General features: G+C 46.1%; 96 protein-coding genes. 48 read left to right on the top strand and 48 right to left on the bottom strand.

Annotation, left to right across the window (positions count from 1 at the left end; genetic code table 11):
- Positions 1 to 288 precede the first annotated feature (288 nt).
- Genes hemG through BCT11_RS22775 form a run of 3 tightly spaced genes read right to left on the bottom strand, consistent with a single transcriptional unit; the run spans position 289 to position 2959 of the window.
- A complete protein-coding gene (hemG, locus tag BCT11_RS22785; RefSeq protein WP_038870256.1) occupies positions 289 to 822 on the bottom strand; it encodes a menaquinone-dependent protoporphyrinogen IX dehydrogenase in 534 nt (177 codons plus the stop codon).
- Between the two features lie 9 nt (positions 823 to 831).
- Positions 832 to 2289: a TrkH family potassium uptake protein gene (locus tag BCT11_RS22780; RefSeq protein ID WP_102389344.1), complete on the bottom strand. Its 1458-nt coding sequence runs from the start codon at positions 2287 to 2289 to the stop codon at positions 832 to 834.
- Positions 2290 to 2335: 46 nt separating this feature from the next.
- The gene (locus BCT11_RS22775; RefSeq protein WP_102389343.1) at positions 2336 to 2959 is read right to left on the bottom strand and encodes a YigZ family protein; all 624 of its coding nucleotides are present in this window, start codon (positions 2957 to 2959) and stop codon (positions 2336 to 2338) included.
- A gap of 268 nt (positions 2960 to 3227) precedes the next feature.
- On the opposite strand from BCT11_RS22775, the gene fadB reads away from it, so the two are divergent.
- The 3 genes from fadB (at position 3228) to BCT11_RS22760 (ending at position 7836) form a co-directional block, all read left to right on the top strand.
- Entirely contained in the window at positions 3228 to 5399 is a 2172-nt protein-coding gene (fadB, locus tag BCT11_RS22770) for a fatty acid oxidation complex subunit alpha FadB (protein ID WP_102389342.1), read from the top strand.
- Positions 5400 to 5413: 14 nt separating this feature from the next.
- A complete protein-coding gene (gene fadA / locus BCT11_RS22765) occupies positions 5414 to 6589 on the top strand; it encodes an acetyl-CoA C-acyltransferase FadA (RefSeq protein WP_102389341.1) in 1176 nt (391 codons plus the stop codon).
- Positions 6590 to 6855: 266 nt separating this feature from the next.
- Positions 6856 to 7836, top strand: a complete 981-nt coding sequence (locus BCT11_RS22760; protein WP_005426044.1) for an MDR family oxidoreductase — start codon at positions 6856 to 6858, stop codon at positions 7834 to 7836.
- 72 nt (positions 7837 to 7908) lie between these two features.
- Here BCT11_RS22760 and BCT11_RS22755 read toward each other — a convergent pair whose 3' ends face one another.
- A complete protein-coding gene (locus BCT11_RS22755; protein WP_038870249.1) occupies positions 7909 to 8850 on the bottom strand; it encodes a LysR family transcriptional regulator in 942 nt (313 codons plus the stop codon).
- 168 nt (positions 8851 to 9018) lie between these two features.
- Entirely contained in the window at positions 9019 to 9201 is a 183-nt protein-coding gene (locus BCT11_RS22750; protein WP_005458692.1) for a hypothetical protein, read from the bottom strand.
- 132 nt (positions 9202 to 9333) lie between these two features.
- Between BCT11_RS22750 and tusA the strand changes: the two genes are divergently transcribed.
- The gene (tusA, locus tag BCT11_RS22745; protein ID WP_005426051.1) at positions 9334 to 9582 is read left to right on the top strand and encodes a sulfurtransferase TusA; all 249 of its coding nucleotides are present in this window, start codon (positions 9334 to 9336) and stop codon (positions 9580 to 9582) included.
- A 44-nt stretch (positions 9583 to 9626) separates the two neighbouring features.
- Here the strand turns inward: tusA and BCT11_RS22740 are convergent, their stop codons facing one another.
- Positions 9627 to 9887 (bottom strand): hypothetical protein, encoded by a 261-nt coding sequence (locus BCT11_RS22740; protein WP_038870244.1) that lies wholly within the window; start codon positions 9885 to 9887, stop codon positions 9627 to 9629.
- A 159-nt stretch (positions 9888 to 10046) separates the two neighbouring features.
- Positions 10047 to 10601 (bottom strand): TMEM165/GDT1 family protein, encoded by a 555-nt coding sequence (locus BCT11_RS22735; RefSeq protein ID WP_039977908.1) that lies wholly within the window; start codon positions 10599 to 10601, stop codon positions 10047 to 10049.
- Between the two features lie 483 nt (positions 10602 to 11084).
- On the opposite strand from BCT11_RS22735, the gene glyQ reads away from it, so the two are divergent.
- From glyQ to BCT11_RS22710, 5 genes are all read left to right on the top strand, one after another.
- Positions 11085 to 12002, top strand: coding sequence for a glycine--tRNA ligase subunit alpha (gene glyQ, locus BCT11_RS22730; protein ID WP_039977909.1), 918 nt, complete (start codon positions 11085 to 11087; stop codon positions 12000 to 12002).
- Between the two features lie 13 nt (positions 12003 to 12015).
- Complete coding sequence (gene glyS / locus BCT11_RS22725) at positions 12016 to 14082, top strand: glycine--tRNA ligase subunit beta (RefSeq protein WP_102389340.1); 2067 nt, start codon at positions 12016 to 12018, stop codon at positions 14080 to 14082.
- Positions 14083 to 14299: 217 nt separating this feature from the next.
- Positions 14300 to 16384, top strand: a complete 2085-nt coding sequence (locus BCT11_RS22720) for an alpha-amylase (protein ID WP_102389339.1) — start codon at positions 14300 to 14302, stop codon at positions 16382 to 16384.
- A 117-nt stretch (positions 16385 to 16501) separates the two neighbouring features.
- Positions 16502 to 17182, top strand: a complete 681-nt coding sequence (locus BCT11_RS22715) for a response regulator transcription factor (protein WP_042605528.1) — start codon at positions 16502 to 16504, stop codon at positions 17180 to 17182.
- Between the two features lie 9 nt (positions 17183 to 17191).
- On the top strand, positions 17192 to 18559 hold the full coding sequence (locus BCT11_RS22710; RefSeq protein ID WP_102389338.1) for an ATP-binding protein: 1368 nt from the start codon (positions 17192 to 17194) through the stop codon (positions 18557 to 18559).
- Here the strand turns inward: BCT11_RS22710 and BCT11_RS22705 are convergent.
- Genes BCT11_RS22705 through BCT11_RS22640 form a run of 14 tightly spaced genes read right to left on the bottom strand, consistent with a single transcriptional unit; the run spans position 18556 to position 29938 of the window.
- Positions 18556 to 19191 carry an OmpA family protein gene (locus tag BCT11_RS22705; RefSeq protein ID WP_102389337.1) on the bottom strand — a complete coding sequence of 212 codons (636 nt, stop codon included), beginning with the start codon at positions 19189 to 19191 and terminating at the stop codon, positions 18556 to 18558. The genes BCT11_RS22710 and BCT11_RS22705 overlap by 4 nt on opposite strands.
- Before the next feature lie 11 nt (positions 19192 to 19202).
- Complete coding sequence (locus BCT11_RS22700) at positions 19203 to 20531, bottom strand: pilus assembly protein TadG-related protein (RefSeq protein ID WP_198593987.1); 1329 nt, start codon at positions 20529 to 20531, stop codon at positions 19203 to 19205.
- Between the two features lies 1 nt (position 20532).
- Positions 20533 to 21102: a tight adherence pilus pseudopilin TadF gene (gene tadF, locus BCT11_RS22695; RefSeq protein ID WP_042605532.1), complete on the bottom strand. Its 570-nt coding sequence runs from the start codon at positions 21100 to 21102 to the stop codon at positions 20533 to 20535.
- A complete protein-coding gene (locus tag BCT11_RS22690; protein ID WP_054757018.1) occupies positions 21077 to 21562 on the bottom strand; it encodes a hypothetical protein in 486 nt (161 codons plus the stop codon). Before BCT11_RS22690 ends, tadF begins: the two co-directional genes overlap by 26 nt.
- Entirely contained in the window at positions 21552 to 22316 is a 765-nt protein-coding gene (locus tag BCT11_RS22685; RefSeq protein WP_042605534.1) for a secretion protein, read from the bottom strand. Before BCT11_RS22685 ends, BCT11_RS22690 begins: the two co-directional genes overlap by 11 nt.
- Positions 22309 to 23196 carry a type II secretion system F family protein gene (locus BCT11_RS22680; RefSeq protein ID WP_052479012.1) on the bottom strand — a complete coding sequence of 296 codons (888 nt, stop codon included), beginning with the start codon at positions 23194 to 23196 and terminating at the stop codon, positions 22309 to 22311. The genes BCT11_RS22685 and BCT11_RS22680 overlap by 8 nt, the downstream gene beginning before the upstream one ends.
- A complete protein-coding gene (locus BCT11_RS22675; protein WP_042605535.1) occupies positions 23196 to 24113 on the bottom strand; it encodes a type II secretion system F family protein in 918 nt (305 codons plus the stop codon). The genes BCT11_RS22680 and BCT11_RS22675 overlap by 1 nt, the downstream gene beginning before the upstream one ends.
- 3 nt (positions 24114 to 24116) lie before the next feature.
- The gene (locus BCT11_RS22670) at positions 24117 to 25400 is read right to left on the bottom strand and encodes a CpaF family protein (RefSeq protein WP_038870222.1); all 1284 of its coding nucleotides are present in this window, start codon (positions 25398 to 25400) and stop codon (positions 24117 to 24119) included.
- 12 nt (positions 25401 to 25412) lie between these two features.
- Positions 25413 to 26636 carry an ATPase gene (locus tag BCT11_RS22665; protein WP_042605537.1) on the bottom strand — a complete coding sequence of 408 codons (1224 nt, stop codon included), beginning with the start codon at positions 26634 to 26636 and terminating at the stop codon, positions 25413 to 25415.
- Positions 26637 to 26654: 18 nt separating this feature from the next.
- Positions 26655 to 27125 carry a hypothetical protein gene (locus BCT11_RS22660; RefSeq protein WP_042605538.1) on the bottom strand — a complete coding sequence of 157 codons (471 nt, stop codon included), beginning with the start codon at positions 27123 to 27125 and terminating at the stop codon, positions 26655 to 26657.
- Positions 27122 to 28450, bottom strand: coding sequence for a pilus assembly protein N-terminal domain-containing protein (locus tag BCT11_RS22655; protein ID WP_102389336.1), 1329 nt, complete (start codon positions 28448 to 28450; stop codon positions 27122 to 27124). Before BCT11_RS22655 ends, BCT11_RS22660 begins: the two co-directional genes overlap by 4 nt.
- 8 nt (positions 28451 to 28458) lie before the next feature.
- Entirely contained in the window at positions 28459 to 29265 is an 807-nt protein-coding gene (gene cpaB, locus BCT11_RS22650) for a Flp pilus assembly protein CpaB (protein ID WP_045422222.1), read from the bottom strand.
- Between the two features lie 7 nt (positions 29266 to 29272).
- Entirely contained in the window at positions 29273 to 29710 is a 438-nt protein-coding gene (locus tag BCT11_RS22645) for an A24 family peptidase (RefSeq protein WP_045422220.1), read from the bottom strand.
- 9 nt (positions 29711 to 29719) lie between these two features.
- Positions 29720 to 29938 carry a Flp family type IVb pilin gene (locus BCT11_RS22640; protein WP_038875175.1) on the bottom strand — a complete coding sequence of 73 codons (219 nt, stop codon included), beginning with the start codon at positions 29936 to 29938 and terminating at the stop codon, positions 29720 to 29722.
- 327 nt (positions 29939 to 30265) lie between these two features.
- Here BCT11_RS22640 and BCT11_RS22635 point away from each other — a divergent pair, with 327 nt between their 5' ends.
- Positions 30266 to 31519: a valine--pyruvate transaminase gene (locus BCT11_RS22635; RefSeq protein WP_050913655.1), complete on the top strand. Its 1254-nt coding sequence runs from the start codon at positions 30266 to 30268 to the stop codon at positions 31517 to 31519.
- Positions 31520 to 31649: 130 nt separating this feature from the next.
- On the opposite strand, the gene BCT11_RS22630 is transcribed toward BCT11_RS22635, so the two are convergent.
- The 5 genes from BCT11_RS22630 to dnaA all read right to left on the bottom strand — a co-directional run bounded on the left by BCT11_RS22630 (position 31650) and on the right by dnaA (position 38647).
- Positions 31650 to 32087: an Hsp20 family protein gene (locus BCT11_RS22630; protein WP_005440850.1), complete on the bottom strand. Its 438-nt coding sequence runs from the start codon at positions 32085 to 32087 to the stop codon at positions 31650 to 31652.
- A gap of 469 nt (positions 32088 to 32556) precedes the next feature.
- Positions 32557 to 34974 carry a DNA topoisomerase (ATP-hydrolyzing) subunit B gene (gene gyrB / locus BCT11_RS22625; protein WP_102389335.1) on the bottom strand — a complete coding sequence of 806 codons (2418 nt, stop codon included), beginning with the start codon at positions 34972 to 34974 and terminating at the stop codon, positions 32557 to 32559.
- Between the two features lie 13 nt (positions 34975 to 34987).
- The gene (recF, locus tag BCT11_RS22620; RefSeq protein WP_038870208.1) at positions 34988 to 36067 is read right to left on the bottom strand and encodes a DNA replication/repair protein RecF; all 1080 of its coding nucleotides are present in this window, start codon (positions 36065 to 36067) and stop codon (positions 34988 to 34990) included.
- Positions 36068 to 36076: 9 nt separating this feature from the next.
- Positions 36077 to 37177 carry a DNA polymerase III subunit beta gene (dnaN, locus tag BCT11_RS22615; protein WP_038870207.1) on the bottom strand — a complete coding sequence of 367 codons (1101 nt, stop codon included), beginning with the start codon at positions 37175 to 37177 and terminating at the stop codon, positions 36077 to 36079.
- Positions 37178 to 37240: 63 nt separating this feature from the next.
- Positions 37241 to 38647, bottom strand: a complete 1407-nt coding sequence (dnaA, locus tag BCT11_RS22610) for a chromosomal replication initiator protein DnaA (RefSeq protein WP_038870205.1) — start codon at positions 38645 to 38647, stop codon at positions 37241 to 37243.
- Positions 38648 to 39077: 430 nt separating this feature from the next.
- Here dnaA and BCT11_RS22600 point away from each other — a divergent pair, with 430 nt between their 5' ends.
- The 23 genes from BCT11_RS22600 to glmU all read left to right on the top strand — a co-directional run bounded on the left by BCT11_RS22600 (position 39078) and on the right by glmU (position 59315).
- Positions 39078 to 39839, top strand: a complete 762-nt coding sequence (locus tag BCT11_RS22600) for an amino acid ABC transporter substrate-binding protein (RefSeq protein WP_038875186.1) — start codon at positions 39078 to 39080, stop codon at positions 39837 to 39839.
- A gap of 105 nt (positions 39840 to 39944) precedes the next feature.
- Positions 39945 to 40616, top strand: a complete 672-nt coding sequence (locus BCT11_RS22595; RefSeq protein WP_038870202.1) for an amino acid ABC transporter permease — start codon at positions 39945 to 39947, stop codon at positions 40614 to 40616.
- Entirely contained in the window at positions 40613 to 41350 is a 738-nt protein-coding gene (locus BCT11_RS22590) for an amino acid ABC transporter ATP-binding protein (protein ID WP_045401032.1), read from the top strand. Before BCT11_RS22595 ends, BCT11_RS22590 begins: the two co-directional genes overlap by 4 nt.
- Positions 41351 to 41592: 242 nt before the next feature.
- Positions 41593 to 41727, top strand: a complete 135-nt coding sequence (gene rpmH / locus BCT11_RS22585; RefSeq protein ID WP_005378825.1) for a 50S ribosomal protein L34 — start codon at positions 41593 to 41595, stop codon at positions 41725 to 41727.
- A gap of 46 nt (positions 41728 to 41773) precedes the next feature.
- Positions 41774 to 42097, top strand: a complete 324-nt coding sequence (rnpA, locus tag BCT11_RS22580) for a ribonuclease P protein component (protein ID WP_009699098.1) — start codon at positions 41774 to 41776, stop codon at positions 42095 to 42097.
- A complete protein-coding gene (yidD, locus tag BCT11_RS22575) occupies positions 42064 to 42321 on the top strand; it encodes a membrane protein insertion efficiency factor YidD (RefSeq protein WP_005451046.1) in 258 nt (85 codons plus the stop codon). The genes rnpA and yidD overlap by 34 nt, the downstream gene beginning before the upstream one ends.
- Positions 42322 to 42323: 2 nt before the next feature.
- On the top strand, positions 42324 to 43946 hold the full coding sequence (gene yidC / locus BCT11_RS22570; RefSeq protein WP_039977916.1) for a membrane protein insertase YidC: 1623 nt from the start codon (positions 42324 to 42326) through the stop codon (positions 43944 to 43946).
- Positions 43947 to 44078: 132 nt separating this feature from the next.
- Positions 44079 to 45440, top strand: a complete 1362-nt coding sequence (mnmE, locus tag BCT11_RS22565; protein WP_102389334.1) for a tRNA uridine-5-carboxymethylaminomethyl(34) synthesis GTPase MnmE — start codon at positions 44079 to 44081, stop codon at positions 45438 to 45440.
- A gap of 99 nt (positions 45441 to 45539) precedes the next feature.
- Positions 45540 to 45980 (top strand): FMN-binding protein MioC, encoded by a 441-nt coding sequence (gene mioC / locus BCT11_RS22560; protein WP_038870197.1) that lies wholly within the window; start codon positions 45540 to 45542, stop codon positions 45978 to 45980.
- Between the two features lie 469 nt (positions 45981 to 46449).
- Entirely contained in the window at positions 46450 to 48345 is a 1896-nt protein-coding gene (gene mnmG / locus BCT11_RS22555) for a tRNA uridine-5-carboxymethylaminomethyl(34) synthesis enzyme MnmG (RefSeq protein WP_102389333.1), read from the top strand.
- On the top strand, positions 48346 to 48981 hold the full coding sequence (rsmG, locus tag BCT11_RS22550) for a 16S rRNA (guanine(527)-N(7))-methyltransferase RsmG (protein ID WP_038875192.1): 636 nt from the start codon (positions 48346 to 48348) through the stop codon (positions 48979 to 48981).
- Between the two features lie 10 nt (positions 48982 to 48991).
- Positions 48992 to 49765 (top strand): ParA family protein, encoded by a 774-nt coding sequence (locus BCT11_RS22545; RefSeq protein ID WP_038870193.1) that lies wholly within the window; start codon positions 48992 to 48994, stop codon positions 49763 to 49765.
- A gap of 23 nt (positions 49766 to 49788) precedes the next feature.
- On the top strand, positions 49789 to 50670 hold the full coding sequence (locus BCT11_RS22540) for a ParB/RepB/Spo0J family partition protein (RefSeq protein WP_038875194.1): 882 nt from the start codon (positions 49789 to 49791) through the stop codon (positions 50668 to 50670).
- A 189-nt stretch (positions 50671 to 50859) separates the two neighbouring features.
- A complete protein-coding gene (locus BCT11_RS22535; protein ID WP_038870191.1) occupies positions 50860 to 51249 on the top strand; it encodes a F0F1 ATP synthase subunit I in 390 nt (129 codons plus the stop codon).
- 8 nt (positions 51250 to 51257) lie between these two features.
- Entirely contained in the window at positions 51258 to 52070 is an 813-nt protein-coding gene (gene atpB / locus BCT11_RS22530; RefSeq protein WP_020195196.1) for a F0F1 ATP synthase subunit A, read from the top strand.
- Positions 52071 to 52125: 55 nt separating this feature from the next.
- Complete coding sequence (gene atpE / locus BCT11_RS22525; protein WP_005372317.1) at positions 52126 to 52383, top strand: F0F1 ATP synthase subunit C; 258 nt, start codon at positions 52126 to 52128, stop codon at positions 52381 to 52383.
- Between the two features lie 56 nt (positions 52384 to 52439).
- The gene (gene atpF / locus BCT11_RS22520; protein WP_005451032.1) at positions 52440 to 52910 is read left to right on the top strand and encodes a F0F1 ATP synthase subunit B; all 471 of its coding nucleotides are present in this window, start codon (positions 52440 to 52442) and stop codon (positions 52908 to 52910) included.
- Positions 52911 to 52924: 14 nt separating this feature from the next.
- Complete coding sequence (gene atpH, locus BCT11_RS22515; RefSeq protein ID WP_038870190.1) at positions 52925 to 53458, top strand: F0F1 ATP synthase subunit delta; 534 nt, start codon at positions 52925 to 52927, stop codon at positions 53456 to 53458.
- Positions 53459 to 53471: 13 nt separating this feature from the next.
- Entirely contained in the window at positions 53472 to 55013 is a 1542-nt protein-coding gene (gene atpA, locus BCT11_RS22510) for a F0F1 ATP synthase subunit alpha (protein WP_038870189.1), read from the top strand.
- 44 nt (positions 55014 to 55057) lie between these two features.
- Complete coding sequence (gene atpG / locus BCT11_RS22505; RefSeq protein ID WP_038870188.1) at positions 55058 to 55924, top strand: F0F1 ATP synthase subunit gamma; 867 nt, start codon at positions 55058 to 55060, stop codon at positions 55922 to 55924.
- Between the two features lie 35 nt (positions 55925 to 55959).
- On the top strand, positions 55960 to 57363 hold the full coding sequence (atpD, locus tag BCT11_RS22500; RefSeq protein ID WP_038870187.1) for a F0F1 ATP synthase subunit beta: 1404 nt from the start codon (positions 55960 to 55962) through the stop codon (positions 57361 to 57363).
- Positions 57364 to 57381: 18 nt separating this feature from the next.
- Complete coding sequence (locus BCT11_RS22495; protein WP_005429758.1) at positions 57382 to 57804, top strand: F0F1 ATP synthase subunit epsilon; 423 nt, start codon at positions 57382 to 57384, stop codon at positions 57802 to 57804.
- A 149-nt stretch (positions 57805 to 57953) separates the two neighbouring features.
- Entirely contained in the window at positions 57954 to 59315 is a 1362-nt protein-coding gene (gene glmU, locus BCT11_RS22490) for a bifunctional UDP-N-acetylglucosamine diphosphorylase/glucosamine-1-phosphate N-acetyltransferase GlmU (RefSeq protein WP_102389332.1), read from the top strand.
- 80 nt (positions 59316 to 59395) lie between these two features.
- Here glmU and BCT11_RS22485 read toward each other — a convergent pair whose 3' ends face one another.
- Positions 59396 to 60136, bottom strand: a complete 741-nt coding sequence (locus BCT11_RS22485; RefSeq protein ID WP_038870185.1) for an amino acid ABC transporter permease — start codon at positions 60134 to 60136, stop codon at positions 59396 to 59398.
- 122 nt (positions 60137 to 60258) lie between these two features.
- On the opposite strand from BCT11_RS22485, the gene BCT11_RS22480 reads away from it, so the two are divergent.
- Positions 60259 to 61035 carry a transporter substrate-binding domain-containing protein gene (locus tag BCT11_RS22480; protein ID WP_102389331.1) on the top strand — a complete coding sequence of 259 codons (777 nt, stop codon included), beginning with the start codon at positions 60259 to 60261 and terminating at the stop codon, positions 61033 to 61035.
- 87 nt (positions 61036 to 61122) lie between these two features.
- On the opposite strand, the gene punC is transcribed toward BCT11_RS22480, so the two are convergent.
- Positions 61123 to 62328: a purine nucleoside transporter PunC gene (gene punC, locus BCT11_RS22475; RefSeq protein ID WP_038870183.1), complete on the bottom strand. Its 1206-nt coding sequence runs from the start codon at positions 62326 to 62328 to the stop codon at positions 61123 to 61125.
- 154 nt (positions 62329 to 62482) lie between these two features.
- Between punC and punR the strand changes: the two genes are divergently transcribed.
- On the top strand, positions 62483 to 63388 hold the full coding sequence (punR, locus tag BCT11_RS22470; protein ID WP_038875201.1) for a DNA-binding transcriptional activator PunR: 906 nt from the start codon (positions 62483 to 62485) through the stop codon (positions 63386 to 63388).
- An 88-nt stretch (positions 63389 to 63476) separates the two neighbouring features.
- Entirely contained in the window at positions 63477 to 65156 is a 1680-nt protein-coding gene (locus BCT11_RS22465) for a sensor domain-containing diguanylate cyclase (protein ID WP_102389330.1), read from the top strand.
- A gap of 49 nt (positions 65157 to 65205) precedes the next feature.
- Here the strand turns inward: BCT11_RS22465 and ilvA are convergent, their stop codons facing one another.
- From ilvA to ilvG, 5 genes are read right to left on the bottom strand one after another with little or no spacing between them, the layout of a single operon-like run.
- Positions 65206 to 66753, bottom strand: coding sequence for a threonine ammonia-lyase, biosynthetic (gene ilvA / locus BCT11_RS22460; RefSeq protein WP_038870180.1), 1548 nt, complete (start codon positions 66751 to 66753; stop codon positions 65206 to 65208).
- 4 nt (positions 66754 to 66757) lie between these two features.
- Positions 66758 to 68599, bottom strand: a complete 1842-nt coding sequence (ilvD, locus tag BCT11_RS22455) for a dihydroxy-acid dehydratase (RefSeq protein WP_038870179.1) — start codon at positions 68597 to 68599, stop codon at positions 66758 to 66760.
- A 13-nt stretch (positions 68600 to 68612) separates the two neighbouring features.
- On the bottom strand, positions 68613 to 69551 hold the full coding sequence (gene ilvE / locus BCT11_RS22450; protein ID WP_039975997.1) for a branched-chain-amino-acid transaminase: 939 nt from the start codon (positions 69549 to 69551) through the stop codon (positions 68613 to 68615).
- A 12-nt stretch (positions 69552 to 69563) separates the two neighbouring features.
- A complete protein-coding gene (gene ilvM, locus BCT11_RS22445) occupies positions 69564 to 69848 on the bottom strand; it encodes an acetolactate synthase 2 small subunit (protein WP_005440786.1) in 285 nt (94 codons plus the stop codon).
- 11 nt (positions 69849 to 69859) lie between these two features.
- The gene (gene ilvG, locus BCT11_RS22440; RefSeq protein WP_038870177.1) at positions 69860 to 71506 is read right to left on the bottom strand and encodes an acetolactate synthase 2 catalytic subunit; all 1647 of its coding nucleotides are present in this window, start codon (positions 71504 to 71506) and stop codon (positions 69860 to 69862) included.
- 462 nt (positions 71507 to 71968) lie between these two features.
- On the opposite strand from ilvG, the gene BCT11_RS22435 reads away from it, so the two are divergent.
- On the top strand, positions 71969 to 73492 hold the full coding sequence (locus BCT11_RS22435; protein WP_102389329.1) for a YifB family Mg chelatase-like AAA ATPase: 1524 nt from the start codon (positions 71969 to 71971) through the stop codon (positions 73490 to 73492).
- A gap of 47 nt (positions 73493 to 73539) precedes the next feature.
- On the opposite strand, the gene BCT11_RS22430 is transcribed toward BCT11_RS22435, so the two are convergent.
- The gene (locus BCT11_RS22430) at positions 73540 to 74496 is read right to left on the bottom strand and encodes a DUF2860 domain-containing protein (RefSeq protein WP_102389328.1); all 957 of its coding nucleotides are present in this window, start codon (positions 74494 to 74496) and stop codon (positions 73540 to 73542) included.
- Positions 74497 to 74661: 165 nt separating this feature from the next.
- Between BCT11_RS22430 and BCT11_RS22425 the strand changes: the two genes are divergently transcribed.
- Entirely contained in the window at positions 74662 to 75540 is an 879-nt protein-coding gene (locus BCT11_RS22425; RefSeq protein WP_039976002.1) for an acyltransferase, read from the top strand.
- A 63-nt stretch (positions 75541 to 75603) separates the two neighbouring features.
- Here BCT11_RS22425 and BCT11_RS22420 read toward each other — a convergent pair whose 3' ends face one another.
- The 5 genes from BCT11_RS22420 to BCT11_RS22400 form a co-directional block, all read right to left on the bottom strand.
- Positions 75604 to 76206: a thiol:disulfide interchange protein DsbA/DsbL gene (locus BCT11_RS22420; RefSeq protein WP_038870173.1), complete on the bottom strand. Its 603-nt coding sequence runs from the start codon at positions 76204 to 76206 to the stop codon at positions 75604 to 75606.
- A 35-nt stretch (positions 76207 to 76241) separates the two neighbouring features.
- Positions 76242 to 77228 (bottom strand): serine/threonine protein kinase, encoded by a 987-nt coding sequence (locus BCT11_RS22415; RefSeq protein WP_102389327.1) that lies wholly within the window; start codon positions 77226 to 77228, stop codon positions 76242 to 76244.
- 48 nt (positions 77229 to 77276) lie between these two features.
- The gene (ccoG, locus tag BCT11_RS22410; RefSeq protein ID WP_102389326.1) at positions 77277 to 78698 is read right to left on the bottom strand and encodes a cytochrome c oxidase accessory protein CcoG; all 1422 of its coding nucleotides are present in this window, start codon (positions 78696 to 78698) and stop codon (positions 77277 to 77279) included.
- A gap of 310 nt (positions 78699 to 79008) precedes the next feature.
- Complete coding sequence (locus BCT11_RS22405) at positions 79009 to 79275, bottom strand: YihD family protein (protein WP_038870166.1); 267 nt, start codon at positions 79273 to 79275, stop codon at positions 79009 to 79011.
- Between the two features lie 122 nt (positions 79276 to 79397).
- Complete coding sequence (locus BCT11_RS22400) at positions 79398 to 79565, bottom strand: hypothetical protein (protein WP_010645766.1); 168 nt, start codon at positions 79563 to 79565, stop codon at positions 79398 to 79400.
- 295 nt (positions 79566 to 79860) lie between these two features.
- Here BCT11_RS22400 and BCT11_RS22395 point away from each other — a divergent pair, with 295 nt between their 5' ends.
- Both BCT11_RS22395 and BCT11_RS22390 read left to right on the top strand, forming a co-directional pair.
- Positions 79861 to 80667 carry a sporulation protein gene (locus BCT11_RS22395; protein WP_198593986.1) on the top strand — a complete coding sequence of 269 codons (807 nt, stop codon included), beginning with the start codon at positions 79861 to 79863 and terminating at the stop codon, positions 80665 to 80667.
- Between the two features lie 72 nt (positions 80668 to 80739).
- Positions 80740 to 81393, top strand: coding sequence for a hemolysin III family protein (locus tag BCT11_RS22390; RefSeq protein ID WP_102389324.1), 654 nt, complete (start codon positions 80740 to 80742; stop codon positions 81391 to 81393).
- 36 nt (positions 81394 to 81429) lie between these two features.
- On the opposite strand, the gene BCT11_RS22385 is transcribed toward BCT11_RS22390, so the two are convergent.
- The 6 genes from BCT11_RS22385 to def all read right to left on the bottom strand — a co-directional run bounded on the left by BCT11_RS22385 (position 81430) and on the right by def (position 87820).
- On the bottom strand, positions 81430 to 82032 hold the full coding sequence (locus tag BCT11_RS22385; RefSeq protein ID WP_102389323.1) for a DUF3157 family protein: 603 nt from the start codon (positions 82030 to 82032) through the stop codon (positions 81430 to 81432).
- Positions 82033 to 82058: 26 nt separating this feature from the next.
- On the bottom strand, positions 82059 to 83504 hold the full coding sequence (locus tag BCT11_RS22380; protein ID WP_102389322.1) for a TrkH family potassium uptake protein: 1446 nt from the start codon (positions 83502 to 83504) through the stop codon (positions 82059 to 82061).
- A gap of 9 nt (positions 83505 to 83513) precedes the next feature.
- Complete coding sequence (gene trkA, locus BCT11_RS22375; RefSeq protein WP_010444684.1) at positions 83514 to 84890, bottom strand: Trk system potassium transporter TrkA; 1377 nt, start codon at positions 84888 to 84890, stop codon at positions 83514 to 83516.
- 64 nt (positions 84891 to 84954) lie between these two features.
- The gene (gene rsmB, locus BCT11_RS22370) at positions 84955 to 86238 is read right to left on the bottom strand and encodes a 16S rRNA (cytosine(967)-C(5))-methyltransferase RsmB (RefSeq protein WP_020196736.1); all 1284 of its coding nucleotides are present in this window, start codon (positions 86236 to 86238) and stop codon (positions 84955 to 84957) included.
- 82 nt (positions 86239 to 86320) lie between these two features.
- Positions 86321 to 87268 carry a methionyl-tRNA formyltransferase gene (gene fmt, locus BCT11_RS22365; RefSeq protein WP_045422201.1) on the bottom strand — a complete coding sequence of 316 codons (948 nt, stop codon included), beginning with the start codon at positions 87266 to 87268 and terminating at the stop codon, positions 86321 to 86323.
- A gap of 33 nt (positions 87269 to 87301) precedes the next feature.
- Positions 87302 to 87820: a peptide deformylase gene (def, locus tag BCT11_RS22360; protein ID WP_038870153.1), complete on the bottom strand. Its 519-nt coding sequence runs from the start codon at positions 87818 to 87820 to the stop codon at positions 87302 to 87304.
- A 138-nt stretch (positions 87821 to 87958) separates the two neighbouring features.
- Between def and BCT11_RS22355 the strand changes: the two genes are divergently transcribed.
- From BCT11_RS22355 to BCT11_RS22340, 4 genes are read left to right on the top strand one after another with little or no spacing between them, the layout of a single operon-like run.
- Positions 87959 to 89053, top strand: coding sequence for a LysM peptidoglycan-binding domain-containing protein (locus BCT11_RS22355; protein WP_039976007.1), 1095 nt, complete (start codon positions 87959 to 87961; stop codon positions 89051 to 89053).
- Positions 89037 to 90146, top strand: coding sequence for a DNA-processing protein DprA (gene dprA, locus BCT11_RS22350; protein ID WP_061036154.1), 1110 nt, complete (start codon positions 89037 to 89039; stop codon positions 90144 to 90146). Before BCT11_RS22355 ends, dprA begins: the two co-directional genes overlap by 17 nt.
- A 2-nt stretch (positions 90147 to 90148) precedes the next feature.
- Positions 90149 to 90628 (top strand): DUF494 family protein, encoded by a 480-nt coding sequence (locus BCT11_RS22345; protein WP_038870148.1) that lies wholly within the window; start codon positions 90149 to 90151, stop codon positions 90626 to 90628.
- 23 nt (positions 90629 to 90651) lie between these two features.
- The gene (locus tag BCT11_RS22340; protein WP_102389345.1) at positions 90652 to 91221 is read left to right on the top strand and encodes a topoisomerase DNA-binding C4 zinc finger domain-containing protein; all 570 of its coding nucleotides are present in this window, start codon (positions 90652 to 90654) and stop codon (positions 91219 to 91221) included.
- A 64-nt stretch (positions 91222 to 91285) separates the two neighbouring features.
- Here the strand turns inward: BCT11_RS22340 and BCT11_RS22335 are convergent, their stop codons facing one another.
- Positions 91286 to 92419, bottom strand: a complete 1134-nt coding sequence (locus tag BCT11_RS22335; protein WP_102389321.1) for a 5-(carboxyamino)imidazole ribonucleotide synthase — start codon at positions 92417 to 92419, stop codon at positions 91286 to 91288.
- Between the two features lie 4 nt (positions 92420 to 92423).
- The gene (gene purE / locus BCT11_RS22330) at positions 92424 to 92909 is read right to left on the bottom strand and encodes a 5-(carboxyamino)imidazole ribonucleotide mutase (RefSeq protein WP_102389320.1); all 486 of its coding nucleotides are present in this window, start codon (positions 92907 to 92909) and stop codon (positions 92424 to 92426) included.
- Between the two features lie 200 nt (positions 92910 to 93109).
- Here purE and BCT11_RS22325 point away from each other — a divergent pair, with 200 nt between their 5' ends.
- The 4 genes from BCT11_RS22325 to BCT11_RS22310 all read left to right on the top strand — a co-directional run bounded on the left by BCT11_RS22325 (position 93110) and on the right by BCT11_RS22310 (position 95818).
- Positions 93110 to 93667, top strand: coding sequence for an L-threonylcarbamoyladenylate synthase (locus tag BCT11_RS22325; RefSeq protein WP_045464462.1), 558 nt, complete (start codon positions 93110 to 93112; stop codon positions 93665 to 93667).
- A gap of 34 nt (positions 93668 to 93701) precedes the next feature.
- Positions 93702 to 94619 (top strand): oxygen-dependent coproporphyrinogen oxidase, encoded by a 918-nt coding sequence (hemF, locus tag BCT11_RS22320; RefSeq protein WP_054757053.1) that lies wholly within the window; start codon positions 93702 to 93704, stop codon positions 94617 to 94619.
- Positions 94620 to 94717: 98 nt separating this feature from the next.
- Entirely contained in the window at positions 94718 to 95551 is an 834-nt protein-coding gene (gene aroE, locus BCT11_RS22315) for a shikimate dehydrogenase (protein WP_102389319.1), read from the top strand.
- 3 nt (positions 95552 to 95554) lie between these two features.
- On the top strand, positions 95555 to 95818 hold the full coding sequence (locus tag BCT11_RS22310) for a DUF1488 domain-containing protein (protein ID WP_038881695.1): 264 nt from the start codon (positions 95555 to 95557) through the stop codon (positions 95816 to 95818).
- A gap of 14 nt (positions 95819 to 95832) precedes the next feature.
- Here the strand turns inward: BCT11_RS22310 and BCT11_RS22305 are convergent, their stop codons facing one another.
- Positions 95833 to 96384 (bottom strand): gamma carbonic anhydrase family protein, encoded by a 552-nt coding sequence (locus tag BCT11_RS22305; protein WP_102389318.1) that lies wholly within the window; start codon positions 96382 to 96384, stop codon positions 95833 to 95835.
- Positions 96385 to 96717: the final 333 nt, after the last annotated feature.

The following is a 96717-nucleotide window of genomic DNA, read 5'->3' as shown; positions in this document are numbered from 1 at the left end:
GTCTATATTGTTAAAGAGCTTTCCTATTGAGCTTTGCTCAAATCGGACGGCCATTTTAGCGAGTTAAAGTTTAGTGTCAATCACTTTTTTCAAACTTTCTTTCAAGCGTTTCCGCTTGGCTAATTGGCTTGCTAACTTGGCTTTCGTTTCTTTCGAAGCGTTGCCGTGTCAGCGAGGTGGCATTATAGAGATTGCGATCACATTGGCAAGCCCTTTTTCACCTTTTTTTTGACTTTTTTACCGTTCGGATAAATTTGCGTCAAAAGCGGTCAAAAAAGCACGTTATTTCTACAGTTCTTTGAATTTATCTGCGAAAAGAGCCACTTTTTCCCAATTGGTGTATTCCACTTCTTTGGTCGTATCGGTTTCGCCACCCGTCATCGACATAATGAACTTAATCATCGTTTTGTCGAACCAACCATAACGTGGGTAATAAAGAGCACCAGCAAAAACACCGATTAAGGTTGGTTTCCAAGGTGACTTAATTAGGAACTTACGAATGTAAGCGCTGCCTTCTGGCGTATCCTTTCCTTGGTCTTCTTTACGAGCGGTTAGGTTTACGCAGAAGAACGCCACTTTACTTTGTTCAAGTTGATTGAGGTTTCGCTCAATAAACTGGTACAGCTTCTTATTAAGATGACCATAACGAATAGACGCTCCAATCAATACCCTGTCGTATTGGCTAAAATCAATCGTCTCAACATTATGATTATGTAAATCCACCAACTCACATTCGAAGTCTGTTAGCTTCTCATCTATATAGTGGAGAATTTTTTTAGTCTGCCCTTCACGGGAGGAATATAGAAATAATGCTTTTGCCACGATTTCCCCTTAACTACGCCAAAACGTCGGCGTAAGTAGAATAAGTAAGGTAAAGATTTCCAGACGACCAAACAACATAGAAACAATCAATACCCATTTTGCTTTGTCGTTCACATCGCCAAAGTGAAGCGCTACTTCACCCAAGCCTGGGCCTAAGTTGTTGAGCGTTGCTGCAACCGCCGAGAATGCGCTTAGCTCATCCATCCCGGTCGCAATCAAGCCCAACATACAAACCACGAATACCAAAGCGTAAGCAGAGAAGAATCCCCAAACCGCATCTACAACTCTTTGCGGTAGTGCACTGCCACCCACTTTGATGGTGTAAACCGCACGAGGGTGCACCAAACGCTTCAGCTCACGCGCACCTTGTAAGGTCAGCAATAAGATACGGATCACTTTCATACCGCCGCCAGTCGAACCAGCACAACCACCGATAAAAGAAGAGAACAACAACAGCACTGGTAAGAATAATGGCCAATCAGCAAAGCCGGTTGTGGTAAAGCCTGCCGTAGTTGAGATGGACACGGTCTGAAAAAGCGCTTGATCGAATGCATCATAGGTTGAGTCGTAAGAATGGTGATTCAACAATAATAAGAAGCACACCAAGAACAAAACAGCTTGTATAAAGATGAACGCGCGGAACTCTGGATCTTTCCAATAGTATTTAGGATGCACGCCGCCAGACGCAAACGCAGCGAAGTGCAAAGAATAGTTACATGCCGAGATTAACAAGAAGACAACAGTAATCATGTTAATCGCATAGCTATCGAAATAGCCCATGCTGGCATCGTACGTAGAGAAACCACCGATAGCAATAGTTGAGAAGCTATGGCTAATAGCATCAAATGGCGTCATACCGGCCAACCAAAATGCCACGGCACATGCGATCGTCAGACTTAAATATATATACCATAGCGCTTTAGCCGTTTCGGCAATACGCGGCGTCATCTTAGTATCTTTGACTGGTCCTGGGATTTCTGCACGATAAAGCTGCATACCACCGATACCAAGCACAGGTAGGATTGCAACGGCTAATACGATGATCCCCATTCCTCCAAACCACTGTAGGAGCTGGCGGTAAAACAAGATTGCTTTGGGTAATTCATCAAGTCCAACGATAACTGTCGCGCCAGTGGTCGTTAAAGCAGAGAAGGATTCAAAAAAGGCGTCAGTCACAGATATATTTGGGTTATCTGAGATAAGAAAAGGGATCGAGCCTGCGCTGCCTAGTACTGTCCAGAAAAGAACAACAATAAGAAAGCCATCACGTGCTTTTAACTCGTGTTTATACCTGCGGTTTGGGAACCAACATATCCCACCACACAATAGAAGTACGAAGAAAGTCGTGACAAAAGGTACACCCGCACCATCTCGATAGATGAGTGCGACCAATGCTGGCGCGAGCATTGTGACACTAAAAAGCGCGAGCAATAGCCCGACGATTCGAATAATTGAACGAAATTGCATGGATTAATTGACTAGCGAAGCTGTCCCTGTGGCTTCCTATATTTCATTATTGTACGTCTATAGGGGTGACAATTGCCTTTGCACCGCTTTTGTTGATGATAGTTTGGGTAAAGGCGCTCACTTCACGTAGCTCAATTTCCAACACTAATACCACCTGATCGCTGTACTCAGCTTCAACTTCAACCGCACCAAACTGGGGCATGATCGACTGTGCGATAGGCATAAAACCATAGTCTAACTCTAGACGGAGTTTTGTGGTTATTTTTTTCTCAATTGTTTGAAGCAGCTTGAGCGCTTGTTGCACACCGCCACCATAAGCTTTCACCAAACCACCCGTGCCTAACTTAATGCCACCAGAATATCGAGTAACAACAGCTGTGAGTTCTCCTACACCAGAACCAGACAATTGAGCTAGGATCGGTTTTCCGGCTGTCCCCGATGGTTCTCCGTCATCGCTAAACCCCCACTTCATCGAATCTTCTGGTCGACCCGCAACAAATCCCCAGCAGTTATGCCTTGCATCAGAGTGCTTGGTTTTGATCTGCTCTACGAACGCCTTTGCAGCCTCTATGTTCGGCGTATGAGCCAAATAGGTAATAAAGACGCTCTTTTTGATTTCTTCTTCAAATTGAGCAGGCGCGGCAGGGATAAGATAAGGCAGGTCATTCATAGGATTAGGTCACTTTTCTCTTTGTCCAAAGTCTATCACGAGAGGTAATTGTGAGTCGCATAAGATCTGCCTTAGCGCACAATGTTAAACACTTGTTTAAAAAATGTATTGAAATTAACCAATCCGAAGTCCAAACTAACTTCACTGGTCTAACCAGAACTATAAATAAAACGACTTTCCTCTATATCTATTTGTTGCCTTACAGGCGCTCAGCCCGCATCAAATCGGTATACAGACAATCCAAGATTGTATGTCATGGAGATAGACAATGATTTACCAAGCCGAAACCCTACAGGTAAAGGAAGTACAAGATGGTATTGCAGAACTAAGCTTCTGCTCTCCAAAATCCGTTAACAAGCTCGACCTAGCGACACTAGAGTCACTCGACAAAGCCCTTGATGCACTAAAAGCGCACCAAGGACTGAAGGGCTTGATGCTCACCTCAGATAAAGACGCGTTCATTGTTGGTGCTGACATCACCGAATTCTTAGGTCTTTTTGCCAAGACAGACGCTGAGCTCGATCAGTGGCTGCAATTTGCTAATAGCATCTTTAACAAGCTGGAAGACTTACCCGTCCCGACGATTTCGGTACTTAAAGGTCACGCGTTAGGCGGCGGCTGTGAGTGTGTGCTTGCAACTGATATGCGAATTGGTGACAAGACCACCAGCATCGGTCTACCAGAAACAAAACTGGGCATCATGCCGGGCTTTGGTGGTTGTGTACGTCTGCCACGTGTTATTGGCGCCGACAGCGCAATGGAAGTGATCACTCAAGGTAAAGCGTGTCGTGCGGATGAGGCATTAAAGATTGGTCTTCTTGATGCGGTTGTCGATAGCGACGCACTTTACGAGTCAGCACTACAAACACTGACATCGGCAATCAACGAAAAACTAGACTGGCAAGCTCGTCGTAAGCAAAAAACGTCACCACTGACGCTAAGTAAACTCGAGTCAATGATGAGCTTTACCATGGCGAAGGGTCTAGTGGCTCAGAAAGCCGGTCCTCATTACCCAGCTCCAATGACTGCCGTTATTACTATTGAAGAAGGCGCTCGCTTTGCTCGTAACGAAGCATTAGACATTGAACGCAAGCACTTCGTAAAACTGGCTAAGTCTGAAGAAGCAAAATCACTGGTTGGTTTGTTCCTTAACGACCAATACATTAAAGGGCTTGCGAAAAAATCAGCTAAGTCAGCAAGTAAAGACACGCAACGTGCGGCTGTGCTTGGTGCGGGTATCATGGGCGGCGGCATCGCTTACCAATCTGCACTAAAAGGCGTTCCGGTGTTAATGAAAGACATCGCGCAACCTTCACTCGACTTAGGCATGACTGAAGCATCTAAGCTGCTAAATAAACGCTTGTCTCGTGGTCGCATTGATGGCTTTAAGATGGCTGGTATTTTAGCGTCTATCACACCAAGCTTACATTACGCAGGCATCGAAGAATCAGACGTGATTGTTGAAGCTGTAGTAGAAAACCCGAAAGTAAAAGCAGCAGTGCTGAGTGAAGTCGAATCGCATTTAGGTGACGACACGGTTATCACCTCAAACACCTCGACGATTCCTATCAACCTATTGGCAAAATCGCTGAAACGCCCAGAAAACTTCTGTGGCATGCACTTCTTCAACCCAGTGCATCGTATGCCTCTCGTGGAGATCATCCGTGGTGAACATACGTCTGATGAAACCATCAATCGTGTTGTTGCCTACGCAGCGAAAATGGGCAAATCACCAATTGTCGTCAATGATTGCCCTGGGTTCTTTGTAAACCGCGTATTGTTCCCATACTTTGGCGGCTTCAGCATGCTACTTCGTGATGGTGCTGACTTTACGAAAATCGACAAAATCATGGAGCGTAAGTTTGGCTGGCCGATGGGACCTGCATACTTGCTCGATGTTGTTGGTATTGATACCGCCCACCACGCACAAGCCGTGATGGCGCAAGGCTTCCCTGAGCGCATGGGCAAACAAGGTCGTGACGCGATCGATGCGCTGTTCGAAGCAGATAAATACGGCCAGAAGAATGGCAATGGCTTCTACAGCTACACCATTGATAGAAAAGGTAAGCCTAAGAAAACCTTCTCTGAAGAAATCTTGCCAGTACTCGCTGACGTTTGTGCCGATAAACAGGACTTTGACGAGCAGACCATCATTCAACGCATGATGATTCCAATGATCAACGAAGTGGTACTGTGTCTACAAGAAGGCATCATCGCCACTCCACAAGAAGCGGATATGGCACTGGTTTACGGTCTTGGCTTCCCTCCATTCCGCGGCGGCGTATTCCGCTACCTAGATAGCGTAGGTATTGCCGAGTTTGTTGCCATGGCAAAACAATACTCGGATCTCGGTGCAATGTACCAAGTACCACAGATGCTGATTGATATGGCGGCGAAAGGTGAAAGCTTTTACGGTGCACAACAGCAAGGTTCTATCTAAGGAGGGATGCTAAAATGACTAATCAAACAAGAAATGTTGTCGTAGTCGATTGTCTACGTACTCCAATGGGTCGCTCTAAAGGTGGTGCTTTCCGTCATACGCGAGCAGAAGATCTATCCGCACGCCTAATGAAGGGGATTCTTGCACGTAACCCACAAGTAAACCCAAGCGAGATTGAAGATATCTACTGGGGCTGTGTACAACAAACCCTAGAACAAGGCTTTAACGTGGCACGTAATGCGGCGCTACTTGCTGGTCTACCAATTGAGATTGGCGCCGTGACGGTTAACCGCTTGTGTGGTTCATCAATGCAAGCGCTTCACGATGGTACACGTGCCATCATGACGGGTGACGCTGAAATCTGCCTAATTGGTGGTGTTGAGCACATGGGACACGTACCAATGAACCACGGCGTGGACTTCCACCCTGGTATGTCAAAGACAGTTGCAAAAGCAGCAGGCATGATGGGATTAACCGCTGAAATGCTTGGTAAGCTACATGGCATTAGCCGTGAGCAACAAGACGAGTTTGCCGCGCGTTCTCATGCTCGTGCACATGCAGCAACCGTAGAGGGTCGTTTTAAAAACGAAATCCTACCGATTGAAGGCCACGCAGCAGACGGCACGCTATTCACTCTAGATCACGATGAAGTGATTCGTCCTGAAACATCCGTTGAAGGCCTATCTCAACTTCGTCCAGTATTCGACCCTGCTAACGGCACAGTAACAGCCGGTACATCATCGGCTCTGTCTGATGGTGCATCAGCGATGTTGATCATGAGCGAAGAGAAAGCCAATGAGCTTGGTTTGAAGATTCGTGCACGCATCAAAGGCATGGCCATTGCGGGCTGCGACCCTTCTATCATGGGTTATGGTCCTGTACCAGCGACACAGAAAGCACTTAAGCGCGCAGGTCTTTCAATTGAAGACATGGATGTGGTTGAGCTAAACGAAGCATTTGCCGCTCAATCTCTGCCATGTGCTAAAGACTTGGGTCTGCTTGATGTTATGGATGAGAAGGTCAACCTTAACGGTGGTGCGATTGCATTGGGTCACCCACTTGGTTGTTCTGGCTCACGTATCTCGACTACGTTGATCAACTTAATGGAAGCGAAAGACGCAAAATACGGCCTAGCAACCATGTGTATCGGTTTAGGTCAGGGTATTGCAACGGTATTTGAACGACCATAGTTTGTCTAAGAGAAACTAGGTTGTAGTGATCAATCCAGCAATCACGAGCAAATGAACCAATACTGAAAATTTTTAGTATTACACTTAAGGGCGGCATCTGATGTCGCCCTTTGTTTTACGCCAAATATTGCTTACATGCACAAAAAGCATACATTAAATGCTCAAGTTTCATTTTATTCATAGACAAAGAAGACATACACTTAGCAGCAGTTGATATCTTGCTGCATGTGACCCAGAGTCACGCTACCGCACAATCGGAGAACCTTATGTTTAATGCTCTAGTTCTAAATCAAGAAGACAAACGTACTATCGCTAACATCGAGCAAATCGATGAAACACAACTTCCTGAAGGCGACGTTCTGATTGACGTTGATTACTCATCGTTGAACTACAAAGACGGCCTTGCAATTACAGGTAAAGGTAAAATCATCCGTAACTTCCCGATGGTGCCGGGTATTGACCTAGCAGGTACGGTAGTAAGCTCAGAAGACGACCGCTACCAAGCAGGCGACAAAGTTGTTCTTACTGGTTGGGGCGTGGGTGAAAACCATTGGGGCGGTATGTCTCAACGTGCTCGTCTAAAAGCGGATTGGCTAGTACCACTACCAAAAGGTCTAGACAGCAAGAAAGCAATGATGGTGGGTACTGCTGGCTTCACTGGCATGCTATGTGTTCAAGCACTGCTTGATGCAGGCATCAAACCTGAAAATGGCGAAATCCTTGTAACAGGCGCAAGTGGCGGTGTTGGCTCAGTAGCAGTAACGCTTCTAGCGCAGCTTGGCTACAAAGTTGCAGCAGTAACAGGTCGCGTAGAGAAAAACGGCCCACTACTAGAAAAACTTGGTGCTAGCCGCATCATCGACCGCGTTGAATTTGAAGAGCCAGCACGTCCGCTTGAAAAACAAGTATGGGCAGGTGCGGTTGATACCGTAGGCAGCAAAGTACTAGCAAAAGTATTGGCGCAAATGGATTACAACAGTGCAGTTGCAGCTTGTGGTCTTGCAGGTGGCTTCGATCTACCGACGACAGTAATGCCATTCATCCTACGTAACGTTCGTCTACAAGGTGTGGATTCTGTTTCATGCCCATTTGAAAAACGTACTGCAGCATGGGAAAAATTGGTTGAGCTACTACCAGACAGCTACTTCGAGCAAGCTTGTACTGAGGTAGAACTAGCTGAAGCACCAAAATACGCTGAAGACATCACAAACGGTCAAGTAACTGGTCGCGTGGTTATCAAGCTATAAGCGTTAACCCTTCGATAGAATAAATGAAGCCGGTCATTGCCCGGCTTTTTGCTATTTCGATTATCGGAAAAATTAGTCCAATCCCATATCTTCAATTCGCTTAGCAATAAGACGACTACATTCTTCACGAACCACTGCACGCAACCATTCTTGAGCGGGAGAGTGTTCGCAACGTGCGTGCCAAATCATCGAATATTCAAACGGCGTGAATTGGAATGGTAATGGCTTCACTACTAAGTCATAGCGATCAGCAACCAAGTACGCTAAATCGGCAGGAACCGTAATAATAATGGGTAAAGTATCAATGATCGCCAGTGCGGCCTCTAAATGGTAGGCACGAAGCACCATTTTACGTTTTGGCTTTTCCATCAAGGCTTGTTCAATCAGCGCCTTTACCCCATCACTGATAGCAATCATTGCATGCGGGTAACTTAAGTAATCGTCTAAGCTCATCTCTTCATTCGCCAAAGGGTGTTGCTTAGAAAGCATACATAACACACCCACTCGACCAAGTACTTCACTTCGCAAAGGCTCTACTGGGCCAGTTGGACGACAAATCGCTAAGTCCGCGCCTTCATAAGTTAACTGATCAGACAAACGGTCGTGCTGCATCGGCAAAAAGTTAAATGAAACATTCGGCGCTTCTTGATAGATACGTGGTAATGCGAAAGGCAGAATGGTCTGCATCGCATAATCCGTCGTGGCAATATTAAAAGTTTGATCACAGCTACGCGGGTCAAATTCTCGTGGAGACAGTAATTGGCGCAGTGATTCCAAAGGCTCTCCCAAAGAGCGATCGATTTCCAACGCCTTTTGCGTCGGTATTAAGTGCTGGCCTTGCCGTGTAAATAACGGATCGTCAAGCAAATCACGCAATCGACCGAGTACGCGGCTCATAGCTGATTGGCTTAAATTGAGACGCGTTGCTGCCTTGCTAACACTGCTTTCTTCGATCAACACACGTAATGCGACCAATAAATTCAGATCTCGACGATAGATGTCTTCTAATTCCACGATTTGCCACTTAACATGTAGGGGATTTAGGTAAATTGTACTCTTCAGGCAAAAAAAATCCCGCCTTTCAGCGGGGAAGCCCAAGAAAAATGGGGATAGTGTCGGAATGAAGTGTCGTTAAACTTGGTGAGCGTATATATCAATAGGTTTCGATTACAGCAAGAAGTGCTAATTTTCTTGCTCTGATGCACCTGACCATTTGTGCATCTCAATCCAAATCCCGATAATCGTTGCACTCATGCCTGCAAGAGGCATCAATGAGGTTTCAGCTGGCGTTCTAAGCACTAATGCACAAAACGAGATGAAGCATAAAACCGAATAGATGGTCAGTCTGTCTAACGCTGTTAACATCGTCTCCCCTTGCCAGTTGTTACCGAATTGTTAATTTAAAGTAAATCAAAAAATTCGGTTTGCCAAGTGGTTATTGAATATTTTTTCAACGAAAGTAAAATTCACCGCTCAGTTAGTTACGAGAATCACATTATGAGTTTTAATCCTGAACTGGCGACAAAAACCTTAGAGGCGGAAGGATTACGCTGCCCAGAGCCAGTGATGATGGTCAGGAAGACAATTCGAAACATGCAAGATGGTGAAGTATTGCTAGTGAAAGCAGACGACCCATCAACAACTCGAGATATCCCGAGCTTCTGCCGATTCATGGATCACCAGTTGATAGCGGCACAAACGGAACAGCTTCCATACCAGTACCTGATTAAGAAAGGTTTGGAATAATCTCAGCAAGATCAAAAACGGCAGCCAAAAGGCTGCCGTTTGTTTTATTCATCGTATTCTAAAGTGCGAACTTCTGATTGTAGCTTATTCAATTGTTGCTTCATCGCACGCATTTCTTCATGCATAGGAATAATGTGAGCTACCCGAATCCACGCTTCCACCGTCAAACCAGTGAGAATGAAGGACCCTGCCACAATTGGCAACCACATATCAGTCAGCACCATAGCTAACAAGCACAGCGCTAAACCAAAGGTGAATAAATAACTCTGACTCTTTGGGGTCATACCCATGTAACGTGTAAGCATAAACTTGCCCTCTCGCTATCATTCACACCATTAAATTACCATGACAAGTATGACACTAATATGTCATCCGTCACGGTCCTGAATGATTTTGAGCCAGAGTTTGAACTTGTGCATTACTCGACTAGTTATTGATAATTCACACCATTTACGGACAAGAAATCAGAATAACGCGGCACCAATAGCCAAAGCAACAAATAGGAATGCAGTTACTTTACGAATGGCTCCAAGAGGCATCTTGTCGGCGGATAATTTACCAATCAAAACAACAGGCACATTGGCCAATAACATACCGATCGTCGTACCCAGAATTACCCAGCTCAATGCATCGGCGTACTGCGCGCCTAAAATAGAAGTGGCAATCTGAGTTTTATCGCCAATCTCAGCAACAAAGAAAGCAATAAAGCTGGCAATAAAAGGACCGCGATTGGATATCTGCTCATCATCATCCAATTTATCTGGGATCAACACCCAAGCCGCCATGGCGACAAAACTGACCACCAGCACCCATTTGAGAACCCCAGGCGAAAGATAATCGGCCACCACCACACCCAACCATGCAGCCAAAGCGTGGTTGGCAATGGTTGCCAAGAAGATTGCTGCAATAATAGGGATCGGTTTTCGGTAACGACTGGCAAGTAATAGAGATAGCAATTGGGTCTTATCGCCAATTTCTGCTAACGCTACAGTAGTAATTGAAATAGCTAAAACGCTCACGACATGCTCATTGGGGCGGGATTATTATATTTAACCTAAGACAAATCTCACGCCCCACCCCGGTTAGTGATGATTTGTCTAAGGTCTTGCTAAACTCATCGGGTTGATGAGTCTCGAGCGCCATGGTGATTTTGCACCAATTATGTTGACGAACGAACCAGATGAAACAGACATTTCATCGGGTAAGCTACTCCCCAAAGACAGGCGCAATTCTAGCCATGTTTCCCCATCACTTCAAGAGTGAAAGACAGCGAAAACTCCCTTTTAGGAAAAATTCAGCAGATAACGCGGTAAAAATCTATTAAAGGAGAAAATTGCCCACGAATTAATCAAGATTAGCTCTACTCCCATGCTCAATATCTGGGTATACTTGATTGTTAATTTATTCAACCGTAATTACTTTGAATCGCCATTGTTGAGGCAAGAAAACCCAACAAAAGAGACGAATTCACGAGTAATAAGAGAATCGCGCGAACCTGACTTATGCAAAAATACGATATCAAAACCTTCCAGGGAATGATCCTCGCGCTGCAGGATTATTGGGCTCAGAATGGTTGTACCATTGTTCAACCACTAGATATGGAAGTTGGTGCGGGTACCTCTCACCCAATGACCTGTCTACGAGCACTTGGCCCAGAGCCAATGTCTACAGCTTACGTACAACCTTCACGTCGTCCTACTGATGGCCGTTATGGTGAAAACCCTAACCGTCTTCAGCACTACTACCAATTCCAAGTAGCGCTAAAACCATCGCCAGACAATATCCAAGAGTTGTACCTAGGTTCTCTAGAGGTTCTTGGTGTCGACCCACTTGTTCACGACATCCGTTTCGTAGAAGACAACTGGGAAAACCCAACACTAGGCGCTTGGGGTCTAGGCTGGGAAGTTTGGCTAAACGGCATGGAAGTAACTCAGTTTACTTACTTCCAGCAAGTTGGCGGCCTTGAGTGTAAGCCAGTAACTGGTGAGATCACTTACGGTATCGAACGTCTAGCAATGTACATCCAAGAAGTAGACTCTGTTTACGATCTAGTTTGGAACATCGCACCGGACGGTAGTGCCGTGACTTACGGTGATATCTTCCACCAAAACGAAGTAGAGCAATCAACTTACAACTTCGAGCACGCAGACGTTGAATTCCTATTTGGTTTCTTCGAACAGTGTGAGAAAGAGTGTAAAGAGCTGCTTGAGCTTGAAAAGCCACTGCCATTACCTGCTTACGAACGCATTCTAAAAGCGGGTCACGCATTCAACCTACTAGACGCACGTAAAGCGATCTCAGTAACTGAACGCCAACGTTACATCCTACGCATCCGCAACCTGACTAAAGCAGTTGCAGAAGCATACTACGCATCGCGTGAAGCTCTTGGCTTCCCAATGTGTAAGAAAGAACAAGCGTAAGGGGTAGAGTAACATGGCAAAAGAATTTCTAATCGAGCTAGGTACAGAAGAGCTACCACCAACGCAACTTCGCACTCTAGCTGAAGCATTCGCAGCAAACTTAGAAGCAGAACTAAACGGCGCAGAGCTTGCTCACGAAGGCGTGAAATGGTTCGCGGCTCCTCGTCGTCTTGCACTTAAAGTAGCAGCACTAGCAGACAGCCAGTCTGACAAAGTTGTTGAAAAACGTGGTCCTGCGGTTTCTGCAGCGTTTGACGCGGAAGGCAACCCAACAAAAGCAGCTCAAGGCTGGGCACGCGGCTGTGGTATCACGGTTGACCAAGCGGATCGCATGGTTACAGACAAAGGTGAATGGCTACTGTTCAAACAAGAAGTGAAAGGTCAGCCAACGTCTGAGATCGTAGTTGAACTTGCAGCGAAAGCACTAGCAAACCTACCTATCGCAAAACCAATGCGCTGGGGTAACAAAACGACTCAATTTATCCGTCCAGTGAAGACGCTAACCATGCTAATGGGCAGCGACCTAATCGAAGGCGAGATCCTTGGTGTCGCTTCTGACCGCACTATCCGTGGTCACCGCTTCATGGGTGAGCAAGAGTTCACTATCGATTCTGCTGAGCAATACCCTGCGATCCTAGAAGAGCGCGGTAAAGTAATGGCAGATTACGAAGCGCGTAAAGCAATCATCCTAGCTGACGCACAAAAAGCGGCAGCAGCGGTTGGCGGTATCGCTGATCTAGAAGATGACCTAGTAGAAGAAGTAACGTCTCTGGTTGAATGGCCAGTAGTACTAACAGCGAAGTTCGAAGAAGAGTTCCTAAAAGTGCCTTCTGAAGCGTTGGTTTACACCATGAAAGGTGACCAAAAATACTTCCCTGTTTACGATGAAAACAAGAAGCTACTACCTAACTTCATCTTCGTATCGAACATCGAATCAAAAGAGCCTCGTTACGTAATCGAAGGTAACGAGAAAGTAGTTCGCCCTCGTCTTGCTGACGCTGAGTTCTTCTTCAACACAGACCGTAAGCGTCCGCTTATCGACCGTCTGCCTGAACTAGAGCAAGCGATCTTCCAAAAGCAACTGGGTACGATCAAAGACAAAACAGACCGCATCACTGAACTTGCTGGCTACATTGCTGAGCAAATCGGTGCTGACGTTGAGAAATCAAAGCGTGCTGGTCTACTAGCAAAATGTGACCTAATGACCTCAATGGTATTCGAATTCACGGATACTCAAGGTGTTATGGGTATGCACTATGCTCGCCACGACGGTGAAGCAGAAGAAGTTGCAGTGGCACTGAACGAGCAATACATGCCTCGTTTCGCAGGTGATGAACTGCCATCAAACGGTGTTTCAACTGCAGTTGCAATGGCAGACAAGCTAGACACTATCGTAGGTATCTTCGGTATTGGTCAAGCACCTAAAGGTTCTGATCCATTCGCACTACGCCGCGCATCTTTAGGTGTACTACGTATCATCGTTGAATACGGCTACAACCTAGATCTTGTTGACCTAGTAGCGAAAGCGAAGTCACTGTTTGGCGACCGTCTAACCAACAACAACGTTGAACAAGACGTTATCGAATTCATGCTTGGTCGTTTCCGTGCTTGGTACCAAGACGAAGGCTTCAGCGTAGACATCATTCAAGCAGTTCTAGCGCGTCGCCCGACGAAACCAGCAGACTTCGACCAACGTGTTAAAGCGGTTTCTCACTTCCGTGAACTAGAAGCGGCAGAGTCTCTAGCAGCAGCGAACAAGCGTGTAGGTAACATCCTAGCGAAATTCGACGGCGAACTAGCAGCAGACATCGACCTAGCACTTCTACAAGAAGACGCAGAGAAAGCACTAGCAGAAAGCGTTGAAGTAATGACAGAAGCGCTAGAGCCAGCATTTGCTACAGGTAACTACCAAGAAGCCCTAAGCAAGCTAGCTGACCTACGTGAACCAGTTGACGCGTTCTTTGATAACGTAATGGTAATGGCAGACGACGAAGCACTTAAGAAGAACCGTCTGACACTATTGAACAACCTGCGTAACCTGTTCCTTCAGATCGCAGACATTTCTTTGCTTCAAAAGTAATTCATTACTCTTAGAAGTGATTAAGAAATAAGTAAAAGGGAAGCAGGTGCTTCCCTTTTTTGTTGCCTTCAAACCGATGAAGGTGAAGCTTATTATTCATTTTGTGAACAAGACTAAAATTTGTAGGGTGAGACGCGTCTAACTTGTTGGTGTAGAGCTCGGATTGTAGAGGCACAGTTTTGCTATAACTGGACTGTTTATTCGGGGGAAGGACACAATGAAAAAAACAATTCTCGCACTCTCTATCGGTCTACTGAGCGCCTGCAGCCAGATTCCAGAAAATGCCATCGTATTAAGCGTTGGTGATGATACCGCTGTTTTTGAGGAAAACTCACAAGGCTTACTTGTCGCCGAGCAAAAACTCGAAAAAGGCAGTTATACCTTTACCATTGCTGACAGCAAGCAAAGCTGTGGCAGTAGCTTTGCTCTAGCAGAAGAAAATCGCATCAAGTTCAATCGTCCATTAAAAATGGATAACTGCGTCACTGATGCACAAATGCCGCTGCGCATCTTCAAAGCCAATACCTATCAATTTACGCTCAATCCAACCACCAACGAGCTAACGGTCAAAATCAAACCAAAGCAGAGTCAAGACATCACCTACTCTTGCCCTGTCGCAACTGACACGCCAAAAACCATCAATGTTGCTCAAACCTTTAATGATGGCACTGTCGTTCACGATGCCTTAACCGGACAAGAAGCCACAGTCACCAATGGCAGCGTCACCATGCAGCCGGGTCCTATGAGCCAAGGTCTATTGCTGCTAGAAGAAGTTGAACAGCAAGCCGACAAACCGTTCAGCTGGGATAACGCGACGGTGTACTTCGTCATGACCGACCGCTTCTACAATGGCAACCCAGATAATGACAACAGCTACGGTCGCAGCAAAGACGGAAAATATGAGATTGGCACCTTCCACGGTGGTGACTTAGCGGGTCTGACGAAAAAACTCGATCACATCGAATCACTTGGTGTCAATGCTATCTGGATAACCTCACCACTGGAACAAATCCACGGCTGGGTTGGCGGCGGCGATAAAGGCGACTTTAAGCACTACGGCTACCACGGCTACTACCATCAAGATTGGACCAAGCTTGATGCCAACATGGGGACCGAAGATGAACTCAGAACCTTCGTCGATACCGCCCATAAGAAAGGCATCCGCGTGATTTGGGATGTAGTCATGAACCACACAGGTTATGCGACATTAGCAGACATGCAGGAATTCGGCTTTGGTCAGCTTTACCTAGATGACCAAGAAGCTAAAGAAGTCCTTGGTGAAAAATGGACCGACTGGCAGCCAAAATCAGGACAAAGCTGGCACAGCTTCAACGATTACATCAAATACGGTGATAGCAAAGCGTGGGATAAATGGTGGGGCAAAGATTGGATCCGCACCGACATTGGTGACTACGATGCTCCGGGCTACAACGACATCACCATGTCTTTGAACTACCTACCGGATCTCAAAACCGAATCGACTCAGAAAACCGGATTACCAAACTTCTTCCGCAATAAAGACACCAATGCGCAAGATGAGCTGCAAACTCCGCGTGAGCATCTGATTACCTGGTTATCCGATTGGGTGCGCGACTATGGCATTGATGGCTTCCGCGTTGACACTGCCAAACACGTTGAAATGGAAGCGTGGGCAGAGTTGAAAGCCAGCACCACCCAAGCGCTTGCTCAATGGAAGCAAAACAACCCGGACAAAGCCTTGGATGACCTACCTTTCTGGATGACGGGTGAAGTGTGGGCACACAGCGTAGTGAAGAGCCCATATTTCGATAACGGCTTTGATTCCATCATCAACTTCGAGTTCCAATCTGACATGGCACCAAAAGCGCTGAAGTGTTTCGCTCAACTTGATGGTGATTACCGCCGCTATGCAGAACGCATCAATACCGATCCTGAGTTCAACGTGTTGAGCTACTTGTCTTCACACGATACACAGCTGTTTTGGTCAGCACGCAGCCGAAGCTTTGATGACCAAGCACGTGCCGCGAATGCACTGATGCTTGCTCCCGGAGCAGTACAGATCTATTACGGTGATGAGATCGCCCGTGATTTTGGCATTACTGGTTCAGATGCTCACCAAGGCACACGCTCAGATATGCCATGGGATAAGATTCATGGCGAACGTGAAGATCTACTGCAACATTGGCAAAAGTTGGGCGAATTCCGTAAACGCCACCCAGCGGTTGCTCAAGGTAAGCACATCACTCGCAACCAAGAAGGTTACTACGCATTCGAGCGCCAATACCAAGACGACAAGGTGCTGATTGTTTACACCGGTGAGTAACTTGCTCAGCAACAAGAATGTGGTGAATTAACAAGGTTTAAAGGGAGGCATCGCTTCCCTTTTTTTTGTTGAATGCTAAGGTTAATCCAATTATGAAATCCATTGATTAGGTTGTTCATGTTAGTCGTACTGGTCGAAGACAACGAAATTCTCAATCACCATTTAGCTTCGCAGCTCAAAGATCGTGGCAATACGGTATATGCCGATAAAACCGCATCCGCTTGCTTGCAAACCATTCAAAAACACCCCAATGCAGATGCCATGATCATTGACCTTGGCTTGCCAGACTTTGATGGGATTACGTTAATAAAACAGATCCGCCGCAAAGAGATTAATGTACCGATCTTAATATTGACCGCTCGTGGAGATTGGCAAGATAAAGTGGAGGGGCTGAACTCTGGTGCTGATGACTACCTCACCAAACCATTTCAGTTTGAAGAATTAATGGCTCGCTTAGAAGCACTTGTCCGTCGTTATCAAGGCTTCTCCACCAACACCATAAATGCAGGTGAGGTAACGTTAGATACTCAGGCGAAAAGCATAAGCTATGCAGACAACGTACTGGATCTCACCGCGTTGGAATATCAAATCTTTGAGTATCTAATCCGTCACCGCCAAAAAGTCATATCCAAAGAGCAGATTGCTGACTCACTCTACGATGCCGGAGAAAGCGTACAACTGAACAATATCGAAGTGATCATCTCGCGTCTGCGTAAAAAACTTGCTGTACATACTGATGACAAAATCATTAGTACCATCCGTGGCCAGGGTTATCGCTTTGAGCTAGAGGCTAGGTAGAGGCGCTTAATGTTAACAACAAGATTTCGCAGACAAGTTGTCATAGCATCAATTGTTTTGACGGTAGCGGTAGGCTCACTACTTGGGCTAATGGGTTATCAATACCAAAAAAACCGCATACTGATTCAGTATGCGGTTGAACTAACTAATGATTTACCTTCATTCCTTGCTGAAATATGGAGCTCAAACCTTCTCCCTCCATTCGAACAATGGCAAGACAGCTACGCAAATAGCTCCGATAAATTCTCCATGGTGATCTGCGACAAGAAAAATAATGAGCTCTGGCGCTCTATTTCTCCAAGCGCTTTTCATTCCTTATCTGAACTCGATGGAGTAAAACTCAACGACCTATGTCGTAGCGATGCGCTTTCACTGAAAATTGGCTCAATAAAAATGATAGCGCTTAACTCAGGTTCACATGTACTACTTCACACTATTGGCTTATCTGAACAAGACAAAATCCCTGGTGGGCGCTTAATTTCCATAAAAAAAATGGATCAGAGCATTAAGCCCATTGAGCAACTTAAGTGGAGAATCATAAAGTTTGCCCTTTTAGGGACTCTGATAACATTAATTATTGTGTATTTACTATTTACCGTTGGTTTCAAACCATTGAATACACTGAAAACTGAACTATCAGAGATTAAAGCTGGTAAACGAACGAGATTAAACGATCAGTACCCAGAAGATCTGCAAAGTATTACTAGAGCGCTTAATGAACTTATGTTCCAGCAACAAGAGAACGAGCAGCGCTATCGCCGCGCATTAAACGACCTCGCACATAGCTTGAAAACACGAGTCGCAGTATCCCAAGCATTGTTAGATGATATTGAAGAAGGCAAAATTCACGATATCAACCAACAGCTATTGGAAATGGATGATGTGATTCAAGGCCAACTCAAGCGTGCATCATTGGGTGTGAAAGGGATTGTAGAAAATACCACTCCAATCAAACCTATCCTCAATAGCCTGCTGCTGATGTTTGATAAAGTCCATATAGATAAAGGTATTCGCGTCGAACAGTTTATCAATAATGATCAGACTCTGCCGATGAGTAAAGCGGATGTGATGGAAGTGTTTGGTAACGTATTGGAGAACGCGTACCGCTATGCCAAAAAGCGTATCGATGTGTTCATCAACAATACCGAAGAAGGCATTATCATTACCTTTAACAACGACGGCCCTGCAGTGGATGAGTCGATAAGCGACACTTTATTTAAACGCGGTGTGCGTGCTGATGAGCAAAACCCAGGAACAGGATTAGGTTTGGCGTTGTGTGATGAGATTGTACACAGCTACAAAGGTGCTATTTGGTTTGAGACACCAATTGACCCATCCATGGGTGCAAGCTTAAAGATACTATTACCTTACCGTTAGCCTTGCGTTGGCAAGCTAATATCAACACGGCGATTTAACTCGCGCCCGTGAGTATTTGCATTACTGCTCACTGGGTGCGTTTCGCCATCAGAGCGTGAAGTGGACACCACTTCATCATACCCTTCAAGATATTGACCCACAGCGTTCGCACGCTTTAAGCCAAGCGTTAGGTTGTACCCATTACTCCCCTTCGCATCCGTATTGCCAACCACCAACAATGAAGATTGAGGTCGTTGTTTCAGTTGCTGATTCAACTCAGTGAGAATGAACTTCGATTGAGCATTTAAACTCGCTTTATCAAACTCAAACAGCACTCGGGCAGCAAACTCGCCCTGCTTATTCTCTGTTAGTTGTGCTCGACTCAATAAATAAGTCGCACAGGATTTATCAATACCAGCCTGTTCCAGCTGAGACAGTAACATGGGTTCAAGAGCACTCTGTTCACCATTAACGGTAATTTGCATAAAGGGGCCTTGATGGTATCTCACTTCCGTTTGATGCCCAAAAGACACCGATTCTTGATACTGATTCTGCCCTTGCTGGCAATAGTAATACAGCGCTTGATTAGTGTTATCTTGTGCAAATGATGGCACAGATAAGCTCACGGCTAATGCCAGAATTAACTTGTTCATTGTATTGCTCTCTACAAGGTTAGGTGACCGACTTCTTCGGTAATCAGCGATAAGATTTGATTCAATATGTCGTCGGTATTTTCTGCTTTGTAGACGTTATCCACCCCGACACAATTACGTAAGCCAACATTGGCATCCAGCTCATAATCAAAACCAATAACCGACATACTGGCCGTCATTTGCTCGCCATCTGGCGTCTTCATTCCTTGACTAACGCCATTCACAACATTGATGGAGTCACTAGTATTATCTGCCGTCACTTTGCCGCCATTAATCATATTGAGGATGTTGGTACACATACCGCGATCCACGAGTTCTTCGGTTTGCCCTGCATAGTGATTAAAATCTTCACCATCGGACAAAATAATGATCAACTGCTTGGGGTTCTTTGCTAGTTGAGTGACGATTTGTCCTGCTCGAATAATGCCTTGCAGCGAGGCCGTACCACCGGAGGCTTTAAAGCTATTCACCTGACGAGTAAAGCTATTAAAGTCCGTGGTATAGAAAATGTCATAGAACTCCGCTAAATCATCTTCATTTGGGATACGCTTCGCTGCTCCCTTAACCACAAATTGGTTGTTAATGGTCTTTTGCGGGTAAAACGTATCGTCTTTGTCCCAACCATCTGCGTCATACTTAGTGATGCGTTGATCGCGAATAATCAGCTTATTGTTATTGCCTGTATTGATAGTGCGGCGGTTGAATCCCGTGATAGCAACTCGATGTGGATGCTCAACGTTTAAGACATTGTATTGCTCTAATTCATCGGTTACTTTTTCGATGATGTCTTTCAGATCTTCGATTTTGGTTTTCTTACCACCACTCCAGGTTTCATTCATCGAGCCAGAAAAATCGACGATAAAGGTAATATCGACAGGCTGACCTTGATAACGTCGTGCTTTCGAGCTTCCAGTAACATCGAATGTTTCACCAAAACCAACAATCACACCCTGCCCAGGAAACCAAGATTCGTGACGAGTTCGCCCCGCAACACGATACTCAAAATAACGCGCTTGCCCCTTTGATAACCCAGCTTGGCAATCCGGCATCTCATCACAAGACAAACGCTGCACGTTTAGGTTCTCAATACCTTCAACGTCATACACATAGTGCTCAATGTAGTTCTGCGCCAACGTGTGATTTTCTGAATCTTCTGCAGAAACCGCCAGCACCGCTGCTTCTGCCGCCTCTTCTAAACGGGCTTTAGTCTGTAATGCCCTCGCTCCGTCTGAGCCCAGCATGAAGACACCAAAAAGGATGGGAATGATCATGGCGAATAACATGCCGACATGACCGCTTTGTTTTTTCAAACTAGAGTATCTTTGAATACTATGTGGCATGTTACCTCCCTATCACGACAGCATCAGATTCAACTCGAGTGAACTCAACACCCAACAAACTGCCAATCCAATTGTCGGTTTCATAGCAAACAGAAACATGATACAGCGGCATTTGACGACCTCGGTTACTCACCACAGACAATGAACTCAATGAACTGATGCCTTCCCCAACTTGGCAATCTATCGCGCCACGTTTTTCAATAATCACTGGGTTGGGTTTATCCACAGCGGCGAAGCTTAACTCTTCAACTTGTAAGCCATACTGACTGGTTTGAAAGTTCCCGAACGTACGCTCCAATGAATGGCGAATGATGGTATCGACATCGTCAGCTTCTTCTTTTGAAAGCTCATAATCCGCACCATAAAGCTGGGTACGCTCTTTCACCACATTCACTAACGAATAAGTTAATCGATCCAACTTACCTTTCACTGATAGCTTAATAATCACATCACCACTAAATGCCAACAGTAAGCTGAAGAAGATACCAACAATGGCAAACTCAATACTGAAAGTGCCACGTTGCTTGCTCTGCCCTCGACAGTAATTAAATTGCAAATTGGGAGCGTTCATATTCTTGTACCACCACCATTTCTCGGCTCATCGTGCTTTGTAAGCCCAGAAAGTAACTGAAGATTGGTTGAAAGTTGTAATCGATGTGATATACAGCCAAGGCCGCATTCTCTGCATCACCGCATTCTCTGCTGGCTTGTTCCGGTGCTAACTTGCATTGCTCGGTATAAGCAGTGAGAGATTCGATGTTATCGAGGTATTGGATGGAAACGCGAAAACGCTCCACATCCACCGCGGTATTCCAAATACTGCCCTCTCGATTCAGCACGGCTTGCACTGTTTGCATGTAGTCGTCATTACGTTTTTTAGCGGTGCGTGAGATCTCTGAAATGGTCAGATCGTTGATGGCTGAAATGTAAGACATATAGCTCATTTCAACCCACGCCATGCACATCAGCCAGAAAGCGAAGAACCCAATGGCAAACTCAATACTGGCAACACCACGTTGCTTAGCTTTCACGGGTAACCTCTGTTAGAGCTCGCTTTTTCTGTTTCGCTTTCAACGGGTCATAACCGCGCAAAGCACGATAAATATTGTCGATCTGGTGGTTACTGTACTTCTCACTCAATACTTGTTTAACGAACTCATACTGACCTTCTTTGGCCATACTCAACGTCAGGTTGGCCATCACTTGCTCATCCGCTTGACCGTTTTTGTAAAGAGGCAGGAGACGCTGAATCGCCTGTTTGTATTGCCCCTCTGCAATATCAAGGACCGCAAGATTATTGTTGACCGTTACTCCATCAAAGAAGTGTTCGCGTGAACGTTCGAAATAACGGCGAGCCAAGTCATATTGGTAGTTATAGCCGTAGTAAGTACCAAGCAAGTTTTCAGCTTCCGCATTGGTCTCTTCAAGCGCGAGTGCCGCTTTTGCACTGCTAATCGCAGCAGGGTATTGCGCCAATTCACCATAGGCTTGTGCCTGGATTAACAAGGTATCGACACTCGTTGCTGATTTATTGGTTAATGGCTTGATATAAAACAACGCTGATTCGGCATCACCAAGTGCGAGATAGCTTTGCGCCAGCTTCTCACGCACCTGCGCATCATCGCTTTGTTGAAGCTGCTGTTTGTACAAGGTCACTAATTGAGTGTGATTGTTGGTTTTCTGGTAAATGGCTTCTTTCGAATCTTGTTGTTGCCACGCTTGCTGGGTAGAACTGCACGCTGCGAGCATTGCTGGTAACAAACAAATCAGGATTTTTTTAAACATGGGACATCATCCTCATCACCCCCGGAGCGGTGATTACAAAAACAAGTGGAATCAAGATAAAGACAATCAATGGGATCGACATCTTGGCCGCCAACTTCCCTATTTGCTCTTCAAGCTCCAACATCTGCACTTCACGGATATCTCCGGACAATGTCGTCAACATGGTGTAGATGGATGAGCCGTGCTGCATGCTCTGGGTTAGTGTCAGCATAAAACTGCGCATCTCAGACGATGGCACTTGCTGATACAGCTCTTGTAACGCACGCTCCATACCCACAATGCGGGCACGCTGGTTGGTGTTATCCAATAACTTGCCCAACTCAGGGTTAAAACTTTGAATCTCTATCGCCAAGTATTTCAACGACGCTTCAATCGACATGCCGGTCTGAACACATATCGCCATAAGATCGATTAAATAGGGTAAGCTGCGGCTGATACGTCGTTGGCGATTGGTCTTACGAACTTCAAGCCACATATCAGGCAATAGAATCACTGCCATCGCCCAAGCAGCAGCAAGAGCAACCCAATAGTTGGTTGCGATATCTAACGTGAAGACCAACACGGCAATCAACAACTCCCCAAGCAGCAAAGCCGCATACTTTAATGGCGCAAACCAAGTGGCAGCATTGGGGTTATCAATCCCAGCGAGGTGTAAACGCTGTGACAAACTCGCATCTCGCTTCTCTACTAAGTTCGATAACGGGGATAGGATCGACTCTAGTCTTGATGCTTCTTGCTGATCACCTTTGTGTTGGCGCACGATTCTTGCCACTCGGCGTTGATAGCCGAAGTGGTTAAGCATCCAGTAAATAAGCAGGAGTACGCCGAAACTGACACCAACGAGAGAGAAAAACAGCCAAAACATCGTTTGAGTCATCATTACTTCACTCTCTTCATTAGTGCCCAAATGATCGCCATACCAATCGCTTCGCTGATCACTAAGTAATAAAGCAGCGGACGACCTTCTGGGTTGAACATCACGAACTCAAAGTTCTCTGGACTTAAAAACTGCAAGATAAACAGAAAGAAAAATGGCGTCGCCGAAACGATTTTTGCTGAAATTCGCGCTTCAGACGTCAGGGCAAATTTCTTTCGCTCGACAGCTCGAGCTTCAAACATCTGGCGATTCAAACGCGTCATGATTTCTTTCAACTGACCACCGCGCTGCATATTAGCTCGCAGTGTAATCACGAAGAAATGGAAGTTCGGGTTTGGAAAACGCAGACAAGATTTACGAAACACCTCATCAATTGACTCGCCCATTTTTAGACGCTCACCCATTAACTTGAACTCACGTCCGACTTCACCCTCGAGATTGTCACCCACGTACATGATGCCGCGGCCAATGCTCTCTCCTGCACTGATGGCGCTTGCCAGCATATTCAATGCATCCGGAAAGGTTTCATCAAACTGCTTTTGCTCACGCTTCTGTAGCCATTGATAACCAAACCACCAGCCAAATAGCACCGCAAAGGGCAATAACTCATAAACCGCAAAGCGAGTGAATGTGCTATTCACTACTAAAGCCAGCACAATGACCAACATGGTATAGAGCATGATTTTAAGCAGAGCAAAGCGGCCCAATTGGCGCTTTAGGTTATCCCAGCGTGTTTTCAAACCTTGGCGTAAGCTTCTGTCTGACAAACTAGCAACGTTCACCGCTTGGCGAGTAAGCCTTGTCTCAACACGGTCGCGTTTTTGATACTGGATGAGATAACTATCAAGATGCTTGTTCTTTTCACTCAACAAGGCGACAGCGACCAAAGCAATGCCACCGATTAAAATGAACCAATACATGCCTTACCCCACTGCTTCAATCGCACTGATGGTGTCAGCGAGATCTTTGTCCACTCCGTAGAAACGTGCTTTTTCAAACAAAACTGAGCGGCTCATGACACCCGTCGTTTCATAACGGCCGGTAATTTTGCCTTCGTAATGATGCGGATCAGATTGGAAGCAAAACAATTCTTCAAGCACAACGTTTTGCCCTTCCATACCAATCACTTCCGTAATACTCATCACTTTGCGAGAACCATCGTGAAGGCGATTGACCTGTATAATGAGGTCCACTGCACTTACCAAAGAGCGGCGTATCGCCTCTAGTGGCAGGTTATTGGTTGCCATCATGACCATGGATTCCACTCGGGCAAGGGCGTCACGTGGGCTGTTAGCATGCAGCGTCGACATCGAACCATCGTGGCCTGTGTTCATCGCTTGCAACATTTCAAACGCTTCAGCACCACGGCACTCACCAACAATGATGCGATCTGGACGCATACGCAGCGAGTTAATCATTAGATCGCGTGAATTCACTTCACCAGAGCCTTCGATGCCTGCTGTTCGAGTTTCCATACGAACCACATGAGGTTGAAGCAATCGCAGCTCAGCAGTGTCCTCAATCGTCACTACTCGTTCACCTTGCGAGATGTATTGAGACAATGCATTCAACAACGTTGTTTTGCCCGATCCTGTACCACCGGCGACAAGAATGTTCAGGCGACAACGCGCAGCCAATTGCAGCAACTTCGCCATTTCAGGGCTCAATGCGCCAAATTCAACTAAGTCAGCAAAGCCAATGCTTTCCTGCCGAAACTTACGAATCGATATTGCAGTGCCATCAATGGCAATTGGCGGCAGGACGATATTTACGCGGCTGCCATCTTCTAAGCGCGCATCACACGTAGGTGACGATTCATCAACACGACGACCGACACGACTGGCAATACGTTTCGCGATATCTGCGAGTTGCTTTTCATCGAGAAAGTGCACATCCGCTTGTTGTACTAAACCAAAGCGCTCGACATACACTTGCTGGTGGCCATTGATCATGATGTCGGTGATGGTGTCGTCATCCATCAGGACCTGAAGCGGTCCCAAACCTACTAACTCGTGAATCATACTGACGACGTATTCACTTCTCGCCAGAGAAGAAACTGATAGCTGGTCGCGACTGACCAACATATCGACCGCGTTACTCAACTGACGCTCTAGGTCACTTTTCGATAAGCTTTCTAGTGCAGATGCATCCAAGGCATTAAAAATTTGGTCACGCAGATGGATGTAGGTTTGTTTAGAATGTTGCATTCCCTACTCCTTTTAGCGACTAAACAGTTCTTGCACCCAAGAACGTTTTTGTTGCGGCTTATCACCCACCAGCAGTGCGACTAAATCACTCAAGCCTTGCTGCATTTCTGATTTAGTATCAATCAGTTGATGACCTTGAAGTAGGTAATGGTTCGCTTTGTGGTCAAACTCAATTTTGCAGTCGGCTTTGCGGCCGAAATATTTACTAACGTCAGACATACTGATTGAAGCCGCATTATCTGGACGCGATTGATTCATCACGGTAAGAAGCGGCAGCTCTGGATAGCGTGTTTCTAGCTCAGACACTACGCGGTTTAATTCTCGTAGCGACGACACCGTGGCATCAAACACCACCACTAACGTATCAATCTCAGCCACTGCACGATCGAACTCTTCATTTGTGGTGACGGTATGTGAATAGTCTTCAATCACAAATGAATGGTTCTTAACCACTTGCTCTTTGAGCGCTTGGGTATATTCATGCAGCTCAGCACGCGTAAACGCATCCGACTCCAAACCTAAAATCGCGAGGTTTCGTTCCAGACGTTGCACTAAGCTAGTGGCGAAATCACCATCAATGCTCGATACCAAAGTACCTTTGCGTACACTGCGTTTACTGAATTTCTGCAAACCTAAAAGCACATCGATATTGCTGCCGGTGTAGGTGTGATCAACCAACAAGGTAGGCGTTTTATGATGACGCCCCAATGAACGCGCCACTTCACTGGCGATCAAAGACGTTCCAACACCGCCTTTCACACCAAGAAACGCCACTTGCTTTGCTTTTCGATTCGAAGCCACACCACTTTGCTGCTGACGGTTACGACGTACACCGTGGTAAAACTCCATGATTTCTTTGTCGGTCGCAGGCCAAAATAGGTAATAAAAACCAAGCTGTTTTAATGCACGAATCGTTGAGATCGCATCTTCGCTGCCAACGACCACAACCGACACATGTGTAGGCAGTTGATGGGCAATGTTTTTTGCATCTTCAACCACGCTTTGGCTTTTATTCAGCTCAACAATCACCACTTCTACACTTGAGTGTGTATGCAATTCTGGGTAGTTTTTTTCTTGGTTGTTCACCGTAATTGGCTCGACTAAGCCTTCAAAGCGAAACGCCTTATGAACTAAGTCTTTGCACGCAGCGGTTTGATACAAGAACGTACACTTATTTTCTTTTTGTTGAGTGTGATTTGGCGTGCTCTTACTCAACTTATCCACTAAATCAAACATGATGAGTGTTCCTCAATATCAAAGCGCATTCTGCGGATTAACCATCGACTGCCAACGGCTGCCATCGGTATAACAACCTAGGTGGCCCAAACCGTAATCACCGATAACCTCTTGGTGGCATACCTCAAGCTGAGCTTGAAGCTGAATCACCGATACTTGTACATCAAAGCGATGAAACTCCGAGCGATGTTCGAGTACTAACTGTTCGGCCGCTACGCCTTGCTGCAACAGTGCGATGCGGTACTGCTGCGCCAACTTTTTACCTTGAGCGTTGAAGCTGGTGATCTGCCATTTACTGCCCGCTTGATTCGGATACTTACGAACAAACTGAGTGAGCTTATTCATGGCGTAAGTTTGATTCTGGCTTTGTACCGCAAAGCTAAATTCAGTTGGCTTGAGTGAAATGCTGGTCCCGCGAGGCTCAACAATATGGTCTGCGCAGCCGGATAGTGCTGTAATCGCAAATAGCGCTAACATCCAGTTTTTCATTGACGGAAACCTCCCGCGTTAAGAACCTCACCAGCCCATTGGTCTTGAGCCTTGTCATAACTACCATCAAGTGCAAAAAAGCGTCGTAACGTACCGGTTTTTTCCATGGTTGGTAGCTGGATTTGATTGGCTTTCACTGGTTTCACCAAGTTGACGGTTGCCACAATAATCAGCTCGGTTTTGTTGCGCTCTGTTCCTGTGTGACGAAACAGCGCTCCTAAAACAGGAATGTCACCAATAAAAGGAATTCGTGTCAGTGATTCGCGCTCTTCACTATTAAGCAGGCCACCCAAAACAAAGCTTTGACCGTCACCTAATTCAACGGTGGTTTGTGCACGACGAGTTTTGAAAGCCGGTAAATCAAACACTTCACTGGTGTAGGTGTTATCTAAAGAGCTAACCTCTGGTGACAATGCTAATTTGATTTTGTCGTCACGCAGCACTTTCGCCATCAGATCTAAACGCACACCGAATTCTTTGTAATCGACATCGCTAGCACCATCGACCACCGTCACAACAGGCATTTCACCACCAACTAAGAAGCTTGCTTGCTCGCCAGAAATTACCGATAGATTTGGTTCAGCCAGCACTTGGCCTACCTTGTCAGAACCGACTGCTGAGATAACAGAAACAATGTCATCGGCACTAAAACTGGTTAACTGATCGACAAAGATGCCAACATCACCGCCAGAGCCCATCTTGATACCAAAATCTTGAATAAAGCTGTGGGAGACTTCTGCAATGGTCAACTTGACGTTAACTTGCTTCGTCGCGGTGACTTCAATGTTGTTCACCACACCTTGATAGGTAGGGCGAGACATAAAATCCACTTGAAGGTCGTCAGTCGAACTATCGAGTTCTGGCATTTCAAAATCATGGTTACTGGAAGACTTACCCAACAACTCACCCACCAAGGTGTAGATGTTGTCGCGTTCATTGTCAGAAGGCGCAATGCCACTCAATACAACATTGCTACCAATACCGTTAACTTGAACATCAGAGTATGGATACTGCACTTGAATTTGCTGCTCAATATTGCGGTAGCTTTTGCTGACAATCAGGGTTTGGTTGATAAGCTCTGAACCATCACGGTCAAACACGATGAACGATGCTTCACCTTCTGATTTACCCAGTAACACCACCTTGTGAGCATCGATAACTTGGTAGTCCGCCACTTTTTGGTTAGAAACAAACACCGAATCAACTTCAGCTTTAAACGATAGGGTTCTTGCGCCACCAGCCGAAAGCGTCGTTATGCCCTGAGCCTGTAAAGCCGTGGAAACAAGCATTAAGCAATAGATGCTAAATCGAGTTATGGTTTTCATCTTGCCTCCTAGTTGAATCGATATTCTTTGATCGATTGGGTTTTCGTGGTTTGCCTTTCATCAGCAAAACGAATCACATCGCTTGAGTTCGCATGCAGTTCATCCACAAACTGCTCACCAATCGATTTATGTACCGTAATTTCTGCAATGCGTTTTGCTACCGACAACTTAGCCAACTGACGGTTAGTTACTTGCAACACTAAAGTGACATCAGTGGTTTTCTGGTCAGTCAATGTACTGACTAAGCGTTGTTTTGAGATCATGTACAGCACAGGCACTTGAGCAATCAGTGGTGTCATGGTCAGATGTTCAATATCCGACACGGTGTTGTCTGCCGAGAGGTTTTGATCCATGGTGGAAATAACAGAGATATCGACTAAATCACCAACGGCAATCGTTCCTCCTACCACATCATCACCCGGTACCGTGATATTGAACGGGGCGTAACCAGGCTTGGCCATGGTCGAGAGGTAATCGCTTTCTCCCGGAGAAGTCAGCACCTCTTTCGTCACCCATTCACCTTGATTCAGAGCTTCAACCGCAATTAGGCGCTTGCTCCAATCGAGCTTAATATCGCTATCAATCCCTTGTTGCGCCGCTTGTGACTCGGTTAAGTATTCAATCACCAAATCTCGACGTTGCAGTGCTTCACCTCGTTTTAGGTCACGCTTTAACGTCCAGATTTTAAATTTTTTCTCTTCTTTCTTCGGCTGTTGTGTTTGTACAACCGGAGCAGTTGGCTGTGATTGGGTCACGCCATAAAGCCCGACCGAAATGGCAATCGCCGCCAAAACAAGAATGACTTTTGAATTCATGGTTCACCTATAAAGATGCAGCGATGCCAAACAGGCTTCCGAGACAAATGGGCACACCATAAGGCACACCTCTTTCCATCCCAGCAGGATGAATACCGATTTGGCTAACAAGCCACTGCGTCAGAGCAAGCACTCCGCCCAAAGTGACAATCAACCAAATCGTCAACGGCAAGAACTGCGGTGCAATCATCAGTGCAAATGCAGCCAGTAATTTGCTGTCCCCCGCTGCGAGGATTCGTAGTTGAAACAGCACAGCACCTATCACCAATATCACCATTGAAGACAGTGCGTGACTGTACTCCCCTTTACTCAAGACAAAAAAAACACCCAGCAAAGCAACACTTAACGCCACTCCATTGGGTATTTTTCGGTATTTGATGTCTTGATAACTGGCTATAAAAGCCATGGTGGCAAGGGGAAGCAGCCACCATAGTTTTAACGGCATGAAATATAATTAACTGCCTGGAGTTACTTCATTTGCAGCAGTGATGTTGCTTGAGATCGTTTTAACTGCACCGTCTAATGCGTCATATAGCGCATCGTTAAATACCGCGAGTACGATTGCAGACATACACACGCCTAGGATTGCGTATTCAATTGCTGTTACGCCGCGCTCGTCGTTTTTGAATGATTCGATAAACAGTTGTGTTTTTACAAATAGGTTAGTTAACATTTTGACTCCTCAATTTTTCTAACACGTCAAAAAGATGACGGGGCGAATAATAAGAATTGAGGGCTTTTTGAGCAAACCAAGACCATGCTGCCTGACACTGCTCTGACAGATAGCGAGATTTCATTCAGGTTGGATTCAGTTTTCGCATAGGAAAACGTTTACTTAATCACAACAAAAATCATTGTGGTCCGATTTTTTCTTTTTCGGCTTAATTCACACTTTGCGTCGTATAGACATTAAGGTAAGGTCAAGGATTATCCTATTGACTAGTCAAAGACTGGCGTTAAGACACATAAAGCAATCACAATGAATTAGGTATAACGACAAATGCAGTTCTCAAAGTTTGGTGAAAAATTTAATCAGTACTCCGGTATCACGCAGTTAATGGACGATTTGAATGATGGTCTGCGCACACCAGGTGCCATCATGCTCGGTGGAGGCAACCCAGCCGCCATTCCTGCCATGCTCGATTACTTTCGCCAAGCCAGTGAAGAAATGCTCGCCAGTGGGGAGCTCGTCGCCGCCCTCGCCAACTATGATGGTCCGCAAGGCAAAGACGCGTTCGTTAAAGCGTTGGCTCAGTTATTCCGTGAAACTTACGGCTGGGATATTTCCGAGAAGAACATCAGCCTAACTAACGGCAGCCAAAGTGGCTTCTTCTACCTGTTCAACTTACTAGCAGGTCAGCAGCCAGACGGTTCACACAAGAAGGTGCTACTGCCTATCGCGCCTGAGTACATCGGTTATGGTGATGCGGGTATTGATGAAGATATCTTTGTCTCTTACCACCCAGAGATCGAGCTGTTAGATAACGGTCTGTTTAAATACCACGTCGACTTTGAGCAGCTCACCGTCGATGACTCTGTTGCGGCAATCTGCGCGTCTCGCCCAACTAACCCAACGGGTAACGTACTAACAGACGAAGAAGTACGTAAATTAGATAAGCTCGCACGTGAGAACAACATCCCGCTGATCATCGATAACGCCTACGGTCTGCCGTTCCCGAATATCATTTTTGAAGATGTCGAACCGTTCTGGAATGAAAACACCATCCTGTGCATGAGCCTATCTAAACTTGGCTTGCCGGGCGTGCGTTGTGGCATTGTGATTGCGAGTGAGGAAATCACGCAAGCGTTGACCAATATGAACGGCATCATCAGCCTAGCTCCAGGCAGTGTTGGTCCAGCGTTGGCAAACCACATCATTGGTAAAGGCGATCTGCTTAAACTGAGCTCAGAGGTGATTAAGCCATTCTATAAGCAGAAGTCGCAACGTGCGGTTGAACTGCTCCAAGAAGCGATTACCGATGAGCGCTTTCGTATTCACAAACCGGAAGGCGCGATCTTCTTGTGGCTATGGTTCGATGAACTGCCAATTACGACAATGGAACTTTACCAACGCCTGAAAGCGCGAGGGGTCTTGATTGTTCCGGGTGAATACTTCTTTATTGGCCAGAAGGACGAGTGGGATCATGCACACCAATGCTTGCGTATGAACTACGTTCAAGACGATGAGATGATGCAAAAAGGCATTGCGATTATCGCTGAAGAAGTGGAAAAGGCTTACCGCGAAGGTAAATAGACGGATTAAACTCAGCCGTTCTTCTCTTTGAAATTACGGCTTTTAAAACCCCAAACTAAAAAGAGCGCCCTTTTCCATAATGGAAGGCGCTCTTTCTCATTCTATAACCGTGTGGTTAACTGAAATGTCTTTAGCTGTTTTCAATCAGGTTGTTACCACCGATAGCAATCTTACGCGGTTGCATCGCTTCTGGAATTTCACGAACTAAATCAACATGAAGCAGACCGTTTTCCATTGATGCACCGACAACTTTTACGTAATCCGCGAGTTGGAATTTACGTTCAAAATCGCGTTCTGCAATGCCTTGGTAAACGTAGTTTTTACCTTCTTCGGCTTTACGCTCGCCCTTCACGATCAACATGTTTTCGTTTTGAGTCAAATCGAGCTGATCTTCAGCAAAACCAGCAACTGCCATAGTAATACGGTAGTTGTGCTCGTCTTTTTGCTCGATGTTGTATGGAGGGTAACCGCCAGAAGTGTTCTTCGCAGAGCTTGCTTCCATCAGGTTGAACAGACGGTCGAAGCCAATTGCATTACGGTATAGTGGTGAGAAATCTACATTACGCATAATCTATCCTCTTTTAAGCAATAGTCTTAGCCCAGATGAGGGTCATCCACATGGCGCATTTATGCAAGAAAACGCCGAGCTAAGGGATCCGATGGTTCATTCCTCTGACCTACTCTTTAGGTGCGGGGACATGATGTCGAATCTAGGGTCAAGTTGTGTGCGAAAACTGAGTATCCTCTCCTGAGCGATCTCGTTTAGCGATTCCAGAGGCGCTGTTCTTCTCTTGTTGAGCAAGTTAGCCATCCCTCTTCATAACTAGATATAAGGTCGAAAAATGGGCTTTCAAGGGCTCCGGTGAAAATATTTTTAGATCCCCGACTCAGTCATTCCTCCCTCTCGAAGCGTTCCCATATTCACAGGGCGCAGCCGTTCTCGTATCTCGACTCTTTTATCTCGTTTCTACCCCCATAAAAAAACGCCACCTCTTGCGAGATGGCGTTTTTAGTATGAGTTGACTGAGTCTGTAAGACTACACGTCTAGGTTTGCTACTTTCAGCGCGTTCTCTTCGATGAAGTTACGACGCGGCTCAACTTGGTCACCCATTAGCGTGGTGAACAATTGGTCTGCGCCTACCGCATCTTCAATTGTTACTTGCATCATGCGACGTGTCTCAGGGTCCATTGTGGTTTCCCAAAGCTGATCTGGGTTCATCTCACCTAGACCTTTGTAGCGCTGTAGGCTTAGACCACGACGCGACTCTTTGATTAGCCACTCAAGTGCAGATGCAAAGCTTGTTACAGGCTGAGTACGCTCGCCACGTTTGATGTAAGCGCCTTCCTCAATCAGGCCATCTAATGCTTCCGAAAGCTCAGCTAGCTTGTTGTACTCTTTCGAGTTCAATAGGTCGATGCTTAGTGCGTAGTCATGCGTCACACCGTGAGTACGTACGATAATCTTAGGTAGGTTTAGACCTAGCTCTTCGTGTTGCTCAACTTCGAAGCTGTATTGGCTTGCGCCCACTTCTTTCGCGTTTAGCTGTTCAACTAGCTGTTTTGTCCACGCTTCAACTGCTGAAGCATCGTGGCATTGCTCTGCCGTTAGGCGCGGCGTGTAGATTAGCTCATGAACTAGCGCGCTTGGGTAACGACGGCTCATGCGATCCGCCAGCTTGATACCAGCGTTGTATTGCTGAACTAGCTTCTCTAGCGCTTCGCCTGCCAATGCTGGCGCTTCTGCGTTTACGTGTAGCGATGCGTTATCAAGTGCTAAAGCCACTTGGTATTGGTTCATCGCGTCTTCGTCTTTGATGTACTGCTCTTGTTTACCTTTTTTCACTTTGTAAAGTGGTGGCTGAGCGATGTAAACGTAGCCACGCTCGATAAGCTCTGGCATTTGACGGTAGAAGAAGGTCAACAGTAGCGTACGGATGTGCGAACCATCGACATCGGCATCGGTCATGATGATGATGTTGTGGTAACGCAGTTTGTCTGGGTTGTACTCGTCACGACCGATACCACAACCTAGTGCCGTGATCAGCGTCGCTACTTCTTGAGAAGATAGCATCTTGTCGAAACGCGCTTTTTCTACGTTAAGAATCTTACCTTTTAGCGGTAGGATTGCTTGGTTCTTACGGTTACGGCCTTGTTTCGCTGAGCCGCCTGCCGAATCACCCTCCACTATGTATAGTTCAGAGAGTGCTGGATCTTTTTCCTGACAGTCTGCAAGCTTGCCTGGCAGACCAGCTAGGTCTAGCGCGCCTTTACGACGAGTCATTTCACGAGCTTTACGCGCTGCTTCACGAGCACGAGCAGCATCGATGATTTTAGAACAAACCATCTTAGCTTCTGTCGGGTTCTCAATTAGGAACTCAGACAGTTTCTCACCCATTGCTGATTCAACCGCTGATTTAACTTCTGAAGAAACCAATTTGTCTTTAGTTTGGCTAGAGAACTTAGGATCTGGCACTTTAACCGAAACAACTGCAGTTAGACCTTCACGAGCATCATCACCCGACGTTGCTGTTTTCGCTTTCTTAGAGAAACCTTCTTTATCCATAAAGGTATTCAGCGTACGCGTTAATGCCGCACGGAAACCTGCAAGGTGAGTACCACCATCGCGTTGTGGGATGTTGTTAGTGAAACAGTAGATGTTCTCTTGGAAGCCATCGTTCCATTGCATTGCCACTTCTACTGCAATGCCATCTTCACGTTCAAAATCGAAGTGGAAGATTTTCTCGATGATTGGTGTTTTGTTGGTGTTTAGGTGATCAACGAACGCTTGAATACCACCTTCAAACATGAAGTGGTCACTCTTGTCTGCTTCACGCTCATCAACCAACTTGATAGAAACACCAGAGTTTAGGAAAGAAAGCTCACGTAGACGCTTTGCTAGGATATCGTAATGGAATTCGATATTTGTGAAGGTTTCAGCACTTGGCCAAAAACGGATTTGTGTACCCGTTTGGTCTGTATCGCCCACAACCGCTAGTGGCGCCTGAGGTTCACCATGGTGGTAAGTTTGCGTATGGATATGACCGCCACGATGGATAGTCAGTACTACTTTTTCAGACAGTGCGTTTACTACTGAAACACCTACGCCGTGAAGACCGCCCGATACTTTGTATGAGTTATCGTCGAACTTACCACCAGCGTGAAGTACCGTCATGATAACTTCTGCTGCTGATACTTTTTCTTCTGGGTGCAATTCTGTTGGAATGCCACGACCATCATCCGTAACTGAAACCGAGTTGTCCTCATGAATTGTCACAACGATGTCTTTACAGTGACCTGCCAACGCTTCATCAATTGAGTTATCCACCACCTCAAAGACCATGTGGTGAAGACCGGTGCCATCGTCCGTGTCGCCAATGTACATACCTGGACGCTTACGAACCGCATCCAGACCCTTTAGTACCTTAATACTCGATGAATCGTAATTTTCAGACATGAGTTTCTCTCTTCTAGTTTGACTCTATCCTGCCATGTTCCACATGAAACAATTTGCCCGTATCGTCCAACATATCGGCGATTTGGCTATCAGTGATAGAGCTTACAAATACTTGTGCGCCCGTCTCTTTTAAGCAGTCAGCAAGACGCTTGCGACGTTGGCTGTCTAATTCCGACGCAAAGTCGTCAATTAGGTAAATACATTGTTTTCCGGTCATCTCGGTAAGATGTTGTCCCTGCGCTACACGCAATGCACACACCATGAGTTTTAACTGACCGCGTGAAAGAACATCTTCTACTGGTGTTCCATTCACTTTAATTCGCAAATCAGCCTTATTCGGGCCACTAAAGGTGTACCCCAATGACTGATCACGCTCGAAATTCTTTTCTAGTATCTCATGATAGGGTGTGTCTTTATCCCATCCACGATAATACTTTAATTGGATCTCAAATTCTGGCAAAAATGTCTGGCAGATGGTTTCCGCTACGGTTTTCATCTGTTCGATGTAATGCGCACGCCATTGGCTGATATTTTCAGCCAACCTAGCCATCTCTTGATCCCAATAACTGAGCTCTCGATAACTGTTAGCGGTTTTTAACAGTGCATTACGTTGCTTGTTGAGACGTTTAAATCGCCCCCATGCATCATAAAAAGCGGGTTCCGTATGAAACACCCCCCAATCGATGAATGCACGGCGATGTTTAGGTCCATCCGTAAGGAGATCAAACCCTTCTGGATGTATCAACTGCAACGGCAGAACTTGTGCAAGCTGCGCCAGTTTTTGCCCAGATTGACCGCCTATTTTAACCTCTGTTGAGCCATCACGCTGCTTATTAATGCCGATAGGTAGCTCAAATTGATCCGAGTTCAAAAAACGACCATGAACAAACAGTTCATCACACTCATTTTGGATGATTCGTCCGGTCAACGAGCTCTTGAAAGAGCGTCCGTGTCCGAGCAAGTAAATCGCTTCTAAGACACTGGTTTTACCGCTGCCGTTCGGTCCAATAAGAAAGTTAAAGCCTGTCGATAAATGAATATCACAGGCTTTAATGTTTCGAAATTGCTGAATGATAAGGCGAGAAAGTGGCATTCAGATAGCTTATAGACGAATTGGCATTACCACATACATGGCACTGTCGTCGTCTGCGTTTTCAATCAACGCACTGGCGTTGGCATCCGACATCGACACACGCACTTTTTCACAGCGCAATGTATTAAGCACATCCAGCACGTAGCTTACGTTGAAGCCGATTTCGATCGCGTCACCTTCAAAGGTTACGTCCAGCATCTCTTCTGCTTCTTCTTGCTCTGGGTTGTTCGCCGTAATGCGCATTTCACTGCCCGCAAGATTCACGCGAACACCACGGAATTTTTCATTAGAAAGAATAGCAGCGCGAGAAAACGCTTGGCGTAATTCATCACAGCTTGCTTCTAATGTTTTGTTGGTACTTTGCGGCATTACGCGGCGATAATCTGGGAAACGGCCATCAACGAGCTTAGAAGTAAAAATGAAGTTGTTCACTTCTGCACGCACATTTGAACTACCGATTTGTAGTACAACAGGTTGCTCTGGTGCATCCATTAGCTTAACCAGCTCTTGTACGCCTTTACGTGGCACGATGATTTGCTTTTGCGCAAAATCAGCACCCAGTTGTGTTTGAGAAACTGCCATACGGTGACCATCAGTCGCTACACTGCGTAGCGTCGTACCGTCGATTTCAAACAGCATACCGTTTAGGTAATAACGAACGTCTTGGTTCGCCATTGAGAACTGTGTTTTTTCGATCAGTGTACGTAGATCAGACTGAGTCAGTGACACTTCAACTTCACTCTGCCAATCTTCGATGTTCGGAAAATCGTTCGCAGGAAGTGTGGCCAATGAGAAACGGCTACGACCAGAACGAACTTGTACACGATCGCCTTCCAGCACGAAGGTGATGATAGAGTCATCTGGAAGACCACGACAGATATCGAGAAACTTACGAGAAGGAACGGTAATGCTGCCCGCTTCAAAATCCCCTTCTAGAGTCACTTTGCTCACCAATTCCACTTCCAGGTCGGTCGCGGTCATGGATAACACATTATCTTCTACTTTAAGCAGTAGGTTACCCAGAATTGGTAGGGTCGGTCGGCCACCTAATGCGCCTGAAACCTGTTGTAGCGGTTTGATTAAATGACTACGTTCAATAGTAAATTTCATGCTTGGCTCTTTACGCTGTCAGCTCAATTAATGATTTGCTTGGAATACTGTCATTCTAACCGATTAAGAAGACAGGGTGCGAATCAAGTTAGAGTAATCTTCTTTAATATCGTGGCTCTCTTCACGCAGCTGCTCAATCTTGCGACAAGCATGCAGTACCGTGGTGTGGTCACGACCACCAAATGCATCGCCGATTTCCGGCAAGCTGTGGTTGGTCAGCTCTTTTGCTAATGCCATTGCCAACTGGCGAGGACGAGCAACCGAGCGAGAGCGACGTTTAGACAGCAGGTCCGCCACTTTAATTTTGTAGTATTCCGCCACCGTCTTTTGAATGTTGTCGATGGTCACGAGCTTTTCTTGCAGTGCCAATAAGTCACGTAGCGCTTCACGAACGAAATCAATCGTAATTGGACGACCCGTAAAGTTTGCGTTTGCGATAACGCGGTTCAGTGCACCTTCGAGCTCACGAACATTTGAACGCAGACGCTTAGCAATAAAGAAGGCCACTTCATCCGCTAGGTGGATTTGATGGTCTTCCGCTTTCTTCATCAAGATCGCCACGCGCGTTTCAAGTTCTGGTGGCTCGATCGCAACCGTCAGACCCCAACCAAAGCGAGATTTCAGACGATCTTCTACACCGCTGATCTCTTTTGGATAACGGTCAGACGTTAGAATGATCTGTTGGTTGCCTTCCAATAACGCGTTGAAGGTATGGAAAAATTCTTCCTGTGAACGCTCTTTATTAGCAAAGAATTGGATGTCATCGATAAGAAGTGCATCAACACTGCGGTAGTAACGTTTGAATTCTTCAATCGCGTTGTTTTGCAGTGCTTTTACCATATCTTGCACAAAACGCTCAGAGTGCATGTACACCACTTTTGCGTTTGGATTGTTATCCACAATCGCGTTGCCTACAGCGTGAAGCAAGTGCGTTTTACCTAAACCCGTACCACCATATAGGAAAAGTGGGTTGTAGGCTGCGCCTGGGTTATCTGAAACCTGACGTGCTGCCGCTAAACCAAGTTGGTTCGACTTACCCTCAACGAAGTTGTTGAACTTGTGTTTCGGGTTCACGTTTGAGCGGTGGTTGATGTTCGCGATCGCTTGAGCGTCGTCATCCCACGTTTTATGTACAGGTTTACGAGCTTGCAATTGTGCAGGCGCTGAAGACTCAGCAGCCACATCGGCTGGCGTACGTGTCGGTACCGGCTTAGGCGCTGCAACTGGGCGGCTGCCCACTTCAAAGCGCAAGCTAGGGACGTCGTTACCGCAGTATTCTTGCAGTAAACGGTTGATGCTGTTCAGGTACTTGTCACGAACCCAGTCCAAAACAAAGCGGTTTGGGGCGAACAGAGTGAGAGTATTGTCATTGAGCTCCGCTTGTAACGGACGAACCCACATGCTGAATTCTGTAGCTGGTAGCTCTTCTTGAAGCTGCTGCAAACATTGCAACCAAAGCGAAGATGACACGGTGCCCCCACTGAGTATTTGAATTATCGGAAAAGACTGGCAATTTTACCTGTTGATAACCAAGATCGCCAGCAATTGATCGACGATCCAGTGAATAAGATCTAAGTTATTCACAATTATTTAGCTGAACATAGAGAGATCAACACATCTTGCCCCAAGATTGCCCACACAACGATCCACATTTGGGCAAAATCCGTCAGATCCAGTAATTGGTGATAACTCTGTGTATGAATTTTCCGTCACCGTTGTTTTTTGATCGCCACTCCTGCTCTTTTCGATCGTTTTTTCATCATTTATTGCTAATTTTTGCCTACTCTCTATACCAAATACGATCTTATTACTCTCAGGACTAGGTTATTGCACTTGGTTATTTATTTAATTGAGCTAACTGACAGTAGTATTTCCAACCATAAAAGTATGGAGATGTATTATGAAAAACTGGATTAAGGTTGCCGTTGCAGCCATCGCTTTGTCTGCTGCGACTGTTCAAGCAGCTGTCGACACTGCCGCTACTGAAGTAAAAGTAGGCATGTCTGGCCGCTACTTCCCATTCACCTTTGTGAAGCAAGATAAGCTGCAAGGTTTCGAAGTGGATATGTGGGATGAAATCGGTAAACGTAACGACTACAAGATCGAATACGTCACAGCGAACTTTTCTGGTTTGTTTGGCCTGCTAGAAACAGGTCGTATTGATACCATCTCGAACCAAATCACCATGACAGACGCACGTAAAGCGAAATACCTATTTGCTGACCCATACGTGGTAGATGGCGCTCAAATCACGGTACGTAAAGGCAATGACAGCATCCAAGGCGTGGAAGACCTAGCAGGCAAAACGGTTGCAGTTAACCTAGGCTCTAACTTTGAACAGTTGCTTCGCAGTTACGACAAAGACGGCAAGATTAACATCAAGACTTACGATACGGGTATTGAACATGATGTGGCGCTGGGCCGTGCTGATGCCTTCATCATGGACCGTTTGTCTGCACTAGAACTGATTAAGAAAACAGGTCTACCGCTGCAACTGGCGGGTGAACCATTTGAAACCATTGAAAACGCTTGGCCATTCGTTGATAACGAAAAAGGTCGTAAGCTACAGGCGGAAGTGAATAAAGCACTTGCAGAAATGCGCGCCGACGGAACAGTAGAGAAGATTTCAGTGAAATGGTTTGGTGCCGACATCACTAAGTAAAACTTTTCTTCTTTTAGGACGCAGAGCTTTATCTCGCGTCCTTTTTTAACTCAATGACAAGGTGGAACTTCGTATTCCACCTTTTCTTTTCTCAAGGTAAGTCGTATGGGATTTGATTTTAATTACATGTTGGAACTGCTGCCAATACTGCTCAAGTATCTTGGTACAACCATGGAAATGGCCACATGGGGATTGGTCTTTTCACTGATTTTAGCCATCATTTTAGCTAATATTCGCGTATTTAAGCTGCCAGTTCTCGATCAATTGAGCCAACTTTACATCAGCTTCTTCCGTGGGACCCCACTTTTAGTTCAACTGTTTTTACTTTACTACGGCTTACCACAAATCTTCCCGATCATGGTCGGTCTTGATGCCTTCTCAGCGGCAGTGATTGGTTTAACACTGCATTTTGCCGCGTATATGGCGGAAAGCATCCGAGCCGCAATCATCGGCATTGATCGTAGCCAAATGGAAGCGAGCTTATCGGTTGGAATGACAACCCCACAGGCCATGCGCCGTGTGATTCTTCCGCAGGCAACGCGTGTCGCACTGCCTTCATTGATGAACTATTTCATCGATATGATTAAGTCGACTTCCCTCGCCTTCACTCTTGGTGTGGCAGAAATCATGGCCAAAGCACAAATGGAAGCGTCATCGAGTTTCCGCTTCTTTGAAGCGTTTCTTGCTGTCGCCCTAATTTACTGGGGGGTAGTTGTAATTCTGACGCGAGTACAAATTTGGGCAGAAGCGAAATTGAATAAGGCGTACGTACGATGATCAAATTAGAAAACATCCACAAACGCTTTGGTGACACTGAAGTGTTAAAAGGCATTGATCTCGATATCCAACAAGGTGAGATCATCGTCATTATAGGGTCCAGTGGTACGGGTAAATCGACATTACTGCGCACGGTGAACTTTCTTGAGCAAGCGGATGAAGGTCGCATCACCATTGATGACATTTCTGTCGACACACAAAAGCATACCAAAGCCGAAGTATTAGCCCTGCGACGCCGCACTGGGTTTGTTTTCCAAAACTATGCCTTGTTTGCCCATATGAATGCACGTCAGAACATCGCAGAGGGCTTGATCACGGTACGCGGTTGGAAGAAAGACGACGCACTTCAGCGTGCTCAAGAGATTCTGGATGACATCGGTCTTGGTGATAAAGGCGAAAGTTATCCAGCGGCATTGTCTGGTGGCCAACAACAACGTGTGGGCATCGGTCGAGCGATGGCACTTCAACCTGAACTGCTGCTGTTTGATGAGCCAACTTCTGCGTTGGATCCTGAATGGGTTGGAGAAGTTCTCTCATTAATGAAGAAGTTAGCTAACCAACATCAGACCATGTTGGTGGTCACACATGAAATGCAATTTGCGAAAGAAGTCGCTGACCGAGTGATCTTTATGGCCGAAGGCAACATTGTCGAGCAAGGTTCTCCACAAGATATCTTCGATAATCCACAAGATCCTCGACTGCAAAAATTCCTTAACCAAGTGGGGATAGAGTAAAGATCAAGCATCAAGATCAATCGATCCTTGAGATTTTACTCACACTACGTATAATCGCTCGGCCGGAATTTCGTACTCATGAGTCATTGACACATTATGTGAGTGTGATTACAATTCCGCCTCTTTGTTGAGAGGCGTCGGTTGCTTCTCTCTATATAAAGAGTTTCTTTATATAAGAAAGCATATTGCCCACGCCGGGTTTAACAAGAACCTAAAACTACTGATCAGTAAAGGTAATTATCATGAAACGCACTTTTCAACCTACAGTTCTAAAGCGCAAGCGTACTCACGGCTTCCGTGCTCGCATGGCAACTAAGAACGGTCGTAAAGTTATCAACGCACGTCGTGCAAAAGGCCGTGCGCGCCTATCAAAATAATCGCTAGTTTATTTTGAACACGTACGCGTTTAATCGGGAGTTACGCTTGTTAACTCCCGAGCATTATCAAAACGTCTTCCAGCAAGCTCATCGAGCTGGCTCGCCTCATTTCACCATCATTGCTCGCAATAACAAACTTTCTCACCCACGATTAGGTTTAGCTGTTCCGAAAAAGCAAATCAAAACTGCTGTCGGTCGAAACCGCTTTAAGCGTTTGGCTCGTGAAAGCTTTCGTAACAATCAACATCAACTTCCAAATAAAGATTTTGTTGTGATTGCCAAGAAAAGCGCGCAAGATTTAAGCAATGAGGAACTATTTAAGTTGTTTGATAAGCTATGGCATCGCCTGTCTCGCCCTTCACGTGGATAGCCATTGGGCTCGTTAATCTGTATCGCTGGTTTATCAGCCCTTTGATTGGTCCTCGTTGCCGGTTCACACCAACTTGTTCTACTTACGCACTAGAAGCTTTGAGAGCTCACGGTTTTGTAAAAGGATGTTGGTTATCAGGCAAACGTCTATTAAAATGCCACCCTTTGAATGAAGGGGGGTATGACCCCGTTCCACCAGTCCAAAAACAAGACAGAGATAACTAACGATGGATTCTCAACGTAATATCCTGCTCATCGCTCTGGCACTGGTTTCTTTCTTGCTATTTCAACAATGGCAAGTAGCAAAGAACCCAGCACCTCAAGCGGTTGAACAGGCTCAATCAAGCAGTACTCTACCTGCACCATCTTTTGCTGACGATCTAGACCCAGTTCCTGGTCAACAGCAAGCTTCTGCAAAAACTATCACAGTAACGACTGATGTTTTAACTCTGTCGATCGACACCGTTGGTGGCGATGTGGTACATGCCGACCTAAACAAATACGCTGCTGAACTTGATTCATCAGATCCTTTCGTTCTGCTTAAAGATACTAAAGGCCACCAGTTCATCGCACAAAGCGGTCTAGTGGGTCCTCAAGGTATTGACCTAAGCAGCACTAACCGTCCTCACTACAACGTGAGCGCAGACAGCTTTACTATGGCTGACGGTCAAGACGAACTACGTGTTCCAATGACTTTCACTGCGAACGGTATCGAATACACTAAGACTTATGTATTCACACGTGGCAGCTACGCGCTAAACGTAGAATACGATGTCGTGAACAACTCAGGTAACAATGCAACCTTTGGTATGTACGCTCACTTGCGTCAAAACCTAATGGACGCAGGCGGTAGCATCACGATGCCAACTTACCGTGGCGGTGCTTACTCAACTGAAGATGTTCGTTACAAGAAATACAGCTTCGAAGATATGCAGGATCGTAACCTGTCTATCAACCTCGCAGACGGCCAAGGTTGGGCAGCAATGATCCAACACTACTTCGCTGCAGCGTGGATCCCACGTAACGAACCAGGTACAAACCTATACACTCGCGTAATTGGTAACCTTGGCGATATCGGTGTTCGTATGCCGAACAAAACTATCGCAACAGGTGACCAAGCTCAGTTCGAAGCGACGCTATGGGTTGGCCCTAAACTACAAAATGAAATGGCAGCAGTAGCACCAAACCTAGACCTAGTAGTTGACTACGGTTGGTTATGGTTCATCGCTAAACCACTTCACTCACTGCTTGCTTTCATCCAAAGCTTCGTGGGTAACTGGGGTGTGGCAATCATCTGTTTGACCTTCATCGTTCGTGGTGCAATGTACCCACTAACGAAAGCGCAATACACATCTATGGCGAAAATGCGCATGCTACAGCCTAAACTGCAAGCAATGCGTGAACGTATCGGTGATGACCGTCAGCGTATGAGCCAAGAGATGATGGAACTGTATAAGAAAGAGAAAGTAAACCCACTGGGTGGCTGTTTACCTCTTATCCTACAGATGCCAATCTTCATCGCGCTATACTGGGCACTAATGGAATCGGTTGAGCTACGTCACTCACCATTCTTCGGTTGGATTCATGACCTTTCAGCGCAGGACCCGTACTACATCCTGCCACTTCTGATGGGTGCATCAATGTTCCTAATCCAGAAAATGAGCCCAACGACAGTAACGGATCCAATGCAGCAGAAGATCATGACCTTTATGCCGGTTATGTTCACCTTCTTCTTCTTGTTCTTCCCATCAGGCCTAGTTCTATACTGGTTGGTGTCGAACATCGTTACGCTGATCCAACAAACTTTGATTTACAAAGCGCTGGAGAAAAAAGGCTTACACACCAAGTAACCTTTTAGTAAAAGAATAAGAAAGGCGGCCAAAAGGTCGCCTTTTTGTTTTTGGCTGATTACAATTCAGCTAATTAATGGTTATGGCTCCCTAGGACTTCAAATCCTATAGCCCAGCTCAAAAGGCAAGATTATGACTACAGATACGATTGTCGCTCAAGCAACCGCACCGGGTCGTGGCGGTGTCGGCATTATTCGTGTTTCTGGCCCTAAGGCCAACCAAGTAGCACGAGAGGTAACCGGTAAAACCCTAAAGCCTCGCTACGCAGAATACCTGCCATTTCAAGCAGAAGATGGCACCGTGCTAGACCAAGGCATTGCCCTTTACTTCCCTAACCCACACTCGTTCACAGGCGAAGATGTGTTAGAGCTGCAGGGCCACGGTGGCCCCGTGGTAATGGACATGCTGATCAAGCGTATCTTGGGTATTGAGGGCGTTCGTGCCGCACGTCCTGGTGAGTTCTCTGAGCGCGCGTTCTTAAACGATAAGATGGATTTAACCCAAGCAGAGGCAATCGCTGACCTGATTGATGCTAGCTCTGAAGAAGCCGCAAAATCGGCACTTCAGTCGCTACAAGGTCAATTCTCACAGCGTATTCAAACGCTGGTGGAATCTCTTATTCATCTGCGTATCTACGTAGAAGCAGCTATCGACTTTCCTGAAGAAGAAATCGACTTTCTTGCAGATGGTAAAGTGTCTGGAGACTTGCAAGCCATCATCGACAACCTTGATGCCGTGCGTAAAGAAGCTAACCAAGGTGCGATCATGCGCGAGGGCATGAAAGTTGTCATTGCAGGTCGTCCTAATGCGGGTAAATCAAGCCTATTGAATGCACTGTCAGGTAAAGAGTCCGCCATCGTAACCGATATCGCAGGCACTACTCGTGACGTACTACGAGAGCACATCCATATTGATGGAATGCCACTGCACATCATCGATACTGCTGGTCTGCGTGACGCTTCAGATGAAGTAGAGAAAATCGGTATCGAACGCGCTTGGGACGAAATAGCACAAGCTGACCGTGTGCTTTTCATGGTGGACGGTACAACAACCGACGCCACCGATCCTAAAGACATCTGGCCTGATTTTGTCGATCGCTTGCCGAACAATATGGGCATGACAGTGATCCGTAATAAAGCGGATCAAACCGGTGAAAGTATGGGGATCTGCCACGTCAATGATCCAACCTTAATCCGCCTATCAGCGAAGACGGGCTCGGGTGTGGATGCTTTGCGCACTCACTTAAAAGAGTGCATGGGCTTTTCTGGTAACACTGAAGGTGGCTTTATGGCGCGCCGTCGACACCTAGATGCGCTAGAACGCGCAGCTCAACACCTTCAAATCGGCCAAGAGCAGCTAGAAGGGTACATGGCAGGGGAAATCCTCGCAGAAGAGCTACGCATTACTCAGCAGCACCTCAATGAAATTACTGGTGAATTTAGCTCTGATGACTTACTCGGCCGAATTTTCTCTTCATTCTGTATCGGCAAATAATAAAATGCGCGGTGTTAGGCTTGAGCTTACCACCGCGTTTCTTTTTGTGCTGACGCTCAGATACCTACGGGCGTTGGTATGACTCAATAAGGAAGACACATGATCCACATTATTACAGGCAGTACTTTAGGTGGCGCGGAATACGTAGGAGATCACTTAAGTGATCTCCTCAACGCAAACGGCTTCGAAACAACGATCCACAACCAGCCAGAGTTGTCTGCTATCGAGAATCAAGGCACTTGGTTGGTGATAACTTCAACTCACGGCGCGGGTGAATATCCAGATAACATTCAGCCTTTTATTGCTGCATTACAAAACACACCGCCTAAGATGGCGGACGTAAAGTTTGCTGTGATAGCAATTGGTGACTCAAGTTACGATACGTTCTGTGCTGCTGGCCAACATGCTTTCGACCTATTAGAAGACATTGGCGCAACACCAATCACAGACTGCTTGAAGATTGATGTACTTAGCTACGACGTACCTGAAGACGCCGCAGAAGTGTGGTTGAAGGAAAATCTGGCTCGCTTTTCTGCTTAATTCCTCTATCACAGAGTCGCATTGCGGCTCTGTTTCTCCCTATTGTGAATAACTTCTCTCAAAAAATTTTGTTCAACCGCTCAAAAAACACCCAAACCATCTGTGGATAAGTATACTAAGATCCAGTGACTTTCCTTTAGTTATCCAAATAATAACTTTGATCCATTTTTACCCCTGTGCATAAGTAGCGATTTTGATCTCAGGTAATCCTCGATCAGATCAAATCATGATCACAACTTTTGATCCAAAGAAGATCCATGATCTTGTTGATCATTTTCTACTTATCCACAGAAATGGTCGATCCTAATAATAGATCCAATAAAAGATCATATATATAGATCTTATATATATAGTCTTGGAGACTAAAATTTGAAAAGCGAGAAAACGATTCTCTCTCACAGAGAAAAAAGGTAAAATACCGCTCTTTTTTATCTGTCCATTAAATCCTTTGAATACCTGAGGTCAGTTCATGCTTTATCACGAAAACTTTGACGTCATTGTTGTCGGTGGCGGACACGCAGGAACGGAAGCCGCGCTCGCATCTGCACGCACAGGACAAAAAACGCTTCTCCTTACCCATAACATCGATACATTAGGCCAAATGTCTTGTAACCCAGCTATCGGTGGTATCGGTAAAGGTCACTTAGTAAAAGAAGTGGATGCTATGGGCGGTTTGATGGCAGAAGCTATCGACCATGCAGGTATTCAATTTCGAACACTGAACGCCTCTAAAGGTCCGGCAGTACGTGCAACACGTGCACAAGCGGACAGAGCGCTGTACAAAGCGTATGTTCGCGATGCATTAGAAAACGCCCCAAACCTTACTTTGTTCCAGCAATCGGTTGATGATCTAATTGTTGAGCAAGATCGAGCGGTTGGTGTGGTTACGCAAATGGGTCTTAAATTCCGAGCTAAAGCGGTGGTACTCACCGTTGGTACTTTCCTTGGCGGAAAGATCCACATTGGTATGGAAAGCTCATCTGGTGGCCGTGCTGGGGATCCACCGTCGATCGCATTAGCGGATCGACTACGCGAACTACCGTTCCGTGTGGATCGTCTAAAAACGGGCACACCACCACGTATTGATGCACGCAGTGTTGATTTCTCAGTGCTTGAAGCACAACATGGTGATAATCCAACGCCTGTATTTTCTTTCATGGGTAATCGTGATCAACATCCACGTCAAATCCCATGTTTTATTACGCACACCAATGAGCAAACTCATGAGGTGATCCGTAATAACCTCGATCGTAGCCCAATGTATGCGGGTGTGATCGAAGGTATCGGTCCACGTTACTGCCCGTCTATCGAAGATAAGGTGATGCGCTTTGCAGATAAAAACAGCCATCAGATTTTCATCGAGCCAGAAGGTCTAACAACGCACGAGTTATATCCGAACGGTATATCCACCAGCCTGCCATTTGACGTACAAGTGCAAATTGTTCGTTCAATGAAAGGTTTTGAAAACGCACATATCGTTCGTCCAGGCTATGCGATTGAGTACGATTTCTTCGACCCTCGTGATTTGAAGCAAACGTACGAAACCAAATTCATCAGTGGTCTATTCTTTGCTGGGCAAATCAACGGTACGACTGGTTACGAAGAAGCTGCAGCGCAAGGTTTAATGGCTGGCCTGAACGCTAGTCTGCATAGTCAAGACAAAGAAGGTTGGAGCCCACGCCGTGATCAAGCTTACATGGGCGTGTTGATTGACGATTTGTCGACCATGGGTACCAAAGAACCATACCGCATGTTTACGTCTCGTGCTGAATACCGTCTGTTGCTGCGTGAAGATAACGCCGACTTACGTTTGACGGAAAAAGCGCGAGAACTTGGTTTGATTAATGATGTTCGTTGGGCGCGTTTCAATGAAAAAATCGGCAACATGGAAACCGAGCGTCAACGTCTGAAATCGACGTGGATGAATCCGAATTCTGCAGGTATCGATGAGCTAAACAAGCTATTGAAAACGCCAATGGCACGTGAAGCTAGCGGTGAAGATCTTCTTCGTCGTCCTGAGATATCGTATTCACAACTGACGCAACTTGATGCGTTCGCACCAGCACTTGACGATCAACAAGCATCAGAGCAAGTTGAAATTCAAGTGAAATACGATGGTTACATTAAGCGCCAGCAAGAAGAGATTGAAAAATCATTGCGTCATGAGCATACCAAGTTACCAACTGATCTGGACTACAAAGACGTGAAAGGTCTTTCTAATGAAGTTGTAGCTAAGCTGACGGAAGCAAAACCGGAAAGTATCGGGATTGCCTCTCGAATTTCAGGTATTACCCCTGCGGCAATTTCTATTTTGCTGGTTCACTTGAAAAAACACGGCTTGCTGAAAAAAGGCGAGGACGAGTAAATGAGCGCACTACGCACAAAACTGGATGCCCTAATCGAAAAAACCGATTTAGAGGTATCTGAAAAACAACGCGAGCAGTTGGTCGGCTATGTCGAACTGCTCGACAAGTGGAACAAAGCGTATAACCTCACATCGGTTCGTGATCCACTTGAGATGTTAGTGAAACATATTCTTGATAGCATAGTGGTTAGCGCTCACTTACAAGGCGAGCGTTTTATCGATGTGGGTACTGGCCCTGGTTTACCAGGTATTCCTCTGGCCATAATGAGTCCTGATAAAACGTTCTTCTTGCTAGATAGTCTAGGCAAACGCATTCGTTTTATTAAACAAGTGGTTCATACGCTAGGTCTGAAAAATGTGACGCCTATTCAAAGTCGTGTCGAAGAATTCCAACCAGAAGAAAAATTTGATGGCGTTCTGAGTCGAGCTTTTGCTTCAATGACGGACATGGTGGAATGGTGTCACCATCTGCCTAAACAAGATAACGGGGTGTTCCTAGCACTGAAAGGACAGCACCCTAAAGATGAAATGGATCAGCTTCCTGAATGGTGTAGTGTGACAGAGATCATATCTTTAGCTGTTCCTGAGTTGGAAGGTGATCGTCATCTAGTAATCTTATCGCGCAAGGAAAATTAGCGAGGTAATCGTGGGTAAAATAGTAGCAATCGCCAACCAGAAAGGTGGGGTCGGCAAAACAACAACGTGCATTAACTTAGCAGCTTCGATGGCGGCAACAAAGCGCAAGGTTTTGGTGATCGATCTCGACCCTCAAGGTAATGCTACTATGGCCAGTGGTGTCGACAAATACATGGTTGACGCCACGGCGTATGATCTTCTGGTTGAAGATACCCCGTTTGAACAAGTGGTTTGCACTGAAACCACTGGTAAATACGATCTTATCGCTGCGAACGGAGACGTTACCGCTGCGGAAATCAAATTGATGGAAGTGTTCGCTCGCGAAGTTCGTTTAAAAAACGCACTTGCGCCAGTTCGCGATAACTATGATTTCATCTTTATTGATTGTCCTCCTTCTCTAAACCTTCTTACAATCAATGCCATGGCCGCAGCCGACTCTGTGCTGGTGCCGATGCAATGTGAATACTTTGCGTTAGAAGGTTTAACTGCTCTTATGGATACAATCAGCAAGTTAGCGGCCGTGGTCAATGAAAACCTCAAAATCGAAGGTTTACTGCGTACGATGTACGATCCACGTAACCGCCTGTCTAATGAAGTATCCGATCAACTTAAAAAACACTTTGGTAGTAAAGTTTACCGTACCGTGATCCCACGTAATGTGCGTTTGGCCGAAGCGCCGAGCCACGGTAAACCGGCAATGTACTATGACAAGTACTCCGCAGGCGCCAAAGCGTATCTAGCTCTAGCGGGCGAAATGCTCCGCCGCGAAGAAATCCCAGTTTAACTCTAACCTAAGGAATTCATCCCATGTCTAAGCGTGGTCTAGGAAAAGGACTGGATGCGCTGTTGTCGACCAGTTCGCTGGCTCGTGAAAAACAGCATATTGCATCGCACAGCCAAGCATTGTCGGCAGATGGTGAACTGACGGATTTAGCGATCGGTCAATTGCAACCGGGTGTTTACCAACCGCGTAAAGATATGGCACCAGAAGCCCTAGAAGAGCTAGCGGCTTCGATTCAATCACAAGGCATCATTCAACCTATCGTTGTACGTCAAGTCGCAGGCGGTCAGTTTGAAATTATCGCTGGTGAGCGCCGTTGGCGCGCTGCTAAGCAAGCAGGGTTGAAACGTGTTCCTTGCTTGGTGAAAAAGGTTGAAGACCGAGCAGCCATCGCAATGGCGCTGATTGAGAACATTCAACGTGAAGACTTGAATGTGATTGAAGAAGCGCAAGCGCTTGAGCGTTTGCAAGATGAATTCACGCTGACTCATCAGCAAGTGGCCGATGTGATTGGCAAATCAAGAACGACCGTCAGTAACTTATTACGTCTGAATCAATTAGAAATTGACGTAAAAGGTCTGGTCGCCAATAAAAAATTAGAAATGGGTCATGCTCGAGCATTGTTGGCTTTAGAAGGCGAACAACAAATTGAAGTAGCCCTGCAAGTCGCTAAGAAGCAAATGACAGTTCGCCAAACCGAACAGTTAGTAAAAAAGTGCTTAGCGCCACAAAATGAGCAAAAAGCGCAACAAGAAGATACCGAAGCGGAGCAAATGTCGCATAAATTGAGTCAACTGCTTGATGCTAAGGTTTCTTTGGTCCGTTCTGCAAACGGCAAAGCGAAAGTGACGATAAGTCTTGATGAGCCTCACAAATTGGATCAACTGATTGCCAAGCTAGAGGCCTAGATGAGATAATTGATTTAGGTCAATTAATCAATTTAATCGAATTTTGTGTGAAAGTTGTCGGATTGTAAACAAAACTGTAAGTTTTTGATGCAATATAATTGCATTCAATTGTTCTCACCGTATAATTTTCGCCAATTTCCCTGCACATAGAGTTTAGTGCGAAGTGGATATTACTAGAGGTACGAATACATGGTAGCTGCGTTAGCTAGACCAGGACGAGAGCTCGCAAAGCAATTGTTAATGATCCAGTCTGGCGCGGTTATTTTTGTGGCGGCAGGAATGGCGGTGGCCGTGAATCCTGAATGGGGATTTTCAGCGTTGGTTGGTGGTGGCATTTTTGTCGTTGCCAATGCAGTATTCGCGCTCTTTGCTTTTATGTTTAGTGGGGCTCGCGCTGCAAAGCGTATTGCAGCTTCATTTTTCACAGGCGAAGCTCTGAAAATTCTCATCACGGTTGCGCTATTCTACGTTGCCTACATGTATATGCAGGTGGAACTTGTTCCCCTCAAACTAACCTATTTGCTGGTACTAGGTATTAATATCTGTGCACCAGTGCTATTCATTAACAACAAAAAATAGGATGAGTTATGGCTGCGCCAGGTGAAGCGCTAACATCGTCCGGATACATTGCCCACCACTTATCAAACCTTTCTTTAGCTAAGTTAGGCTTGGTAGCGGATGAAGCAAGTTTCTGGAACGTACATATCGATAGCCTGTTTTTTTCTTGGTTTACTGGTTTAATTTTCCTCGGAATTTTTTACAAAGTAGCGAAGGGAACAACAGCGGGTGTACCGGGTAAGCTTCAGTGTGCTGTAGAAATGATCGTTGAATTTGTCGCGGAAAACGTCAAAGACACGTTCCATGGACGCAACCCACTGATCGCGCCTTTAGCACTGACTATCTTTTGTTGGGTATTCTTGATGAACGTGATGGACTTAGTCCCGATCGACTTCTTGCCTTACCCAGCAGAGCATTGGCTAGGTATCCCTTACCTTAAGGTTGTACCGTCTGCTGATGTGAATATCACCATGGCTATGGCTCTAGGCGTTTTCGCATTGATGATTTACTACAGCATCAAAGTGAAAGGTCTAGGTGGATTCGCAAAAGAACTTGCACTACATCCATTCAATCACCCACTAATGATTCCGTTTAACCTACTGATCGAAGTGGTATCGCTACTAGCGAAGCCTCTTTCTCTTGGTATGCGTCTATTCGGTAACATGTTCGCGGGTGAGGTTGTATTCATTCTTTGTGCGGCAATGCTACCATGGTACTTACAATGGATGGGTTCACTACCGTGGGCAATCTTCCATATCTTGGTTATTACGATTCAAGCCTTCGTATTCATGATGTTGACAATTGTTTACCTGTCAATGGCACACGAAGACGCTGATCATTAATTTTTTAAGCTTTTTATTTGGGCACTAAGCCAACAACTATAAATTGGAGATAGTAATGGAAACTTTACTGAGCTTTTCTGCAATCGCCGTAGGTATTATCGTCGGTCTTGCTTCTCTTGGTACAGCGATTGGTTTCGCACTGCTAGGTGGTAAATTCCTAGAAGGTGCTGCACGTCAACCAGAAATGGCTCCTATGCTACAAGTTAAGATGTTCATCATCGCAGGTCTACTTGATGCGGTTCCAATGATCGGTATCGTAATCGCGCTACTATTCACTTTCGCAAACCCATTTGTGGGTCAACTAGCAGGCTAATTAACAACTCTGTTAATTGTATTTTTGTAGTTGATTCTTAAAAGGGAGTAGCTGTTGTGAATATAAACGCAACTCTGCTAGGTCAAGCAATCTCGTTCGCACTATTTGTGTGGTTCTGCATGAAGTATGTATGGCCACCGTTGATGCAAGCGATCGAAGAACGTCAGAAGAAAATTGCTGATGGTCTTCAAGCAGCAGAACGTGCTGCAAAAGACTTGGATCTAGCACAAGCCAACGCTTCTGATCAGATGAAAGAAGCGAAGCGCACAGCAACTGAGATCATCGACCAAGCGAATAAGCGTAAGTCTCAAATTATTGATGAAGCTCGCGAGGAAGCTCAGGCAGAACGCCAGAAAATCCTAGCGCAAGCGGAAGCAGAACTTGAAGCTGAACGTAATCGTGCACGCGATGAGCTGCGCAAACAAGTTGCTACTCTGGCTGTAGCTGGTGCCGAGAAAATCCTTGAGCGTACTATCGATAAAGACGCTCAGAAAGATATTCTCGACAACATTACTGCAAAACTTTAAGTCTGGGGGCGCATATGTCTGATTTGACTACAATCGCACGCCCCTATGCTAAAGCAGCTTTTGACTTTGCTGTAGACAAAGACCAGTTGGACCAATGGGGCCAAATGTTGTCTTTCGCTACTGAAGTTGCCAAAAACGAACAAATGAATGAACTTTTAACCGGTTCTGTTTCCGCCGAGAAAATGGCAGAAATTTTTGTTGCAGTTTGCGGTGAACAAGTTGATGCGCACGGTCAAAACCTGATTAAGGTTATGGCTGAGAATGGTCGTTTAACGGCCCTTCCCGATGTTTGTGAGCAATTCTTCTTATTGAAGAAAGAACATGAGAAAGAAATCGATGTTGAAGTCATTTCAGCAAGCGAACTTTCTGATGAACAGCTAGCAAATATTGGCAGCAAACTTGAAGTGCGTCTTGAACGCAAAGTGAAGCTGAATTGCAGCGTAGATGAGACCCTACTTGGTGGGGTTATTATTCGAGCCGGAGACCTAGTCATCGATGACTCAGCGCGAGGTCGTTTGAACCGCCTGAGCGATGCATTGCAGTCTTAATGGGGATTGGAGCATGCAACTTAATTCCACGGAAATTAGCGATCTAATCAAACAACGCATCGAATCTTTCGACGTTGTTAGTGAAGCTCGCAACGAGGGTACTATCGTATCGGTAAGCGATGGTATCATCCGCATCCACGGCCTAGCGGACGTGATGCAAGGTGAAATGATTGAATTACCGGGTGGCCGTTATGCACTAGCACTTAACCTTGAGCGTGACTCGGTTGGTGCGGTAGTAATGGGCCCATATGCTGACCTTAAGGAAGGCATGAAAGTTACAGGTACTGGCCGCATTCTTGAAGTGCCAGTTGGTCCAGAACTACTAGGTCGCGTAGTAAACACGCTAGGTGAACCTATCGATGGTAAAGGTCCAATCGAAGCAAAACTGACTTCGCCTGTAGAAGTAATCGCACCAGGTGTAATCGACCGTAAATCGGTAGACCAACCTGTACAAACTGGCTACAAATCAGTTGACTCAATGATCCCAATCGGTCGTGGTCAGCGTGAACTTGTAATCGGTGACCGTCAGACTGGTAAAACAGCAATGGCGATCGACGCGATTATCAACCAGAAAGACTCTGGTATTTTCTCAATCTACGTAGCAATCGGTCAGAAAGCATCGACTATCGCTAACGTAGTTCGCAAACTAGAAGAGCACGGCGCGCTAGCTAACACTATCGTTGTTGTTGCATCTGCTTCTGAATCTGCAGCGCTACAATACCTAGCGCCATACGCAGGTTGTGCGATGGGTGAATACTTCCGCGATCGCGGTGAAGACGCACTGATTGTTTACGATGATCTATCTAAACAAGCGGTAGCTTACCGTCAGATCTCTCTACTACTAAAACGTCCACCAGGCCGTGAGGCATTCCCAGGTGACGTATTCTACTTACACTCTCGTCTACTAGAGCGTGCAGCTCGTGTAAACGAAGAGTACGTAGAGCGTTTCACTAACGGTGAAGTGAAAGGTAAGACTGGTTCTCTAACTGCTCTTCCTATCATCGAAACTCAAGCAGGTGACGTTTCAGCATTCGTACCGACTAACGTAATCTCGATTACCGATGGTCAGATCTTCCTACAAACTGAGCTATTCAACGCGGGTGTTCGCCCTGCCGTTGACCCAGGTATCTCAGTATCTCGTGTAGGTGGTTCAGCTCAGACGAAAATCATCAAGAAGCTATCTGGCGGTATCCGTACTGCACTAGCTCAGTACCGTGAACTAGCGGCATTCGCACAGTTCTCGTCTGACCTTGATGAAGCGACGAAGAAACAGCTAGACCACGGTCAAAAAGTAACAGAATTAATGAAGCAGAAGCAGTACGCTCCAATGTCTGTATTTGACCAAGCACTAGTTATCTTCGCGGCAGAGCGCGGCTATTTAGCAGATGTTGAACTAAACAAACTGCTAGATTTTGAAGCGGCTCTACTATCGTATGCTCGCGGTCAATACGCTGAATTTGCAGCTGAGATCGACAAGTCGGGTGCGTACAACGATGAAGTTGAAGCTCAGTTGAAGAAGCTGACTGACGACTTCGTAGCAACCCAAACTTGGTAATTAGGTCGGTGGCAGTTTCTGCCACCAACTAACGGAGAGTAACGATGGCCGGCGCAAAAGAGATACGTAATAAAATCGGTAGTGTTAAAAGCACGCAGAAAATTACGAAAGCGATGGAAATGGTAGCAGCTTCAAAAATGCGTCGTTCTCAAGATGCAATGGAAGCTTCTCGTCCATACGCTGAAACAATGCGTAAAGTGATCGGTCATGTGGCAAACGCAAACCTAGAGTACCGTCATCCGTACCTAGAAGAGCGTGAAGCCAAGCGTGTTGGTTACATCATCGTTTCTACAGACCGTGGCCTGTGTGGCGGCTTGAACATTAACGTGTTCAAAAAAGCTGTGACAGATATGCAGGCTTGGAAAGAGAAAGGTGCAGAAGTTGAACTGGCAGTTGTTGGTTCAAAAGCGACAGCATTTTTCAAAAGCAGTGGCGCAAAAGTTGCTGCTCAGGTTTCAGGTCTGGGTGATAGCCCAAGCCTTGAAGACCTAATCGGTTCTGTAAGCGTAATGCTAAAGAAATACGATGAGGGTGAATTGGATCGCCTGTACGTAGTGTTTAACAAATTTGTGAATACTATGGTTCAGCAACCAACGATCGATCAATTGCTACCTTTGCCTAAATCGGACAGCGAAGAAATGCAGCGAGAGCATTCATGGGATTACATCTATGAGCCTGAACCAAAACCTCTACTGGACACACTTCTAGTGCGTTACGTAGAGTCTCAGGTTTACCAAGGTGTGGTTGAGAACCTTGCTTGTGAGCAAGCGGCTCGAATGATTGCGATGAAAGCTGCAACGGATAACGCGAGTGACCTGATTGAAGACTTAGAACTTGTGTACAACAAAGCCCGTCAGGCTGCGATTACACAAGAACTGTCTGAAATCGTATCAGGTGCTGCAGCGGTTTAAGCTTAGGTTAAACGAAATAGTTTAGAGGATTAACGATGGCTACAGGTAAGGTCGTACAGATCATTGGTGCGGTAGTCGACGTAGAGTTCCCACAGAGCAATGTACCTAGTGTATATGACGCTCTAAACGTTACGGACTCAAAAGAGCGTCTTGTTCTTGAAGTTCAGCAACAGCTAGGCGGTGGCGTAGTTCGTTGTATCGTAATGGGTAGCTCTGATGGTTTACGTCGCGGAGTTGAAGTGGTTAACACTGGCGCTCCAATTTCAGTACCAGTAGGTACTAAAACCCTAGGTCGTATCATGAACGTTCTAGGTGACGCGATTGATGAGTGTGGTGAGATCGGTGCGGAAGAGCTTTACTCTATCCACCGTGAAGCACCAAGCTACGAAGAGCAATCAAACGAAACTGCACTTCTAGAAACCGGTGTTAAAGTAATCGACTTGATTTGTCCATTCGCTAAGGGTGGTAAAATCGGTCTATTCGGTGGTGCAGGTGTAGGTAAGACCGTTAACATGATGGAGCTTATCAACAACATCGCACTTCAACACTCAGGTCTATCTGTGTTTGCAGGTGTTGGTGAGCGTACTCGTGAAGGTAACGATTTCTACTTTGAGATGCAGGAAGCGGGTGTTGTAAACATCGAGAAGCCTGAAGAATCAAAAGTAGCAATGGTTTACGGTCAGATGAACGAGCCACCGGGCAACCGTCTACGTGTTGCTCTGACAGGTCTAACGATGGCTGAGCGTTTCCGTGATGAAGGTCGTGACGTTCTATTGTTTATCGATAACATCTACCGTTACACGCTTGCAGGTACAGAAGTATCAGCACTTCTAGGTCGTATGCCATCTGCGGTAGGTTACCAGCCTACGCTTGCAGAAGAAATGGGTGTACTACAGGAGCGTATCACGTCAACTAAGCAAGGTTCTATCACGTCTGTACAGGCGGTATACGTACCAGCGGATGACTTGACTGACCCATCTCCAGCAACAACGTTCGCGCACTTGGATGCAACGGTTGTACTTAACCGTAACATCGCAGCAATGGGTCTATACCCTGCGATCGACCCACTGGATTCTACATCTCGTATGCTAGATCCATTGGTTGTTGGTCAAGACCACTACGACACAGCTCGTGGTGTTCAGCAGACTCTTCAGCGCTACAAAGAGCTGAAAGACATCATCGCGATTCTAGGTATGGACGAGCTATCTGAAGAAGATAAGCAAGTTGTATCTCGTGCACGTAAGATTGAGCGTTTCCTAACTCAGCCTTACCACGTAGCGGAAGTATTTACAGGTGACCCTGGTGTTTACGTACCTCTTAAAGAGACTCTACGTGGCTTTAAAGGTCTACTAGCTGGTGAATACGATGACATTCCAGAGCAAGCGTTCATGTACTGCGGTTCGATTGACGATGCTATCGAGAATGCGAAGAAGCTATAAGGCTAACTAGGAGGCGATATGGCACCAATAACCTTTCACCTAGACGTAGTAAGCGCTGAGAAACGCATTTTCTCAGGTCGCGTTGAAACGTTTCAGGTGACCGGTAGCGAAGGTGAGCTGGGTATTTTCCACGGCCACACTCCGCTCCTGTCCGCTATTAAGCCTGGTATGGTGCGTATTGTGAAACAGCACGGCCACGAAGAGTTCATTTATGTCTCTGGTGGTATGGTCGAAGTTCAGCCTGGTACTGCTACAGTACTGGCTGATACAGCGATTCGTGGTGAAGATCTAGACGCAGCGAAGGCAGAAGAAGCCAAGCGTCGCGCTGAGGAGCAAATCCAGAATCAGCATGGCGACATGGACTTCGCACAAGCGGCCAGTGAACTGGCTAAAGCCATTGCTCAGCTACGAGTTATCGAGCTGACCAAAAAGCGTCGCTAAGCTCTATTAGCAACGTTGCATGAAAAAGGCGGCCATTTGGTCGCCTTTTTGATTAATTTTAGTAGGAAATTTACATCCCGCCATTAACTATTCCCTTCAAGGTGTTTAAAATAACGCCCAATTAAAACTAAAACGTCAATAGGTTAATCATGAAATTCAGTGCTGTGATCCTAGCTGCGGGTAAGGGTACCCGTATGTATTCGAACATGCCTAAAGTGCTTCACACTTTAGCAGGGAAGCCAATGGCAAAACATGTTATCGATACATGTACTGGCCTAGGCGCACAAAACATCCATTTAGTTTATGGTCACGGTGGTGACCAAATGCATCAGACGCTTGCTGAAGAACCGGTTAATTGGGTACTGCAAGCTGAGCAGTTAGGTACGGGTCATGCAGTTGATCAAGCTTCTCCAAAGTTTGAAGACGATGAAAAAGTACTGATTCTATATGGTGATGTTCCACTGATTTCAGCTGAAACGATTGAAAACTTGCTTGATGCACAACCTACGGGCGGCATCGCGCTATTAACCGTCATGCTTGATAACCCAATGGGTTACGGTCGTATCATCCGTAAAAATGGCCCTGTTGTGGCGATCGTTGAGCAAAAAGATGCGACAGAAGAGCAGAAGCTCATCAAAGAATGTAATACTGGTGTGTTGGTGGCGACAGGCGGTGACCTGAAGCGCTGGCTTGCCGGTCTAAATAACGAAAACGCACAAGGTGAATACTACCTAACTGACGTTATCGCGGCCGCACACGATGAAGGTCGTGCGGTAGAGGCAGTGCACCCAGTAAACGCGATTGAAGTGGAAGGTGTTAACGATCGTGCTCAACTGGCTCGTTTAGAGCGTGCGTTCCAATCAATGCAAGCACAGAAACTGCTAGAACAAGGCGTTATGCTGCGCGACCCAGCGCGTTTCGACCTACGTGGTGAACTGCAATGTGGTATGGACTGTGAAATCGACGCGAATGTAATCATCGAAGGTAAAGTATCACTGGGTGATAACGTAGTGATTGGTACAGGCTGCGTTCTAAAAGATTGTGAAATCGACGATAACACCATCGTTCGCCCATACAGCGTAATTGAAGGTGCAACCGTTGGTGAAGAATGTACGGTTGGCCCATTCACACGCCTACGTCCTGGCGCAGAGATGCGTAACGACTCTCACGTGGGTAACTTCGTAGAAGTGAAAAACGCGCGTATCGGTGAAGGCTCTAAAGCGAACCACCTAACTTACCTAGGTGATGCAGAAATCGGTCAACGTACTAACATCGGTGCTGGTACCATCACTTGTAACTACGATGGTGCGAACAAGTTCAAGACCATCATTGGCAACGACGTTTTCGTTGGTTCAGACAGCCAACTTATCGCGCCAGTGACAGTTGCGGATGGTGCAACCATTGGTGCGGGTACTACGTTAACCAAAGATGTCGCTGAAGGTGAGCTTGTGATCTCTCGCGCGAAAGAGCGCAAAATTACCGGTTGGCAACGTCCAGTTAAGAAAAAGTAAGCTTAATTCGCTTACTTCAAAAAAGCAAAGCCGCTCTTGATGAGCGGCTTTGTTGTATCTGGTGTTGTGAAAGATAGAGTTTAGTGACTTGGGATCGCTATGCGCTTCTCTAACCAGCGCACCGCTTGAGAGACCAAAAGAATCAGTACCAAATACTCTAAGACGAGAAACGTATAGATCTCTAATGGCAAGTACTCATTCACGACCAATTCATTAGCCCGTCTCGTTAAGTCACTTAAACCTATTACGCTGACCAACGAACTCATTTTAAGGATATAAACGAATTGATTCCCCAGTGGAGGGAGAATTTGTCGGAAAGCTTGGGGAAGAATCACCAAACGCATTTTTTGCCAATAGTTTAATCCAAGTGACTCTGCTGCTTCATGTTGGCCACGACTGATAGCTTGGATCCCGCCTCTAAATACTTCTGCCATGAAGGCACTTTCTGCAATGGTTAACGCAATCACACCTGCCCAAAAATGATTCAGTGATACGTCTAGCAGCGTCGGCATACCGTAATACACCCAAAGCAGCAGTACCAAAACAGGAATAGAGCGGATCACCTCCACATAAACACGGTTTATCCACTTGAGTATTGGAGAGTCAGAGAGCGCGGGTAGGGCGATGAGCAATCCAATCGTCATCGCAAACAACATACTGAGCAATGACACTTGGATCGTGTCATTAAAGCCTGCGACCAGAAATCTGATGTTTGTCAGCCCTTGTTCGGTCGATGGATCAAGAACATACCAGCCCCATTGGTAGTCAGAGCAACCGGTGAGAAAAAGCAATGAAACGAGGCACAGATGTCTATAGTTCACAATTACTCCCTGAACTGACTAAAAAACTTCCTTTGTTGCTGCTATGTTATCAATGAAGCCGTACTAATGGTTAATAATTAAAGGGAATATCTCCCACTCTCATTCTTTTAAGGGAATAGAAAATGAAAAAAACGTTGCTTGCGCTAGGAATGTGCCTGCTTGCGATAACTCAAGTCGCTCATGCAGAAAGTCGTCTACAAGATATATTGGACAAAGGTGTTTTACGTGTAGGGACGACAGGGGATTGGAACCCGATGACGATGAAAGATCCTGCGACCAATAGTTATCGTGGTTTTGATATCGATGTCACCGCTGAGCTTGCAAAAGATCTGGGCGTTAAGGTGGAATACGTTGCGACCGATTGGAAAACACTGGTTAACGGTATCACGGCCAACAAATACGATATTACAGGTAGCGCGTCATTGAATATGTCACGCGCAAAAGTAGCAGGTTATAGCCAACCGTATTTTTATCTTGCGTTTGTACCTGTGGTGCAAAAAAAAGATCTAGCAAAATTCTCTGATTGGGCAGACTTCGATAAGCCAGATGTGAAAGTAGCAGCGACGCTGGGAACGGTTCAAGAGAAGTTGGTCAAAGACTTCTTTCCATCTGCGCAGCATATTGTGATTGAAGCGCCAGCACGTGACTTCCAAGAATTGCTAGCTCGCCGTGCCGACGTATCGGTAACATCAAACGTAGAAGCGGCCACGCTGGTGGAGAAGTTTAAACAGTTGGCGATTGTTCCAGTCAAAGAGCCGCGCAAGCCAACCCCAATTGCGATGCTCTTGCCTCAAGATGACCAAGTATGGATAAATTACATCAACCACTGGGTTGAGCTTAAGAAGACTCAAGGCTTCTTTAAGCAAACTGCTGAAAAATGGGGCTTGAAGAGTATGTAAGCTCTTGCTCTTAGCTATCCTAGAAAAACAAAGAGCCGCATAGTGCGGCTCTTGTTTATTGCTTTATAGACTGAGTTTGAAGGTGTTTTAAAGCTCGTCTTCACTCACCACACGAGCATTGTCAGGTGTCGTGAAGTGCTGAGACAATTCACGGTTAGATAGAATGTAACCCATCCACAGACCACCCATACAAATCACAATCGCAACACCGGTCACCATTTGAGCTTGGCTCGCCATTGCTGCAACAAGTGCGCTTGATAGGCTGCTCACGGTAATTTGCAGGCTGTTTTGTAGGCCAGCAGCCGTAGCAGGACTTTGCTGAGCACTTGCTAATGCGCGGTTTACTACGATTGGATAAAGTGCACCGTTAGCAACCGCAATCAAACAGAATGGCGCTAGGATTGGCCAGATAGAGGTCAGTTGCCATTGTGACGCAGCGAAGATAAGCAGTGCAGCAACACTAAACAGGCCAATCAACTGACGCAGAATCTTCTCGTCACCGTATTTGCGAACGCCAACCTTACCTAAGTAACCACCCACCATGAAGGCGATAGTTTGTGGAATAAAGCTTAAACCAATGTCCTTCGCTTCATAGCCAAGTTGAGACATGATCTCAGGCATACCGGTTAAGTAAGCAAAGAAAGCCGCAGACGCAGTAGCAAACATAAACACGTTACCTAGGTAAGCTTTAGAACCTAGTAGTGATTTGATGTCTGAAGACATACTGGTTTGTTTTGCCTCTACTTTTTCATCTTTCTGAGCCATAGTTGCTACAACGAGTAGTACACCCATTAGCGTCAATGCAACAAAAATACTGTGCCAGCCAAAGCTGTCTGCCAATAACACACCTAATTGAGGTGCGAGTGCTGGTGATAGCGCAACCAAAGGCATAATGGTGGCAAAAATTTGCTGGCTTTGGCTAGAGTGACGTTTAATCACCATCGCTTGCCAGATCACCGCAGGAGCACAAACACCAATCGCTTGAACGAAGCGCAGTGCGAGTAGTTGCCATACTTGCTCACTGAACGCGAGACCAAATGAGGCTATGGTAAACAGAACCAAACCTGCGGCCAACGTATTACGATGTCCAAATTTGTCTGAAGCCAAGCCCCACATCAACTGACCAAAAGCCATACCAACAAGAAATACGGTCAGAGAAAGTGCGATTTGTTCAGGGCCTGTAGCAAAATCGATTTCCATTGCTTTGAATGCCGGTAAGTACATATCGGTAGCAATAAAGCCGAGCATTGATAAGGCTGCGAGATAAACAAGCTGTAGTTTTGAGATTTTCATGATTCAACCAATCAAATTATTTAATCATTTATTGTTCAGTATCAGTTAGCGCTAACCCTGATTTATTTACCTCGCCATTCTATTTTTCGATTTTAAGAAAATAAAACGCTAAAATTATTGGTTATCAATCAAATTTTTTGAAGGGTCGATATTCATGTTCTCAAAATCTTCGTTGGAGATGCTCGATACGGTTGCTCGCTTGGGCAGTTTTACTGCGGCTGCCGAAGTGTTGCATAAGGTGCCGTCGGCGATCAGTTATGGCGTACGTCAAGTGGAACAAGAACTGGATGTGGTGCTGTTTCGCCGCTTGCCGAGAAAGGTAGAACTCACGCCAGCGGGAGAACTTTTTATTGCTGAAGCGCGTTTATTATTGAGACAGATGGCTGAAGTGAAAGCGCAAACTCGACGTGCAGCTCATGGCTGGCAATCAACGTTGAAGCTCACGTTGGATAACGTGGTCAAGCTCGACAAGCTCAAACCTTTGGTTGAAGACTTTTATCGAGAGTTTGAATTTGCAGAGCTGCAAATCAACATGGAAGTATTTAATGGTTCTTGGGAGGCTATCGCTCAGGAACGAGCTGATATCGTGGTTGGTGCTACTTCTGCAATTCCTGTTGGTGGCGATTTTGAAGTCAAAGATATGGGCGTACTCGATTGGGCATTCGTAATGTCTCCGGCTCATCCTTGCGTTCGTCAGCAGATACTTACCGAAGAATTTGTCAGTAAATTTCCGGCTATTTGCTTAGATGATACGTCAAACGTCTTGCCAAAACGTCACACTGGGCATTATCCGAAACAACGACGTTTGCTTTTACCTAATTGGTACAGTGCGATTGAGTGTCTAAAAAATGGGGTTGGCGTGGGATACATGCCACGACATATTGCGATGCCACTTATTAATGATGGTGTACTGGTAGAAAAAGTGCTGCCGGATGATAAGCCGCTGAGCCAGTGTTGTTTGGTGTGGCGTAAGGACGATAACCATAAGTTGATTCAATGGATGGTGGATTATCTTGGCTCGTCAAGTCAACTTCATCGAGATTGGCTACAACATTCATAAAATTGAAAATTGACCGAAACACGTGTTGACAATGTGGTCAATTCATTAAAAATCGAAACAAAGTTCGGTAAATTTAGGATGAACGATTATGTCAAAATTAGTGGATAGAAAATGGCAAATCTTACCGATCATCACATTGTCTGTGTTTATGTTGGTGGGGTTATACGGGTTTTATATAACGCTTGAGCGTTCAGTGCATGATTCTGTGCAGCGAACAACGGAATCTCTGCTTACCGATGTTATCTATGAAATTAAGGAAGATGCTCCGAGCTTCGCTCACGATTCTGATATCGATGATTATATCGGTGACTTAACGCAAGCCGATGCAGATGCTCGTATTCAAGTACTTGATGGGCAGGGCACCGTTGTCGGAGATACTGCGCTGTCAGACCGCGCTTTAATTGGACTGGAAAGTCACAGCGACCGACCTGAATTTGTCCAAGCTTGGGAGAATGGGGCTGGCTACGACGTACGCTTTAGTGAAGTGTTGTCTGTTGATCTGTTTTACGTATCACGCAAGGTTGTTATCGATTCTCAAGAGTTCGTCGTGGTACTCGCCGTACCGATGCATCATTTGAAAACCATGACATCACAATTGATGGCGATCTTAGGTGCCATGGTGGTACTGAGTATTGGCTTTCTTATCGCAACCTCGATTTTCAGCCATCGTCAAATCATCCATAAAGTATCCGAAGAGCAGAAAAAACAAGATGAGCGCATTCGTCAGCGTACATTGGAAATTGAGTTAATGCATCGTTTAGCCAATATGCTGGCAGCATGTAACAATTTGATTGAAGCTCAGATGGTCGTAGAGGATATCGTCCCTCGTATTTTGGGTAAGGTGAATGGCAGTATTTCTCTGATGCGCTCTTCAAGAAACCAGTTAGTCACGCAACTAGATTGGGGGGATAGCTGGCCAGGAAGTCGCTCATTTGCTCCTGATGAATGCTGGTCACTGCGTAAAGGTCGCAGTCACTTATCGATTGAGTCATTCCATAACTTAACTTGTGAACATATGGCATCGATCGAAAATAACCAGACGCTGTGTATTCCTCTAACTGCACACGGCAATACCATCGGTATCATGCATTTGTATTTTGGCCAAGGTGAGATTGAAGTTGATGAGATGACCATGCAGTTGTCGTACAGCGTGGCGGAACATTTAGGCTTAGCATTAGCGAACTTGAGTCTCCAAGAGAAGTTACGTTCTCAGGCGTTGAGCGATCCGTTAACGGGGTTGTACAACCGCCGTTTCTTCGAGCAAAAGCTCACGGAGCACGTAAACAACTCAGCGACCAGCACAGAAGCCATGTCGCTATTGATGCTTGATCTCGACCATTTCAAGCGCTTTAACGACAATTTTGGTCATGATGCCGGTGATTACGTATTGAAAGAGATCAGCGCGCTATTGAAACGCACCGTCTCTGAAGATGAAACAGCCTGTCGTTTAGGCGGGGAAGAGTTAGCCGTGATTCTGCCACATTGCGATATGGCTTCGGCAACGGATTATGCGCAGAACATAGTGGATCAGATCCGTGCTTTACACCTAGAGCACAAAGGTTTGTCGCTAGGTCAGTTAAGTGTCTCGATTGGTGTCGCAACGTATCCAGAACCGGCTTCGGATATTGAGGGACTGGTGAAGATGGCGGATAAGGCGCTGTACCTTGCGAAAGACCAAGGCAGAGACCGCGTCGTTAATTATCAACAATACAGCGAGTTTAAGACGCCAGAGCCAGATGCGGTGGAAATCGCATTGATTCAACGTTAATAAAAAATCCCTCGTCATGGCGAGGGATTTTTGTATAACTTGATGTCGGCTACGACAAGAAAAACTTATAAGACGGGTTGTCCGTTTCGTCTTTACATTGATAGCCAAGTTCGCGTAAATGCGCGGAAAACTGAGCTAAGTCGCTTTCATCTAACTCGAAACCACATAAAACGCGTCCGTAGTCGGCACCGTGATTACGGTAGTTGAACAAGCTGATGTTCCAATGAGTACCTAAAGTGCTTAAGAACTTAAGTAGCGCACCTGGGTATTCTGGAAACTCAAAGCTATACAGACGTTCTTTGAGTGGTTTAGACGGCTTACCGCCAATCATGTAGCGTACGTGTAACTTCGCCATTTCATCATCGGACAGGTCAACCACAGGGTAACCACCATCACGTAAATCGCGAATGATATTTTCCAACTCTTCTTGACCGCCTTGCAAACGAACACCAACAAAGATATTTGCCAAAGCATCATCGTTGTAACGGTAATTAAACTCAGTGACCGCTCGACCACCAATCAAGTTGCAGAACTCAAAGAAAGCGCCTTGACGTTCTGGAATCGTAACTGCTAATAAACCTTCGCGCTTTTCACCCAATTCGCAACGTTCTGATACGTAGCGCAAACCATGGAAGTTGGTATTCGCACCAGACAGCACGGTACCAAGGTTTTTGCCTTCTAGTTTGTTCTGCTCAGCAAACTTCTTTAAACCCGCTAGAGCAAGCGCACCTGAGGGCTCTGCAATCGCGCGCGTGTCTTCAAAGATGTCTTTGACTGCTGCGCAGATTTCATCACTAGAGACCGCAATATGGCCATCAATGTACTTTTGGCATAGACGGAAAGTTTCTTCACCAATGCGCTTTACCGCAACACCATCGGCAAACATGCTGACTTGATCGAGCACGACGGGCTCGCCTGCATCTAATGCAGCCTTTAAACAAGAAGAATCTTCCGGCTCAACCGCAATGACTTTGATTTCGGGCATCAGTTGCTTGACGAGTACCGCCACGCCAGCAGCTAAACCACCACCTCCGACAGGGACAAAGATATAATCAAGGTGGCCATTTTGTTGCAGCATTTCCATGCCGATGGTGCCTTGACCTGCAATCACCAGTGGATGATCGAAGGGAGGGACAAAGGTGTACCCGTTTAACTCGGATAGACGCTCTGCCTCGGCTTTTGCCTCATCAAAGTTACTGCCATGCAAAACGACATTACCACCAAAACCACGTACCGCATCCACTTTGATGTCTGGTGTTGTCTTTGGCATAACAATCGTCGTTCGGATACCAAGTTTAGTACCAGAGAGAGCCATACCTTGAGCATGGTTACCTGCTGATGCTGCAATCACGCCCGCGTTTTTTTGCGCTTCGGATAGGCTTGCCACCATATTGTAGGCGCCACGTAGCTTGAACGAGTGCACTGGTTGACGGTCTTCACGTTTGATCTGCACATTGTTACCAATGCGTGCAGCAAGGCGCGGCATCTCTTGTAAAGGGGTGACGGTTGCCACTTCGTACACAGGAGCGCGCAAGATCTGGCGCAGATAATCTGCACCAGACTGGTTTTCCTGTTTTAAGGGAAAGGGTTGACTCATAAAGCTAGCCCTCGAGCTTAGATTTATCTCGCACTGCACCTTTGTCAGCACTGGTTGCCATGCTTGCGTACGCCTTCAAAGCAAAAGAGACTTCACGCTGACGGTTCGCTGGCTTCCAGCCTAGTTCGTCTTGTTTTGCTCGACGTGCAGTAAGCTCTTCCTCTGAAACATCCAGTGAGATAGAGCGGCTAGGAATATCAATGGTGATGATGTCGCCATTTTGAACCAAGCCGATAGTACCGCCACTGGCTGCTTCTGGAGAGGCGTGACCAATTGAGAGGCCTGATGTACCACCAGAGAAGCGACCATCTGTCAGTAGCGCACAAGACTTACCAAGGCCCATCGATTTTAGGTACGTGGTTGGGTAAAGCATTTCTTGCATGCCCGGACCACCTTTCGGACCTTCGTAGCGAATAACAACCACTTCACCCGCTTTTACCTTGCCACCTAAAATGCCATCAACAGCAGAGTCTTGGCTTTCAAAGACGATTGCAGGACCTTGGAACTTAAGGTTTTCTTCATCTACGCCAGCGGTTTTCACAATACAGCCATCCACTGCGATGTTGCCAGACAGAACGGCTAGGCCGCCTTCTTGGCTAAAGGCGTTTTCTTTTGAACGGATACAACCGTCTACGCGATCGTCATCAAGGCGATCCCAGCGGCAATCTTGAGAGAAGGCTTGAGTTGTTCGGATGCCCGCAGGACCAGCGCGGAAGAACTTAAGGACTTCTTCGTTTTCCGTTTGCATGATGTCGTATTCAGCAAGTTGTTGCTGCATCGTCATGCCAAGCACTGTGTGTGTATTGCCGTTTAGCAAGTTTGCACGATCAAGTTCACCCAAGATCGCCATGACACCACCAGCACGGTGCACGTCTTCCATGTGGTATTTCTGCGTTGACGGTGCCACCTTACAGAGGTGTGGAACGCGACGAGACATTTCATCAATGTCGTTCATGTCGAAGTCAATTTCACCTTCCTGTGCGGCTGCTAACAGGTGCAGAACCGTATTGCTAGAGCCGCCCATTGCGATGTCCAGTGCCATTGCATTTTCGAAGGCTGCGCGGTTAGCGATATTACGTGGTAGGGCTGACTCATCATCTTGTTCGTAGTAACGGCGAGTTAGTTCAACCACGCGTTTACCTGCGTTAATGAATAATTGCTCGCGGTCAGCGTGAGTCGCCAACATTGAGCCATTACCTGGCTGAGACAGACCCAATGCCTCTGTTAGACAGTTCATCGAGTTTGCGGTAAACATGCCTGAGCATGATCCACATGTTGGACAGGCGCTGCGTTCGATCTGTTCGCTTTGTTGATCAGAAACGGTTGGATCGGCACCTTGGATCATTGCATCAACAAGATCTAGTTTGATGATCTGATCTGAAAGCTTGGTTTTGCCTGCTTCCATAGGACCGCCTGAAACAAAAATAACCGGAATGTTTAGGCGCATTGCAGCCATCATCATTCCCGGAGTGATTTTGTCACAGTTAGAGATACACACCATTGCATCGGCACAGTGCGCATTCACCATGTACTCAACAGAGTCGGCAATCAGTTCACGTGAAGGCAGTGAGTAAAGCATGCCACCGTGGCCCATTGCGATGCCGTCATCGACTGCGATAGTGTTAAATTCTTTTGCGATGCCGCCGGCTTTTTCTATTTCACCGGCAACCAATTGACCCATGTCTTTTAGGTGTACGTGACCCGGAACAAATTGAGTAAATGAGTTCACAACGGCGATGATTGGTTTACCGAAGTCTTCATCTTTTACGCCAGTAGCACGCCAAAGAGCACGTGCACCCGCCATGTTACGACCATGTGTGGTGGTAGCTGATCTATATTTTGGCATTTCTTAATCCTTCTTACTTCTGTTCTGGGTACACATAGTCTAACCAGCCCCACTTGTCTTCCGTGGTGCCGTTAAATAGGCCAAAGTAGGCCGCTTGCAGTTCTTTAGTGATTGGGCCGCGTTTACCGGTGCCCACTTCAATTTTGTCGATGGTTGCCACTGGTACAACTTCAGCTGCGGTACCAGTCATGAAAACTTCATCGGCAAGGTAAAGTGCTTCACGAGCAATGTTTGCTTCACGTACTTCATAGCCTTTGTCGCGTGCAATCGTCATGATCGAATCACGAGTAATACCTGGTAGAATCGCACTGGTTGCTGGTGGCGTGATGATGACACCATCTTTGATAACAAAGATATTCTCACCCGCCCCTTCAGATAGATAACCATCGACACTTAGTGCGATGCCCTCGTCATAACCGTGACGGCGAGCTTCTCCACCCACCAATAGTGAAGATAGGTAGTTACCGCCTGCCTTAGCCGCAGTTGGGATGGTGTTTGGTGCTGCACGATTCCAACTAGAGATCATGGCATCAACACCAGCTTCTAGCGCTTCTTCACCTAGGTAAGAACCCCAAGGGAAAGCAGCAATGATGAGTTCCATTTCAGTGCCTACTGGCGGGCATACGCCCAAGCCAACATTACCCACAAAACCTAGTGGACGGATATAAGCGCTATCGAGTTTGTTTTGGCGAAGTGTTTCGCGTGTTGCTTCCATGATTTCCTCTACAGAGAAAGGGATAGGGAAGCGGTAAATTTTTGCGGAGTCTTTTAAACGCTGTGCATGCTCACGATGGCGGAAGACAATTGGTCCTTTTGGTGTGTTGTAACAGCGTACGCCTTCAAAAACAGAGGTGCCGTAGTGCATCGCATGAGTCAAAACGTGTACGTTTGCCTCTGCCCATGGAACCATCTCACCATTAAACCAAATGAAGTCTGCGGTTTTCGTTGCCATTTATTGCCTTCCTTATGCGCTCACGTGTTGTTGTAGGTTGTGATTTGGGAGTTCGTCATTGCGAATTTTCAGTACCTCGACGGTACGGATATCCCACAACTTTTCAATTTGATTAACCAAGAACGAGATTGGTCGATCACTGTCGACGATGATCTCTACGCTGGCGACTTTGCTTTCGTGGTTTTGCGTCGCCGCAACTTGTTTGATCACAAAGCCTCGATGACGAATCACACGAAGAACGCGCTCTAACAGTACCGGTTTGTCATCGGCTTTGATGTCGAGTAAATATCTATCCATGTGATTGTCTCCTAAGTATTTTCCAACATGTCACTGTTGGATGCGCCTGGTGGCACCAATGGCCACACGTTCTCTTCTTCATCGATTAAAACGTGAAGCATGTAAGAAGTCTTACTTTCTAGCATCTCTTTGAGAGCCGGTTCGACTTCTTCTTTCTTGGTGATGGTTTTACCCGGGATATCGAATGCTTTTGCCAGCATCACGAAGTCTGGGTTGTCATCAAGAATGGTTTCACTATGGCGGCCGTCAAAAAACAGCGACTGCCATTGGCGAACCATGCCAAGACGTTGGTTATTAAGGAGGACAATCTTTACTGGAATCTGACGACGCTTCAGCGTGCCCAACTCCTGCACGTTCATCATAAATGAACCGTCACCTGTAATAAGGATAGACTGATCATCAGGACGTGCGACAGCAGCGCCCATTGCAGCAGGTAAGCCAAAGCCCATCGTACCTAGACCAGCAGAAGTGATGAAGTTTTGTGGGTTACGCGGTTGGATATGTTGCGCTGCCCACATCTGATGCTGACCTACGTCAGTCGACACGATCGAGCTGTCCGGCATCATGTCAGACAGCTGTTTAAGTAACAGAGGAGCGTAAATTAACTCGCCTGGGTGGTCGTAACGCCATTTAAAACCGCTACGTAGACTTTCACTGTGGTGAACCCATGGTGAGATATCTTGTGTTAACTCTAACTGAGGAAGAATGGTATTGATGTCACCACGCAATGGCGCATTTGCATGACGCAGTTTGTGTATCTCTGCCGCATCGATGTCGATATGAATGACCTTGGCATGGGGTGCGAATGTATCAAGCTTACCCGTTACTCGGTCATCGAAACGTGCTCCTACCACAATCAAAAGGTCACTCTCTTGTACAACAAGATTGGCTGCTTTAGTGCCGTGCATACCCAACATACCAAGGTAGTGTGGGTCATGGCGTTCAATGGTACCCAGTCCTTTCAGAGTGCTTACTGCTGGCATAGGGTTTAGGCGTAGAAACTCACGAACGGCATCTGTTGCTTTAGCAAGTTGAACACCGCCACCTACGTACAAAACAGGGCGAGTTGAAGCGGCGAGAACTTCTTGTGCGCGTTGGATGTCTTCATCGCGGACTTGTGGGATGGCTGGTGGAACACAGGGAGGCAGAAGTTCAGTTGGTGCTTGAGCAAGTTGAACATCTTTAGCGATATCGACAATAACTGGACCTGGGCGGCCGGTTTTCGCTACTTCGAACGCTTCGGCAAGCGTTGGGGCAAGGTCTTCGATGTCAGTCACTAGGTAACTGTGTTTGGTACAAGAGAGGGACATACCGATCACATCCATCTCTTGGAAAGCATCGGTACCGATATGAGAACTGGCAACCTGACCGGTAATGGCGACAAGTGGCACGGAATCTAGGAAGGCGTCGGCAAGGCCAGTAACAAGATTGGTGGCACCAGGTCCAGAAGTAGCCATACAAACTGCTACGTCTTGTGTCGCGCGGGCCATTCCTATAGCGGCCATTGCGGCCCCTTGCTCATGACGGCATAAGATATGTTCTACACCACCATCATATAGCGCATCGTAGATTGGCATGATGGCTCCACCAGGATACCCAAACACCGTCTCGATGCCTTGCTGTCTTAAAGCGGCTACGACAAGTTGTGCACCGGTCATCGTAAACCTCCTTTGCTACGTTGTGGCTCGTAGCTATCGCCATGTGTTTCGCACTTCATGTGCACTCCCATTCTTCCCGTTAAGCTGTCTAAGAGTTAGACAGATGACAACATGTAGTTGTAAAAAAACCCCCGGACTTTTCAGTGCGGGGGTTTTTTGTAATTTGTGGTTATTTTTCGCCCACATTCCCCCGCGCGGAGTCAATAATGACCACGATAATCAGGGCTAGCAGTGAGTTGATGTGAGCGAATATGTTCATCTGTCTGTCGTTCTTTTTTCGTTAAAAAGTATTGTGTAATGTTCTACGAAAATGTTTGCGTCACTAGTGGTAACACACAAATCTGCTGCATGACAAGCAAAAAGTCATTCTTTTTTCACATTAAGTACCCATCTGGACAGGCTATATAACATATCCATATAGAAAACATCTGCTTATATAGCGTACAAAAATTTGAGGAAATTATGGGGCTGGCAATCATTCATAGTCGAGCAAGTGTGGGTGTGCAAGCGCCATCGGTAAGCGTGGAAGTCCACATCAGCAATGGGATGCCGGGCTTTACACTCGTCGGTCTACCAGAAACAACAGTAAAAGAATCTAAAGATCGTGTCCGCAGTGCGATCATTAATTCCAACTTCCAATTTCCTGCCAAGCGAATCACGGTAAATTTGGCCCCAGCAGATTTACCCAAGGAAGGTGGGCGCTTCGATCTACCGATTGCATTGGGAATTTTAGCCGCTTCAGAGCAAATCGCGACAGATAAGCTTAAAAACTACGAATTTGTTGGCGAATTGGCACTTTCTGGCGGATTAAGGCCCGTAAAAGGCGTCTTACCCGCCGCGCTGGCTGCAAATAAAAGTCAGCGTCATTTAGTTGTGCCCCATGCCAACGGTGATCAAGCCGCTTTGGTGGGGAAAGAACAACATAAATCCGCGCAGTCTTTACTGGAAGTGTGCGCTGAGCTTTGTGGTCAGCATAAGTTGGAATTACACCAAGCACCAAAGCGTAATGTCGTCGAAAAGCATGGTCGAGATCTGCAAGACATCATTGGGCAGCAACAAGGTAAACGTGCCTTAGAGATAGCGGCGGCAGGTAATCACAACTTACTTTTTCTTGGCCCTCCCGGAACGGGTAAAACCATGTTGGCTTCACGACTGTGTGATTTATTGCCTGAGATGACCGATGAAGAAGCGATGGAAACGGCATCAGTAGCGTCGCTAACTCAAAGTGAAATCAATGAACATAATTGGAAAACACGCCCGCTGCGCAGCCCGCATCATTCTAGTTCAATGGCGGCATTGGTCGGGGGAGGCTCAGTGCCTAGACCCGGTGAAATTTCATTGGCGCATAATGGACTGTTGTTTTTGGATGAGATGCCAGAGTTTGATCGCAAAGTACTCGACTCTTTAAGGGAGCCATTAGAGTCGGGGGAGATCATTATTTCACGTGCGCAGGGTAAAACCCGTTTTCCGGCTCGATTTCAGTTGATCGGAGCGCTCAACCCGAGCCCTACGGGTTATTACGAAGGTAACCAATCTCGCACAAATCCACAGGCGATTTTGCGTTATCTTGGTCGATTATCAGGGCCGTTGCTTGACCGATTTGATATGTCGTTAGAGATTCCTGCACTGCCGAAAGGTACGTTAGCTGAAGGAGGTGATAGAGGTGAGCCAACCTCCGTCGTAAAACAAAGGGTCAACTTAGCCAGAGAGAGTATGTTGCAACGCAGTGGTAAGGTAAATGCCCTGCTGGGGAGCCGAGAAATTGAAGCTTTCTGCCCATTACAAAAATCCGATGCGGAATTTTTAGAGAATGCGCTGCATCGTCTTGGGTTATCGATTCGTGCCTATCACCGGATTATCAAAGTTGCGCGGACGATTGCTGATCTGGAGGGCTCAGCAGCGATTGAACGAACGCATCTTGCAGAAGCGTTAGGGTACAGAGCGATGGATAGATTACTCAAGCAGTTAACCGCACAGGCGGTATAGAAGCTATTTCGCAGCGAGTATGGTTTGTACTCGCTGCAATATAAGGGTTAGAAGGTGTAGTTTAAACCGACCGACAACAAGTACTCTTTTTCATCATAAAAAGTAATGTTGGAATCCGTACTGCTATAACCTGCTAGTGAGATGAAAGACCAGTTGTCCCAATCAAATACATTTTTGTACTCGTATGCAGCAAACAAACTTAACTTATCATCGTTGCGAGTTTTACCAAACGTCGCGCTTGCTGATTCAAAGTCTTTGACTGTGTAGCCGGCAGTTAAGGCAACACGATGTCGATTGATAAACTGGAACCAACTTAAGTCCAACCCATAAGAGTTAAAGGATTCTGCGTCGCCATCTGCATCATGATAAATGTAAGTAAATGCGGGTTGTAGCATCGATGTGCGGCGGAGTGGAATTCGATAGTCACCTTTGATGTGGTAGATCTTAGCATCACGGGCCAGTGATGGATCGGTCACGGTGTCTTTTTCTACGTCTTTGTCTGCGTAAGCCAGATCAAGATTAAAGTTATCGTCTAAAAAGCGGTTGATCTGGAAACGAAAGGCGTTGCCACCCTCATCTGTGGTTTTTCTTTTTTGATTGGTTAAGTAAGGGTTTTGCCAGGTTTCCCCTTCCAAAATGGTCGGTAAATATGAGAAATCGAGCACAGTGCCTGAATCTAATTGGTATTTATAGCCCAATTGGAATGCCAAAGTACCGATAGCGATATCGGAACGTGTCGTACCTGCATACACTTGGTGGTTAAGTCGGTGACCGAATGTATAAGCTGCGTTGCCTAGAGGGGCAGCAATGAAAGAACTGTCGCTCTCGGCGCTTTCATTGAGAGAGTTAATTGTGCTGCTGTTATCCGTATTAAAATGGGATTCAGATGAGACGAAGCCAGCATTTAATGAAACTTCGCCGCTAAAACCTGCGGTCTCTGCTAGTTGAGCCTGAGCTGTGCTGACGATAAAGGCCAAAGGCAGTAAGGTTAGCCTTGGATTCATTCGCGTTCTCCTTGTTTGTCGAATGAAGAATATTTGTTTGAGCGGTGGTCCAGTTTTACATTGCAACAAATCTGACCATTCTTACAAATGTTCCAATATGGCAATGGATTCGTATAATTACACGCTGTTTTATTGCTCACGCGCACAAGTTATCGATTGGTTACCATGTTGGCATATTTGTTACTCATTTTTAACGCTTCCTTTGTGATTATAAATTCTGCGATTTGTTCCATCGCAATTTGTATCATTGCTATTTTTAAGCTTTTGCTTCCAACAGCAAAGCTCAAAGCTAAGGGGACAGAGGCGGCCAATAAAATGATGTGGGTTTGGGCCACCATCAACATGGGTATTCTTGCCTTATTCAATCGCGTTGAATGGGATATTGAAGGCGGTGAAAACCTAAAGAAGGATGGTTGGTACCTCTTGATCAGTAATCATCTTAGTTGGACTGATATTGTTGTACTGTGTTGCGTGTTTAAAGATCGCATTCCGATGCCAAAATTTTTCCTCAAGCAACAGCTATTATATGTGCCTTTTATCGGAATGGCTTGTTGGGCGCTGGATATGCCGTTTATGCGTCGTTATTCGCGGGAGTTTTTGATTCGTAATCCACACAAACGTGGTCAAGATTTGGCAACCACGCGCCGTTCGTGTTCCAAATTCAAACATACTCCGACCACAGTAGTGAACTATGTCGAAGGGACTCGTTTTACCCAAGAGAAGCAGCGTAAGAGCCGTGCCGGTTACCAATACTTATTACAGCCTAAGTCAGGTGGTATCGCATATACATTAGCGGCAATGGGTGATCAGTTTGAGAACATTATCGATGTGACATTAGCTTACCCAGAAAACACAGATAAACCATTTAAAGACATTTTGATGGGCCGTATGACCAAGATTGTGGTGCGTGTGAACGTGTTGCCTGTGGATGAGAAGGTATTGGGGGATTACTTCAATGATAAGCCGTACAAGCGCCAATTCCAGCAATGGTTAGGCGAGGTTTGGCAAGAGAAAGATATCTTGCTGCAAGATATTCATAAATAATCCGAGCTAAAGTTAAATTGAAAAGGGGAGCATCTTGCTCCCCTTTTTCATTTTCAATTCGAATTACTTAAGTGTCAGTAGGTAATCTACAAGAGCAAAGTATTCTTCAGTTGATTTGATGCCTTGCGCTTGAACTAGGTACTTGTTGTTCACGATCACTGCAGGTACACCAGTTAGGCCGCTGTTTTCAAATTGCTTGTCCATGCGACGAACCATTGAATCCACCGCGAAGCCTTTGAATGCAGCATCGAATTTCTTCGCATCTACACCTTCATCTAGGAAGATTTGACGAAGCTCTGCGTCGTCACGTGGTGCTTTACGCATGTTGTGAATGCGGTTAAACATCACGGGTACCATCTTATCTTCAATTTTAAGCGCAACCATGGTCGCATAGGCTTTGCTCATTGAAGGCCCCATGTTGCCCCCCATGAATGACACGTGGTTCTTTTGCAGTTTCACCCCTTCAGGTAACTGTTTCTTCAACTGCTGAATGATAGGTTCAAACGTATTGCAATGTGGGCAGTAGAAAGAGAAGAACTCAGTAACGACAGGCTTCTTTGATGCTTCTAGATCCAATACTTTGTATTGTTCACCTTCTTTGAATTGCGCTGCATGTGCCGACAGGCTAAGCATCAGCATAGAAAACAGTGCGAACAGCTTTTTCATTTAAATAATCTCCATTTTGAATTGTTCGGCCCGACTTACCATTGAGGCATTAAAGACAGTGGTGCTTCTTCTAAGTTGGCAATCTGCTCTTTAAATCCAAGGACCTGACCTTCCCAGTATTTTGGCTCATTGAACCATGGAAAAGCGAGCGGAAATGCCGGGTCATGCCAACGTTTTGCTAGCCATGCCATATAGTGCACCATTCGTAGACCGCGAAGTGGCTCGATTAGTTTCAATTCTGCCGAGTTAAAATCGCAAAACTCTTGGTAACCTTCTAAAACAATGTCCAATTGCATTAGCTTATCATGACGTTCACCATTGAGTAGCATCCACAAGTCTTGCACCGCTGGGCCATTACGTGAGTCATCTAAATCGACGAACATTGGCCCATCACGCCATAAGATGTTACCCGGATGGCAATCACCGTGCAGACGAATGGATTTAAAGCCGTCTTGCCAGTGGTTTTCGAGTGATTTGATCAGCATGTCTAAATCATTGAAGAAACTATTTTCCAAATGCATTGGGATCATATTGGCGTTTTGCAAAATCTCTCTTGGTTGGTAGAGATACTCTTGTAGACCAATGCTTGGACGGTGCTGAAACGCTTGTTTGCTTCCCACTTTATGAATACGACCTAAAAAGCGACCAACGCCTTCTAATTGATCGAGGTTATCCACTTCAAACTGACGACCGCCAACACTCTCAAACAAAGCAAAGCCGTAACCTTGATAATGATGCAAGGTGTGACCATTAATGCGAACGGGTGGGGCGACGGGAATTTCGTTGTCGATCAGTTCAAGCGTGAAATCATGCTCTTCTTGAATTTGCTCATTGCTCCAACGTTCTGGGCGGTAGAATTTCACTACGTAGCGTTGGCGTTCTTCGTCAGTGAATTGGTATACGCGGTTTTCATAGCTGTTGAGAGGCAGAAATCCTGACTCTGCTCGAATACCGATGCTCTCTAGCGCGTACCACATAAAGTCGGGCGTCAGGGCATCAAAGTTGAAAGTACCTTGGGACATATAAATAAAAAGGCTCATTACTGAGCCTTTTTCCATTGGTCTTCGAAGTTATAGCTTCTTGATGAATCGGCTTTCTACTTCGATAGTGAATTCGTTGCTCTTATCGGTGAGTATAAACTGAATTGTCGTAATCGCGGAGTTTAGCGTGTCAGGATCAACGCCAAGACTCATTGGTAAGTTCAAGACTTCTCCGGGTTCAACTTGAATCGTTTGTTTGCCATACCAACTGACATCACTCAAGCCTTCCACGTTTAAGTCATACTTTTGAACTTGTTGGGTTTTGTTGATCACTTTGAGGGTGTAGGTGTTTTCCACTTCACCTAAGCTATTAACGCGGAACAACTGATTACGATCACGCAGTACACTCATACCTGCCGGGTCAACGGATGCGACTTGGAGGAAGAACAAGCCAATCATCACCAATAATACTGCACCATAACCAAGCAGTTTGGGACGCATGACCTTTGTACTCTTGCCTGAGAGGCGATGTTCTGTGGTGTAGTTGATCAGACCCTTTTCATAACCCATGCGTTCCATGGTTTTGTCACAGGCGTCAATACATGCACCACAGTTAATGCACTCATATTGCAAGCCATCGCGAATATCGATGCCAGTTGGACAGACCTGAACACACAAATCACAGTCGATACAGTCACCGAGCCCCATTTGTTTATGGTCTGCTTTACGTGAGCGAGGACCTCGCTTTTCTCCGCGTTTGGTATCGTAACCAACAATGAAGGTGTCTTTGTCGAACATGGCGGATTGGAAGCGTGCATAAGGACACATGTGAATACACATGATAGAGCGCATCCAACCTGCATTACCGTAAGTACAAATGGCGAAGAACATCACCCAGAACACTGGCCAGAAGTTAGCATTGAAAGTAAAGAAGTCGATAACCAACTGTTTCATCGGTACGAAGTAACCAACAAAGGTGAAACCTGTCGCAAGGGCTATCGCAAACCACGCGATATGTTTGAGGGTTTTACGTATCGCCAAGTTGGTGGTCAACTTATTGGAATCTTGTTTACGGCGTTTATTGGCGCTGCCTTCTAGCTTTTCTTCAAACCAGATATACATGAAGGTCCACACGGTTTGTGGGCACAGATAGCCACACCAAACCCGACCTAAAAAGGTGGTGATGAAGAATAACCCAAAAGCGGAAATCACAAACAACAGGGCGAGCAGGGTGAGATCTTGAGGGTACAGAGTGGTGCCGAAAAAGTTGAACTGCTGGTTTCCGATATCCAGCAAAATGGCTTGGCGCTCTCCGTAAGGAATCCACGGAACCAATGCAAACAGCAACAACAAAAACCAACCACCATAACGGCGTAGCTTTTGAAAGGTGCCTTTGCTCTCACGCACATAGATACGATTACTTGGGTTGAAACGGTCCCCATTCCCTTTGTGGGTTTTGGGATTAAAGGTTTTGGGAGTCACATCTTTGATATCGATCTTATCCTGACTCATGAACGCTTCCTTCTTTCGGCTCTTATAATGTGCGGCGACATTTCTATTGATGACGCTCAATGACATTGTTGTTTTGCCCAGACGGTGAATCATGACTGGGCATAATTATTTTAGTAAATACTGATGAACGGCGATTATACAATCAATAACAATTCCGTTTCTTTAACACTGTCAACGTTTAACAACAAAAGTCAGTACAGTTAACCTGATAAATGGCTGAACAGTTATAAATGGCTTTTCGAACTGGTTGATTTAGTTATAAAAAAAGCGACTCAAATGAGTCGCTTATCAGTCTTGGGTGTTGAGCCGTTTACTTGATGATGCCGCGAGCGCGAAGGATGGCGGTTTTAAAGTCATCTTCTTGGTCTTTCTTTAAACCTGGGATCATTTCGTCTTTGCTGCTATTGCGCATTTTTAGGTGGTAGATCAACACATCATCAGTCAGATCTTCCAATTTGCCTTCATAACCCGCTTCGTTTGCCAGTTTAACGATGAACTGTAGCAGGTTCATTTCTTGATCTTTATGCCACTCTGGCTCTAGTAGCTCAAGCAGCTCTTCAATACGATGACACTTCATTTCTTTCTCCACAGAATTTATAGGTGTTATTTGCTACTAAAGGTATCAAATTGCTTGGCGAACACCAAATAGGAAAGGGCGGAGAGAAAAGAAAAAAGCGCGGTGACTGCCGCGCTTTTTAATTAAGCTGCTTTAATAACTTTGTTTGGAACACTTGGCATAATCGCTGTCTTCTCAACCAGAGTCATTGTTGGCGCAACTTGTTTTGCCTTTGGCGCAGCAGTAAAACCACTGCGACGGCGCATTGCACTACGATTAGTGTGTGCGAACCTGACTGTTGTTGGGCGCATTTAGATACCTAACTGCCAGGCATATCCATTGCCGATGTAATGGCCTGAGTCACTATGAGTTGAGCTTCAACTGCTTGAAGGGTGGCTCTTCTGGCTTTCGCCAATCCAAATAATGAATCAGGAATAATGATATGCATGCATATCGTGTATAGGTTAGCACTCCTGCCATAATTGGTCGATAGTTGAACAGTTGAATTGTATGGATTTTATCGTTTTTGAGCTTAGAACAAGGTGAAATTTGTTTTGATCCCATGATCAGCAGTAGTAGTATGAGAATTCTACGAAGGAGGTGCATATGTCATTTTTGAAGAAGACACTGGCAAGTTTTGGGATCGGTAGTGCTAAGGTCGACTCGGTCCTGAATCAAGATGTGCTATATCCCGGCCAGAGCGTGGATGTTTCTATCCATGTCTATGGTGGAGCGACAGAGCAAGCGATCGACAATATCGATCTCAAACTTTGCTGTCGTTATATCGCAGAAGCCCCAGATGATCGTGGTGCTCGTGAAGGACAGAGTATGCGAAGAGTGCCGCAGACTCATGTTTTGGCGAAGTGGAACCTCCCTTATGCATTTACCATTCACTCTGGTGAAGAGCGCACCTTTGACGTGAAGCTCGACGTACCATGGAACACACCTGTCACTATTGGTGATGTCCAAGTCTGGCTTGAAACTGGCTTAGACGTCGCCATGGCACTAGATCCAACCGACAAAGACATTCTCACTGTTAGACCCGACCCACTTATGGATGCCATTTTGTCTGCTTTTGAATCGCAAGGTTTGCGCATTCGACAAGTTGAGTGCGAAGAAGTGAAAGGCTTTGACCTCCCATTTGTGCAAGAGTTTGAAATGGTGCCAACCGACGGCCCATATCACGGAGTATGGCGAGAATTGGAGTTTGTTGCTCACCGCGACGAGACAAACCTGAAGTTATGGTTTGAAGTTGATCGGACTCGTAGTGGTGCTCGTGGCATGTTAGCTAGCCTACTCGGCAGTGGGAAATTAAAACGTGAGTTGAGTATTCCAATCAATACTAAATTGGATGATGTTGGCTCATTAGTGCTCAACTATCTTGATCAAACTACCGCAGCGCACGAGTCCTAATTTAAGCTTACACGTGTAAGCCTAATGTGCCATACTAGAGTGAATATTCAAAACTCTAGTATAGGCGCGTTCATGTCCTCACTTCAGAAAGCACAATACAGTCAGGGCGAAGAACTGGCCAACTCCATTACTCATGGTATTGGAATGATCTTCGGCATTGTTGGCTTGGTTCTGCTTCTCATCAAGGCTTTCGATCATCAAGCGGATGCACTGACCATTACCAGTATGGCTATCTACGGCTCGAGTATGATTGTCTTGTTTCTGGCATCCACGCTTTACCATGCGATCCCATATCCGAAAGCCAAGCGCTGGCTAAAAACGTTTGACCACTGCGCTATTTATCTACTGATTGCAGGTAGCTATACGCCATTTTTATTAGTGAGCCTACGTACGCCACTAGCAATTGGATTGATGATTGTGATTTGGACCATTGCTCTGATCGGTATCATCATGAAAGTCGCGTTTGTTTATCGATTCAAAAAATTGTCTTTGATGACGTATTTGGTTATGGGCTGGTTATCGTTGATTGTGATTTACCAACTGGCGATAAATCTGGATATTGGTGGTTTGACGCTTTTAGCTGCGGGTGGTTTGGTGTATTCAATAGGGGTGATTTTCTACGTTGCCAAACGAATTCCTTTTAATCACGCGATTTGGCATGGATTTGTGTTGGCGGGTTGTGTTTGTCACTTCTTTGCGATTTATTACTTTGTCGAGCCTATCTAACATCAAGATAAACTCGACAAAGTGATGTGCCATATATTAGCGAGTTTTCACTTCTAATACTTCTGCTGAGAATTGGTATTGCTGCGACTGTGGCACTGCCAATTTAATTGTTTTACCTTGCTCGGCCTGTTGTGGGCGAAGGTAGGTATCTGCCATGCGTTTGATAGATTGCCAAACCGTGATGTTTTCTTTCGCCAATTGTTTGCCAGCCATATCGAATACCTGTACTTCCACTTCTACCTGAATCACTGATTGTGAGCTTTGGTTAGTGATAGAAGTTGGGAAAATCAGTTCACCATCTTCATAGCTCGCCGAGCCAATCAATACATCCACACCTGAATCAGACAGCTGCATGGTTGGCTTCTTCGCGTTTACAACAACGGTGGTTCCGACTTTCTTGTTCACAACTGGAATCGTCGCTATCTCTGCTGTTGTCGAGGCTACCACTGCCGCCGTTTCTACCGCTTCAACGTTTTCTAGTGTGGTTTCTGCGGCCTTTGGTGCGGTTTTATTTACGACATATTCCCACGTGAAGTCGTCGTTCAGTTTTACTTCGCGCCCATCCGCAAGCTTCACGACTTCTGCCGCGTAAACGGATGAAGTGGCTAGTAGGGTAGCCAGAGTGATCCATGTTTTCATTGTTATACCTTTTATTTTAAGTCTGTTTATCTACGCCAAAACGCCGGGAAGAGCAGTACAAGAATAGTCAAAATTTCTAAGCGTCCCATTAACATACCAAAGCTTAGGAGCCATTTCGCTGTGTCTGGTAAAGGCGCAAAGTTACCTGTTGGGCCAATCACGCTACCCATGCCAGGACCTACGTTTGCTACCGCAGTAATCGAACCAGAAATACTGGTCACAGGATCTAGACCAAGCGCACTTAAACAGCCAGCGATGAAGATAATGGTAATAAAGAACATCAAGCCAAATGCCACCACTGAGCGAACAATATCGTCGTTCACTGGGCGTTGGTTATAACGTTGAACGAATACGCCAGATGGGTGAATCAGCTTCATGATTTGCTTGTTAAGTAGCGTCATCGCGATCTGGAAGCGGAAGATTTTAATCCCTCCTGAGGTCGAGCCCGAACATGCACCTGCCATCATTAAGAAGGCAAACAGTGTCGTTGGGAGGGCGCCCCATGCGGTGAAGTCTTCTAGACCAAAGCCAGTGGTCGTAACGACAGAGACGATGTTGAACATGGATACACGCAGTGCATCCAAAATGGTGTAACCATCACGAAGCACGAGCCAAGCAGAAACCACGAGACTTGAGAACAAAAACAAGTAGGCAAAACCGCGCACTTGGGCGTCTCGTATTAAGACTTCGACACTGCGTTTACGTAACGCGGCAACAAACAATAGGAATGGCAGACCACCAAGGAACATAAAGGTGGTGGCCACCCAATGTGCGCCATTAGAGAAGTGGTTCATTGAACCATCTGATGTTGAGTAACCGCCCGTTGATAGGGTGGTGAAGGCGTGGTTGATCGCCTCAAACAGGTTCATGCCAGTCAGCAAATAACCCACAATGCACAAGCCTGTCAGCATCAGATACACTAATACGATGTTCTTCGCGACGGTCTTGGCTCTTGGACTACTTTTGTCTGACCAATCAGACGATTCGGTTTGGAACAGTTTCATACCACCGACGTTAAGCATTGGTAGGATGGCAACCGCCATTACGATAAAGCCAATGCCCCCAAGCCACTGCAAGATAGATCGCCACAATAAGATGCTCGGAGCCATGTTGTCTAAGCCACTGAGCACTGTAGAACCGGTTGTCGTGATGCCAGACATGGTTTCGAAGTAAGCATCGGTAAAGCTAATGTGGTTGATGAATACGAATGGTAATGCTGCAAAGGCACTGGCGATGGTCCACACCAAGCTGGTGATGAGGAACATATCGCGAACACTGAGCTTGAATTTAGCGGTTCGTCCAATCGTCAAACAGATGAATGCGGCTAGGTGGGTGATCACAACGGCTTGAGCGAAATCGAGGAATCCGCCCGTACCTGTGAAAAACGCGACCAAAGTCGGCACGTACATAAAAAGGGCCAGTTTGGATAAAACCAGCCCGATAACAAACAGTACGGGACGTAAGTTGACCATAGGAAAATCCTAGAGGAAGAATGGACTCGGCTGGAACAGCGCTTCGACGTCTGGTACGTACTTTTTGTCGACCAGGAACATCACGACGTGGTCATCTTGTTCGATGACAGTGCGGTCGTGTGCGATAAGAACTTCTTCGCCACGAACGATAGCACCAATGGTGGTTCCTGGTGGGAGTTTGATATCGCCAATCGCGCGACCTACCACCTTGGATGTGGTTTCGTCACCATGCGCAACGGCTTCAATCGCTTCTGCCGCGCCACGACGCAGAGAAGATACGTTAACAATGTCAGCACGACGAACGTGCGTCAGTAGGGCAGAAATCGTCGCTTGCTGTGGTGAGATAGCCACGTCAATCACACCGCCTTGCACTAGGTCAACATAAGCGCCGCGCTGGATCAGCACCATCACTTTCTTTGCGCCCATGCGTTTTGCCAACATCGCAGACATGATGTTGGTTTCATCCTCGTTGGTTAACGCGATGAACACATCTACTTGGTCGATGTTTTCTTCTGTTAGCAGTTCTTGGTCTGCCGCATCACCACAGAAGACGATGGTGTTTTCAAGCTGCTCAGACAGTTTTTCTGCACGCTGGTAGTTACGCTCAATCAGCTTGACGCTGTAGGTTTGCTCAAGGCGTTTGGCTAAGCTCGCACCGATGTTACCACCACCAACAATCATGATGCGGCGATAGGGCTTCTCGAGGCGCTGAAGCTCACTCATTACTGAGCGGATATGGTTACTTGCCGCAACGAAGAACACTTCATCATCAGCTTCAATGATGGTGGTGCCTTGCGGACGAATTGGACGACCTTGACGGAAAATCGCAGCAACACGAGTATCGATGTGTGGCATGTGTTCACGCAGGGCAGACAGAGCGTTACCTACTAAAGGGCCACCGTAGTAGGCTTTTACCGCTACTAGGCTGACTTTCTGCTCGGCAAAGCTTACCACTTGCAACGCGCCTGGGTATTGGATGAGGCGTTCGATGTAGCTGGTTACCAGCTCTTCTGGTGCGATAAGGTGATCGACAGGAATAGCACCAGATTTAAATAGGGCTTCTTTTTCTGCCAGATATTCTGGAGAGCGAATACGTGCAACGCGGTTTGGCGTGTTGTACAGAGTGAAGGCGACCTGACATGCGGCCATGTTGGTTTCATCGGTATTGGTTACCGCAACGAGCATGTCGGCATCTTGTGCACCAGCTTCGTGCAGCACATCTGGATGACTAGCATGACCGTTAACAACACGCAGATCGTACTTGTCTTGTAACTCTCGCAGTCGATCGCCATTTTTATCAACGATGGTGATGTCGTTATTCTCACCAACGAGGTTTTCTGCCAATGTGCCGCCAACCTGACCAGCACCAAGAATAATGATTTTCATACTCTTTACTCGTTATCTGAAAAAGGCGATTGAATTCGCTTCAATCGCCCTATTTAGCATGCTGTTACGCGTGTTTTTTCGTTAGCACTGCGTAGTAGAAACCATCCATATCTTCTTCACCTGGTAGAATCTGACGACCAGGTTGTTCGGGATCAGAGTCCACTAGTTGCGCATCTGCAGTACGTGCTAAGAACGCTTTTACTTGCTCCACGTTTTCTTGTGGTGTGATTGAGCAAGTCGCGTAAACCATGGTGCCGCCCGGTTTCAGTTGCGTCCACATTGCATCAAAAATTTCGCTCTGTAGTTCCGCCAGTGCGGCAATATCATCAGCACGACGTAGCCATTTGATGTCTGGGTGACGACGAATTACGCCCGTTGCAGAACATGGTGCGTCCAGCAAAATGCGATCAAATTGTTCGCCTTGCCACCATTCTTGAGGATTACGCGCATCGCCGCAAACCACTTTTGCCTGAAGGTTGAGACGCTTCAGGTTTTCGTGCACACGTTTAAGACGTGTGTCGTCGCAGTCAATGGCAACCACTTCGCTGCCAGACGTACGTTCAAGAATGTGCGCCGTCTTACCGCCCGGTGCTGCACAGCAGTCTAGGATCAGCTCGCCATCTTTTGGTTCAAGATAGTTAATCGACAACTGTGCTGCCGCATCTTGCACCGATACCCAACCTTTTTCAAAGCCCGGCAGTTTCATCACATCGCATGGCGCCGCCAATTTTAGGGCGTCCATTGCTTGTGTGTGTGGCGTGCTATCAATGTTTTCATTTTTGAGTAGCGTTAGGTATTCATCACGAGTGTGGTGCTGGTGGTTTACACGCAGCCACATTGGCGCTTTTTGGTTGTTGGCTTCAACAATGCTTTCCCACTGCTCTGGGTAAGCTTCTTGCAGCAGTTTAAGTAACCAGCTTGGGTGGCCGTACTTGCCCGCATTGTTGCTGACCGCCATTTGGTCTAGTTCTTCTTGGTTGCGCTGGTAGTTACGCAATACCGCGTTGATAAGACCGCGTAGACGAGGACCTTTCAGCTCTTTGGTTCCTTCAACCGTTTCACCGACTGCAGCGTGCGCAGGAATACGCATGAAGCTTAGCTGATAAATGCCTACCAAAATAAGGTGATGGAAAACGCGTTGTTTGCCTTTTAACGGCTTATCCATCAACTGGTTTGCAATCATTTCTAGGCGAGGGAGGTAACGTAGAGCGCCGTAACAGATCTCTTGTAGAAGAGCGTGGTCACGTGGTCGTACGTTTTGTTGAGCCGCTGGAAGAGCGCTTGAAAGTGAGTGGCCCTTGTCGACGACAAGATACAAGACGTTGGCAGCCGCAGCGCGAACATTCATGATGAGTACCTTAAAGTAAAGGAGGGCATCTCTGCCCTCTAAAAGTTCGTATTATTGGTCTTTGACACTATTGTCTGGCTTTTTAAACCAGTTGGGTGCCAACTTCAAACCAAGATGCACGTGAGTTCAGAATATCTTGAACTGACATGGCTTTTTTACCCGGAACTTGCAGTTGTTCCAGTACCAGTGTGCCATTGCCTGTCGCAACATAAATACCAGTTTTATCTGCTTGCACAATAGTGCCCGCTGGCTTGTCACTGGTTTGTTCCGCCACACGGCTTTGCCATACTTTGATGCTGTTTTCAGCCGCTTCAAAGTGGCTCATTGGCCATGGGTTGAATGCGCGAACGCAACGCTCAATGTGTGCCGCGTCGTCATTCCAATTAATGCGCGCTTCTTCTTTGCTCAGCTTCTTCGCGTAGTTTGCAAGCTCGTCATCTTGCTTCACTGGCTCAGCATTACCTGTTGCGATGTCTGCTAGGCAGTCAATCAGAGCATCAGGGCCTAAGCCTGCAAGTTTTTCGTACATAGATGCGCTGGTGTCACTTGCTTCAATCGGCAATGTTGCGATTTTCAGCATGTCACCTGTATCCAAACCAATGTCCATCTGCATGATGGTTACACCCGTTTCTGCATCACCAGCCCAAATTGAACGTTGGATAGGAGCAGCGCCGCGCCAGCGAGGAAGAATCGAACCGTGTACGTTGATACAACCTAGTTTAGGTGTGTCTAGCACAACTTGTGGAAGCAATAGGCCATAAGCCACTACTACCATGATATCGGCGTTTAGATCGGCAAGCTCTTGCTTGGCTTCGTCTGATTTGAAGTTTTCTGGCTGATAAACCGGAATGCCGTGCTCTAGCGCGATGGTTTTTACTGGGCTGGCAGTAAGCTTTTTACCGCGACCAGCAGGGCGGTCTGGCTGAGTGTAAACCGCAATTACTTCGTGCTCCGAAGACAACAACGCCGCCAAGTGACGGGCGGCGAAATCCGGAGTACCTGCAAAGACAATACGTAAAGACTGACTCAAGGTAGACTTCCTTCTAATTAAATTGTATCGAGATCAAGCGTTTTGCTGTTTCTCGTTAAAGCGTTTGATTTTCGCTAGCTTGTCTTGAATACGCTTGCGCTTTAGTGGCGATAGGTAATCAACGAACAGTTTGCCCATTAGATGGTCTAGTTCGTGCTGAACACAGATTGCTAGCAGATCGTCAGCGTCGAAAGTGTATTCTTTGCCATCGCGATCTAGGGCTTTAACGGTAACTTCAGCAGCGCGAGCTACAAGTGCTCGAGCACCAGGTACCGACAGACAGCCTTCTTCAATGCCATCTTCGCCACGCTTTTCCAGAATCTCAGGGTTGATAAGCACCATTGGCTCATCGCGAGTCTCTGAAATATCAATTACTACGATACGTTTATGGATATCAACCTGCGTTGCCGCAAGGCCAATACCTTCTTCGTCGTACATGGTTTCAATCATGTCATCGACGATTTTTTGAATCTCAGGTGTCACCTCTTCTACAGGTTTTGCAACGGTACGCAGGCGATCATCTGGGAATGTTAATACTTGTAATACAGACATATTCACTCGAAATATTGAACTGTGCCGTAACAGCACAAACCTTGTTGGCTCAATTCTAGACATTTTATGACCTAAATGACAGCATCCTGATACCAATTTCCATTCCGGTAACTGCCTAACAGACCAAGGACGAGGGTCATGAATCGAATTTTCCGCAACGTTTCTCGCATTACGTTGCCGTTACTTTTCTCTTTCAGTGCCGTAGCAAACACGGACTCCCAACCACTTACCGTTAAAGACGATGCACCCAAAACTTACGTTGTGGTGAAAGGTGATACGCTGTGGGATATTTCTGCTTTGTATTTGGATAGCCCTTGGTTGTGGCCTCGTTTGTGGCAGGTAAACCCAGAAATAGACAACCCACATCTGATTTATCCCGGTGATAAGCTCTCTTTGGTTTGGATTAATGGCCAACCGGTATTGAGTTTAAAGCCGGTTAAAAAGCTTAGCCCTCAAGCGCGTATCACGGAAAGAAAAGCGGTACCGACGGTTGCGGAAGGGTTGGTGATGCCTTATCTGAAATCCGATCGCTTAGTGGATGATGAAACATTAGAAAATGCAGCCAAAGTGATGGGCAGCAGTAAAGGCAACAAATTCCTTACTGCGGAAGACACGCTGTATATTAGTGGTGAGCAAACTTCGGCAGGATGGGCTATCTATCGACCTGTAGAAACCTTCTCGCGAGATGATGTATCAAAGCAAATCACGGCATTACGTTTGATTGCTAAAGGTGAGTTGGTCGAGGCGTCGAGTGAATTTTCTGGTCTGAAGATCACCACGCAATTGCAAGAGATTGTCCGTAACGACATTGCTTTGCCAGTTCAAGTTCTTGATAACGGTGATTTCTCTGCAACATTCTATCCGTTGCCATCACCACAAGGCTCTTCTGCGAAATTATTGGGGAATATTGAAGGTATCCGTTATAGCTCGACCAACCAAGTTGTGGTGATAGATAAAGGCACATCGGATGCGCTTCGCCAAGGCAGTGTGTTTGATTTGAAAGAAGACGCACACCCAGTATTCAAAGACGGTGATGACTTTGCCAAAGATAATGGTTTGCTCGATACGAAAATTACCTTACCACAGAGCAAAGTTGGGGAGTTGTTAGTGATTCGCCCGTATGAGTATTTCAGTCTTGCTCTGATCACCAATAGCACGAAGCCAATCAACAAAGAGGTATCTGTGGTTTCTCCTCTGGTAGAGGAATCGACTACCAATGCAACCACACAATGATACCGACCTCGCTGCCTGGTTAAAGCTCAGCTGCTTACCAGGCATTGGCGGGGTTAAGATGAATAAGCTGCTGACCAAAGACACGCCGAATAACATTGTCCAGTACTCGACTGAACAGCTTCTCCGCCTTGGGCTGACGATGAAACAGTTACAAGCATGGTCTGAGGTCGATAAAGAAGTCGATGCTTGTTTAACTTGGTTAGCATCCTCTTCCCATCATTCTATTCTCACCTTGGCGAATCCACTTTATCCTCCACTTCTTAAACAAACGGTCGCGCCACCTCCTTTATTATTTGTAAAGGGAGATGCGAGCTGTTTGTCTCAACCGCAAATCGCCATGGTTGGTAGTCGTAATGCTAGTGTGGATGGGTTGCAACATGCTCGTAGCTTTGCTTCAGAACTCGTACAACATGATCTGATCGTGACCAGTGGCTTGGCTTTGGGTATTGATGGTCATGCTCATGATGGTGCGCTTATGGCGGGCGGTAAAACTATCGCTGTCTTAGGTTCTGGGTTGGAGCAAGTGTACCCCGCCAGGCATCGTGGTTTAGCGCAGCGTGTCATGGAGAATGGCACTCTCGTTTCGGAGTTTCGTCCAAAAGCGAAACCTCGTGCGGAAAACTTCCCACGTCGCAATCGAATTATTAGTGGTTTGTCGTTGGGTGTATTGGTGGTGGAAGCGGCGGAAAAAAGTGGCTCCTTGATTACTGCTCGTTATGCTCTAGAACAAGGTCGTGAAGTATTTGCGCTTCCTGCCTCTATTCATTCGCCCAATGCGAGTGGCGGTAATCAATTGATTCGTAACGGTGCTTGTCTCGTACAAACTACTCAAGACGTGTTAAATGAAATACAGTCACTGCTTGATTGGTCTATTAATCAAAGCTTAGATTTATTTTCTGCGCCAATTGATGAAGAAGAATTGCCATTTCCTCAGCTGTTAGCTAACGTAGGAAATGAGGCTACACCAGTTGATATTCTTGCAAACAGGACCAATATACCTGTCCAAGAAGTCATGATGCAGCTCTTAGAGCTTGAGCTTTCAGGGCATGTTGTTGCAGTATCCGGTGGCTATATTCGAAAGGGGAGGGGCTAGCTATGATGATGGATATACTTATGTATCTATTTGAAACCTACATCCATAGCGATGCAGATTTACAGGTCGATCAAGACGAGTTGGAAGATGAGTTGCTTCGTGCAGGTTTCCAACAAAAAGACATCTACAAAGCCCTTGTCTGGTTAGAAGAGCTGGCGGCGTTGCAACAAAGTGACGCACATTCTGCTATCTCGACTTGCATTGCAGCGGCATCGACCCGTATTTATACATCGTCTGAGATGCAGCGTTTGGATCTTGAATGTCGTGGTTTTCTATTGTTTCTAGAGCAAATCAATGTTCTGACTACGGAAACTCGCGAAATGGTTATTGATCGGGTGATGGGGCTAGAAACTCATGAATTTGAGCTTGAAGACCTGAAATGGATCATTCTTATGGTGCTGTTTAATGTGCCGGGCAACGAAAACGCCTACACGCTGATGGAAGAGCTGCTATACACCAAGGAACAAGGTATTCTTCATTAATATCTTCTGCTTGAGCGATGAGTATGAGTAGTAAAATCGATCACAACCTTTTCTCGGCACATGAGCATGCGCTTGAGCGCGAACCTTGTCCTAAATGCGGTGGGGAAGTCTCTCTTAAACACGGTAAGCATGGCCCGTTTTTAGGTTGTAGCCATTATCCAAGTTGCGATTATATCAAGCCGCTACACAGCAATGATGGCCACATCGTAAAAGAGTTGGGCGTGCCTTGCCCAGATTGCGGTAATGAGCTGGTGTTGCGCCAAGGGCGTTATGGTATGTTTGTTGGCTGCAGCCATTACCCAGAATGTCATCATATTGAGTCGATTAACCAACCTGAGCCAGAGCAGCAAGCGAAAGAGCAACATGCTTGCCCTGAATGTGGTAAAGGACATTTGGTTGAGCGTAAGACCCGATTTGGTAAAACATTTTATGCGTGTGATAACTATCCGAAGTGTAAGTTTGCGGTGAACTTGCCGCCTGTAAGAGGCCGCTGCGAGGAATGTGGGTTTACCTTGTTGGTAGAAAAGAAACTTGCCAGCGGGATCAAGCTGCAATGCGCGAGTCGTAAGTGCCAGCATACTCAATCACAATAATCTTCAGTACGAATTAACAAGGGTCGCATCATGCGACCCTTTTGCAATTTATTCAGAAATATTTCTACGCTTGCCACTGCTTAGCGAATTCATGCACTGCAGGGAAGGCTTCTTCATCGAGAACATCTGCCAATGCACACAGTTTACGATTCAGCTCGCCAGTATAATCGCCGCACACGTTGATATGACCCATCTTGCGACCCGCACGTTTTTCTTTGCCGTACCAATGAATGTGGTAACCATCCATTGCTAGCAATGTTTCTGGCACTGTGTCTTCACCAAGAATATTAATCATCGAGGTTTCACGAACCAGCTTAGTGCTACCCAAAGGCATGCCACACACGGCGCGTAGGTGGTTCTCAAACTGACAGGTTTCTGCACCCTGTTGAGTCCAGTGGCCAGAGTTGTGTACGCGTGGTGCGATTTCGTTAACCAGCAACGTGCCGTCAACGTCAAAGAACTCCAGCGCTAACACGCCAACATAATTTAAGTCGTTGGCTACGGCCGTGAACATCTGTTTTGCTTGCTCTTGCAACTCTGGTGCATCAATCGCAGTAGAAAGGCTCAATACACCATTGGTGTGGACGTTCTCTGCCAGAGGGTACACTTCAACGCTGCCATCTTTACCGCGAGCACCAACCAGTGAAACTTCGCGGTTAAAAGGGACAAATTCCTCAGCAACAATTGCTTGAGTCTTTGCTGCCGCGATGCACTCTGCCATCTCTGTCCAAATGCCTTCGACTTGAGAAGTTTCTTTTAAGCGCCACTGGCCTTTACCATCGTAACCACCCAACGCACTTTTCAGAACCATTGGCATACCAACGTGTTCAATTGCGCGGTCAAAGTCTTCACGATTTTCGATTACGTAGTATTTCGCGTTACGTACGTTTGCATCATCAAGCAATGCTTTCTCAATACGGCGATCACCACCCGCTTTGATGGCTTGCTTACTTGGTAGGAACTTACCACTGGCTTCACACACATCAAGCACGTCATGTGGGATATGCTCGAACTCAGCAGTAATGACGTCCACTTGTTCAATCGCATTCTCTAAGCCGTTACCTAGTACATGCTGAGTCAGTGGATGAACGATGTTACCACTGCCCACATCGTAAGCTGAGATTTGAATATTCAGTGGCGCACCAGCCAGAGACATCATACGAGCCAATTGGCCCGCACCAAGAACCAGTACATGCATCTGATTAATCCTCAGCAGGGTTTGGGTTCGCCAAAACAGTTTCCGTTTGTTCGTTACGGAACGCTTCGACTTTTGCCATGATCGCCTCATCATGTGTACCAAGGATTTGAGCAGCCAGAATGCCTGCGTTTGCTGCGCCTGCTTCACCAATCGCCAATGTGCCAACCGCAATGCCTCTTGGCATCTGTACGATAGAAAGCAACGAATCCATGCCTTTTAGTGCACGAGACTGAACTGGAACGCCAAGTACAGGTACGCTGGTAAACGCCGCCGCCATGCCTGGTAGGTGAGCTGCACCCCCCGCACCTGCGATGATGACCTTAATGCCACGTTCTTTCGCACTGCTTGCGTAATCAGCCAATAATTGAGGAGTACGGTGAGCTGACACCACCTTTGTTTCGTAAGACACGCCAAATTGATCCAGCATGTCCGCTGCTAGTTTCATGGTTGGCCAATCTGATTTAGAACCCATGATGATACCGACTTTCATCTCAAACTCCTTCAAGCTGCAAAATTAGGTGAGCTGATAAATTTGTGCGCATTATACGGGGATTTTTACCTCAAGCAAACGTTTGCGTGTATTTGTAAATGCTATTGATACATTTTATAAACAAATTGCTTTAGTCTCTAAGAATGAATATTTGTACACTTAGTACAAACACAACAAATAAGATTATCAGGAAGTCATCAGTGGAGAACTTTGAACAGGTGCTAGAAGCACTACAAACAGGCGAAGTGATCGCCTACCCAACAGAGGGCGTGTTTGGTGTTGGCTGTGACCCAGATAACCCAGAAGCGATTCAAAAACTGCTAGAGCTAAAACAGCGTCCAGTAGAGAAAGGCTTAATCTTAATTGCGGCAAACTATGAGCAGCTTTTGCCTTATGTTGATGAATCTCAGTTGACTCAAGAGCAGTTAGATAAAGTCCACGCAACGTGGCCTGGGCCATACACTTGGATTATGCCCGCGAGTGACAAAGTCTCTCACTGGGTATCGGGTCAATTTGATTCGATTGCCGTACGTGTGACGGATCATCCTTTGGTACAAAAGATGTGTAATGCGTTCGGAAAGCCGCTAACCTCTACCAGCGCGAATCTTACAGGTCTGCCTCCTTGTATGACGACGGAAGAAGTCGAAGAACAGTTAGGTGACCGACTTGTGGCGATCTTACGTGGTAAAACCAGTGGTCGTGACAAGCCGAGTGAAATCCGTGATGCTAAAACCTCGCAAATATTAAGACAGGGCTAACCCTGCTAGTCAGCAACCAATAGGTACTACACGTATGTCAGCAATCGATAAGCACGCCGTAAAGCAGTTCTTGATGTCACTTCAGGATTCCATTTGTCAGCAATTAGAGCAAGAAGATGGAAAGGCCGTCTTTGTCGAAGATGCATGGCAACGTGAAAAAGGAGAGCGTCTTGGTGGCGGTGGCCGCACTCGCGTATTGCGTGATGGTCATATCTTCGAGCAGGGAGGGGTGAACTTCTCTCATGTCGAAGGTAATGAAATGCCAGCATCAGCGACGGCGCATCGTCCAGAGTTAGCGGGTCGTCGCTTTGAAGCGATGGGTGTTTCTTTGGTTATCCACCCTAAAAACCCTTATATACCGACTTCACATGCCAATGTCCGCTTCTTTATTGCAGAGAAAGATGGCGAAGATCCAATTTGGTGGTTTGGTGGTGGTTTTGACCTAACGCCTTTCTACCCATTTGAAGAAGATTGCCAATCATGGCACGACACAGCAAAACAGCTTTGTGCGCCATTCGGTGACCACGTTTACGCAGAGCACAAAGCATGGTGTGACAAATACTTCTTCCTACCACATCGTAATGAAACTCGCGGTGTTGGTGGTCTGTTCTTTGATGACCTAAACCAGTGGGAATTCGACAAGTGTTTTGACTACATCAAAGCGGTTGGCGAAGGATATTGCCAAGCTTACCTGCCGATTGTATCTCGTCGTAAAAGCATTGAGTACGGTGAGCGTGAGCGTGAATTCCAACTATACCGCCGTGGTCGCTACGTTGAATTCAACCTTGTGTATGACCGCGGTACTCTGTTTGGTCTACAAAGTGGCGGGCGTACAGAGTCGATATTGATGTCGATGCCACCTCTTGCTCGTTGGGAATACAGCTACGAGCCACAAGCAGGTTCTCCAGAAGCAGAGCTTTACGAGCGATACCTAAACCCACGTGATTGGTAAGCACTGAATCTCCTTTTCTATATAGATAGATAGTGATAGGGTCATCTGTAATCAGATGGCCCTGTTTTTTCTATATAGTAAGGAATGAAGGTAAGGAAATGACTCAGCAAATTGATCGCTATGCCGTGTTTGGTAACCCTATCGGGCACAGTAAGTCACCGTTCATACACACCTTGTTTGCACGCCAAACCAATCAGCCTTTGGTGTATACCGCAAAAAGCGCTCCTATTGATGGTTTTATCGAAGCGGCGAAGGTGTTTTTTGCTGAAGGTGGTAGAGGTTGCAACATCACCATGCCATTTAAAGAAGATGCTTATCAATTTGCTAGTCGCCTCACAGAGCGCGCTCAGCTAGCGGGTGCGGTCAATACACTAAAGAAGCTTGACGATGGAGAAATCATTGGTGATAACACCGATGGTGCGGGTCTAGTCCAAGATTTACTTCAGTATCAAGTCATGTTGGAAGGTGCACGAATCCTGATCATCGGTGCTGGTGGTGCTGCTCGTGGTGTGATTAAACCACTCCTTGAGCAAAACCCTATCTCTTTAACTATAACCAACCGTACCTTTAGCAAAGCTCAGGATCTTGCAGAGTTGTTTGTCTCTCATGGCCCGATCACAGCCAAAGAGATGGAGAGCATTGATGAAGAATATGACGTCATCATCAACTCCACTTCCGCTTCTCTTAGTGGTGAGTTGCCCGCTATTTCTTCTTCTATCTTTGGTAGCAATAGTACTAGCTACGATATGATTTATGGCAAAGGAGTGACGAGCTTTAATTTATGGGCAAAAGAAAACGGTGCTGCCTATGCGTATGACGGTCTTGGAATGTTGGTAGGGCAGGCAGCGGAAAGCTTTATGTTATGGCGAGGTCTACGCCCTGGCTCAAAACAAATTCTTAGAGAGCTAAGAAAGAATCTTGAAGGTCAGTAATCAATGAATCAATCCATTCTGTTCCCTGACATGCAGTCTTGGGATGAAGCATCACAATCGGTAAATTTTGCTGCGCAGCAATCAGGTGCGCTGATTGAGTGTTATGTCACTAAGCAAAAGTTAGCAAAACTCAGTGGTTCACTGATTGAAACTGAGCAAGCGGCAATCAAAGTATTTACTGATTACCGCTTTGATCTTGAAGAAATCGCCGAAGAGTTAATAGAAGAGGAAGCCTTCAGTGAAGAAGGCCATATCATCATCGATTAGCGGGCTATTCCTAACTACTCATTGATGTCTTCCACTTCGTTAATGTAGTCGTTTTTGTTCTGCACATAGTTATTGGCAGACTTTTGCAAGAAAGCTCGTTCTTTCTCTGATAGAGGGCGAGCTTGTTTTACCGGACTGCCCACATATAAGTAACCACTTTCTAATACTTTCCCCGGTGGGACTAAACTTCCAGCGCCTATCATTACGTTTGATTCGACAACAACGTTATCTAAAACGATTGCTCCCATACCAACCAATACACGATCGTGGATTTCGCAGCCGTGTAACATGACTTTATGACCAATAGTGACATCATTACCAATGATTAGCGGATAGCCGTTGGGATTCTCAGCATTTTTATGGGTTACATGCAGTACGCTACCATCTTGAATATTGGTTCGAGCACCAATATGAATATGGTTCACATCACCACGAGCTGCAACTAGTGGCCAGACACTCGAATCGTCGCCAATACGAATATCACCGACTAAAACAGAGGTTGAATCTATGTATACACGTTTACCTAGCTGTGGGCGTATGCCTTTATAACTTCTGATTGAAATCATCTTTACTCCTTATAAAGCGCCAATAACAGTGATATCTGGTGAGAAGAGTAGCAAAAACTCGGCTTTTAGAATAAAAAACATTCAAACGATAAAATAATCAAAAAAAAGGTGAAAAAGGGATTGCCAATGTGATCGCAATCTCTATAATGCCACCTCGCTGACACGGCAACGCTTCGAAAGAAACGAAAGCCAAGTTAGCAAGCCAATTAGCCAAGCGGAAACGCTTGAAAGAAAGTTTGAAAAAAGTGATTGACACTAAACTTTAACTCGCTAAAATGGCCGTCCGATTTGAGCAAAGCTCAGTAGGAAAGTTCTTTAACAATATAGACCTAT

The organism is Vibrio sp. 10N.222.52.B12 (genome assembly GCF_002875385.1).
GTDB classification, from domain to species: Bacteria; Pseudomonadota; Gammaproteobacteria; order Enterobacterales; family Vibrionaceae; genus Vibrio; species Vibrio jasicida.
Note: the sequence above shows the minus strand (reverse complement) of the source record. Positions and strands in the feature narration are given on the sequence as shown.

What these genes read in the sequence shown, in the direction of transcription:
- BCT11_RS22340 (WP_102389345.1), top strand. Translation starts at nt 90,652, where the DNA reads ATGAGTAGTAAAATCGATCACAACCTTTTCTCGGCACATGAGCATGCG.
- BCT11_RS22595 (WP_038870202.1), top strand. Translation starts at nt 39,945, where the DNA reads ATGGGATTTGATTTTAATTACATGTTGGAACTGCTGCCAATACTGCTC.
- atpB (WP_020195196.1), top strand. Translation starts at nt 51,258, where the DNA reads ATGGCTGCGCCAGGTGAAGCGCTAACATCGTCCGGATACATTGCCCAC.
- BCT11_RS22395 (WP_198593986.1), top strand. Translation starts at nt 79,861, where the DNA reads ATGTCATTTTTGAAGAAGACACTGGCAAGTTTTGGGATCGGTAGTGCT.
- BCT11_RS22640 (WP_038875175.1), bottom strand. Translation starts at nt 29,938, where the DNA reads ATGTTAACTAACCTATTTGTAAAAACACAACTGTTTATCGAATCATTC.
- tadF (WP_042605532.1), bottom strand. Translation starts at nt 21,102, where the DNA reads ATGAACGCTCCCAATTTGCAATTTAATTACTGTCGAGGGCAGAGCAAG.
- tusA (WP_005426051.1), top strand. Translation starts at nt 9,334, where the DNA reads ATGAGTTTTAATCCTGAACTGGCGACAAAAACCTTAGAGGCGGAAGGA.
- atpE (WP_005372317.1), top strand. Translation starts at nt 52,126, where the DNA reads ATGGAAACTTTACTGAGCTTTTCTGCAATCGCCGTAGGTATTATCGTC.
- BCT11_RS22535 (WP_038870191.1), top strand. Translation starts at nt 50,860, where the DNA reads ATGGTAGCTGCGTTAGCTAGACCAGGACGAGAGCTCGCAAAGCAATTG.
- BCT11_RS22385 (WP_102389323.1), bottom strand. Translation starts at nt 82,032, where the DNA reads ATGAAAACATGGATCACTCTGGCTACCCTACTAGCCACTTCATCCGTT.
- BCT11_RS22305 (WP_102389318.1), bottom strand. Translation starts at nt 96,384, where the DNA reads ATGATTTCAATCAGAAGTTATAAAGGCATACGCCCACAGCTAGGTAAA.
- yidC (WP_039977916.1), top strand. Translation starts at nt 42,324, where the DNA reads ATGGATTCTCAACGTAATATCCTGCTCATCGCTCTGGCACTGGTTTCT.
- ilvD (WP_038870179.1), bottom strand. Translation starts at nt 68,599, where the DNA reads ATGCCAAAATATAGATCAGCTACCACCACACATGGTCGTAACATGGCG.
- BCT11_RS22390 (WP_102389324.1), top strand. Translation starts at nt 80,740, where the DNA reads ATGTCCTCACTTCAGAAAGCACAATACAGTCAGGGCGAAGAACTGGCC.
- dprA (WP_061036154.1), top strand. Translation starts at nt 89,037, where the DNA reads ATGCAACCACACAATGATACCGACCTCGCTGCCTGGTTAAAGCTCAGC.
- BCT11_RS22310 (WP_038881695.1), top strand. Translation starts at nt 95,555, where the DNA reads ATGAATCAATCCATTCTGTTCCCTGACATGCAGTCTTGGGATGAAGCA.
- BCT11_RS22670 (WP_038870222.1), bottom strand. Translation starts at nt 25,400, where the DNA reads ATGCAACATTCTAAACAAACCTACATCCATCTGCGTGACCAAATTTTT.
- BCT11_RS22405 (WP_038870166.1), bottom strand. Translation starts at nt 79,275, where the DNA reads ATGAAGTGTCATCGTATTGAAGAGCTGCTTGAGCTACTAGAGCCAGAG.
- ilvG (WP_038870177.1), bottom strand. Translation starts at nt 71,506, where the DNA reads ATGACCGGTGCACAACTTGTCGTAGCCGCTTTAAGACAGCAAGGCATC.
- fadB (WP_102389342.1), top strand. Translation starts at nt 3,228, where the DNA reads ATGATTTACCAAGCCGAAACCCTACAGGTAAAGGAAGTACAAGATGGT.
- BCT11_RS22780 (WP_102389344.1), bottom strand. Translation starts at nt 2,289, where the DNA reads ATGCAATTTCGTTCAATTATTCGAATCGTCGGGCTATTGCTCGCGCTT.
- trkA (WP_010444684.1), bottom strand. Translation starts at nt 84,890, where the DNA reads ATGAAAATCATTATTCTTGGTGCTGGTCAGGTTGGCGGCACATTGGCA.
- BCT11_RS22675 (WP_042605535.1), bottom strand. Translation starts at nt 24,113, where the DNA reads ATGTATTGGTTCATTTTAATCGGTGGCATTGCTTTGGTCGCTGTCGCC.
- ilvE (WP_039975997.1), bottom strand. Translation starts at nt 69,551, where the DNA reads ATGGCAACGAAAACCGCAGACTTCATTTGGTTTAATGGTGAGATGGTT.
- BCT11_RS22430 (WP_102389328.1), bottom strand. Translation starts at nt 74,496, where the DNA reads ATGAATCCAAGGCTAACCTTACTGCCTTTGGCCTTTATCGTCAGCACA.
- BCT11_RS22400 (WP_010645766.1), bottom strand. Translation starts at nt 79,565, where the DNA reads ATGCGCCCAACAACAGTCAGGTTCGCACACACTAATCGTAGTGCAATG.
- def (WP_038870153.1), bottom strand. Translation starts at nt 87,820, where the DNA reads ATGTCTGTATTACAAGTATTAACATTCCCAGATGATCGCCTGCGTACC.
- rsmG (WP_038875192.1), top strand. Translation starts at nt 48,346, where the DNA reads ATGAGCGCACTACGCACAAAACTGGATGCCCTAATCGAAAAAACCGAT.
- BCT11_RS22435 (WP_102389329.1), top strand. Translation starts at nt 71,969, where the DNA reads ATGGGGCTGGCAATCATTCATAGTCGAGCAAGTGTGGGTGTGCAAGCG.
- BCT11_RS22775 (WP_102389343.1), bottom strand. Translation starts at nt 2,959, where the DNA reads ATGAATGACCTGCCTTATCTTATCCCTGCCGCGCCTGCTCAATTTGAA.
- BCT11_RS22345 (WP_038870148.1), top strand. Translation starts at nt 90,149, where the DNA reads ATGATGATGGATATACTTATGTATCTATTTGAAACCTACATCCATAGC.
- BCT11_RS22750 (WP_005458692.1), bottom strand. Translation starts at nt 9,201, where the DNA reads ATGTTAACAGCGTTAGACAGACTGACCATCTATTCGGTTTTATGCTTC.
- BCT11_RS22415 (WP_102389327.1), bottom strand. Translation starts at nt 77,228, where the DNA reads ATGTCCCAAGGTACTTTCAACTTTGATGCCCTGACGCCCGACTTTATG.
- BCT11_RS22355 (WP_039976007.1), top strand. Translation starts at nt 87,959, where the DNA reads ATGAATCGAATTTTCCGCAACGTTTCTCGCATTACGTTGCCGTTACTT.
- BCT11_RS22465 (WP_102389330.1), top strand. Translation starts at nt 63,477, where the DNA reads ATGTCAAAATTAGTGGATAGAAAATGGCAAATCTTACCGATCATCACA.
- mioC (WP_038870197.1), top strand. Translation starts at nt 45,540, where the DNA reads ATGATCCACATTATTACAGGCAGTACTTTAGGTGGCGCGGAATACGTA.
- recF (WP_038870208.1), bottom strand. Translation starts at nt 36,067, where the DNA reads ATGCCACTTTCTCGCCTTATCATTCAGCAATTTCGAAACATTAAAGCC.
- glyS (WP_102389340.1), top strand. Translation starts at nt 12,016, where the DNA reads ATGGCAAAAGAATTTCTAATCGAGCTAGGTACAGAAGAGCTACCACCA.
- ilvA (WP_038870180.1), bottom strand. Translation starts at nt 66,753, where the DNA reads ATGAGTCAACCCTTTCCCTTAAAACAGGAAAACCAGTCTGGTGCAGAT.
- BCT11_RS22700 (WP_198593987.1), bottom strand. Translation starts at nt 20,531, where the DNA reads ATGCCACATAGTATTCAAAGATACTCTAGTTTGAAAAAACAAAGCGGT.
- ccoG (WP_102389326.1), bottom strand. Translation starts at nt 78,698, where the DNA reads ATGAGTCAGGATAAGATCGATATCAAAGATGTGACTCCCAAAACCTTT.
- BCT11_RS22495 (WP_005429758.1), top strand. Translation starts at nt 57,382, where the DNA reads ATGGCACCAATAACCTTTCACCTAGACGTAGTAAGCGCTGAGAAACGC.
- BCT11_RS22760 (WP_005426044.1), top strand. Translation starts at nt 6,856, where the DNA reads ATGTTTAATGCTCTAGTTCTAAATCAAGAAGACAAACGTACTATCGCT.
- mnmE (WP_102389334.1), top strand. Translation starts at nt 44,079, where the DNA reads ATGACTACAGATACGATTGTCGCTCAAGCAACCGCACCGGGTCGTGGC.
- BCT11_RS22715 (WP_042605528.1), top strand. Translation starts at nt 16,502, where the DNA reads ATGTTAGTCGTACTGGTCGAAGACAACGAAATTCTCAATCACCATTTA.
- BCT11_RS22665 (WP_042605537.1), bottom strand. Translation starts at nt 26,636, where the DNA reads ATGTTTGATTTAGTGGATAAGTTGAGTAAGAGCACGCCAAATCACACT.
- BCT11_RS22720 (WP_102389339.1), top strand. Translation starts at nt 14,300, where the DNA reads ATGAAAAAAACAATTCTCGCACTCTCTATCGGTCTACTGAGCGCCTGC.
- atpG (WP_038870188.1), top strand. Translation starts at nt 55,058, where the DNA reads ATGGCCGGCGCAAAAGAGATACGTAATAAAATCGGTAGTGTTAAAAGC.
- ilvM (WP_005440786.1), bottom strand. Translation starts at nt 69,848, where the DNA reads ATGGATAGATATTTACTCGACATCAAAGCCGATGACAAACCGGTACTG.
- glyQ (WP_039977909.1), top strand. Translation starts at nt 11,085, where the DNA reads ATGCAAAAATACGATATCAAAACCTTCCAGGGAATGATCCTCGCGCTG.
- aroE (WP_102389319.1), top strand. Translation starts at nt 94,718, where the DNA reads ATGACTCAGCAAATTGATCGCTATGCCGTGTTTGGTAACCCTATCGGG.
- BCT11_RS22685 (WP_042605534.1), bottom strand. Translation starts at nt 22,316, where the DNA reads ATGTTTAAAAAAATCCTGATTTGTTTGTTACCAGCAATGCTCGCAGCG.
- BCT11_RS22710 (WP_102389338.1), top strand. Translation starts at nt 17,192, where the DNA reads ATGTTAACAACAAGATTTCGCAGACAAGTTGTCATAGCATCAATTGTT.
- purE (WP_102389320.1), bottom strand. Translation starts at nt 92,909, where the DNA reads ATGAAAGTCGGTATCATCATGGGTTCTAAATCAGATTGGCCAACCATG.
- BCT11_RS22740 (WP_038870244.1), bottom strand. Translation starts at nt 9,887, where the DNA reads ATGCTTACACGTTACATGGGTATGACCCCAAAGAGTCAGAGTTATTTA.
- BCT11_RS22705 (WP_102389337.1), bottom strand. Translation starts at nt 19,191, where the DNA reads ATGAACAAGTTAATTCTGGCATTAGCCGTGAGCTTATCTGTGCCATCA.
- BCT11_RS22635 (WP_050913655.1), top strand. Translation starts at nt 30,266, where the DNA reads ATGCAGTTCTCAAAGTTTGGTGAAAAATTTAATCAGTACTCCGGTATC.
- punC (WP_038870183.1), bottom strand. Translation starts at nt 62,328, where the DNA reads ATGAAAATCTCAAAACTACAGCTTGTTTATCTCGCAGCCTTATCAATG.
- dnaN (WP_038870207.1), bottom strand. Translation starts at nt 37,177, where the DNA reads ATGAAATTTACTATTGAACGTAGTCATTTAATCAAACCGCTACAACAG.
- mnmG (WP_102389333.1), top strand. Translation starts at nt 46,450, where the DNA reads ATGCTTTATCACGAAAACTTTGACGTCATTGTTGTCGGTGGCGGACAC.
- BCT11_RS22420 (WP_038870173.1), bottom strand. Translation starts at nt 76,206, where the DNA reads ATGAAAAAGCTGTTCGCACTGTTTTCTATGCTGATGCTTAGCCTGTCG.
- BCT11_RS22600 (WP_038875186.1), top strand. Translation starts at nt 39,078, where the DNA reads ATGAAAAACTGGATTAAGGTTGCCGTTGCAGCCATCGCTTTGTCTGCT.
- BCT11_RS22630 (WP_005440850.1), bottom strand. Translation starts at nt 32,087, where the DNA reads ATGCGTAATGTAGATTTCTCACCACTATACCGTAATGCAATTGGCTTC.
- atpD (WP_038870187.1), top strand. Translation starts at nt 55,960, where the DNA reads ATGGCTACAGGTAAGGTCGTACAGATCATTGGTGCGGTAGTCGACGTA.
- BCT11_RS22645 (WP_045422220.1), bottom strand. Translation starts at nt 29,710, where the DNA reads ATGCCGTTAAAACTATGGTGGCTGCTTCCCCTTGCCACCATGGCTTTT.
- BCT11_RS22590 (WP_045401032.1), top strand. Translation starts at nt 40,613, where the DNA reads ATGATCAAATTAGAAAACATCCACAAACGCTTTGGTGACACTGAAGTG.
- BCT11_RS22680 (WP_052479012.1), bottom strand. Translation starts at nt 23,196, where the DNA reads ATGATGACTCAAACGATGTTTTGGCTGTTTTTCTCTCTCGTTGGTGTC.
- glmU (WP_102389332.1), top strand. Translation starts at nt 57,954, where the DNA reads ATGAAATTCAGTGCTGTGATCCTAGCTGCGGGTAAGGGTACCCGTATG.
- BCT11_RS22655 (WP_102389336.1), bottom strand. Translation starts at nt 28,450, where the DNA reads ATGAAAACCATAACTCGATTTAGCATCTATTGCTTAATGCTTGTTTCC.
- BCT11_RS22480 (WP_102389331.1), top strand. Translation starts at nt 60,259, where the DNA reads ATGAAAAAAACGTTGCTTGCGCTAGGAATGTGCCTGCTTGCGATAACT.
- atpH (WP_038870190.1), top strand. Translation starts at nt 52,925, where the DNA reads ATGTCTGATTTGACTACAATCGCACGCCCCTATGCTAAAGCAGCTTTT.
- fadA (WP_102389341.1), top strand. Translation starts at nt 5,414, where the DNA reads ATGACTAATCAAACAAGAAATGTTGTCGTAGTCGATTGTCTACGTACT.
- yidD (WP_005451046.1), top strand. Translation starts at nt 42,064, where the DNA reads ATGGCATCGCCTGTCTCGCCCTTCACGTGGATAGCCATTGGGCTCGTT.
- punR (WP_038875201.1), top strand. Translation starts at nt 62,483, where the DNA reads ATGTTCTCAAAATCTTCGTTGGAGATGCTCGATACGGTTGCTCGCTTG.
- atpA (WP_038870189.1), top strand. Translation starts at nt 53,472, where the DNA reads ATGCAACTTAATTCCACGGAAATTAGCGATCTAATCAAACAACGCATC.
- cpaB (WP_045422222.1), bottom strand. Translation starts at nt 29,265, where the DNA reads ATGAATTCAAAAGTCATTCTTGTTTTGGCGGCGATTGCCATTTCGGTC.
- BCT11_RS22335 (WP_102389321.1), bottom strand. Translation starts at nt 92,419, where the DNA reads ATGCATGTACTGGTTCTTGGTGCGGGCCAATTGGCTCGTATGATGTCT.
- BCT11_RS22425 (WP_039976002.1), top strand. Translation starts at nt 74,662, where the DNA reads ATGTTGGCATATTTGTTACTCATTTTTAACGCTTCCTTTGTGATTATA.
- gyrB (WP_102389335.1), bottom strand. Translation starts at nt 34,974, where the DNA reads ATGTCTGAAAATTACGATTCATCGAGTATTAAGGTACTAAAGGGTCTG.
- BCT11_RS22540 (WP_038875194.1), top strand. Translation starts at nt 49,789, where the DNA reads ATGTCTAAGCGTGGTCTAGGAAAAGGACTGGATGCGCTGTTGTCGACC.
- rpmH (WP_005378825.1), top strand. Translation starts at nt 41,593, where the DNA reads ATGAAACGCACTTTTCAACCTACAGTTCTAAAGCGCAAGCGTACTCAC.
- BCT11_RS22660 (WP_042605538.1), bottom strand. Translation starts at nt 27,125, where the DNA reads ATGAAAAACTGGATGTTAGCGCTATTTGCGATTACAGCACTATCCGGC.
- BCT11_RS22380 (WP_102389322.1), bottom strand. Translation starts at nt 83,504, where the DNA reads ATGGTCAACTTACGTCCCGTACTGTTTGTTATCGGGCTGGTTTTATCC.
- hemF (WP_054757053.1), top strand. Translation starts at nt 93,702, where the DNA reads ATGTCAGCAATCGATAAGCACGCCGTAAAGCAGTTCTTGATGTCACTT.
- rsmB (WP_020196736.1), bottom strand. Translation starts at nt 86,238, where the DNA reads ATGAATGTTCGCGCTGCGGCTGCCAACGTCTTGTATCTTGTCGTCGAC.